This window comes from Arthrobacter sp. Cza30 (assembly GCF_059090765.1).
The window spans coordinates 453,978-569,320 of sequence record NZ_JBNHGA010000003.1 but is presented as its reverse complement, the minus strand read 5'-3'; the positions used below and the strand labels follow the sequence as shown (position 1 = coordinate 569,320).

General features: G+C 70.5%; 97 protein-coding genes, 3 tRNA genes and 1 pseudogene (2 of these 101 cut by a window edge). 64 read left to right on the top strand and 37 right to left on the bottom strand.

Annotation, left to right across the window (positions count from 1 at the left end; all coding sequences use genetic code 11):
* The 9 genes in view from AC5RVZ_RS12145 to AC5RVZ_RS12105 are tightly spaced (at most 32 nt apart) and all read left to right on the top strand, a layout consistent with a single transcriptional unit that may run on beyond the window.
* Positions 1-6,049, top strand: the 3' portion of a protein-coding gene (locus tag AC5RVZ_RS12145; protein WP_494066010.1) for an Ig-like domain-containing protein. 23 nt of this gene lie to the left of the window's left edge; 6,049 of the gene's 6,072 nt are visible here — the last part of the coding sequence; the start codon falls outside the window, past its left edge; the stop codon is at positions 6,047-6,049.
* 32 nt (positions 6,050-6,081) lie between these two features.
* Positions 6,082-7,053 (top strand): AAA family ATPase, encoded by a 972-nt coding sequence (locus AC5RVZ_RS12140; RefSeq protein WP_494066009.1) that lies wholly within the window; start codon positions 6,082-6,084, stop codon positions 7,051-7,053.
* Positions 7,053-8,300 (top strand): DUF58 domain-containing protein, encoded by a 1,248-nt coding sequence (locus AC5RVZ_RS12135; RefSeq protein ID WP_494066008.1) that lies wholly within the window; start codon positions 7,053-7,055, stop codon positions 8,298-8,300. The genes AC5RVZ_RS12140 and AC5RVZ_RS12135 overlap by 1 nt, the downstream gene beginning before the upstream one ends.
* Positions 8,297-10,810 (top strand): transglutaminase-like domain-containing protein, encoded by a 2,514-nt coding sequence (locus AC5RVZ_RS12130; RefSeq protein ID WP_494066007.1) that lies wholly within the window; start codon positions 8,297-8,299, stop codon positions 10,808-10,810. Before AC5RVZ_RS12135 ends, AC5RVZ_RS12130 begins: the two co-directional genes overlap by 4 nt.
* On the top strand, positions 10,807-12,459 hold the full coding sequence (locus tag AC5RVZ_RS12125; protein ID WP_494066006.1) for an RDD family protein: 1,653 nt from the start codon (positions 10,807-10,809) through the stop codon (positions 12,457-12,459). The genes AC5RVZ_RS12130 and AC5RVZ_RS12125 overlap by 4 nt, the downstream gene beginning before the upstream one ends.
* On the top strand, positions 12,459-13,295 hold the full coding sequence (locus tag AC5RVZ_RS12120; protein WP_494066005.1) for a PP2C family protein-serine/threonine phosphatase: 837 nt from the start codon (positions 12,459-12,461) through the stop codon (positions 13,293-13,295). Before AC5RVZ_RS12125 ends, AC5RVZ_RS12120 begins: the two co-directional genes overlap by 1 nt.
* Entirely contained in the window at positions 13,295-14,638 is a 1,344-nt protein-coding gene (locus AC5RVZ_RS12115) for an FHA domain-containing protein (RefSeq protein WP_494066004.1), read from the top strand. The genes AC5RVZ_RS12120 and AC5RVZ_RS12115 overlap by 1 nt, the downstream gene beginning before the upstream one ends.
* Positions 14,635-16,344, top strand: coding sequence for a serine/threonine-protein kinase (locus AC5RVZ_RS12110; protein WP_494066003.1), 1,710 nt, complete (start codon positions 14,635-14,637; stop codon positions 16,342-16,344). The genes AC5RVZ_RS12115 and AC5RVZ_RS12110 overlap by 4 nt, the downstream gene beginning before the upstream one ends.
* Complete coding sequence (locus AC5RVZ_RS12105; RefSeq protein WP_494066002.1) at positions 16,341-17,075, top strand: hypothetical protein; 735 nt, start codon at positions 16,341-16,343, stop codon at positions 17,073-17,075. Before AC5RVZ_RS12110 ends, AC5RVZ_RS12105 begins: the two co-directional genes overlap by 4 nt.
* Positions 17,076-17,087: 12 nt before the next feature.
* Here the strand turns inward: AC5RVZ_RS12105 and AC5RVZ_RS12100 are convergent, their stop codons facing one another.
* The 4 genes from AC5RVZ_RS12100 to AC5RVZ_RS12085 all read right to left on the bottom strand — a co-directional run bounded on the left by AC5RVZ_RS12100 (position 17,088) and on the right by AC5RVZ_RS12085 (position 21,482).
* Positions 17,088-17,558, bottom strand: a complete 471-nt coding sequence (locus AC5RVZ_RS12100; protein WP_494066278.1) for a recombinase family protein — start codon at positions 17,556-17,558, stop codon at positions 17,088-17,090.
* A 103-nt stretch (positions 17,559-17,661) separates the two neighbouring features.
* Positions 17,662-19,428, bottom strand: a complete 1,767-nt coding sequence (locus AC5RVZ_RS12095; RefSeq protein ID WP_494066001.1) for a cation:proton antiporter — start codon at positions 19,426-19,428, stop codon at positions 17,662-17,664.
* A 4-nt stretch (positions 19,429-19,432) separates the two neighbouring features.
* The gene (locus tag AC5RVZ_RS12090; protein ID WP_494066000.1) at positions 19,433-20,470 is read right to left on the bottom strand and encodes a malate dehydrogenase; all 1,038 of its coding nucleotides are present in this window, start codon (positions 20,468-20,470) and stop codon (positions 19,433-19,435) included.
* A gap of 130 nt (positions 20,471-20,600) precedes the next feature.
* Positions 20,601-21,482 (bottom strand): sigma-70 family RNA polymerase sigma factor, encoded by an 882-nt coding sequence (locus AC5RVZ_RS12085; RefSeq protein ID WP_494065999.1) that lies wholly within the window; start codon positions 21,480-21,482, stop codon positions 20,601-20,603.
* 77 nt (positions 21,483-21,559) lie between these two features.
* On the opposite strand from AC5RVZ_RS12085, the gene AC5RVZ_RS12080 reads away from it, so the two are divergent.
* From AC5RVZ_RS12080 to AC5RVZ_RS12065, 4 genes and pseudogenes are all read left to right on the top strand, one after another.
* Positions 21,560-22,339 (top strand): SDR family oxidoreductase, encoded by a 780-nt coding sequence (locus AC5RVZ_RS12080; protein WP_494065998.1) that lies wholly within the window; start codon positions 21,560-21,562, stop codon positions 22,337-22,339.
* 136 nt (positions 22,340-22,475) lie between these two features.
* Positions 22,476-23,345 carry a KPN_02809 family neutral zinc metallopeptidase gene (ypfJ, locus tag AC5RVZ_RS12075; protein ID WP_494065997.1) on the top strand — a complete coding sequence of 290 codons (870 nt, stop codon included), beginning with the start codon at positions 22,476-22,478 and terminating at the stop codon, positions 23,343-23,345.
* A pseudogene (pip, locus tag AC5RVZ_RS12070) lies at positions 23,309-24,313 on the top strand (prolyl aminopeptidase); the annotation flags it as partial. The gene ypfJ and the pseudogene pip, both read left to right, overlap by 37 nt.
* Before the next feature lie 363 nt (positions 24,314-24,676).
* Complete coding sequence (locus AC5RVZ_RS12065) at positions 24,677-26,224, top strand: DEAD/DEAH box helicase (RefSeq protein ID WP_494065996.1); 1,548 nt, start codon at positions 24,677-24,679, stop codon at positions 26,222-26,224.
* 143 nt (positions 26,225-26,367) lie between these two features.
* On the opposite strand, the gene AC5RVZ_RS12060 is transcribed toward AC5RVZ_RS12065, so the two are convergent.
* From AC5RVZ_RS12060 to AC5RVZ_RS12030, 7 genes are all read right to left on the bottom strand, one after another.
* On the bottom strand, positions 26,368-28,146 hold the full coding sequence (locus AC5RVZ_RS12060) for an aldehyde dehydrogenase family protein (protein ID WP_494065995.1): 1,779 nt from the start codon (positions 28,144-28,146) through the stop codon (positions 26,368-26,370).
* A gap of 27 nt (positions 28,147-28,173) precedes the next feature.
* Positions 28,174-28,368: a hypothetical protein gene (locus tag AC5RVZ_RS12055; protein WP_494065994.1), complete on the bottom strand. Its 195-nt coding sequence runs from the start codon at positions 28,366-28,368 to the stop codon at positions 28,174-28,176.
* 63 nt (positions 28,369-28,431) lie between these two features.
* On the bottom strand, positions 28,432-29,694 hold the full coding sequence (locus AC5RVZ_RS12050) for a kynureninase (protein WP_494065993.1): 1,263 nt from the start codon (positions 29,692-29,694) through the stop codon (positions 28,432-28,434).
* Positions 29,681-30,685, bottom strand: a complete 1,005-nt coding sequence (locus AC5RVZ_RS12045) for a hypothetical protein (protein ID WP_494065992.1) — start codon at positions 30,683-30,685, stop codon at positions 29,681-29,683. Before AC5RVZ_RS12045 ends, AC5RVZ_RS12050 begins: the two co-directional genes overlap by 14 nt.
* A complete protein-coding gene (kynA, locus tag AC5RVZ_RS12040; protein WP_494065991.1) occupies positions 30,685-31,533 on the bottom strand; it encodes a tryptophan 2,3-dioxygenase in 849 nt (282 codons plus the stop codon). Before kynA ends, AC5RVZ_RS12045 begins: the two co-directional genes overlap by 1 nt.
* Before the next feature lie 347 nt (positions 31,534-31,880).
* The gene (locus AC5RVZ_RS12035) at positions 31,881-32,138 is read right to left on the bottom strand and encodes a glutaredoxin domain-containing protein (RefSeq protein ID WP_494065990.1); all 258 of its coding nucleotides are present in this window, start codon (positions 32,136-32,138) and stop codon (positions 31,881-31,883) included.
* A 52-nt stretch (positions 32,139-32,190) separates the two neighbouring features.
* The gene (locus tag AC5RVZ_RS12030; protein WP_494065989.1) at positions 32,191-33,507 is read right to left on the bottom strand and encodes a UDP-glucose dehydrogenase family protein; all 1,317 of its coding nucleotides are present in this window, start codon (positions 33,505-33,507) and stop codon (positions 32,191-32,193) included.
* Between the two features lie 115 nt (positions 33,508-33,622).
* Between AC5RVZ_RS12030 and AC5RVZ_RS12025 the strand changes: the two genes are divergently transcribed.
* Both AC5RVZ_RS12025 and AC5RVZ_RS12020 read left to right on the top strand, forming a co-directional pair.
* Positions 33,623-34,807 carry a glycosyltransferase gene (locus tag AC5RVZ_RS12025; protein ID WP_494065988.1) on the top strand — a complete coding sequence of 395 codons (1,185 nt, stop codon included), beginning with the start codon at positions 33,623-33,625 and terminating at the stop codon, positions 34,805-34,807.
* Between the two features lie 150 nt (positions 34,808-34,957).
* Positions 34,958-35,572: an acyltransferase gene (locus AC5RVZ_RS12020; protein ID WP_494065987.1), complete on the top strand. Its 615-nt coding sequence runs from the start codon at positions 34,958-34,960 to the stop codon at positions 35,570-35,572.
* A 13-nt stretch (positions 35,573-35,585) separates the two neighbouring features.
* Here the strand turns inward: AC5RVZ_RS12020 and AC5RVZ_RS12015 are convergent, their stop codons facing one another.
* Positions 35,586-36,188, bottom strand: a complete 603-nt coding sequence (locus AC5RVZ_RS12015; RefSeq protein WP_494065986.1) for an acyltransferase — start codon at positions 36,186-36,188, stop codon at positions 35,586-35,588.
* A 68-nt stretch (positions 36,189-36,256) separates the two neighbouring features.
* Here AC5RVZ_RS12015 and lhgO point away from each other — a divergent pair, with 68 nt between their 5' ends.
* The 15 genes from lhgO (at position 36,257) to AC5RVZ_RS11940 (ending at position 57,696) form a co-directional block, all read left to right on the top strand.
* The gene (lhgO, locus tag AC5RVZ_RS12010) at positions 36,257-37,438 is read left to right on the top strand and encodes an L-2-hydroxyglutarate oxidase (RefSeq protein WP_494065985.1); all 1,182 of its coding nucleotides are present in this window, start codon (positions 36,257-36,259) and stop codon (positions 37,436-37,438) included.
* A gap of 202 nt (positions 37,439-37,640) precedes the next feature.
* Positions 37,641-43,379 (top strand): DUF4082 domain-containing protein, encoded by a 5,739-nt coding sequence (locus AC5RVZ_RS12005; RefSeq protein ID WP_494065984.1) that lies wholly within the window; start codon positions 37,641-37,643, stop codon positions 43,377-43,379.
* 87 nt (positions 43,380-43,466) lie between these two features.
* Complete coding sequence (locus AC5RVZ_RS12000) at positions 43,467-44,531, top strand: Gfo/Idh/MocA family protein (RefSeq protein ID WP_494065983.1); 1,065 nt, start codon at positions 43,467-43,469, stop codon at positions 44,529-44,531.
* A complete protein-coding gene (locus AC5RVZ_RS11995) occupies positions 44,528-45,523 on the top strand; it encodes an NAD-dependent epimerase/dehydratase family protein (RefSeq protein ID WP_494065982.1) in 996 nt (331 codons plus the stop codon). Before AC5RVZ_RS12000 ends, AC5RVZ_RS11995 begins: the two co-directional genes overlap by 4 nt.
* On the top strand, positions 45,520-46,665 hold the full coding sequence (locus tag AC5RVZ_RS11990) for a DegT/DnrJ/EryC1/StrS family aminotransferase (RefSeq protein WP_494065981.1): 1,146 nt from the start codon (positions 45,520-45,522) through the stop codon (positions 46,663-46,665). The genes AC5RVZ_RS11995 and AC5RVZ_RS11990 overlap by 4 nt, the downstream gene beginning before the upstream one ends.
* On the top strand, positions 46,662-47,285 hold the full coding sequence (locus tag AC5RVZ_RS11985) for a NeuD/PglB/VioB family sugar acetyltransferase (RefSeq protein WP_494065980.1): 624 nt from the start codon (positions 46,662-46,664) through the stop codon (positions 47,283-47,285). Before AC5RVZ_RS11990 ends, AC5RVZ_RS11985 begins: the two co-directional genes overlap by 4 nt.
* Positions 47,282-48,397, top strand: a complete 1,116-nt coding sequence (locus AC5RVZ_RS11980; RefSeq protein WP_494065979.1) for a DegT/DnrJ/EryC1/StrS family aminotransferase — start codon at positions 47,282-47,284, stop codon at positions 48,395-48,397. Before AC5RVZ_RS11985 ends, AC5RVZ_RS11980 begins: the two co-directional genes overlap by 4 nt.
* A gap of 1 nt (position 48,398) precedes the next feature.
* On the top strand, positions 48,399-49,445 hold the full coding sequence (locus AC5RVZ_RS11975; RefSeq protein ID WP_494065978.1) for a glycosyltransferase family 2 protein: 1,047 nt from the start codon (positions 48,399-48,401) through the stop codon (positions 49,443-49,445).
* 23 nt (positions 49,446-49,468) lie between these two features.
* Entirely contained in the window at positions 49,469-50,911 is a 1,443-nt protein-coding gene (locus tag AC5RVZ_RS11970) for an oligosaccharide flippase family protein (protein WP_494065977.1), read from the top strand.
* Positions 50,908-52,044, top strand: coding sequence for a glycosyltransferase family 2 protein (locus AC5RVZ_RS11965; RefSeq protein WP_494065976.1), 1,137 nt, complete (start codon positions 50,908-50,910; stop codon positions 52,042-52,044). Before AC5RVZ_RS11970 ends, AC5RVZ_RS11965 begins: the two co-directional genes overlap by 4 nt.
* On the top strand, positions 52,041-53,270 hold the full coding sequence (locus tag AC5RVZ_RS11960; RefSeq protein WP_494065975.1) for a rhamnosyltransferase WsaF family glycosyltransferase: 1,230 nt from the start codon (positions 52,041-52,043) through the stop codon (positions 53,268-53,270). The genes AC5RVZ_RS11965 and AC5RVZ_RS11960 overlap by 4 nt, the downstream gene beginning before the upstream one ends.
* Complete coding sequence (locus AC5RVZ_RS11955; RefSeq protein WP_494065974.1) at positions 53,267-54,610, top strand: glycosyltransferase family 4 protein; 1,344 nt, start codon at positions 53,267-53,269, stop codon at positions 54,608-54,610. The genes AC5RVZ_RS11960 and AC5RVZ_RS11955 overlap by 4 nt, the downstream gene beginning before the upstream one ends.
* Complete coding sequence (locus tag AC5RVZ_RS11950) at positions 54,607-56,169, top strand: acyl-CoA ligase (AMP-forming), exosortase A system-associated (RefSeq protein ID WP_494065973.1); 1,563 nt, start codon at positions 54,607-54,609, stop codon at positions 56,167-56,169. Before AC5RVZ_RS11955 ends, AC5RVZ_RS11950 begins: the two co-directional genes overlap by 4 nt.
* On the top strand, positions 56,166-57,389 hold the full coding sequence (locus tag AC5RVZ_RS11945; RefSeq protein ID WP_494065972.1) for a pyridoxal-dependent decarboxylase, exosortase A system-associated: 1,224 nt from the start codon (positions 56,166-56,168) through the stop codon (positions 57,387-57,389). The genes AC5RVZ_RS11950 and AC5RVZ_RS11945 overlap by 4 nt, the downstream gene beginning before the upstream one ends.
* Positions 57,390-57,441: 52 nt before the next feature.
* Positions 57,442-57,696, top strand: a complete 255-nt coding sequence (locus AC5RVZ_RS11940) for an acyl carrier protein (RefSeq protein ID WP_494065971.1) — start codon at positions 57,442-57,444, stop codon at positions 57,694-57,696.
* Between the two features lie 12 nt (positions 57,697-57,708).
* Here AC5RVZ_RS11940 and AC5RVZ_RS11935 read toward each other — a convergent pair whose 3' ends face one another.
* Both AC5RVZ_RS11935 and AC5RVZ_RS11930 read right to left on the bottom strand, forming a co-directional pair.
* Positions 57,709-58,275: an acyltransferase gene (locus AC5RVZ_RS11935; RefSeq protein ID WP_494065970.1), complete on the bottom strand. Its 567-nt coding sequence runs from the start codon at positions 58,273-58,275 to the stop codon at positions 57,709-57,711.
* A 42-nt stretch (positions 58,276-58,317) separates the two neighbouring features.
* Entirely contained in the window at positions 58,318-58,998 is a 681-nt protein-coding gene (locus tag AC5RVZ_RS11930; protein ID WP_494065969.1) for a YveK family protein, read from the bottom strand.
* Between the two features lie 131 nt (positions 58,999-59,129).
* Here AC5RVZ_RS11930 and AC5RVZ_RS11925 point away from each other — a divergent pair, with 131 nt between their 5' ends.
* Together AC5RVZ_RS11925 and AC5RVZ_RS11920 are read left to right on the top strand one after the other, a co-directional pair.
* Positions 59,130-59,927 (top strand): YveK family protein, encoded by a 798-nt coding sequence (locus AC5RVZ_RS11925; protein WP_494065968.1) that lies wholly within the window; start codon positions 59,130-59,132, stop codon positions 59,925-59,927.
* Entirely contained in the window at positions 59,924-61,255 is a 1,332-nt protein-coding gene (locus AC5RVZ_RS11920) for an O-antigen ligase family protein (RefSeq protein WP_494065967.1), read from the top strand. Before AC5RVZ_RS11925 ends, AC5RVZ_RS11920 begins: the two co-directional genes overlap by 4 nt.
* 3 nt (positions 61,256-61,258) lie before the next feature.
* Here AC5RVZ_RS11920 and AC5RVZ_RS11915 read toward each other — a convergent pair whose 3' ends face one another.
* From AC5RVZ_RS11915 to AC5RVZ_RS11905, 3 genes are all read right to left on the bottom strand, one after another.
* Complete coding sequence (locus AC5RVZ_RS11915) at positions 61,259-62,185, bottom strand: glycosyltransferase family 2 protein (RefSeq protein WP_494065966.1); 927 nt, start codon at positions 62,183-62,185, stop codon at positions 61,259-61,261.
* Complete coding sequence (locus tag AC5RVZ_RS11910; protein WP_494065965.1) at positions 62,182-63,039, bottom strand: glycosyltransferase family 2 protein; 858 nt, start codon at positions 63,037-63,039, stop codon at positions 62,182-62,184. Before AC5RVZ_RS11910 ends, AC5RVZ_RS11915 begins: the two co-directional genes overlap by 4 nt.
* A gap of 145 nt (positions 63,040-63,184) precedes the next feature.
* Positions 63,185-64,717, bottom strand: a complete 1,533-nt coding sequence (locus AC5RVZ_RS11905; RefSeq protein ID WP_494065964.1) for a DUF4082 domain-containing protein — start codon at positions 64,715-64,717, stop codon at positions 63,185-63,187.
* A 229-nt stretch (positions 64,718-64,946) separates the two neighbouring features.
* On the opposite strand from AC5RVZ_RS11905, the gene AC5RVZ_RS11900 reads away from it, so the two are divergent.
* Positions 64,947-65,363: a VanZ family protein gene (locus AC5RVZ_RS11900; RefSeq protein ID WP_494065963.1), complete on the top strand. Its 417-nt coding sequence runs from the start codon at positions 64,947-64,949 to the stop codon at positions 65,361-65,363.
* On the opposite strand, the gene AC5RVZ_RS11895 is transcribed toward AC5RVZ_RS11900, so the two are convergent.
* From AC5RVZ_RS11895 to AC5RVZ_RS11875, 5 genes are all read right to left on the bottom strand, one after another.
* Complete coding sequence (locus AC5RVZ_RS11895) at positions 65,353-66,369, bottom strand: TolB-like translocation protein (RefSeq protein ID WP_494065962.1); 1,017 nt, start codon at positions 66,367-66,369, stop codon at positions 65,353-65,355. The genes AC5RVZ_RS11900 and AC5RVZ_RS11895 overlap by 11 nt on opposite strands.
* The gene (locus tag AC5RVZ_RS11890) at positions 66,366-67,661 is read right to left on the bottom strand and encodes an MFS transporter (RefSeq protein ID WP_494065961.1); all 1,296 of its coding nucleotides are present in this window, start codon (positions 67,659-67,661) and stop codon (positions 66,366-66,368) included. Before AC5RVZ_RS11890 ends, AC5RVZ_RS11895 begins: the two co-directional genes overlap by 4 nt.
* Positions 67,662-67,669: 8 nt before the next feature.
* Positions 67,670-68,317 (bottom strand): hypothetical protein, encoded by a 648-nt coding sequence (locus tag AC5RVZ_RS11885; RefSeq protein WP_494065960.1) that lies wholly within the window; start codon positions 68,315-68,317, stop codon positions 67,670-67,672.
* 247 nt (positions 68,318-68,564) lie between these two features.
* Entirely contained in the window at positions 68,565-70,136 is a 1,572-nt protein-coding gene (locus AC5RVZ_RS11880) for a sugar transferase (protein ID WP_494065959.1), read from the bottom strand.
* 262 nt (positions 70,137-70,398) lie between these two features.
* Positions 70,399-71,514, bottom strand: a complete 1,116-nt coding sequence (locus AC5RVZ_RS11875; RefSeq protein ID WP_494065958.1) for a polysaccharide deacetylase family protein — start codon at positions 71,512-71,514, stop codon at positions 70,399-70,401.
* Between the two features lie 180 nt (positions 71,515-71,694).
* Here AC5RVZ_RS11875 and AC5RVZ_RS11870 point away from each other — a divergent pair, with 180 nt between their 5' ends.
* Entirely contained in the window at positions 71,695-72,057 is a 363-nt protein-coding gene (locus AC5RVZ_RS11870; RefSeq protein WP_494065957.1) for a hypothetical protein, read from the top strand.
* A gap of 10 nt (positions 72,058-72,067) precedes the next feature.
* Positions 72,068-72,628, top strand: coding sequence for a dihydrofolate reductase family protein (locus AC5RVZ_RS11865; RefSeq protein ID WP_494065956.1), 561 nt, complete (start codon positions 72,068-72,070; stop codon positions 72,626-72,628).
* A gap of 11 nt (positions 72,629-72,639) precedes the next feature.
* Here the strand turns inward: AC5RVZ_RS11865 and AC5RVZ_RS11860 are convergent, their stop codons facing one another.
* Together AC5RVZ_RS11860 and AC5RVZ_RS11855 are read right to left on the bottom strand one after the other, a co-directional pair.
* Positions 72,640-72,846, bottom strand: a complete 207-nt coding sequence (locus AC5RVZ_RS11860; RefSeq protein ID WP_494065955.1) for a hypothetical protein — start codon at positions 72,844-72,846, stop codon at positions 72,640-72,642.
* An 84-nt stretch (positions 72,847-72,930) separates the two neighbouring features.
* Complete coding sequence (locus AC5RVZ_RS11855; RefSeq protein ID WP_494065954.1) at positions 72,931-73,668, bottom strand: DeoR/GlpR family DNA-binding transcription regulator; 738 nt, start codon at positions 73,666-73,668, stop codon at positions 72,931-72,933.
* Positions 73,669-73,864: 196 nt separating this feature from the next.
* On the opposite strand from AC5RVZ_RS11855, the gene AC5RVZ_RS11850 reads away from it, so the two are divergent.
* From AC5RVZ_RS11850 to AC5RVZ_RS11800, 11 genes are all read left to right on the top strand, one after another.
* Complete coding sequence (locus tag AC5RVZ_RS11850; RefSeq protein ID WP_494065953.1) at positions 73,865-74,911, top strand: autoinducer 2 ABC transporter substrate-binding protein; 1,047 nt, start codon at positions 73,865-73,867, stop codon at positions 74,909-74,911.
* An 82-nt stretch (positions 74,912-74,993) separates the two neighbouring features.
* Entirely contained in the window at positions 74,994-76,490 is a 1,497-nt protein-coding gene (locus AC5RVZ_RS11845; RefSeq protein WP_494065952.1) for a sugar ABC transporter ATP-binding protein, read from the top strand.
* Complete coding sequence (locus AC5RVZ_RS11840; RefSeq protein WP_494065951.1) at positions 76,490-77,509, top strand: ABC transporter permease; 1,020 nt, start codon at positions 76,490-76,492, stop codon at positions 77,507-77,509. Before AC5RVZ_RS11845 ends, AC5RVZ_RS11840 begins: the two co-directional genes overlap by 1 nt.
* Entirely contained in the window at positions 77,506-78,618 is a 1,113-nt protein-coding gene (locus AC5RVZ_RS11835; protein WP_494065950.1) for an ABC transporter permease, read from the top strand. Before AC5RVZ_RS11840 ends, AC5RVZ_RS11835 begins: the two co-directional genes overlap by 4 nt.
* Positions 78,615-79,616, top strand: coding sequence for a dihydroxyacetone kinase subunit DhaK (locus tag AC5RVZ_RS11830; protein WP_494065949.1), 1,002 nt, complete (start codon positions 78,615-78,617; stop codon positions 79,614-79,616). The genes AC5RVZ_RS11835 and AC5RVZ_RS11830 overlap by 4 nt, the downstream gene beginning before the upstream one ends.
* A gap of 1 nt (position 79,617) precedes the next feature.
* The gene (locus AC5RVZ_RS11825) at positions 79,618-80,274 is read left to right on the top strand and encodes a dihydroxyacetone kinase subunit L (RefSeq protein ID WP_494065948.1); all 657 of its coding nucleotides are present in this window, start codon (positions 79,618-79,620) and stop codon (positions 80,272-80,274) included.
* Between the two features lie 14 nt (positions 80,275-80,288).
* Positions 80,289-81,095, top strand: coding sequence for a BtpA/SgcQ family protein (locus AC5RVZ_RS11820; protein ID WP_494065947.1), 807 nt, complete (start codon positions 80,289-80,291; stop codon positions 81,093-81,095).
* 8 nt (positions 81,096-81,103) lie between these two features.
* Positions 81,104-82,585 (top strand): FGGY-family carbohydrate kinase, encoded by a 1,482-nt coding sequence (locus AC5RVZ_RS11815; RefSeq protein WP_494065946.1) that lies wholly within the window; start codon positions 81,104-81,106, stop codon positions 82,583-82,585.
* Entirely contained in the window at positions 82,582-83,697 is a 1,116-nt protein-coding gene (locus tag AC5RVZ_RS11810; RefSeq protein ID WP_494065945.1) for an aminopeptidase, read from the top strand. The genes AC5RVZ_RS11815 and AC5RVZ_RS11810 overlap by 4 nt, the downstream gene beginning before the upstream one ends.
* Before the next feature lie 15 nt (positions 83,698-83,712).
* A complete protein-coding gene (locus AC5RVZ_RS11805; RefSeq protein WP_494065944.1) occupies positions 83,713-84,726 on the top strand; it encodes an alcohol dehydrogenase catalytic domain-containing protein in 1,014 nt (337 codons plus the stop codon).
* A 42-nt stretch (positions 84,727-84,768) separates the two neighbouring features.
* On the top strand, positions 84,769-85,455 hold the full coding sequence (locus AC5RVZ_RS11800) for a CPBP family intramembrane glutamic endopeptidase (protein ID WP_494065943.1): 687 nt from the start codon (positions 84,769-84,771) through the stop codon (positions 85,453-85,455).
* Here AC5RVZ_RS11800 and AC5RVZ_RS11795 read toward each other — a convergent pair.
* Positions 85,424-85,984 carry a CGNR zinc finger domain-containing protein gene (locus tag AC5RVZ_RS11795; RefSeq protein WP_494065942.1) on the bottom strand — a complete coding sequence of 187 codons (561 nt, stop codon included), beginning with the start codon at positions 85,982-85,984 and terminating at the stop codon, positions 85,424-85,426. The genes AC5RVZ_RS11800 and AC5RVZ_RS11795 overlap by 32 nt on opposite strands.
* A 29-nt stretch (positions 85,985-86,013) precedes the next feature.
* Here AC5RVZ_RS11795 and AC5RVZ_RS11790 point away from each other — a divergent pair, with 29 nt between their 5' ends.
* Entirely contained in the window at positions 86,014-86,220 is a 207-nt protein-coding gene (locus AC5RVZ_RS11790; protein ID WP_494065941.1) for a hypothetical protein, read from the top strand.
* A gap of 44 nt (positions 86,221-86,264) precedes the next feature.
* Here AC5RVZ_RS11790 and AC5RVZ_RS11785 read toward each other — a convergent pair whose 3' ends face one another.
* Positions 86,265-87,263 (bottom strand): cation diffusion facilitator family transporter, encoded by a 999-nt coding sequence (locus tag AC5RVZ_RS11785; RefSeq protein WP_494065940.1) that lies wholly within the window; start codon positions 87,261-87,263, stop codon positions 86,265-86,267.
* The gene (locus AC5RVZ_RS11780; protein ID WP_494065939.1) at positions 87,260-87,628 is read right to left on the bottom strand and encodes an ArsR/SmtB family transcription factor; all 369 of its coding nucleotides are present in this window, start codon (positions 87,626-87,628) and stop codon (positions 87,260-87,262) included. The genes AC5RVZ_RS11785 and AC5RVZ_RS11780 overlap by 4 nt, the downstream gene beginning before the upstream one ends.
* A 165-nt stretch (positions 87,629-87,793) precedes the next feature.
* Here AC5RVZ_RS11780 and AC5RVZ_RS11775 point away from each other — a divergent pair, with 165 nt between their 5' ends.
* The gene (locus tag AC5RVZ_RS11775) at positions 87,794-90,901 is read left to right on the top strand and encodes a DUF7507 domain-containing protein (protein ID WP_494065938.1); all 3,108 of its coding nucleotides are present in this window, start codon (positions 87,794-87,796) and stop codon (positions 90,899-90,901) included.
* 134 nt (positions 90,902-91,035) lie between these two features.
* Here AC5RVZ_RS11775 and AC5RVZ_RS11770 read toward each other — a convergent pair whose 3' ends face one another.
* The 9 genes from AC5RVZ_RS11770 to AC5RVZ_RS11730 all read right to left on the bottom strand — a co-directional run bounded on the left by AC5RVZ_RS11770 (position 91,036) and on the right by AC5RVZ_RS11730 (position 99,114).
* Positions 91,036-91,419 carry a hypothetical protein gene (locus tag AC5RVZ_RS11770; RefSeq protein WP_494065937.1) on the bottom strand — a complete coding sequence of 128 codons (384 nt, stop codon included), beginning with the start codon at positions 91,417-91,419 and terminating at the stop codon, positions 91,036-91,038.
* Positions 91,416-92,099 carry an ABC transporter ATP-binding protein gene (locus AC5RVZ_RS11765; RefSeq protein ID WP_494065936.1) on the bottom strand — a complete coding sequence of 228 codons (684 nt, stop codon included), beginning with the start codon at positions 92,097-92,099 and terminating at the stop codon, positions 91,416-91,418. The genes AC5RVZ_RS11770 and AC5RVZ_RS11765 overlap by 4 nt, the downstream gene beginning before the upstream one ends.
* A gap of 1 nt (position 92,100) precedes the next feature.
* On the bottom strand, positions 92,101-93,534 hold the full coding sequence (locus AC5RVZ_RS11760) for an ABC transporter permease (protein WP_494065935.1): 1,434 nt from the start codon (positions 93,532-93,534) through the stop codon (positions 92,101-92,103).
* A gap of 95 nt (positions 93,535-93,629) precedes the next feature.
* Positions 93,630-95,012 (bottom strand): HAMP domain-containing sensor histidine kinase, encoded by a 1,383-nt coding sequence (locus AC5RVZ_RS11755; RefSeq protein ID WP_494065934.1) that lies wholly within the window; start codon positions 95,010-95,012, stop codon positions 93,630-93,632.
* Positions 95,009-95,686 carry a response regulator transcription factor gene (locus tag AC5RVZ_RS11750; protein ID WP_494065933.1) on the bottom strand — a complete coding sequence of 226 codons (678 nt, stop codon included), beginning with the start codon at positions 95,684-95,686 and terminating at the stop codon, positions 95,009-95,011. The genes AC5RVZ_RS11755 and AC5RVZ_RS11750 overlap by 4 nt, the downstream gene beginning before the upstream one ends.
* 361 nt (positions 95,687-96,047) lie before the next feature.
* A complete protein-coding gene (locus AC5RVZ_RS11745) occupies positions 96,048-98,366 on the bottom strand; it encodes a hypothetical protein (RefSeq protein WP_494065932.1) in 2,319 nt (772 codons plus the stop codon).
* Positions 98,367-98,789: 423 nt separating this feature from the next.
* Positions 98,790-98,862 (bottom strand) — tRNA-Phe (locus AC5RVZ_RS11740).
* Between the two features lie 84 nt (positions 98,863-98,946).
* Positions 98,947-99,020: transfer RNA gene (locus tag AC5RVZ_RS11735), tRNA-Asp, on the bottom strand.
* 21 nt (positions 99,021-99,041) lie between these two features.
* Positions 99,042-99,114 (bottom strand) — tRNA-Glu (locus tag AC5RVZ_RS11730).
* Between the two features lie 215 nt (positions 99,115-99,329).
* Between AC5RVZ_RS11730 and AC5RVZ_RS11725 the strand changes: the two genes are divergently transcribed.
* The gene (locus tag AC5RVZ_RS11725; protein ID WP_494065931.1) at positions 99,330-100,724 is read left to right on the top strand and encodes a peptidoglycan DD-metalloendopeptidase family protein; all 1,395 of its coding nucleotides are present in this window, start codon (positions 99,330-99,332) and stop codon (positions 100,722-100,724) included.
* Between the two features lie 67 nt (positions 100,725-100,791).
* Here the strand turns inward: AC5RVZ_RS11725 and ppa are convergent, their stop codons facing one another.
* Complete coding sequence (gene ppa / locus AC5RVZ_RS11720; RefSeq protein WP_494065930.1) at positions 100,792-101,325, bottom strand: inorganic diphosphatase; 534 nt, start codon at positions 101,323-101,325, stop codon at positions 100,792-100,794.
* Positions 101,326-101,528: 203 nt separating this feature from the next.
* Here ppa and tilS point away from each other — a divergent pair, with 203 nt between their 5' ends.
* From tilS to lysS, 15 genes are all read left to right on the top strand, one after another.
* Positions 101,529-102,548 (top strand): tRNA lysidine(34) synthetase TilS, encoded by a 1,020-nt coding sequence (gene tilS / locus AC5RVZ_RS11715; protein ID WP_494065929.1) that lies wholly within the window; start codon positions 101,529-101,531, stop codon positions 102,546-102,548.
* Between the two features lie 105 nt (positions 102,549-102,653).
* Complete coding sequence (locus AC5RVZ_RS11710; protein WP_494065928.1) at positions 102,654-102,923, top strand: hypothetical protein; 270 nt, start codon at positions 102,654-102,656, stop codon at positions 102,921-102,923.
* A complete protein-coding gene (locus AC5RVZ_RS11705; RefSeq protein WP_494065927.1) occupies positions 102,920-104,818 on the top strand; it encodes an alpha/beta hydrolase in 1,899 nt (632 codons plus the stop codon). Before AC5RVZ_RS11710 ends, AC5RVZ_RS11705 begins: the two co-directional genes overlap by 4 nt.
* 12 nt (positions 104,819-104,830) lie before the next feature.
* Positions 104,831-105,337, top strand: coding sequence for a hypothetical protein (locus tag AC5RVZ_RS11700; RefSeq protein ID WP_494065926.1), 507 nt, complete (start codon positions 104,831-104,833; stop codon positions 105,335-105,337).
* 55 nt (positions 105,338-105,392) lie between these two features.
* Positions 105,393-105,944 carry a hypoxanthine phosphoribosyltransferase gene (gene hpt, locus AC5RVZ_RS11695; protein WP_494065925.1) on the top strand — a complete coding sequence of 184 codons (552 nt, stop codon included), beginning with the start codon at positions 105,393-105,395 and terminating at the stop codon, positions 105,942-105,944.
* Positions 105,945-106,098: 154 nt separating this feature from the next.
* Complete coding sequence (ftsH, locus tag AC5RVZ_RS11690; protein ID WP_494065924.1) at positions 106,099-108,105, top strand: ATP-dependent zinc metalloprotease FtsH; 2,007 nt, start codon at positions 106,099-106,101, stop codon at positions 108,103-108,105.
* 9 nt (positions 108,106-108,114) lie between these two features.
* Positions 108,115-108,711, top strand: a complete 597-nt coding sequence (gene folE, locus AC5RVZ_RS11685) for a GTP cyclohydrolase I (protein WP_494065923.1) — start codon at positions 108,115-108,117, stop codon at positions 108,709-108,711.
* Complete coding sequence (gene folP, locus AC5RVZ_RS11680; RefSeq protein WP_494065922.1) at positions 108,708-109,541, top strand: dihydropteroate synthase; 834 nt, start codon at positions 108,708-108,710, stop codon at positions 109,539-109,541. The genes folE and folP overlap by 4 nt, the downstream gene beginning before the upstream one ends.
* Positions 109,514-109,906: a dihydroneopterin aldolase gene (gene folB / locus AC5RVZ_RS11675; RefSeq protein WP_494065921.1), complete on the top strand. Its 393-nt coding sequence runs from the start codon at positions 109,514-109,516 to the stop codon at positions 109,904-109,906. The genes folP and folB overlap by 28 nt, the downstream gene beginning before the upstream one ends.
* Positions 109,903-110,457 carry a 2-amino-4-hydroxy-6-hydroxymethyldihydropteridine diphosphokinase gene (folK, locus tag AC5RVZ_RS11670; protein WP_494065920.1) on the top strand — a complete coding sequence of 185 codons (555 nt, stop codon included), beginning with the start codon at positions 109,903-109,905 and terminating at the stop codon, positions 110,455-110,457. The genes folB and folK overlap by 4 nt, the downstream gene beginning before the upstream one ends.
* A complete protein-coding gene (locus AC5RVZ_RS11665) occupies positions 110,454-110,921 on the top strand; it encodes a DUF3180 domain-containing protein (RefSeq protein WP_494065919.1) in 468 nt (155 codons plus the stop codon). Before folK ends, AC5RVZ_RS11665 begins: the two co-directional genes overlap by 4 nt.
* The gene (locus AC5RVZ_RS11660) at positions 110,893-111,516 is read left to right on the top strand and encodes a PH domain-containing protein (RefSeq protein ID WP_494065918.1); all 624 of its coding nucleotides are present in this window, start codon (positions 110,893-110,895) and stop codon (positions 111,514-111,516) included. Before AC5RVZ_RS11665 ends, AC5RVZ_RS11660 begins: the two co-directional genes overlap by 29 nt.
* Positions 111,513-113,258 (top strand): PH domain-containing protein, encoded by a 1,746-nt coding sequence (locus AC5RVZ_RS11655; RefSeq protein ID WP_494065917.1) that lies wholly within the window; start codon positions 111,513-111,515, stop codon positions 113,256-113,258. The genes AC5RVZ_RS11660 and AC5RVZ_RS11655 overlap by 4 nt, the downstream gene beginning before the upstream one ends.
* Complete coding sequence (locus tag AC5RVZ_RS11650; RefSeq protein ID WP_494065916.1) at positions 113,255-113,968, top strand: DUF2520 domain-containing protein; 714 nt, start codon at positions 113,255-113,257, stop codon at positions 113,966-113,968. The genes AC5RVZ_RS11655 and AC5RVZ_RS11650 overlap by 4 nt, the downstream gene beginning before the upstream one ends.
* Positions 113,969-114,059: 91 nt before the next feature.
* Positions 114,060-115,343, top strand: the 5' portion of a protein-coding gene (gene lysS / locus AC5RVZ_RS11645) for a lysine--tRNA ligase (protein WP_494065915.1). Its footprint extends 252 nt past the window's final position; 1,284 of the gene's 1,536 nt are visible here — the first part of the coding sequence; it begins with the start codon at positions 114,060-114,062; its stop codon lies off the right edge, out of view.

Here is a 115,343-nt window from a genome sequence, read left to right as displayed (position 1 = left end):
CGCGCGCCCGCGCACGCTCGCGTCCGCCGGCGCCGTCACGGCTGCGGCGGTGACCATCACGACCCTCGCCTTCGTCTACCAGGGCCTGCCCACCACCGAGGTCGACCTCCACGACGGCGGTGTGTGGGTCACCAAGAAGTCGAGCCTCCTCGTCGGCCACTTCAACCACGAGTCCAAAGTGCTCGACGGCGGCCTGCGCACCACGAGCGACGAGTACGACATCCTGCAGTCCGGTGACACCGTCCTCGTCGTGGATGACGCCGGGTCCAGCGTCACGGTCGTCGATCCCGCCATGGTGGCCCTCGGCGCGGCGGCCAATGTGCCGGGCGACGCCGACGTCGAGCTCGGGGGCTCCACCGTCGCGATCCTCGACCGCGCGTCCGGCGACCTCTGGGCGCTGCCGGCAGCCTCGGCGGGCGGCTTCCAGATCGAGGGCACCGAGCCGCTCGCCAACGTCGGCGAGGGAGCGGATGTCGCAGTCGGGGTCGACGGCGTCGTCCACGCCGTCTCGGCCGATGACCACGAGATCGTCACCATCCGGCTGAACCCCGACGGCAGCGCGCCGGAGCCGTCGCGGACGGCCCTTCCCGAACTGCCGGGGAACGCGGAACTGTCCATCACCGCCGTGGGCGAGCGTCCGGCGGTCCTCGACGCCTCCACCGGCACGCTGTACGTCGACGGTCGCACCGTGGTGATCGACGGCGCCCGCGAGGGCGTGCTGCAGACGGCGTCGGCGGCATCCGATGCGGTGACGGTGGCCACCAGCGCCGCGATCGTGCGGGTTCCGTTCGACGGGTCGGACCCGCGCACCGTCGAAGCGGGTCCCGCCGGCTCGCCCACCGCGCCGGTGTGGCTCGAGGGCTGCGCGTACGGCGCATGGAGCGGCTCGGCCCGGTTCGTCCGCGACTGCCCGGGTGAGAGCGACGACCTCATCACCGACATCGACGGCGTCGAGCCGACGTCCGTGCTGCGGTTCCGCGTCAACCGCGACGTGATCGTCCTCAACGACGTCGTCGGCGGCGCGACGTGGATGGCGACCGAGAGCCTGCAGCGCGTGGACAACTGGGAGGAGATCACCCCGCCCGAGGAGGAGAGCGAGGAGAGCGAGGAGACCACCGAGGAGACGGTGGAGACGACGCTCCCAGAGCGCTCCGACGTGAACACGCCGCCCGTCGCCACCGACGACGACCTCGGCGTCCGGCCCGGACGGACGACCCTGCTGCCCATCCTCGACAACGACAGCGATCCCGACGGCGACGTCCTCACCGCGCGCGTCCTGGACGGCGGACCCTCCATCGGCGATGTGCAGTCGATCGACAACGGCCGGGGCCTGCAGATCGCCGTTCCGGAGGATGCCTCGGGTGCGGCATCCTTCGCCTACGAGATCGACGACGGCCGTGGCGGAACCGACACGGCCATCGTGTCGCTCATGGTGCGCGGCTGGGACGTCAACGCCGCCCCCACGCAGAAGCGCGTGACCACCGTCACGGTCGAATCCGGCGGAACCGTCACGTACAACGTGCTGCCGGACTGGATCGACCCCGACGGCGACGACGTCTTCCTCAGCTCGGTCGTGCCCGCGGACGGCGACGAGGCCGACTTCACCTCCGACGGCCGCATCACCTACCGCGCCGTCGGCGGATCGCAGGGCCGCAAGGATGTCGAGATCACGGTCTCGGACGGATCAGACGTCACCGTCGGCACCGTGCGCTTCGACGTCCGCCCGGCGGGGTCCACCGTCCCCGTCACCAACGCCGACTACGTCGCCGTACGGGCCGGACAGACCGCGACGGTCTCGCCGCTCGCGAACGACACCAGCTCCGGCCGGGAGCCGCTGCGACTGACGCGCGTCGACCCGGTGAGCGGCGCCGAGATCGTTCCCGACTACGCCAACAAGACCTTCACCTTCACCTCTCCGACACCAGGCAGCTACTACGTGCAGTACCTCGTCGCCGCCGGCGCCAACGCGGTCCCTGGCCTGGTCCGGGTGGATGTGCTCGCCGAAGGGGAGACGAACATCCCGCCCGTCGCGGTGCGCGACGTCGCGCTGCTCCCCAGCGGCGGCGAGGTGCTCGTCAACGTCCTCGCCAACGACTCCGACCCCTCCGGCGGCATCCTCGTCGTGCAGTCGGTGACGGTCGAGCCCAACTCGGGCATCGCCGTCGCGGTGCTCAACCACGAGACGCTGCGCATCAGCGACCAGGCGGCGCTTGCGCAGCAGGTGCGCATCTCGTACCGCATCTCGAACGGGTCGCAGTCGGCCGAGGGCGACGTCATCGTCATCCCCATCCCCGCGCCGGCGCAGCTGCGCCCGCCGGTCGCGAACGACGACCAGGTGGTCGTGCGCGCGGGCGACGTCGTCAACATCCCGGTGCTCGACAACGACTACCACCCCAACAACGACACCATCCACGTCGCCCCCGATCTCGTGGCGCCGCTCCCTGAGCCCGAGAAGGGCGAGATCTTCGTCTCGCAGGACACCGTGCGCTTCCGCGCGTCGGACGAACCCGGGACGGTGTACGCCACGTACGAAGTGGTCGACAGCACGGGGCAGAAGGACGCCGGCTACATCACGATCCAGGTGCTGCCGGTCAACGAGGAGACCAATGCCGCTCCACGCCCCAGGGATCTGACCGCCCGCGTGCTCGGCGGCAGCCAGGTGCGCATCGCGGTGCCGCTGGACGGCATCGATGCCGACGGCGACTCCGTCACCCTCGTGGGCATCGCGTCCTCGCCCGACAAGGGGCGCATCGTCGAGACGGGCTCCGACTACCTCGTGTACGAGGCCTTCGATGACACGGCGGGCGTCGACGCGTTCACGTACCGCGTGCGCGACCGCCTCGGCGCCGAGGCGACCGCCGCGATCCGCGTCGGGATCGCACCGCCCGAGAGCGTCAACCAGGCGCCGTATGCGGTGAAGGATGCCGTCGTCATGCGCCCCGATCGCCGCGTCGCCGTGCCGGTGCTCGCCAACGACTCCGACCCCGACGGCGACGAGTACTGGGTGCTCAGCGACGGGCTGATCCTCCCCGACGTGCCCGGACTGTCGGCGAAGGTCGACGGCAACCGCGTGATCATCACGTCGCCGGGCGAGCCGATCGAGACCTCGCTGCAGTACACGATCCGCGACGCCCGCGGCGCGCAGGCGAAGGCCGTCGTGCAGATCACCGTCGCCGACGACGTGCCGCTGCAGCCGCCGATCGCACGGGACGACTACGTCAGGGCGCAGGACGTCGAGGAGAACACCGTCGACCTCGAGGTGCTCGCCAACGACGAGGACCCCGACGGCACGCTCGACGAGCTCGAGGTCACCGTGTCGGACTCGGGTGCGCGCGTGCTGGGCGACGGCAAGGTCCGGGTGACGCTGGGCGAGACGAACCAGCTGATCCGGTACACCATCACCGACCGTGACGGGAACCAGGCATCCGCCTTCATCCACGCGCCCGCCCTTTCGGCGCTGCCGCCCACGCTGACCACGACCGAGCCGATCGAGGTCGCCAGCGGCGAGACCGTCGAGCTGCCGCTCGAGGACCACGTGCGCGCCGCGGGCGGCGGGCGGGTCGTCATCACCGAGGCGGCGAAGGTGACCGCCGCGCACAACGACGGCTCGTCCCTCGTGAAGGACCAGGACACGCTCGTCTACACGTCGGCGGCGGGGTACTTCGGGCCGGACGCGATCACCTTCGAAGTGACCGACGGCACGGGACCCGACGACCCGGCCGGCCGGAAGGCGACGCTCACGCTGCAGATCACGGTGCTCCCGCCCGAGAACCAGCAGCCCTCGTTCGTCAACGGACAGGTCGATGTCGCGCCCGGCGAAGACCCCGTCAGCCTGGATCTGCGCGGGCTCACGACCGACCCCGACCCCGAGGACCTCGACCGGATCCGGTACGAGATCGTCGGTGGGGCCCCCAGCGGCATGTCGGCGTCGATCGACGATCAGGAGCTGCGCGTGAGCGCAGACGCGGGCACCCGCAAGGGCACCGCCGCGACGATCCGCCTGCGCATCACCGACGGCACCACGGAGCCGATCGAAGGTGCGGTGAACGTGCGGGTCACCGCGTCCACGCGCGAGCTGCCGACGGCGAACGACGACATCGTGCCCGAGGCCCACCAGGGCGACACCGTGTCGGTGCCGGTGCTCGCCAACGACGTCAACCCGTTCCCCGAAACCCCGCTGAAGATCACGACCGCCGTCGTCGAGACCGGCCAGGGCGACGTCGAGGTCGCCGGCGACGAGGTGCGGGTCACCCCGAACGAGCGCTTCTTCGGCACGATGGTGGTCCGCTACCGCGTACAGGATGCCACGGGAGATGTCGATCGCGAGGTCGAGGGGCGCATCCGGCTCACGGTCCAGGGCAAGCCTGATGCGCCCGGCACGCCGACCGTCTCGAGCGTGCAGGACCGCACGGTGGTGCTGTCGTGGACGCCGCCGGCGAACAACGGCGCCGAGATCGAGCGCTACATCGTGTCGTCGACCGCCGGCGACTACGAGAAGATCTGCGCGTCGACCACGTGCACGCTGGACGGTCTCACAAACAACGTCGAGTACAACTTCACGGTGGTCGCTGAGAACCGCGTCGGCCCGTCCGAGCCGTCGGCGCCGTCCGAGACGGCACGTCCCGACGCTCGCCCGGACACCCCGAACCCGCCGACGCTCGTCTTCGGCGACCGCAGTCTGCAGGTGTCGTGGGCGACGCCGTCGACCCCCGGCTCGCCCGTGGAGAAGTTCACGCTCGAGATCTCGCCCGCCCCGCCGTCGGGCGTCGCGCAGAAGACCGACGTCACCGGCAACTCGCTGGTGTGGGAGGGCCTGGAGAACGGCACGGCGTACCAGGTGCGCGTGCAGGCGCACAACCGCGCCCCCGAGCCCTCGAGCTGGAGCAGCTGGTCGGCGAGCGAGATCCCCGCGGCACCGCCGGCCGCTCCCGCCGCTCCGTCGGTGAACCGACTGGACCCGGTGGGCGACCAGGCGCAGATGGAAGTCGTGTGGGCGGCGCCGGCGAACAACGGCGATGCCATCGCGTCGTACGAGGTGCAGGTGCGCCAGGGCTCCGGGGTGGTCCGCACGATCACCGGCATCCCGGGCTCGCAGACGCGACAGGCTGTCACCGTGCCGACCTCGACGACGGACTACACGTTCAGCGTCCGCGCGCAGAACAAGGCGGGCTGGAGCGCGTGGGGCGCGGCCTCGTCGCCGCGCCGGGCCTTCGGTGCCCCGGGCCAGCCCACGAACGTGCGGGCGGACACGCCCGAGGGCAACAGCGCCATCGTCGTCTCGTATCAGCAGGCGGCCGGCAACGGCGCGAATGCCGGGGAGATCGGCTACGAGTACTCCCTGAACGGCGGGGGCTGGCAGGCGCTGCCGGGAGACCGCATCATCCGCAACCTGTCCAACGGTCAGACATACACGGTGCGACTGCGCGCGTACACCGCGATGGACGGCGTCCGTTACAACGGCGAGCCCTCGGCGCCGTCGAATCAGGCAATCCCGTACGGGCCGGTGCGCAACCCCGGCGCGGACGCGCAGCGCGAGGGTCAGAGCGTGCGCCTCAGCTGGAGCGCCCCGGCCGAGAACGGACGCCGGATCACGCAGATGCAGATCCGCGTCAACAACGGCGGGTGGGAGAACGTCGGACTGAACGGCTCGCGCCTCGTGGGCAACGGCTACGACCAGCGACACTCGATCGACGTTCGGGCGTATGACGCGGAGGGCCAGGTCTCGAACGTCGTCTCCGCCTCGGCGACCACGGAGCCGCGTCCGCAGCCGAGCGCGGTCGCGGGCAAGGGCCAACGCACCAACAGCAGCTCGTGCACGTCGGAGCACTGCCGCTTCGTGACCGTGACTGTGCACAACTTCCGGGCCGGCGACTATCGCGTGTCGTGCAACGCCACCGGACCGTGGGGCGGCACGCCGTTCGCCGGCGGTGGCACGTACCGCATCCCGGCCGACGGCACGGTAGAACTCGGCTGCTACTTCGGTGACCCGGGGCAGCAGGTCTGGGTGACCATCCACGGGTGGGGCGACTCTCAACGCACCACCTGGTAGCGCAACCCGATGAGCAACGAACAGGACGAAGCATGACCATGACCCCCGAGCAGGCAGCCTGGTTCCAGGGCACCTTCGCGCGCCTTGTCGACAACGTCGACCAGGCCCTCATGGGCAAGCGGGAGGTCGTCGGGCTCGTGCTGTCGGCGATGCTCGCCGAGGGTCACGTGCTGCTCGAGGATGCCCCGGGAACGGGAAAGACGAGCCTCGCGAAGGCGCTCGCCGCGACCGTGCAGGGCACGAGCAGCCGCATCCAATTCACGCCCGACCTGCTCCCCTCCGATGTGACCGGCGTCACGATCTATGACCAGGCCAACCACCGGTTCGAGTTCCATCGCGGTCCGGTGTTCGCCTCGATCGTGCTCGCCGACGAGATCAACCGCGCTTCGCCGAAGACGCAGTCGGCGCTGCTGGAGGTCATGGAGGAGTCCCGCGTGACCGTGGACGGCGTGACCCACGAGGTGGGTCGTCCGTTCCTCGTCATCGCGACGCAGAACCCGATCGAGCAGGCGGGCACCTACAAGCTGCCCGAGGCGCAGCTCGACCGGTTCCTCGTGAAGACCTCGATCGGGTACCCCGACCTCGCGGTGGCCGAGCGGATCCTCGCCGGCGCCGCCGATCGCAACCCGTCCGCTCACCTGCCGGCGATCATCACCACCGGCGCCGTCGCCGACATGGCCGACCTCGCCGCGACCGTGCACGTCGACCCCGCGGTCCTCCGTTACACCGCTCAGCTGGCCGAGGCGACCCGCGAAGACCCGGCGACCCGACTGGGCGTCTCGGTGCGTGGCTCGCTCGCCATGATCCGCCTCGCCAAGGTCTTCGCCGCTGCGCAGGGCCGGCACTTCGTGCTGCCCGACGACGTCAAGGCGCTCGCCGGGCCCGCCTGGACCCACCGTCTCGTGCTCGACCCGGAGGCGGAGTTCGCCGGCACCTCGGCCGAGACCGTCCTCGCCCGCGTGCTGGAGTCGGTCGCCGCGCCGCAGGCCAGGTCCGCCGCCTGATGGCAGCGAACGCACTCGGAACGACCCCCACCGCGGATGACCGCCGCGCGTGGCTCGGTGAGCTCGCGCTGAGCGGGCTGCGCCGGCTGCGCGTCGCGCTCACCGTGGTGCGCCCGGTCGCCTGGGTGCTGATCGTCGCGGCCGTCGCGCTCTGGATCTTCGGCAGCGCCCTGGGCTGGTGGGAGCTGACCGTCGCGGCGGTCGTCGTGACGACCGTGCTCGGTCTGTGCCTGCTCTTCCTCATCGGCCGCACCGCCTACGACGTGGCGCTCGATCTGAACCGCACGCGTGTCGTGGTCGGCGAGCGAGCGGTCGGGGCACTCACGCTCTCGAACACCGGCAACCGGGCGATCCTGCCTTCCCGGGTGGTGCTCCCTGTCGGATCCGGCCGCGGCGTCTTCGACATCCATCGCCTTCCTCCTGGCGAATCCGCCGAGGAGCTGTTCGCGATTCCGACCTCCCGCCGCGCCGTCATCAAGGTGGGCCCGGTCAGCGTCGTGCGCGGCGATCCCCTCGGACTGTTCGAGCGCGTCCACCGCCGGGATGAGCCGGTCGATCTGTTCGTGCACCCGCGCACCGTGCTGTTCGACGGGCAGTCCCTCGGCTTCCTGCGCGACCTCGAGGGGCTCCCGGCCACCGACCTCTCCCGCGACGACGTGTCGTTCCACGCGCTGCGGGAGTACCAGCCGGGCGACGACCTGCGCCACGTGCACTGGAAGTCGACCGCGCGCGCCGGCAACCTCATGGTCCGCCAGTACGAGGAGACCCGCCGTTCGCACTTCGTGATCGGCCTGTCCACGAGTCCGGCCGACTACCGCGACGACGACGAGTTCGAGCTGGCCATCTCGGCCGCCGGATCACTGGGCCTGCGGGCACTGCGGGACTCGCAGCGCGTCGAGGTGCGCGTGCAGGAGCGCACGCTGCCGGCGGGGACCGGCAAGCAGTTCCTCGACGCCCTGTCCGGGCTCAACCACTCCCGGCCGCGTGCGGGAAGGATCGTCGAACTCGCCGGTGCTGTGGCAGCGTCGATGCCGCTCGCGAGCGTCGTCGTGCTGCTGTGCGGCAGCCGCGTCGAGGCGAACGACCTGCGCACGGCGTGCAGCAGGCTGCCGTTCGGAGCGCGGACGCTCGTCGTCGTCGCCGACGGGGGCGCCGCACCGTCGTTGCGCCGGATCGGCGACGCCGACGTCGTCACGGTCGGCGCGCTGGACCAGCTCGCCGGCGCGCTGCGGAAGGTGCTGGCATGACCGCGCCCGCCCACACCTCCAGCGCCGCGAGCGGCGCACCCGCGCCCACCCGCCGCTCCCGCACGCGGGCCCGCAACAGCGCTCCGCACACACCGCCGCCCGCCGTGCCGCCCGCCGCGGCCGCCTCCACGTCGTTCTCTCTCCCGCTGCGCCGCTGGGTGCTCGACCTCGCTGCGGTCTCGCTGCTGCTGGCGATCCCGGTGGCCGGCTTCCAGCCCACTTTCGATGGGCCCAGCTACCTCCTCGCCGCCTTCGGCGGCCTGCTGCTGGGGGGCGCCCTGGCCGTGCTCGGCGCCTTCCTGCGGTGGGGCATCCTGCTCCTGTCGGCCGCCACGATCGCGACCTACCTGCTCTTCGGCGGAGTGCTCGCCCTGCCGCACACCACGGTCGCCGGGTTCATTCCGACCGTCGACACGCTGGGACTGCTGGCGGCGGGCACCGTCGAGGCCTGGAAGAAGCTGCTGACGACCGTGGCCCCGGTCGCACCCGGCGACGGGCACCTCATCGTGCCGTTCCTGCTCACACTCGTCGCGGCCGTGCTGACCACGTCGCTGGCCCTGCGGCTGCGGCACGCCGCCTGGGCGCTGCTGCCCGCGGCGGCGCTCCTGGCGATCGAGATCGCGCTGGGAACGTCGCAGCCGTTCGCCCCGGTGGTCCAGGGCGTCGCCTTCGGCGTGGTCGCGGTCCTCTGGCTGGCGGTCCGTCAGGCGTGGCTGCCGCAGGCTGCTGCCGTCTCCGTCGGCGAAGGCTCCGGATCGACCCGCTCCGCGGCGATCCGCCGGCTCCTCCTGGGCGGCGCGATCCTCGCGGTCGCCGCGATCGCGGGCATCGCCACGAGCGGTGCCGCGGCACCGAGCGGACCGCGCTACGTGCTGCGCGATGTCGTCATCCCGCCGTTCGACATCCGCGAGTTCCCCAGCCCGCTGCAGTCGTTCCGCGCGTACGTCCGCGACTACCCCGACGAGTCGCTCTTCACCGTCACGGGACTGCCCGAGGGCGCGCGCGTGCGCTTGGCGACGATGGATGCCTACAACGGCACCGTCTACAACGTCTCGGACGAGGGCGCCGGGTCCTCGAGCGCGTTCACGCCCATCCGCACCAACATGTCCACCGATGCCGAGGGCACGCCGGCGACGATGCACGTCGAGATCGGCGCCTTCGACGCGGTCTGGATGCCCGATGCCGGCGCGGTGCGCAGCGTCACGTTCGAAGGAGACCGTGCCGACGATCTGCGTCGCACCGCGCACTACAACGACGCCACGTACACCGGCGTCGTCACGGCGGGCCTGCGCGAAGGGGACGCGTACACGCTGCAGAGCGTGATCCCCGACGTGCCGAGCGACGAGTCGCTGGCCGACGTGCCGTTCGCGCCATTGGCGCTTCCGGATCAGGAAGGCGTGCCCGAGGACTTCGCCGACATCGCCGCCAAGGCGGTCGCCGAGGCGACGACCCCCATCGAGCAGGTGCGGGCGCTGGAGTCGATGCTGTCCGAGGGCGGGTTCTTCAGTCACGGCCTGGAAGGGCAGCCGCTCTCGCGCGCCGGACACGGCGCCGAGCGCATCTCCACGATGCTCGGCGCCGAGCAGATGGTGGGCGACGACGAGCAGTACGCCACCGCGATGGCGCTGCTCGCACGTGAGCTCGGCATCCCGGCGCGCGTCGTCATGGGCTTCTACCCCGACGAGGAGCAGGCCGATCAGCCGATGTTCACCGCGAACGGCGAGACCCTGCACGCGTGGGTCGAGGTCGCCTTCGACGGCGTCGGCTGGGTGCCCTTCGACCCCACGCCGCCCGAAGACCAGGTCCCGAGCGACCAGACGACGAAGCCCAAGGCCGACCCGAAGCCGCAGGTGCTGCAGCCGCCGCCCCCGCCGCAGGAGCCGGTCGACCTGCCGCCGACGACCACCGACGACCGCGGCTCCGACGACGACGAGGGCTTCGACGCCACCCTGCTGTGGACCATCGTCGCGATCGGCCTCGGCACTCTCGGCATCCTCTTCGTGCTGCTCGCCCCGTTCATCGTCATCGGCGCGCTGAAGGCGACGCGGCGCCGCAAGCGGAGAGAGGCCGAGCGCGCCACCGATCGCATCAGCGGCGGGTGGGACGAGCTGGTGGACCGCGCGTCCGACTACGGTGCGCCCGTGCGTCCCGGTGCGACGCGTCGCGAGGACGCCGGCATCCTCAGCGCGGCGTTCGCGGAGCCGAAGGTGACGACGCTCGCCTCACGCGCCGACCTCGAGGTGTTCGGGCCGTCCGAGCCCAGCCCGGACGACGTGGATGAGTTCTGGAAGCAGGTCGACGAGATCGTCGGCGGCATGGGTCGCGGGCGCTCCGTGTGGCGGCGCCTCCAGGCGCGGCTGAGCCTGCGCTCCCTCCTCGCCGGCACCCGCTTCGCCCTTCCGCCCCGCACCCTGCGCCCCCCGGCGCCCGAAGGCGCGCAGAAGCGCCGCCGCGGCGCGAGGAAGAGCCGACCCGACGGCTCCGCGTCCGAACCCCAGGAGACCGAATGACCGCATCCCCGCTTCCCGCCGTCTCGCCGGCCTCCCTCGGGCGCCGTGTCGGCGCCTACGTGATCGACACCGCCATCGCCACGGCGATCGCGCTGGTGCTCGTGGGCCTGTACGTCGCGGTGCTCTGGGGACGCGTCCTCGCGCGCGATTCCTCCGGCGTTCTCGTCTGGGCGATGCTGGGATGGCTGCTCGTCGCGCTCGGGATGCTGGGGTGGTGGCTGGCGTACTCGGCGATGCAGGGAGGCCGGGGTTCGATCGGCCAGCGCGCCCTCGGTCTGCGCCTGCAGGACGCCGACTCGGGAGAGCCCATCGGCTTCTGGCGTGCGGTGCTGCGCAACCTCGTCTTCAACCTGGCGGCCTCGGTCGTGGTCGGGTACTTCACACCGCTGTTCGACGCGAGCGTGAAGCGCCAGGGCTGGCACGACATGGCGGCGCGCACCGCCGTCGTCGATGTACGGGGAACGGATGCCACGCCCGCCCCCGCGGGATCGCCGCGAGGTGGCATGGCACCGGTCTACCCCGGCTGGCCGGCACCGGCGGCACCTGCTGGATACGGTCCCGCCGGCGCGCCCCCCGCGGCACCGCCGATGCACCCCTACGGCGCCGCGACGGCGCAGCGCGCCCCGATCCCTGCGCCGGCCTACGACGCTCCGGCACGCCCCTCGGCCTACGCCGCTCCCGCGCGCCCGGCCTACACGGCCGCGCCGGCGCCTGCGTACACGCCACCGCCCTCGGCTCCCGCTCACTTCGCGCCGCAGCCGACTCCGCCCGCTGCCGCACACCCCGTGCCGCACCCGGCTGACGCTCCTGCGGTCGCGCTCGCTTCTGCGCCGATCGCCGCTGCCACGCCGGCTGCGCCGTCCGCTCCCGCTCCTGAACCCGAGCTGCTCTCGGTGCCCGCGCCCGCGCCGGTTGCGCCGCCCGCGCCCGCTCGTGCCGCTGAGCCCTCGCTGGTCGGGGCGCCGGCGCCCGCGCCAGCTTCCGCCGTCCCCGCGTCGATCGCTTCTCGGCCTGCCGCGACGGGGACGCTGCCGTACCCGCCCGCGGATCTCACCGAGCCGCTCGAGGCCGCCGCGGCGCACCGGTCGGCGACAGCCCCGACCGCGCCCACCACGACCGTGACGGCGAACGACCAGCCGGCCGCGGCTCCCCAGGCGTCGGCGCCGACCGTCGCCATCCCCGTCGTGCCGGCGACCGCTCCTGTGGGCGCCGCGGCTCACGCGTCCGCGGGCATCCCGCTCTTCCCGGGCGCGGTGGCGACGCCGGTCGCCGTCGACGTCGACGACACCCGGGCAGCATCCGTCCCGTTCCCCGCGGAGCGGGCCGACCGCCCGCTCGCCGTGCTCACGTGGGACGACGGCACGCGCATGGCCGCGTACGGCCGCACGCTCTACGGGCGCAATCCCGCGGCCGAGCCCGGCGCCGCGGTGGTCGCGGTGCGCGACGAGACGCTCTCGCTGTCGAAGACGCACTTCGAGATCGGCGCGGACGACAACGGCCCCTGGGTGCGCGACCGGCACTCCACCAACGGCACGGTGCTCCTGCGCGACGGAGGGCGCTTCCCCCTCGTTCCGGGCCTTCCCACCACGGTGCGAGCGGGCGACCGCCTGGAGTTCGGCGACCGCAGCGCCACCCTGGGCGCCGTGTGATGCACGCGCCGATCATCGCGCGGTCCGGCGCGGCGACCGATCCGGGCCTGCGCCGCCGCATCAACGAAGACGCGTTCCTCGCCGAGGCGCCGCTGTACCTCGTGGCCGACGGCATGGGCGGGCATCACGCCGGCGAGATCGCGAGCGCGACGGTGATCGAGGAGTTCGCGGTGTTCGCGGGGCGTCCCAGCCTCACCATCGACGACGTCCACGCCGCGATCGCCCGCGCCCGCCGTCGCGTCGACGCGCTGTCGACGGGCGCCGGCGCGGGAGCGGGAACGACGCTCGCCGGCGTCGTGATCGCCGATGTCGACGGCGAGGGGTACTGGCTCGCGGTCAACCTCGGCGACTCGCGCACGTACCGCCTCAGCGAAGGACACTTCGAGCAGGTCAGCGTCGACCACTCCGTCGTGCAGGAGCTCGTCGACAGCGGCGAGCTCAGCCTCGACGCCGCCCACCGCGACACGCGACGCAACGTCATCACCCGGGCGATCGGCGCCGGCAGCGACGGCGAGCCCGATTACTGGCTCCTGCCCGCCGAGGAGGGCGATCGGGTGCTCGTGTGCTCCGACGGCCTGTCCAGCGAGCTGCGTCACGACGAGCTGCACGCGATCCTGGTCGGCGAGTCCGACCCTCAGGCTGCGGCCACCAGACTGGTGCACGAGGCGATGGTGCGAGGCGGACGCGATAACATCACGGCGCTGGTGATCGACGCCCTCGCGGTCCGCACGCGTGCCAACCGGTCCGGGGAGCGCGATACGGTACCAGCGGTCGCACCTGTCGACGAGGTCGACGGCGACACGCTGCCCCGCGCAGCCGCCGTAGGAGGAAAGTGATGCCGACGCTGTACTCGCCGGGAACGACGCCCGTCGTCGTGACGGCGCATGGCGTCGTGGTGCTCGAGCCGGGCACGTCGCCCGCTCTGGCATCCCGCATCCGTGACCTCGTCGCCGAAGGACGCGGGCTCGGCGGCGTCATCGAGGCGCTCACCGGCGCGTACGGTGCGTCCCTGACCGCGATCCCGGCCTTCGCCGTGGCGCTCGCCGAAGGCTCCGCGGTGCGCGTCGCCGTGCGCGGCGGCCACGCGCTCGCCGTCGAGGCACCACGCGCCGAGCGGATCTCGGGCGAGGGCGTCACCACATGGACCGAGCGCGTGATCGACGCCGTCACACGGGTCACCCTCACGGGGACGGATGGCGCGGCGACGGTGGAACCGGAGCTCCCGGTCGCCGACGGCGTCGTGCTCGCCGACCGCGTCGTGTGGGAGCCCGGCGCAGGTGCCGCCACGTCGGATGCCGCCGCCGATCCGGCATCGAGCCGACCCTCGGTGGCTGTGCCGTCTGCTTCCGCTGCGGCGTCGTCGCCCGCGACCGCGGAATCGGGCGGTGCTGCCGCCACCGCCGTGCCGGCGAACGCACCGAGCCCCGCGGCGGCCGCCGAAGAGGCATCCGTCGACGAGACGATCGCATCCTCTCGCCGATCGCGCCCGGCCCAGCCTGCGCCGGCCACGCCGGCGGCGCAGCCGACGCCGGCGGCGCCGCCGACGCCGGCCGGCGGACTCATCGACTCCTCCGCCGTGCTCAGCGTCGCCGGGGCCGACACGCTGCTTCCCGGCGACTCCACGTTCATCCCGCGCGCCGAGCAGCCGCCGGCGCCCGACACGCCCGTCGTCGATCCGCTCGGGGCCACGCTCGTGCGGTCCGGCACTCCGTCCGGCGCGGCGCCGGCGCACGGCGACCACGACGGTGAGACGGTGTCGCTGGCGGAGGCGCGGGCGATACGCACCGGAGATCCTCTGACCTCGTCCATGCCGCCGCTGGCACCGCCGCGTCCCCGTGCGCCCGGGCGCATCCGGGTCTCGACCGGCCAGGTGGTGGCACTGGACCGCACGGTCGTGATCGGCCGGCGGCCCCGGTCGACACGTGTCTCGGGGACGGACCTCCCGCACCTCATCGCCGTCGACAGCCCGCAGCAGGACATCTCGCGCAGCCACGTCGAGCTGCGCGTCGAGGGCGACAGCATCGTCGCGACCGACCTGCGGACGACCAACGGCACGACGCTGCGGCGAAGCGGTGCGGACCCCGTCCGGCTGCACCCCGGTGAGGGAACCGTCGTCGTGCCCGGCGACGTGCTGGACCTCGGCGACGGCATCACCGTCGCGATCGAGGAGCTGGTGTGAGCCGACGCGCGCCGATGACACCGCCCGATCTGCCGGGCTTCACGTATCTCGACCTGCTCGGCTCCGGCGGGTTCGCCGACGTCTACCTCTACGAGCAGCAGCTGCCCAAGCGCCGTGTGGCCGTGAAGGTGCTGCTCACCGACCGCATCTCGAGCGGATCCGTCGAGGAGTTCACCGCCGAGGCGAACGTCATGGCGATGCTGTCGACGCACCCGGCGATCGTCACCATCTATCAGGCGGGAGTCGCCCACGACGGGCGCCCGTACCTGGTGATGGAGTACTGCCCCAAGCCCAACCTGCAGGTGCGCTACCGGCGGGAGCCCTTCCCGGTGGCGGAGTCGCTGCGCGTCGGAGTGCAGGTCGCCGCCGCGGTCGAGACCGCGCACCGAGCCGGCGTGCTGCACCGCGACATCAAGCCGGCCAACATCCTCGTCACCGAGTACAACCGCCCGGCTCTCACCGACTTCGGCATCGCCTCCACCACGAGTGCCGCCGCCGAGTCTGCGGGCCTGTCGATCCCCTGGTCGCCGCCGGAGTCGTTCGCCGACGTGCCGCGCAGCGATCCGCGTTCGGACGTGTACGCCCTCGGCGCGACGGTGTACACCCTGCTCGCCGGGCGGTCGCCCTTCGAGCTGCCCGGCCAGCGCAACACCGCGGCCGAGCTGATCCAGCGGATCGAGACGATGCCGCTCCCGGCGCTCGGGCGAGCGGATGCGCCGCTGTCGCTGCAGCGAGTGCTCGAGCGCGCCATGGCCAAGGCCTCCGCCGACCGCTACGAGAGCGCCATCGGGTTCGCGCGCGCCCTGCAGAAGGTGCAGATCGAGCTGTCCCACGGGGTCACCGCCATCGACATCCTCGACGACCACGTGCCCGAGGACGTGGTGGAAGACGAGGACGACGGCCTCACGCGGGTGCGCGGGGTCGTCAGCATCGATCCCGAGACGAACCCGGCCGCCGGTCTCACGCGTCCGTCGGCCACCACCGCGCCCAGCACCGCCGCATTCGCACCCCGCTTCGAGAGCCAGGCGCCGGCCGAGACGGTGCTGCGCGCCCCGACGGCGTCGGCCACGGCACCCCTGGATGCCACCGTCCGGCGCGACACCGACGTGCCGGCCTACGACGAGACGGTGGTCCGATCCGGAGCGGCTTCGCCCGCGCCCGCCCCGAGCGCGGGCTATCCCACGCCGGCTCCCAGCCTGGCCGCGCCCGGCCCGGTGGGACCGCCGGTCACGGCTCCGGCCTTCGAGGCGCCGGCTTCCCCGCAACCCGCCGACGCGCCGGCCGCCCCCCGTCGCCGCGTCGGCCTGTGGGTGGGGATCGCGGCGACCATCGTCGTGCTCGCCGCCATCATCGTGGGGGTGTCGCTCCCCGGCATCCTGTCGGGAGAGCGCGACGAGGCATCCCCGTCGGACGGGCCGGTCGACCCGCAGGACCCGGTCTCGGCGGTCGTTCCGAAGCCGGAGGACCTCACGGGAGCCGTCGTGCCGGAAGGGGTCCGGTTCACGTGGACCAACCCGGAGCCGCTCGACGGAGACCACTACATCGTGGGCGCGGTCACCCGTCCCGACGAGGAGCCGCAGCTGACCTCGATCGAAGACACGCAGTACGTGCTGCCGCCCGATCCCTCGGGCACGACGTGCGTCGAGGTGACGCTCGTCCGCGGGAACGGCAGGCAGTCAGAGCCGGTGACGGGGTGCACACCATGACGATGCGCGCGACGGACGAGCTGACGGTGGAGTTCGCCGGGGAGCTGTTCCCGGTGGCGCCCACCGGCGTCTTCACGGTAGGCCGTGAGGGCGATCTCGCGATCGACGACAACCTCTTCCTGCACCGGAACTTCCTGACCATTCAGAACGTCGAGGGGCTCTGGCTGCTGTCGAACGTCGGCAGCCGGCTGAGCGCGACGGTCACGGACTCGGGTGGGCGCGTCCAGGCCTGGCTCGCTCCGGGCGCGCGGCTGCCGCTCGTCTTCGCGTCGACATCGGTGATCTTCAGCGCCGGACCGACCACCTACGAGCTCACCATCCACGCGTCCGAGCCGGCATTCCGCGAGACGCAGCGCGAGCCCGACGACGACGGCCTGAGCACGATCGGCGACGTGCCGCTCACGCACAGCCAGCGCGTGATGATCCTCGCGCTCGCCGAGCCCGTGCTGCGCCGCGAGGGCACGGGCATGAGCGAGCTGCCCACGTCCGCGCAGGCGGCCGAGCGGATCGGCTGGACGCTCACGCGCTTCAACCGCAAGCTCGACAACGTGTGCGACAAGCTCGACCGCATCGGCGTGCCGGGCCTGCGCGGCGGCGTCCGCTCCTACGCGACCAACCGCCGGGTGCGTCTGGTCGAGCACGCGATCGCCGCCCGCCTGGTCACGCGCGAAGACCTTCCCCTGCTCGACCAGGAGCTGCACTCGAACGGTTCCGGCTCGAACGAGGACTGACCCGCAGCGGCGTCAGCGGCCGGCGTCGTAGAGGTGACGGCCGCCGTGGCCGACGACCTTGATGATGACGCCGCGGCGGCGCAGCTCGGCCACCGTGCGGGTCTCCTCGTCGATGTCGCGACCGAGCGCATGCACGTTCGCCACGACGAGCACATCACCGCGGCGCAGCGTGCCGAACAGGCGCACCAGCCGCTCCTCCCACGACTCGAGCGTCTCGGGAGCCGGATGCCGGAAACCCTCGATCGGCACTCCGAAGCGCGTCAGCGCTGCCCGCTGCTCCACGACCGAGGGCATGTCGTCGCGGGCGATCACGAGCCCCACGAGACGAGACCCGGCCGGCCGCGCTCGCCACCAGTTGCGGTCGGCCTGCAGCTCGGTGAAGCACTTCGGGCAGTCGGCCGCGGCATGCGGCAGGTGAAGAGGGCTGGTGTCCGCCGCCGGCCCCGCCGGTTCCGACGTGCGCGAGATCGCGGCATCCGTCATCGCCGATCCGGCATCCTGCATGACGTCGCTCATGTGAGCCGCCCCTTCGCTGTCCTCGTGTCCCCTGTTCCTATTCTCTCCCGGCGAGGCGACACGCACAGCGTCAGTCGTCGTCGCGTATCCGCAGCTCGAGACTCAGCTGGTCGGCGTCCAGTTCCGCGAGGGCGTGGCGCAGCGCCGGCGTGCTGTATCCGCCGCCCGATGTCAGCTCGTTGAGCCGCGCCCGCATGGCCTCGATCATCGCCAGCCGCAGCTCCAGCACATCGCGGGCGAGCGACGTCGACTCATCGTCGGGCGGGTCGATCAGGCGCGAGCCCATCCGCTGCACGAGCTCCTCCGGGAACGCCGAGCCGTCGCGCCGCCGGATCGCGTCGCCCGAGAGAGCGGATGCCGCAGCCGCGCGCAGCTCGTCGTCCAGAGCCGACTGCTCGGCGCGGTCGAGGGCGTCGCTGTCGGCGGTCTCGATGCGCAGCATCCGCACCAGCCAGGGAAGCGTGAAGCCCTGCAGCATGAGGCTGCCGACGGCGACCGCGAAGGCGATGAAGACCAGCAGCGCGCGATCGTCCGTGGTCTCGTCCGACAGCGTCTGCGCGGCCGCGAGGGTGACGACGCCGCGCATGCCTGCCCACACGATGATCGCGCCGTGCTTCCATCCCAGCGGAGACGCCTGGTAGTAGTCGAGGTCCCCCAGGGCGCGCGCGACCCGTCCGCGCATCGCCGCGAGCCGGCGCTGCACGCGCGGGTCGTGCACCGAGGGCTCGGGCAGGCCCGGTCGGGAAGGGGAAGCGACGCGCCCGGCCGCGACATCGTCGATGCGCTCGCCGATCGCCTCGAGCCGGCGTCGGCGCCTGGAGCGGGCACGTCTGCTCTGGGCCCACACAAGCAGCGACACGTACGCGGCGCGGACGGCGATGATGATGGCGAGGGCGCCGAGGGCGATGCCCAGTCCCGTGCCCAGGCCGTTGTGCTCGGCGATGTTCCGCCGCACGATCTCGTCGAGCTCGAGACCCATGAGGAGGAACACGGCCCCTTCGAGGACGAGTTCCACCGTGCGCCAGTTGTGCTCGTCCGAGCGGCGCTGCTCCGGCGTGAACCATCGAGCGGACCCCTGACCTGTCACGATGCCGGCCACGACGGCGGCCACGAGCCCCGAGCCGCCCAGCTCCTCGGTGGGCAGGTACGCCACGAAAGGAACGACGAAGCCGACGGCGGTGTTGGCCGCCGAATGGCCGATGAGCGCGCGCAGCCGCAGGTTGAGGTATCCGACGATGCCGCCGACGGCGACCGCCACCAGCACTCCCCAGACGAAGGCGGGAACGAAACCCACGCCGATGTCGGTGTCGGCGTCGGCGCCGGTGCTCGCCACCGCGGCGGCGGCGACCATCGTCCGCAGCAGCACCAGCGCGGTGGCGTCGTTGAGGAGGCTTTCGCCTTCGAGCATGGTCACGACGCGTCGCGAGACGCCGAGCCGTTTGACGATCCCCGTGGCGACGGCATCCGTCGGGCTGAGGATCGCACCCAGCGCGACCGCGATGGCCGGATGGATGCCGGGGATCACGGCCATGAAGAACGCGCCGAGTGCGATCGAGCTGATGAGCACCAGCACGACCGCCAGCCCCGCGATGGGGCCGAAGTCGCGCCGGAACTCGATCGCCGGCAGCGCGACCGCCGCCGAGTACAGCAGCGGCGGCAGGACGCCGACGAGGATCCACTCCGGGTCGATCTCGGGGATCGACACGAACGGCAGGAGGCTGATCCCCGCTCCGATCAGGACGAGAACGAGGGGTCCCGCGATGCCGAGGCGCGGCGCGATCGCCGTCGCGAGGGAGATCACGATGATCGCGCCGATGGCGAGGATCAGCGCCTCCATGCGGTTACCGCACCACTCCCAGCTCGCGGACGGCGTCGCGCTCCGCGATGAGCTCGGCGACCGAGGCGTCCAGCCGCCGGCGCCCACGGTCGTCGAGCTCGAGACCCTCGACGACGCGGTAGCCCGTGCCGTCCGAGGTCACAGGGAACGAGCACACCAGCCCCTCCGGAACCCCGTACTCGCCGCGCGAGACGACCGCCGCCGAGGTCCACCCGTTCGGAGTGCCGTGGTGCTCGTCGCGCACGTGCTCGATCGCGGCGTTCGCCGCGGACGCGACCGACGACGACCCGCGCACCTGGATGATCTCCGCGCCGCGCTGAGCGACGCGGGGGATGAACACGTCGTCGAGCCATGCGATCGCCTGCTCGTGACCGCCGAGGCGGAGCGCGAGGGCCGCGAGCAGCGGCGTGCGCTCGCCCGGCGCGTCCGGACGCGTCAACGTCGCGTGCGTCACGTCGGGGAACTGCGTCGCGGAGTGGTTGCCCCAGATCGTCACGTCGGTGATCGACCCGGGACCGACCGCGAGCGCCTCTGCCAGCTGGCCGACCGCACGATTGTGGTCGAGCCGGGTGAGGGCGCTGAAGCGGTCGGCGGGCACGTCCGGAGCGGCGGATGCTGCGGCGATGAGCGCGTTCGTGTTCGCGGGGTTGCCCACCACGACGACGCGGACGTCCTCGGCCGCGGATGCCCCGATCGCCGCGCCCTGCGGGCCGAAGATGCCCGCGTTCGCCGCCAGCAGGTCGGCGCGTTCCATGCCCGGTCCGCGCGGTCTCGCGCCGACGAGCAGCGCGATGTCGCAGCCGTCGAACGCGACGCGGGGATCGTCGCTCAGCTCGACCGCGTCCAGCAGCGGGAAGGCGCAGTCCTGCAGTTCGAGCGCGGCTCCTTCGGCGGCGCGCATGCCCTGCGGGATCTCCAGCAGCCGGAGCCTCACCGGCCGGTCGGGGCCCAGCATGTCGCCCGCCGCGATGCGGAACAGCAGGGCGTAGCCGATCTGTCCGCCGGCTCCGGTGATCGTGACCGTCGTGGGTGCGGTGACCATGTGCCGAGCCTATTCCTGCGCGGCGCGCGGCGGTCGTCCCGTGGGTCGGGCTGTGCGGGAGGAGATCGCGCCGGCGGAGGCGACGCCGCTGACACGCGTCCGCCGGGTGCCATCCCCTCGTGCGCCGGTGTCAGCCCAGGTCGCCGGCGACGATCTCGTCGACCCGCAGGTCGGCGAGCCGCGCGGGGTCGGCCAGCACGTCGAGCGCGGTGATCCGCCCCTCCTCGAGCGTGAACGCCATGATCGAGACGACCCTGCCGTGGAGCACAGCCGCCACACCGGGGCGACCTCCGATGCGCACGGCGGTCGAGTGGGCGGCCAGCCGGGCCGACAGCACGGCCTGCTCGGCGATCGCCCGGGCGCCCTCGATGACCTGCGTGGAGGTGCCGAAGTCGGCACGCAGCACGGCGCCGTCGTCGAGAAGGCTCAGAAGTGCGCCGAAGTCCCCCTCGCGCGCGGCGCGCAGCCACGCGTCCACCACCTCTCGGGTGCGCGCCGGCGACGGCCGCTCAGGAGCGGATGCCCCGCGCACGCGTCGACGAGCTCGCGACGCCAGCTGCCGGGCGGCATCCGGCGTGCGCTCGAGGACGGTCGCGATCTCCTCGAACGGCCGCCCGAAGACGTCGTGCAGCACGAAAGCGAGGCGCTCGGCCGGGCTGAGGAGCTCCAGCACGACCAGCAGGGCCACGCTGATGTCGTCGTTGCGCGCGGCGGCGTCGGCCGGATCGGCGTCCACGGCGGCCGGCTCGTCGCGCCACGGCTGGACCTGCCACGAGTCCTCGCGCGTGCGGCGCGGCGCCTTCAGCATGTCCAGGCTCACGCGCGAGACGACGGTCGTCAGCCACGCGTCGAGGTTCTCGATGGGCTGCAGGTCGGTGCGCTCGAGCCGCAGCCAGGCCTCCTGCACCGCATCCTCGGCATCCGCGGCCGAGCCGAGCAGCCGGGTCGCGATGGCGGTGAGCCGTGGACGCTCGGTCTCGAAGCGCCTCGCGAGAATTCGTCGATCCGTCATGTCACATCTCCCCGTGCTCGGTCGTCGTGATGTCGACGAGGCAGCGTCCTCGGATGTGACATGAGAGGAAGACAACCATGACTGCACCGATTCTCGTAACCGGCGGCACCGGCAACATCGGTCGCCGTGTCGTCCCCCTGCTGCGCGCAGCGGGGCGTGACGTGCGAATCCTGACCCGGCACCCGCGGGCAGACATGCCCGGCATCCAGCACGTCGAAGGCGACACGGTCGCCGGTCGCGGGCTCACGGCGGCGCTCGACGGGGTGGAGGTGGTGCTCCACCTCGCCGGCGGCGCGAAGGGAGACGACATCGCCGCCGGCAATCTCGCGGCCGCGGCCCGGGCCGGCGGCATCCGTCACCTGCTGCTCATCTCGGTGATCGGCGCCGACCGGATGCCGATCGGCTACTTCCGTGCGAAGGCCGAGGCCGAGCGCGCGATCATGGAATCGGGCGTGCCGTGGACGGTGCTGCGCGCCGCGCAGCTGCACGACTTCGTGTTCCCGGTGGTGAAGGCCATGGCGGCGCTCCCGCTGACCCCGGCGCCCCGCGGTCTGCGCTTCGAGCCGGTGGACGGCGACGAGGTCGCCGCGCGGCTGGCGGAGTTGACCCTCGGGAGTCCGGCCGGGCGCGTCCGCGACCTCGCCGGGCCCGACGTGCTCGACATCCGCGACCTCGTCGCCGCGTTCAACGAGCCGCGGGGCCGGCGTCGCCGCACGATGCCGTTTCCCCTCACCGGCGCGGTGGGCCGCGCCTACGCCGCGGGTGACAACCTCGCCGGCGGGGACGCGCAGCGCGGCACGCGGGCCTGGGCCGAGTACCTGGCCGGTCGTGCGGCGGTCCCGGCCGCGGCGCGGTAGCCGGCGCACCGGTGCCCCGGCTGAACGCGACTGGTCCGCGTGCTGAACGCGAGCGGTCGGGGGATCGACGGGTCAGTGTCCGCTGGGATGCCTGTCGAAGCGGCAGGGCCGCGGCCGACCGGGGTACCGTGAGGCCATGACGTTCAATGAGAACGCCAACGTCGGGGGGAACCGCGCCCGACGTCGAGGAGCGGGAGCCGCGGTCGCCGGCGGCGGCATCGCCGGCATCGGCGCGATCGCGGTGCTGCTGTTCCAGCTGTTCACCGGCACCGACGTCTCGGGTCTCCTTCCCGGTGTGCCGCAGGGCGCCGCGGGCGGCGAGTCCGAGATCGAGCAGTGCGAGACCGGCGCTGACGCGAACGCCCGTGACGACTGCCGGCTCGCAGCGGGGAGCCTGGTGCTGGACGAGTACTGGTCGCAGCAGATCGAAGGATACCGTGCGCCCCAGCTGATCGTCGTCGACGGCCAGACCCCGTCCCAGTGCGGCACAGCCTCGAACCAGACGGGCCCGTTCTACTGCCCGCCCGAAGAGACGGTGTACGTCGACCCCACCTTCTTCGCGCTCATGCGGGAGCGCTTCGAGGCGACCGCCGGCGAACTCGCGCAGCTCTACGTCCTCGCCCACGAGTACGGGCATCACGTGCAGAACATCACCGGCATCATGCAGGAGCACCCCGACAACGGGACAGGCCCCGACAGCAACGGCGTGCGCACCGAGCTGCAGGCCGACTGCTTCGCCGGCGCGTGGGTCGGGGAGATGACCAAGCAGGTCGACGACAACGGCGTGCCGTACCTGGATGCGCCGACCCCCCAGCAGATCGCCGACGCGATCAACGCGGCTCAGACCGTCGGCGACGACCACATCCAGCGGGAGGCGGGCGGGTTCGTCAACCCCGAGACGTGGACGCACGGCTCGAGCGAGCAGCGTCAGCGGTGGTTCGAGACGGGATATCGCGACGGCCTGGGCGCATGCGACACCTTCGCCGTGGCCGGGGAGGACCTGTGAACGAGCGACTCGACGAAATCCTGTACCCGCCGATCGAGCCGTACGAGAGCGGCGAGCTGCTCGTCGGCGACGGCAACCGCGTGTACTGGGAGCAGAGCGGCAACCCCGACGGCAAGCCGGTCGTGTTCCTGCACGGCGGCCCCGGCGGCGGAACCGCGCCCTGGCACCGCCGGTTCTTCGACCCCGAGCGGTACCGCATCGTGCTGTTCGACCAGCGCGGATGCGGACGGTCCACGCCGCACGCCGGCGAGCCCGACGCCGACCTGCGCCACAACACCACGTGGCACCTGGTGGCCGACATGGAGCTGCTGCGCAAGAACCTCGGCATCCAGCGCTGGCAGGTCTTCGGCGGCTCCTGGGGAAGCGCGCTCGCCCTCGCCTACGCGCAGTCGCACCCGGAGGCGGTGTCCGAGCTCGTCCTGCGCGGCATCTTCACGCTGCGCCGCCACGAGCTCGAGTGGTTCTACGAAGGCGGGGCGTCGGCGATCCTTCCCGACGAGTGGGAGGACTTCATCGCCAACATCCCGGTGCTCGAGCGCTCGAGGATGATCGAGGCGTACCACCGCCGCCTGTGCGATCCCGACCCCGCCGTGCACGAGCCCGCCGCGATCGCGTGGTCGCGCTGGGAGGCGTCCGCGCTGACGCTCCTCCCCGACGACGACCTCGTCCGCGCCATGACCGAGCCGCGCGCCGCGGTGGCGTTCGCGCGCATCGAGAACCACTACTTCATGCACTGCGGATGGTTCGAGGAGGGCCAGCTCATCGCCGGCGTCGATGCGATCCGCGGCATCCCGGCGGTCATCGTGCAGGGCCGCTACGACGTCTGCACGCCCCCCATGACCGCGTGGGATCTTCACCGCGCGTGGCCGGAGGCGGAGCTCCACATGATCCCGGATGCCTCGCACGCGGCATCCGAGCCGGGCATCGCGGCCGCCCTCCGCGCCGCGACCGACCGCTTCGCGGCATCCGCGTCCGTGCCTGGCGCGGATGCCGCGGACCGACCCGCCGCACCGGATGCCGACGGCGCCTTCGGCCCGGACGGCGACCCCGACCCGGGCGGCGTCATCCCGATCGCTGCGGCGGACCCCGAGGGCGCCCTCGCCGCCGAGCCCGCGTAGCTCCCGCCGCCCCGATGAGGTGACGCCCGGCGGTGTGGAGGTTCGGACTGCTAGGGTGGAATCACTTGCAGCGCTCCGATGCGCTTCTCGCGTCGTAGAACGCTTCCCCCGCCGCCGCCTCGTGCGATGCCGGTGATGACTTTCGTACGGCGACCCGAGGGCGAGATCCGCCCCGGCCACCGACAGGGCACCGTCGTGCCCGGAGAATCCTCAATGACCGAAACCACCTTCGGCGCGCTCAGCGTGCCGCAGCCCCTCGTCGACGCGCTCGCCGCCGACGGCAAGACCACCGCGTTCCCGATCCAGGTCGACACGCTCCCCGACACCCTCGCAGGCCGCGACGTGCTGGGCCGCGGCAAGACCGGCTCGGGCAAGACGCTCGCGTTCTCGATCCCGATGGTCGCGCGCCTGGGCACCACGCTCGCCGGCGGCGCCCGGCGCAAGGGCCGCCCCGTCGGCCTCGTCCTCGCGCCGACCCGTGAGCTCGCCACCCAGATCGATGCGACGCTCGCGCCGCTCGCCAAGGCGTACGGCCTCACCACCACCACGATCTTCGGCGGCGTGAACCAGAACCGCCAGGTGCAGGCCCTCAACGCCGGCGTCGACATCGTCGTCGCCTGCCCCGGCCGCCTCGAAGACCTGATGAAGCAGGGATACATCCACCTCGATGCCGTCGAGATCACCGTCATCGACGAGGCCGACCACATGGCCGACCTCGGCTTCCTGCCGGGCGTCACGCGCATCCTCGCGGCGACCCCGGCCGACGGTCAGCGCCTGCTCTTCAGCGCGACCCTCGACAACGGGGTCGACAAGCTCGTCAAGCGCTTCCTGCAGAACGAGGTGCTGCACTCCGTCGACGAGGCCCACTCGCCTGTCGCCGCGATGACGCACCACATCTTCACGCTCGCCGACACCGACTCGAAGAAGGACGTCGTCCGGACGCTCGCCTCGGGCATGGGCCGCCGCATCCTCTTCATGCGCACCAAGCACCACGCCAAGAAGCTGGCCAAGCAGCTGACGAGCGAAGGCATCCCGGCGGTGGACCTCCACGGCAACCTGTCGCAGCCGCAGCGCGACCGCAACCTCGCCGCGTTCTCCTCCGGTGAGGCGAAGGTGCTCGTCGCCACCGATGTCGCGGCCCGCGGTGTGCACGTCGACGACGTCGAGCTCGTCATCCACGTCGACCCGCCGACCGAGCACAAGGCGTACCTGCACCGCTCCGGTCGCACCGCTCGCGCCGGTGCCGAGGGTGCCGTCGTCACGCTGGTTCTGCCCGGACAGGAGAAGGACGTCGCGCAGATGCTGCGCAAGGCCGCCATCTCGGCCGCGCCGATCGCGGTGACGGCGAAGTCCGAGGCCGTCGCCGACCTGGTCGGCGAGGTCGCACCGTACGTCAAGCCCGTGCCCGTGCAGAAGCCGGCGCAGGGCGGCGGCACGAGCCAGGGCGCGAACGCGCAGCGCAAGCGCGCCGCCCGCGGCGCGCAGGGTCGCCAGGGGGATGCCACGGCGCCGGCCCGCTCGCAGCAGCGCGGCGAAGCCCGCGCCCAGGGCACCGGCCGCGGACAGGGTGCCGGCGGTCGCGGCCGTGATGCGGCGGCGCACACGTCGCACCAGCGGCACGACCAGAGCGCCGGTCACACGCGCTCGGCGCAGCCGGCCGCGGGCAACCCCCGCACGCCCGGCCGTCGCGCCGGCACGAGCGGCACCGGCAAGCTGACGGTCGGCTCGGTCGTCCGCCCGAACCGTCGCGGGGGTCGCTGACCGGCATCCGCCCCTCGAGTCCGCCCGCCGGGAGGGGATCGCACCGCGGAGGTCACTCCGGCGGGGTGCGGTCCCTCCCGCGGTGCGGTCCCCTCTCGGAGCGTCGAACGACGCCGGGGCCCGAACCTCGCCGGCAGCCCGCCCTAGGCGCGGAACGCCTTCACCAGTGCGGGTGCGAACCGGGCGAGACTCCCGTCGATGCGCAGGCGCGTGAAGCCTTCGCTCACCGCGGCGCCGGTACGGGAGGTCACGAACCAGGGCGGCTTGGGGAGCACCGAGAAGGCGCGGCCGCGCGATGCCCGGAGGGCACGCAGGTCCAGTGAGCGGGGGAAGGGCCGGAACGGCCCGCGCGTGACCGACCGCTCGACGCGGTCCAGCAGCAGCGCGTTGTGGACCACGCCGATGCCGCTCTGCACATCGTCCGGCGTCGCCCCGGGAAACCCGCCCCAGGCGAGAGTCGGCGTGAGGAATCCGAATGCGGTCCACGAGTTGATCGAGAGCGTGCCGTAGCGCAGCCGCTCGATCGCCTGCTCGAAGCCGGCGCCGAGCGCCGCCTGCGTCACCGGGTCGACGAGAAGGTTGGCCCCGAGCGTGCCGGCGAGCTCCTGGTTCGCGTGATCGATTGCGCGGTCGAGGAACTCCTGACCCATCCCGGGAAGCGAGACCACCCCCAGCACCGGAGCGAAGTACTCCGTCAGCTGCAGCGCCTCGGCGTCGGCGGCATCCTTCACCTCGACGATCGCGCGGGTGCGGTCGGCGAACCACGACGCGTCGGGATAGCCGGATGCCGCGGCCTCGAGCTTCGCGGCACCCCCGGGGTACCAGACCGACCGGCGGGGAGCCGTCTCGTACGCGGCGCGGAGCTCTCGCAGGAACGCCTCCCGCTGCGGCCAGTCGGCGCTGACGATCACCACCTGCCCGGCGATGCAGTTGTGCCCGGAGTTGTAGAGGCGCATCGTGACGATGTGCTCGGCCTGGTATCTCAGATCGGCCGCGCTCCAGGCGCCGGGCACCACGATGATCGGGGAGACGCCCCCGAGCTCCGCCGTGATCGGCGTGGTCAGCAGCGGGCGGTTCTCGCGCTTGCGCCGGGCGGCGTCGGGACCGCTGCCCCACACGATCGCGTCGAACGTGGTCGCCGCTCCGGTGATGTGCACGTGCGTGATCCCGGGGTGCGTCGTGAGGTGGGCGCCGACCTCGCCGCCACCGCGGACGATGCGAAGGAACCCGGGCTCGATGAGCGGCGCGAACGCCCGCTCGAACACCGGCACGAGGTCGTCGTGGGTCGGGTTGACCTTGAGCAGTGCCACGCGATTGTGCGCCAGCAGCTCGTACAGCACGTCGAGCACCGGGATCGCCGTCACGTTGCCCGCGCCGAGCACCAGTCCGACGCCGCCCGGGCGCGTCGGGTCGAGCTGCCCGAGCCCCGCCGAACGGCGCAGCTCCTCCACGTCGGCGCCGGGCTCGAACCACACCTCGCCGGTGTAGCCCGAGAGGATCACCCGGTCGACCGGGCTCGTCGGGAACACGTGGGCGCGCACCCGGCCGCCGGGCGCGGCATGCGATCTCACGCGATCCAGGGGGCTGCGGCCCGCGGCGAGCGAGCGGAGCGTCGAGCGGTACGCATCCAGCGCGACGACGGCGGCGTACGGACCCGACAGCCATTCCTCGCCTCGAAGCGGATGCCCCGGCTCGAGGCCCTTCGAGCTCGCGGCCACGTCGGCCCACTCTCCCGCCGTCGCGGCCGTTGCGGCGCGGACACGGTCGAACAGCCGGGCGCGCTGGTCGAGGCTGAGGTGGCGCCACACCTCGGCACCGCGATGCAGGTCCGCGACCGCGGCGTCGAGCGATGCCACCAGAGCGTCCGGCAGTGCGGCATCCGACGCGCGGGCCGCGGCGGGGGTGTCGGCTGTTCTCGGCACGTGCTCTCCTTCGCGCGGGAGGCCAGTCTACGAACCCGCGCCCACGGCTCCTGCCTCGGCCGGCGCATCGACGGACTGCCTCGTCAGCACCAGCCCGGGCAGCGTCGCGAAGCCGCCGGTGCCGAGGGATCCGGTCCCGTAGCGGGCGATCGTGCCGCGACGCGGACGGACCCCGGGATCGGATGCCTCGGCGGCGCGAACATTCGGAGCCTCATCGCCCATCGCGCCAGTGTAGGGCTGGGGCGTTTCGTCTCGCCTCGCCCGCTCGACGACGGGCGCTTTCGCTCAGGACTCGGCGGCGACGGCGTCGCGCACGGCGGCGAGGCCGCGGAGGGTCTCGGCGAACGAGGTCGACAGGGGAGACAGGCCGATGCGGAGCCCGCCCGGGTCGCGGTAGTCGGGGATCACGTCCTGCTCCCACAGTCGTGCGGTCACCGCGCGCATGGCCGGATGCGAGAGCGTCACATGCCCACCGCGCAGCGCCGGGTCGCGCGGCGAGGCGACCGTCACGCCGAGCGGCGACAGCAGCTCGTCGGCGATGCGAACGGCGTACTCGGTCAGCGCGATCGACTTGTCGCGGATCGCGGCGATGCCGGCCTCCTCGATGAGGGCGAGGGTGTCCTGCATGGCCAGCATCCCGACGATGGGCGGCGTGCCCGAGAGGAACCGCCGCATGCCCTCGGCCGGGACGTACGACGGACCCATCGCGAAGACGTCCCCCGCTCCCATCCATCCCTGGATCGGCTGCGCGAGCGACGCCTGGTGGCGCGCCGCGACATACGCGAACGCCGGGGACCCCGGTCCGCCGTTGAGGTACTTGTACGTGCAGCCGACCGCCACGTCGATGTCCCACTCGTCGGCTTCGACCGGCACGGCGCCGGCGGAATGACACAGGTCCCACACGATGAGCGCACCGGCCTCGTGGGCGATGCCGGTGAGCGTCGCGGCATCCGCGAGGTATCCGGAGCGGTAGGCGACGTGGCTCAGCAGGACGACCGCCGTCGCCGGTCCCACCGCGGCGCGCAGTCGATCGGCTTCGACGCCCGACGTCACATCGACGTCGATCCAGCGCACCCGGCCACCGCGCTCGGCAGCGATCCCCTCGACGAGGTAGCGATCGGTGGGGAAGTTGTCGCGATCCACGACGATCTCGACGCGGGCCGGATCGGCGGCGCGCTGCGCATCGAACGCGGCACGCACCAGCTTGTACAGCAGCACCGTCGTCGAGTCGCCGATGACCGTCTGCCCCGCGGCCGCGCCGATGGCCGCCCGCCCGATCGCGTCGCCGATCTCGAACGGCAGCTGCATCCACGACTCGTCCCATCCGCGGATGAGGCGCCCACCCCACTCGTCGCGCACGAAGGCGGCGAGCCGGTCGACGGTCGTCCGCGGCGGCCGGCCCAGCGAGTTGCCGTCGAAGTACACCAGCGGCGACTCGGCGCCGACGAAGGCATCCCGGTAGGCGCGCAGCGGGTCCGCGGCGTCGAGAGCGGATGCCTCGGCCTCGAGCCGTGACATCGAGCCGGTCCGGTGGTCAAGCGAGGTCATGGATGAGCTCCTCGGTGGGGACGACGGTCGCGCCCGCAAGCCATGCCGGGATGTCGTCGAGCTGCGTGGGCGGCGGCCCGGGCACGAAGGTCGACACGCCTGCGGGCGACTCGGCCAGGGGCCAGGGATCGGCCATGGCGGCGATCAGAGCGGGGCCCCGGACGCCGGCGGCGTCGAGCGCGGCGACCTCGTGCGCGTTCACGCCGACCGGCTGGTCGCCGTTGCCGAGGTCGGTCCCGTACAGCACGCGGCCGCCGGCGGCGGCGAAGCCGGCCAGGTTCAGGCGCGCGTTCTCGGCGGCGACCGGATCGTCGCGGTGGATCGCGAGGGTCGAGATCCAGATCTGTCCGGCCGCCACGGCCCGCGCGGTGAACCGCCGCCCGACCAGCCCGGTGAACGGCGTGTGCGCGAGCACCCCGACGCCGGCATCGAGTGCGCGCTGCGGCATCCCGTCACCCTCGACATGTGCGACGACCGGCAGGCCGCGCTCGTTCGCGCCGGCGACGACGGCGGCGAGCGTGTCGGGGTCGAGCACGGGACCGGCGACGGCGTTGAGCGCGACCTTGACGACGGACGCCCCGAAAGACGCCTGCTCATCGACGGCGGTCGCCGCGCCCCCGGGGACGCCGGGATGCCGCGACGGATCGCTGACCTCCCGGGTGATGTCGGACGGCGCCCACGCTCGGCCGACCGGGTAGCCGCCGACCGCGGTGAGGAATGCGCCGGCGTATGCCACGCGCGGAATGCCCTTCGATCGCCGTGCGAGGGCGACCGGGTCGCCACCGAGGTCGAGGACCGCGGCGATGCCGCCGACGGGGAGGCGCAGGTCGTCGATGAGGTGCAGGTGCACGTGGTGATCGGTCAGCGGCGGCAGCGAGACACCCTGCTCATGCGTGAGAGCACGATGGCAGAGAGCGGCGTGCGGCCCGACGAGGGCGTGCAGCGCGCCGGCCACGTCCGTGACGGGCGCACCCGGTGTCTCATGCGGCATCAGAGCTCGGTCCTGACGGCGTACAGCTCGGGGAAGAACGTCAGCTCGAGGGCACGCTGGAGGAACGGCACCCCGCTGGAGCCGCCTGTGCCCGACTTCTGCCCGATGATGCGCTCGACGGTCTTCAGATGCCGGAACCGCCACAGCTGGAAGTTGTCCTCCAGGTCGACCAGCTCCTCGCACGTCTCGTACGCCGCCCAGTGCGTCTGCGGGTCGCGGTAGACGTCGACGAAGACGGGGACGAGCTCGGGCGTGAAGGTCCACGCCCGAGTGACGTCGCGCTCGAGCACCTCGACCGGGATCGGATAGCCGGAACGGGCCAGCAGCCGGAGGAACTCGTCGTAGAGACTGGGCTCCTCGAACGCCTCGCGGACGAGGTCGCTCGCGACAGGGTCGGACGCGAAGACCCGCAGCATGCCGGCGTTCTTGTTGCCCAGCCGGAACTCGACCGCCCGGTACTGGGCGGACTGGAAGCCGCTGGCGTGGCCGAGGACGCCGCGGAACTCGGCGTACTCGGCCGGGGTCAGCGTGGCGAGAACCGACCACTGCTCGGTCAGCGTCTTCTGGATGTGCTTGACCCGCGCGATGCACTTCAGCGCCGGCGCGAGCTGATCCTCGCGCAGCATGCGGCACGCCGCAGCCAGCTCGTGCAGCACGAGCTTCAGCCACAGCTCGGTGGTCTGGTGCTGCACGATGAACAGCAGCTCGTCGTGGTGCTCCGGGTCGCTGAGCGGATGCTGCGCCGAGAGCAGCGTGCCGAGCTCCAGGTAGCCGCCGTAGCTCATGCGGTCGGCGAAGTCCGTCACGACCGTGCCCTCGATGGCCCGGGTGTTGCGTTCGACGCTCACGGCCTCAGCCTATTTCGGCGGCGCCGTTTCGTCGCGGGGTGCGGCGTTCCGGTCGAGCCGTGTATGCCGCGCTCGTCCGGGCGCGAGACCTCACTGATGTCGTCGGACGGGCGTCTCCCACAGGGGGTGTGCTGTTTCGCAGGAGCGCTTCCGCGTGGTTCTCCTGCGCGAGCCGGCATCTCCTGTGGGGGATGCCGCGGCGCGAAGCGCTGCGCAGGAGATGTGCGCTGCCACAGGATCGTTCCCGCTCGGATCTCCTGCGCAAGGCGACATGTCCTGCTCGAGAGGCGGCGGATGACCGAGCCGAAGTCCTCGCCACTGATGGGGTGGGCGAAACTCCGAGCGGCTCAGAGCAGCGAGAGCTCGCGGAGCTTGGCCTCGACCTGCGCGTTCGAGGGCTCGACATGGTGCGATGAGTCCGGGTACACCACGACGGGGATGTTCGTGCGGCCGGAGATGTCGCGTGCGACATCCGCGGCGGCCGGGTCGGCGACGAGGTCCACATAGGTGTACGACACGCCCAGCTCGTCGAGCTGGCGCTTCGTGCGGACGCAGTCACGGCACCAGTCCGCGCCGAACATCGTGATGGTCGAGGAGGAAGTCATGCCTCCATCCTTCCCCAGGAATACGACTCCGGGCGCCGGATCGCGGCATCCCTCAGCGACGTCCCAGGCCGCGATACGTCCAGCCCGCCGCGCGCCAGCGCACCGGGTCGTAGCTGTTGCGCGCGTCCACGACGTTCGGCGTGGCGACGAGGGGCCGGACCGCCTCGGGGTCGAGATAGCGGTACTCGTCCCACTCCGTGACGAGCACCATGACGTCCGCGCCCGAGACGGTGTCCTCGAACGACTCGCGGTAGTCCAGCTGCGGATGCCGCGCGCGGGCGTTGTCGATGGCGGCGGGGTCGGTGACGCGCACGTCGGCGCCGAGGCCCTTCAGGCGCACCGCGACGTCGAGCGCGGGGGAGTCCCGCACGTCGTCGGAGTGCGGCTTGAAGGCCAGCCCGAGGACGGCGACCACCTTGTCGACCGGCTGACCGTCCAGCGCGTCGACGACGTGGTCGACGACCCGCTGGCGGCGGCGCAGGTTGATCGCGTCGACCTCCTTCAGGAACGCCACGGAATCCGCGCGGCCCAGCTCCTCGGCGCGCGCGGTGAAGGCGCGGATGTCCTTGGGGAGGCATCCGCCGCCGAAGCCGACGCCCGCGCCGAGGAATCGGCGGCCGATGCGGTCGTCGTGTCCGATGGCGTCGGCCAGCTGCACGACGTCGGCGCCGGTCACCTCGGCGATCTCGGCCATCGCGTTGATGAACGAGATCTTCGTCGCCAGGAACGCATTGGCGGCGACCTTGACCAGCTCGGCCGTGGCGAAGTCGGTGACGATGAGCGGCGTGTCCAGGGCGAGGACCGGCCCGTACGCCTCGCGCAGCAGGCCCTCGGCGACCGCGGCCTGCTCGGGCTCCGGCGGCAGGCCGAACACCAGCCGGTCCGGCGTGAGGGAGTCCTTGACGGCCCATCCTTCGCGGAGGAACTCGGGATTCCACGCGAGCACCGCGCCGGTCCCCGCGGCGGCCACGGTGTCCGCGAGCCGCGACGCCGTGCCGACGGGTACGGTCGACTTGCCGGCGATGACCTCGCCGGCTGAGGTGTGCGGCAGCAGGGCCGCGATCGCCGCGTCGACGAAGGTGAGGTCGGCCGCCGTGCCGCCGCGCGCCTGGGGGGTGCCCACGGCGAGGAAGTGGACGCAGCTGCCCGCGGCATCCGCCATCTCGGTGGAGAACCGCAGCCGGCCGCTCTCGACGTGCGTCGCGAGCAGCTCGGGAAGCCCGGGTTCGAAGAAGGGCGCCTCGCCGCGGGTCAGCGCCGCGATCTTGCTCTCGTCGACGTCGATCCCGACGACGTCATGGCCCAGCTCGGCCATCGCCGCGGCGTGCACGGCCCCCAGATAGCCGCACCCGATGACAGAGACCCGCATGCTTCTTCCCCTCGCTCGGTGTCCTCGTACATCATGGCGGTTCCCCCTGCGCGCGCAACGTCCCCGGCAGCGTGCGCGGCATCGGGTTCGCCCCACCCGAAGCGGGCGTGCGACGATGAATGTGCCGGCTCCCCGATGCCAGCGGAGGTCCCCCATCGAACTGTCGCTCATCGTACCGACATACAACGAGGCGCCCAACGTCGCGGAGCTCGTGCGCAGGATCGCGTCCGCGATCGACGGCATCGACGCCGAGATCGTGTTCGTCGACGACAGCACGGACGCGACGCCCGACGTGGTGCGCGAGGTGGCGGTGACCGCGGCGCTCCCCGTGCGGCTGATCCATCGCCCCCGCGCGACCGGCGGGCTCGGCGGCGCCGTCCTCGAGGGACTGGCGGCGGCGGAGGCCGACGTCTGCGTCGTGCTCGACGGCGACCTCCAGCATCCGCCGGAGAAGATCCCCGAGATGCTGCAGCGGCACGCGCGGGGCGACGTCGACCTCGTCATCGGGTCCCGCTATGCCGGCGGCGGCACCGCTCACGGGCTCGCCGACCGCACGCGCGTGATGGTGTCGAAGCTGTCGACGCTGGTGACCAAGGCGATGTTCCCGGTGCGGCTGCGCGAGGTCTCCGACCCGATGACCGGGTTCTTCCTCGTCGATCGCCGCGCCCTCGACCTGACGAGCATCACCCCGCGCGGCTTCAAGATCCTGCTCGAGCTGCTCGCGCGCAAGAGCCTGCGGGTCGCCGAGATCCCGTTCGACTTCGGCGACCGGCACGCCGGAGAGTCGAAGGCGTCGCTGCGCCAGGGTCTGCACTTCCTGATGCAGCTGGCGGCGCTGCGCTTCGGCAAGATGTCGCTGTTCGCGGTGGTGGGCGCGCTCGGCGCCGTGGTCAACGTCGCGATCGTGTGGGCCCTCACTGCGCTGGGCGTGGGTTACGTGATCGCCGCGATCATCGCCGCCGAGGTGACGATCGTCGGCAACTTCGTGCTGATCGAGCGCTTCGTGTTCAACGAGATGCGCGGGGCGGCTTCCCGCGGCTGGGTGCGGTTCGCCAAGTCCTTCACCTTCAACAACGTCGAGGCGCTCGTGCGCATCCCGGTGCTCGCGCTCATGGTGGAGAGCTGGCACATCTCCGCGGTCCTCGCCACCGCCATCACCCTCGCCGTGGCCTTCCTGGTGCGGTTCGTCTTCCACTCGCTCGTGGTCTACGCGCCGCGCAAGCCGGGTGTGCAGCCGAGCTCGGCCCGCCGCTTCGTCGACGAGCTGGACGCCCAGGCCACCGCCCCCGGCGAGCTGTAGCCGGGACCCGGCGCAGGCATCGGTCGATCGCGCCGAATCCGCCCTAGCCGGAGGGCGCTTCGCACGCTAGTGTGCACAGCAACGTCGCGGGCACCGCAGGGGTGCAAGGGTGCTCGCGCCGTCGACACACCGACCATTGGGGGATGGGCTGTGGGGCTGAACCGTCTGCTGTCGATCGATCGCGGCGCAACGCGAGCACTGCGCAACGCGGGCCTTCAAGGGGAGGTGCTGCGCGGCGCGCGCGTCCGGCTCAACGGCGATGTCGCCGGCGGCGGGCGGCTGGTGCTCGGCGCCGTGTGGGGCGACTCACGCGTGTACCTGCCGGGCGAGCTGACCGTCGCGAAGGGCGGGACGCTCACCGTCCGCGACACGTTCCACATCTTCACCGGCTGCCGCGTGATCGTCGATACGGATGCTCACCTGGAGATCGCGGGCGGATCGCAGAGCGGCATGAACATCGGCGCGCGCATCTCGTGCTTCTCGAACATCACCCTGGGCAAGAACGTCGCCATTGCCGACGATGTGATCATCCGCGACAGCGACAACCACCTCGTCAGAGGCGGCGCCGGCGTCGTGACGGCCCCGATCCACATCGGCGACAACGTGTGGATCGGCACGCGCGCCGTGATCCTCAAGGGCGTGACGATCGGCGACGGCGCCGTCGTAGCGGCGGGAGCCGTCGTGACCAAGGACGTGCCGCCGCGGTCGCTCGTGGCCGGCGTGCCGGCGTCGGTCCGGCGGAGCGATGTCAAGTGGGAGCCGTGATCGGACAGCCGGCTCACGCAGTACGGAGCGACAGCGCGTCGTCCGCCTCGATGTAGCGCTCACCGGTGTCGGGGCAGACCCAATCGCCGTCCTCGTCCTGTGTCAGGGGCTTGCCTGCCCGACCGACCCATCCGACGCGACGCGCCGGAACGCCGACGACGAGAGCGTGCGCCGGCACGTCCTTGGTCACCACGGCGCCAGCGGCGACCAGGGCCCATTCGCCGACCGTGACGGGGGCGATGCAGACGGCGCGCGCGCCGATCGACGCCCCGCGGCCGATCGTCACGCCGACCGCGTGCCAGTCGTCGGCGCTCTTGAGGCTGCCGTCCGGGTTCGCCGCCCGGGGGAACTCGTCGTTGGTCAGCACCGCCGCCGGGCCGATGAAGACGCCGTCGCCCAGCCGCGCCGGCTCGTAGACGAGGGCGTAGTTCTGGACCTTGCACGCGTCGCCGAGCACGACGTCCGGTCCGATGTAGGCGCCGCGCCCGATGTTGCAGTCGGCGCCGAGCTGCGCGCCCTCTCGAACCTGGGCCAGGTGCCAGACGCGCGTCCGCGGGCCGAGCTGAGCGGATTCGGCGACGTCGGCGCTGGGCTGGACGACGGGTGCGTCGGACATGGGGGCCTCCTCGAGGCGGATGGCGAACGGGATGACATCTCTATGATGAACGCGGGGAGGCGGGGAACGTGACTCGATACGGCGTCGTGGGGGCGGGCATCGTCGGACTCGCGATCGCGCGTGCGCTCGCAGTGCGCGGCGCGGACGTGGTGGTGTTCGACAAAGAGGATCGGGTCGCCGCGCATCAGACCGGGCACAACTCGGGTGTGGTGCACGCGGGCATCTACTACGCCCCCGGATCCCTGAAGGCCGAGCTGTGCGCGCGCGGCCGCGTCGCGATCCGGGACTTCTGCCTGGAGCGCGGACTGCCCTATCGCGAGCTGGGCAAACTCGTCGTGGCGGTCGACGAGACGGAGCTGCCGGCGCTCGCCGCTCTCGAGGAACGCGCGATCGCCAATGGCGTTCCGGGTCTCACGAGGGTCGACCGCTCCGGGATCCGCGACGTCGAGCCCGCCGCCGCCGGGGTGGCAGCCCTGCACTCGCCGCACACCGCCGTCGTCGACTACACCGCGATCGCGGAGGCGATGGCCGACGACGTCCGCAAGGCCGGAGGCGAGGTCCTTCTCGGGGCCGAGGTCACCGCCATCCGCATCGAGCCGGCCGGGGTCGTCACCGTATCGCCCGCCGCGACGCGCACCGTCGATCGCCTCATCGTGTGCGCGGGCCTGCAGTCCGATGCGGTGGCGGCGCTCGTCGGAGCCGATCCGTCACCGCGCATCCTGCCGTTCCGCGGCGAGTACTGGGAGCTCGATCCGGCGAGGGCCGACCTTGTGCGCGGAATGATCTACCCCGTGCCCGACCCGCGGTTCCCGTTCCTCGGCGTGCACTTCACCCGAGGGTTCGACGACCACGTCCATGTGGGGCCCAACGCGGTGCCGGCCCTCGCTCGAGAGGGGTATCGGTGGCGCGACGTGTCGGTACGCGACACGTGGGGTTCGCTCACCTGGCCGGGTGCGTGGCCGCTGGCACGCCAGCACTGGCGCATGGGGATCCACGAGACGTGGGGCTCGCTGTCGAAGTCGGCGTACTTCCGCCGCGCCCGCCGATTCGTCCCCGACCTGCAGCCTCGCGACCTCACGCGGAAGACGGCGGCCGGCGTACGGGCGCAGGCGTGGGCGCGGGACGGGTCGCTGCTGGACGACTTCGCGATCGACACCGTGGGCCCGGTGACGGTCCTGCGCAATGCGCCGTCGCCGGCGGCGACGTCGTCGATCGCGATCGCCGATCATCTGCTGGCGCGCGTCTCCTGAGTTCCCCGCGAAGGCGCGCATGCCGCCCTTGCGTAAACCTTGAGACTTCGCGGTTCCGCTCAGGCATCCTTCGTGGCTAGACTCATGCCCGGGGATCACTGCGCTCGCCGTCCTGGGGAAACTGGACGCGAACCGCAGCTCTGACCGTGAAGGGGTTCACGGTCGACGCGTGCCCGCTGCCTGAGCGGGGATTTGGGGAATCATGACGAACGTCATCTGGGGATCGGGCGCTCCCGCGCGCCGTCGTGCACGCTGGGTCGCCCTCGTCGCGGTCGCGACGCTCATCGTCACCGCCTTCATCGCCTTCCAGCCTCCCGCTCGCGCCGCCGCCGCGAGCCCGTGCGGCCCGGACATCAACGCGATCGTCTGCGAGAACCAGAAGCCGGGCACCTCGCCGGCGGAGTGGGACGTCGAGGGTGCCGGTGACCCCTCGATCCAGGGGTTCGCCACCGACATCTCGGTCAACGCCGGCCAGCGGATCGACTTCAAGATCGACACGGATGCCTCGAAGTACAGCATCCGCATCTATCGCACGGGCTGGTACCAGGGCCTGGGGGCGCGCTACATCACCACCGTTCAACCGTCGGTGACGCTCCCGCAGAACCAGCCGGAGTGCAAGGACGACGAGGTGACCGAGATCTACGACTGCGGCACGTGGGCGGTCTCGGCGTCGTGGAACGTCCCGGCGGATGCCGTCTCCGGCGTCTACGTCGCCCGGCTGATCCGCGAGGACACCGGCGGCGACAGCCACATCATCTTCATCGTCCGCAAGGACGGCAACACCTCCGACGTGCTGTTCCAGACGTCGGACCCGACGTGGCACGCCTACAACAAGTACGGCGGATCGAACTTCTACCAGGGGGCCGCCAACGGTCGCGCCTACAAGGTCAGCTACAACCGCCCTTTCGCCACCCGCGGGGGCGTCGAGGCGCGCGACTTCTACTTCAGCTCCGAGTACGCCACCGTCCGGTTCCTCGAGCGCAACGGCTATGACATGAGCTACATCGCCGGCGTCGACACCGACCGGCGCGGTCATGAGCTGCTGAACCATAAGGTGTTCCTGTCGGTCGGTCACGATGAGTACTGGTCCGGCGCGCAGCGCGCCAACATCGAGGCCGCCCGTGACGCCGGCGTGAACCTGCAGTTCCTGACCGGCAACGAGGGGTACTGGCGCACCCGGTACGAACCCTCCGTCGACGGCTCGAACACGGCCTACCGCACCCTCGTGTCCTACAAGGAAACGTGGGGCGACTGGTGGACGCGCGGCGGAGCCAAGATCGACACCACGAGCCCCGAGTGGACCGGAACGTGGCGCGATCCCCGCTTCGCCGGACCCGCGCAGGGTGGAACGCTGCCGGAGAACGCCCTGATGGGCACCATGTACATGGTCAACCACGTCGACCTTCCCGTGACCGTCTCGGCGGAGGAGGGGAAGTACCGATTGTGGCGTCACACCGGTCTCGGGGACGCGCCGTCGGGCACGACGACCAAGCTCGCCGCCCACACCGTCGGCTACGAGTCCAACGAGGTCGTCGACAACGGGTACACGCCCGGAGGCCTCATCCGCCTCTCCACCACCACGGGGCCGACGGCCGAGTACCTCGTCGACTACGGCAACACCGTGGTGCCGGGCAACACCCGGCATCACGTCACGCTCTACCGGGCGGCCAGCGGCGCCCTGGTGTTCTCGGCCGCCAGCGTGCAATGGGGCTGGGGCCTCGACGCGACGCACGACGGCAACGGCGCGCCCGCCGACCCGCGCATGCAGCAGGCTCAGGTGAATCTGCTCGCAGACATGGGCGCGCAGCCGGGGTCGCTCATGAGCGGACTCGTGGCAGCCACCAAGAGCACCGACTCGACGGCGCCGACGACGACGATCACGTCGCACCAGGCCGGCGCCACGATCGCGAACGGCGCCCGCGTCACGCTCGCCGGCACGGCCTCCGACGTGGGGGGACGTGTCGCGGGTGTCGAGGTGTCGACGGACAACGGCCGCACCTGGCGCCCGGCGACGGGCACGAACACCTGGACGTACTCGTATGTGCAGCAGGGAAGCGGCGCGACCTCCGTGCGCGTGCGCGCGATCGACGACAGCGCCAACACCGACCCGCAGGGCACCGTCCTGCCCGTGACCGTGACGGGTCCGTACTCGGCGTTCGGCGAGACCGTCCCCGCGATCGCCTCGGCGAACGACACCCAGGCGGTGGAGCTCGGTCTGCGGTTCACGCCGGAGTCCGACGGCTTCGTCGCGGGCGTGCGCTTCTACAAGGGCGCGGCGAACACCGGCACCCACACCGGCTCGCTGTGGGATGCGGCCGGCAATCGCCTCGCCACCGTGCAGTTCGGGAACGAGACCGCCCAGGGCTGGCAGACCGCGCAGTTCCTGCAGCCGGTCGAGGTCTTCGCCGGGCAGCAGTACACCGTGTCGTACACCGCGCCGAACGGCGGCTACGCGATCCAGACGCGCTACTGGCCGTATCAGGCGCGCTGGTCGTCGCCGGTGACGACGTCCTCCGAGGTCGGCGCGAAGGCGGCCGGCGTCTTCGGTGCTCCCGGCACGCGTCCCACCTCGACGTCGCAGGAGTCCAACTACTTCGTCGACGTGGTCTTCACCGGCTCCGACACGTCGCCTCTGCGGATCAGCGCCCGCTCTCCCGAGGCGGGAATGACGAGCGTCGGTCTGCAAGAGCCCGTCACCGCCACGTTCACGCGCGCCGCCGATCCCGCGAGCGTGTCGATCACGGTGACCGCCCAAGGCGGAGGAGCCGTGAACGGCGTCGTCTCGTACGATGCCGCGACGCGGACCGCCCGCTTCGCGCCGGCGACCGCCTATGCACCCAGCACGACCTACGACGTCGCCATTCAGGCGACCGACGCACAGGGCGTTGCGCTCGCGGCGGATTCCGGCTGGCGCTTCACGACCCAAGCGCAGGATCTGCCCGAGGGAACCTGCCCGTGCAGCCTGTTCAGCGAGTCACGGCGGCCCGCCATCGCATCGGATGCCGACACGTCTCGCGTGACGCTGGGCGTGGGCTTCACGTCGTCGCTCGAGGGATCGGTGACGGCCCTGAAGTTCTACAAGTCCGCGGCCAACAACGGACCGCACGTCGGCACGCTGTGGGACCCGACCGGACGCGAGGCGGCCACTGTCACCTTCCCCGCCGGGGCGACGTCGGGATGGCAGGTGGCGCAGCTGGACACCCCCGTGACGGTGAAGCCCGGTGAACGGTGGGTCGTCTCGTACGTCGCGCCCACGGGACGCTACTCGGTGACACCCGGCACGTTCTCGTCGACCTACACACGCGGGCCGCTCACGGTGGCCGCCGGCGGAGCCGTGTACACGTACGGCAGCGGCCAGCCCACGCAGTCGTCCACGACGGACTACGGCGTCGACCTGGTGTTCGAGACGGCTCCGGCAGCTCCCACCGTCGTCGAGCAGACGCCGAGCCCGGGTGCGACGGGAGTCGCCGCGACGGTGCGTCCGAAGGTGAGATTCAGCGCGCCGATCGCCGGCGACTTCACCGGTACGGTCACCGCCGACGGTGCCGCTGTCGCAGGGACGTGGAGCACCGGCGACGGCTCGACCTCGGCGACCTTCACGCCCACGGCGAACTTCCCCGCGGGTGCGCAGGTCGTGGTCCGGCTGACCGGCCTCAAGGGCGCCGACGGCGTTCCCGCCGCGGACGTCGAGTGGTCCTTCCGCATCGCGGGAGCCACGGAGCCGACGACGCTGTTCGGCAACGCCACGCCCGCCGCGACGGAACCCGGGTCCTGGTCCGTCGAACTCGGCATGGCCTTCCAGACATCCGTCCCGGGCGAAGTGACCGCCATCCGGTTCTACAAGGCGGTGGGCAACGGCGGGACGCACACGGGATCGCTGTGGGATGCCGCGGGCCGGCGGATCGCACAGGTCACCTTCGCGGGCGAGACCGCGAGCGGCTGGCAGCGTGCACCGCTGTCGTCCCCGGTCGACCTCGTGCCCGGCGAGGTGTACACGGTGTCGTACTACGCACCGCAGGGGAAGTACTCCTACACCTCGCGCGGGTTCGCGTCGCCGGTCACGAGCGGCCCTCTCACCGCCATTGCGCCCCAGAACGGCCGCTACGTCTACGGCACAGGCGGCGTCGCTCCGACCGAGGTGTGGAACTCGACGAACTACTTCGTCGATGTGGAGTTCCAGGCATCGGACGGCGGGAGTACGCCGGCTCTCGCCGTGGAGGCGACAGCACCGCAGCGGGATGCCACTGCCGTGCCCACCGACGCCACCGTCACCGCGACGGTCAACCGCGACCCCGCTCCGCAGCAGGTGACGCTCGCGCTCGCCGGTCCCTCGGGCGCCGTCGCAGGCAGCTCGGCGTACGACGCACAGGCCCGTCGAGTCAGCTTCGATCCCAACGCTTCCCTCGCAGCCGCCACGAGGTACACCGCGACGGTGCTCGTCGACGGCCTCGCCCTCGACAGCTGGTCGTTCACCACCGCCGAGCCGCCCGCGAGCAGCAACGTGCAGAACCTGTTCGGGACGTCGACACCGGCCGTGGCATCCGTCACGGATCGGGTCCCGGTGGAGCTGGGGACGGTGTTCCAGGTCAGCAAGACCGGCATGGTCACCGCGCTGCGCTTCTACAAGGGCCCCGGGAATGACGGTCCGCACCGGGGAACGCTGTGGGGCCCGGATGGCGCGCGCATGGCGGAGGTCCAGTTCGCGCCCACGTCGGGCACCGGGTGGCAGCGGGCTGCGCTGAGCCAGCGGGTCGAGGTGAAGCCCGGCCAGACGTACACCGTCTCGTACTTCTCGCCGGGCGGCGGCTACTCGTACACGAGAGGGTACTTCTCCACCGCGAAGGTGTCCGGCGACATCACCGGTCCGGCGGTGTCGAACGGCCGGTTCTTCTACGGGCCGAACGGGGGCCGGCCGGTCGACTCGTGGAACGCCTCGGCGTACTTCGTCGACGTCGAGATCGACTTCGGCACCGCTTCCTCCGCGACGGCGACGCCGACTCCGACGCCGACCGCGACGGCGACGCCGACTCCGACGCCGACCGCGACGGCGACGCCGACTCCGACGCCCACCGCGACGGCGACGCCCACGCCGACGCCGACTCCGACGCCCACCGCGACGGCGACGCCGACGCCGACGCCGACACCCACTCCGACGCCGACACCCACCGCGGCGCCGACGCCGACCCCGGTCGGTCTCAGCTCGGTCTCGCCGGCGCGCAACGCGGTCGACGTCGCCCCCACCACCACCGTCGCGGCCACCTTCGCCGAGGATCAGCCCGCGGCGGCGATCACCGTGGCCGGTCCGAGCGGGAGTGTGCCCGGCACGACCGAGTACGAGCCGACGACCAGAACCGTGACGTTCACGCCCACCGAGCCGCTGGCGTGGTCCGCGGAGTACCGGGTCACCGTCACCGTCCCGGACCGGGAGGTCACCGACGGCACGTGGTCGTTCACGACGGCGGCGGAACCTGCGACCCTCACCGCGGAGACGATCTTCGGCGACGCCGTTCCGCAGAACGCCGCGTGGAACGATCCGAACGGCGTGCAGGTGGCGACCCGCTTCTTCGTGGACGTGGCGGGGGAGGCCACCGGCGTGCGGTTCTACAAGGGCACCGCCAACACCGGCGAGCACACCGGCTACCTGTGGCGCGACGGCCAGAAACTCGCCGAGGTGTTGTTCCTCGGAGAGAACGCCGAGGGCTGGCAGACCGCGCGGTTCAACACTCCGGTGGCGCTGGAGCCGGGTGTGGAGTACCGCGTCGGGCTCTACAGCACCACCGGGCGCTATGCGGTCGACCTCGGCACGCTCGCGCAGGAGACGACCGTCGGGCACTTCAGGCTTCCGGCCAACGGCAGCGCCTTCACGTACTCGCGAGGCTTCCCCGACACCGTGGCGACGCACAACTACTGGGTGGACATCCTGTTCACGCCGCAGAACTGACCGTAACCCGCGCATAGCAGACGTACGCCCGCGTCAGTAGCATCACTGACGGCGGCCTCGATCTGGCGCTGATCGAATGAGGTAATCGTGACAGAGAGACTGAAGGTCGCCGTTGTGGGGGCCGGGTATTGGGGTCCCAACCTCGCACGCAACTTCCGTGCGAGCATGGACTGGGAGCTGGCCTACATCTGCGACCTCGATCTCGGGCGTGCGCAGCGGGTCGCCGACTCGGTCGGCGGTGTCACCATCACCGCCCGGCTCGACGACGTGCTGGCAGACCCCACCGTCGACGCCATCGCCATCGCGACGCCGGCACGCACGCACCATCCGATCGCCCTCGCCGCGCTCGACGCAGGCAAGCACGTGATCGTGGAGAAGCCGCTCGCCGACGACCGCGAGCGGGGCATCGAGATGGTCGATCGCGCGCGCCGGCGTGGTCTCGTGCTGATGACCGATCACACGTTCTGCTACACCCCGGCGGTGCTGAAGATCCGCGAGCTCATCGCGGAGGGCTTCCTCGGCGACGTCCTCTTCGTCGACAGCGTGCGGATCAACCTCGGCCTCATCCAGCCGGATGTCGACGTCTTCTGGGATCTCGCGCCGCACGACCTGTCGATCCTCGACTTCGTGCTGCCCGGCGGGCTCGATGTCGATTCGGTCGCCGCGCAAGGCGCCGACCCGCTCGGCACCGGCAAGTCGTGCATCGGCTACCTCACTCTCCCGCTCGCGAACGGTGGCATCGCCCACGTGCACGTCAACTGGCTCAGCCCCACGAAGATCCGTCAGATGGTGATCGGCGGCACCAAGCGCACGCTCGTGTGGGACGATCTGAACCCCCAGCAGCGCGTCAGCGTGTACGACCGGGGCGTCGACCTGGCCCTCCAGTCGAAGGAGACCGCCGACGCCCGGGCCGCGAACATCTCATACCGACTCGGCGACACGTGGGCGCCTGCGCTCCCCGAGAAGGAGGCGCTGGCGAACGTCGCGGCCGAGTTCGCGGCGGCGATCCGCGAGGGACGGCCGGCGCGCACGAGCGGCGAATCGGGACTGCGCGTGCTGTCGGTTCTCGAAGCCGCAGCAGCCAGCCAGGCTTCGCACGGCGCGCCCGCGCCGGTCGCGGTTGCTGACAGCAAGGAGGAAGTGGCGGCATGACGACCCTCGAAGGCACGGATGTGCTGGTGACCGGCGGCGCCGGCACGATCGGATCCACTCTCGTCGACCAGCTGCTCGAGGCCGGCGTGGCTCACGTGGACGTGCTCGACAACCTCGTCCGCGGACGCCGCGCGAACCTCGACGACGCTCTGGCGACGGGCCGAGTCGACCTGATCGACGGCGACATCCGCGACGCCGGACTCGTGAACGACCTCACCGCAGGCAAGGACGTCGTGTTCCATCAGGCGGCGATCCGCATCACCCAGTGCGCCGAGGAGCCGCGTCTGGCCCTCGAGGTGCTCGTGGACGGCACCTTCAACGTCGTCGAGTCGGCCGCCAGGCACCGCGTGAAGAAGCTCATCGCCGCCTCCAGCGCCTCCGTCTACGGCATGGCGGAGGAGTTCCCCACCACCGAGCGCCACCACCACGAGAACAACGACACCCTCTACGGGGCGGCGAAGACGTTCAACGAGGGCTTGATCCGCAGCTTCCGGGCGATGCAGGGCCTGGACTACGTGCTGCTGCGCTACTTCAACGTGTACGGGCCGCGCATGGACGTCCACGGTCTGTACACCGAGGTGCTGGTGCGCTGGATGGAGCGGATCGCCGACGGGCGCCCGCCGCTCATCTTCGGCGACGGCCGGCAGACCATGGACTTCGTCTGCGTTCCCGACATCGCCCGCGCCAATGTGCTGGCCGCGAAGAGCGACGTCGTCGAGGGCACGTACAACATCGCCAGCGGCACCGAGACGAGCCTGCTGGAGCTCGCCGAGGCGCTGCTGCGCGTCATGGGCTCGGACCTCGGTGTCGAGCACGGGCCCGAGCGGGCCGTGAACGGCGTCGTCCGGCGCCTCGCGGACACGACAGCCGCGCGGCGCGATCTGGGGTTCGAAGCGACCATCGGCCTGGAGGACGGACTGCGCCAGCTCGTCGAGTGGTGGCGGCCCCTCCGCGACGAGATCGCAGCAGGCCGCACGGTGGTCGCATCATGAGCGAGCGCATCAATGTCATGGTGCCCTGGCTCGGACAGGAGGAAGCCGATGCGGTCGCCGAGGCGATCGCGAGCGGCTGGGTCGCCCAAGGACCGCGAGTGGCCCGGTTCGAGCAGGAGTTCGCGGAGGCCATGCAGGCCCGGTACGCCGTCGCCACGAGCAGCTGCACGACGGCGCTGCACCTCGCGCTCATCGTTGCGGGAATCGGCCCCGGCGACGACGTCGTCGTGCCGTCGTTCTCGTTCATCGCGACGACCAATGCGGTCCGGTACGTCGGTGCGAACCCGATCTTCGCGGACGTGGACCCGGTCACCGGCAACGTGACCGGTCACACCATCGCCGACGCGCTCACCCCGCAGACCCGCGCGGTCATCGCCGTCGACCAGGGCGGGGTGCCGGTCGACATCGACGACATCCGCTCCTTCACCGACCAGCTGAACATCGTCGTGATCGAGGATGCCGCGTGCGGCGCCGGCTCGATGTACAAGGGCCGGCCCGTCGGGGCGGCGGCCGAGATCGCCGCCTGGTCGTTCCACCCGCGGAAACTCCTCACCACCGGCGAGGGCGGGATGATCACCACGTCGAATCCGGATTGGGCCGACCGCGCACGGCGCCTGCGTGAGCACGCGATGAGCGTGTCGGCGGCCGACCGGCACGCTTCGGTGCTGCCGCCGGCGGAGGAGTACACCGAGGTCGGGTTTAACTACCGCATGACGGACCTCCAGGCGGCGGTCGGTCTGGTGCAGCTGGGGCGCCTGCCCGAGATCGTGCAGCGCCGGCGCGCGATCGCCGCTCGGTATCAGGAGGCGATCGCCGACATCCCGGGCCTTCGAGCCGTCGTCGACCCCGAGTTCGGGGCCAGCAACTTCCAGTCCTTCTGGGTGGAGGTCGGCGAGGGGTACCCGACGGATCGGGACGGCCTTCTCATGGCGCTCGCGAACGCCGACATCTCGGCGCGACGGGGCATCATGGCAGCGCACCGGCAGCAGCCCTACCGGGACCTCACCCCCGAGAGCGGTCTGCCCGTGACGGAGCTGCTCAACGACCGCACGCTGATCCTGCCGGTCTTCCACTCGCTGAGCGAACAGGATCAGGATCGCGTGATCGCGGTGCTGCGCACTCCCGGGGGTGCGGTGGCGTGACCGGTGTACTGCTCGTGGGGGCGAGCGGGCTGGCCCGAGAGGTGATCGCAGCGGGAATGACCGGCATCGTCGGCGTCCTCGATGACGACACGACGCTGCACGGCACGGACGTGGCAGGCATCCCGGTGGTGGGCGCGACGAGCGACGCGGCCGCGCGATCGGAGCAGCTGCTGGTGTGCGTCGGACCGAGCGCGTCACGGCGTCGTGTCATCGAACGCCTGTCGCAGCTGGGCGTGGCCGAAGACCGATACGCGATCTTCGTCGCGCAGTCGGCGCGCGTGGGCTCGACCAGCACCGTCGGTGCGGGCAGCATCCTGCTCGACAGCGTCGTGGTGACCGCCGATGCGCGCCTCGGCCGGCATGTCGTCGTGATGCCGAACTCGACGATCACACACGACGACGTCCTCGAGGACGGAGCGACGCTCGCGGCCGGGGTCGCTCTCGGCGGCAGCGTGCTCGTCGGCGAAGCCGCATATATAGGAATGAACGCGTCGGTGCGCCAGGGGGTCTCGATCGGCGCACACGCTACGGTCGGGATGGGAGCGGTCGTGCTGCGCGATGTGCCGCCGCAGGAAACGTGGGCGGGCGTGCCGGCACGCCGATTGGGGGGAGTCGCGTGAGCGAGAAGGTGCCGTTTCTGGATCTGGCCGCACAGTCGGCGGAGATCATCGACGAGGTCCTGCCGGTGTGGCAGGAGCAGCTCGTCGGCGCAGGGTTCATCGGGGGCCCTGAGATCTCCGCTTTCGAGCGGGAGTTCGCCGAGTACATCGGCGTCGAGCACGTCGTCGGCGTCTCCAACGGGACCGACGCCCTCGAGCTCGCGTTCCGCGCGGTCGGCGTGGAAGCCGGTGACGAGGTCATCGTCCCGGCCAACACCTTCATCGCGACGGCGGAAGCGGTATCCCGCATCGGCGCTCGCCCCGTGTTCGTCGACGTCGACGAGGAGCATCTGCTCATCGATCCGGATGCCGTCGAGGCGGCGATCACCGATCGCACCCGGGTGATCGCACCGGTCCATCTCTTCGGCCAGACGGCGCCGGTCGACCGCCTGCTGCCGATCGCCCAGCGGCACGGGCTGACGGTCGTCGAGGACGCCGCGCAGTCGCAGGGGGCGTCGTCCTCGGTCGGGCGCGCCGGCGCGATGGGCCGGGTCGCCGCGACCAGCTTCTACCCGGGGAAGAACCTCGGCGCCGCCGGTGACGCGGGAGCCGTCATGACCGACGACGCCGACGTCGCGGCCTATGTGCGCAACGTGGCCGCGCACGGGAGCACCATCAAGTACGTCCACGACCGCATCGGGATGAACGCGAGACTGGACGCGGTGCAGGCGCCGGTGCTGCGGGCGAAGCTGCGTCGGCTGGAGCGGTGGAACGAGCTCCGCCGCGCGGCCGCCGCACGGTACGACGAGCTGCTGGCCGACATCGAGGGCGTCCGCCGGCCGAAGGCGCGGCCAGGCAACACGGACGTGTGGCACCTGTATGTCGTCCGTGTCCACGACCGGGCCCGGATCGCGGCGACTCTCGCGGAGCGGGGCATCGCCACGGCGATCCACTACCCGACCCCCGTGCACCTGACGCAGGCCTACGCGGGCTTGGGCCTGCGCGCCGGCGCGTTCCCGGTGGCGGAGAAGGCGGCCGAGCAGATCCTGTCGCTGCCGATGTTCCCCCACCTGACAGCCGACCAGCAGCAGCGCGTGGCCGACGCGCTCGCCGTGGCGATCCGGGAGGCGTGACATGCAGGTCCAGCGTCCCGTCGCTCCGAAGCGGCGACCCCTCGTCTCGGTGGTGATCCCGCACTACAACTACGGGCAGTACCTGCCGACCTCGGTCGGGTCGGTCCTGTCGCAGCCCGGCGTCGACCTCGAGGTCATCATCGTCGACGACACCTCCTCGGACGGCAGTCTCCAGGTGGCGCGCCGCATCGCCGCGAGCGACGATCGCATCACCCTCGTCGAGCACGAGCAGAACATGCGTCATATCCGCACGTACAACGACGGGCTGTCGCGCGCCACCGGGGACTACGTGGTGCTCCTCTCAGCCGACGACGCACTGAGCCCGCGCTCGCTGCTCCGATCGGTCGCTCTGATGGAGGCGAACCCTGATGTGGGGCTGACGTACGGCCGCGTGGCATGGTTCGACGGCGACCTGCCGGAGTTCCCACCCGTGCGCTCCTGGTGGCAGGTGTGGAGCGGACGGGAGTGGATCGGCCGCCTCGCGCGGCGGGGCCGCAACGCGATCGCCAATCCCGAGGTGGTCATGCGCCGATCCGTCTACGACGACATCGGAGGCTACGACCCCGACTTCCCGCACGCGGCCGACATGTTCATGTGGCTGGAAGCGGCAGCGCGCTCGGACATCGGCTTCGTCGGGGGGCCGCACCAGGCCTTCTACCGCAACCACGGGGCCAACATGCATTCGACCGACTTCGGCGGGGTCCTCGACGACATGACGCAGGTCCGCGACGTCTACCGCAGGTTCTTCGCCGGCTCCGGTGCCGCGCTGGCCGGCGCAGCGCGGCTGCAGCGCATCGCAGACGACGCGGTGGCGCGCGAGGCGCTCCTGCGCGGTGCGCTGCTCGCCGCGGAGGGCGCGCCGCCCGAGACGCTGGCGGCCTTCCGGTCGTTCGCAGCCGAGACCTCGCCGCGCGCCCCCCGCACCCCCACGCATGCGTGGTCCGGGTGGGCGGGGTCCGGCCGGGACTCCCGCACGCGCATGGTGCGCGCCGTCGAAGATGTCCGCTGGCGCCTGCGGTGGCGTCGTACGAGCTACTTCGGCATGTGATGCGCACGCAGAATCCGACATCCATGACAGACCAGGACGGCGCAGATTCCCTGAAGGGAAGGGCGGTTCGCGGGGCGGCCTGGAGCAGCCTGAGCACGATCGTGCTGCGCCTGGGCGGCCTCGTCGTCGGCATCGTGCTCGCCCGCCTGCTCACCCCGGAGCAGTTCGGCATCTTCGCCGTGGCGCTCACGGTGCAGGGCATCCTCATGACGGTCGCCGATCTGGGACTTTCCGCCGACCTGATCCGCTCCGACGACCCGCGACGGATCGCTCCGACGGTCGCCTGTCTGGGACTGGTCAGCGGCGCGTTCCTCACCGTCGTGACCATGCTCTCCAGCTCGCTGCTCGCCGAGCTGCTGGGCAGCGCCGAGGCCGGGCCCGCGATCGCGGTGCTCGCGCTGACGCTGCTGCTGGCGGGCGGATCCGTCGTGCCTTTCGCGATGCTCGTACGCCAGTTCCGCCAGCGCGACCTCTTCCTGGTCGGCGTGGCCGACTTCGTGGTCTCGACCACCGTGACGCTGACCCTGGTCTTCCTGGGGTTCGGCGTCATGGGGCTCGCGATCGGTCGCGTCGCGGCGCAGGTGGCGTCATCGACGCTCCAGTTCGTGCTGGCGCGTGAGATCCCCCGCTACCGCGTCGACCGTTCGGTCGTACGTCCGGTGCTCGCCTTCGGTCTGCCCATCGCCGCGGCGAACCTCCTGTCATGGGCGCTGCTGAACGTCGACAACATCGTCCTGGCGCGGATCGCCGGTGCGGCGGCTCTCGGCTACTACGTGCTCGCCTTCAACATCTCCAGCTGGCCGATGAGCGCGCTGTCGCAGGTGGTGCGATCCATCGCGCTTCCGTACTTCTCGCGAGCGCGCGACGATTCCCGGGCGCTCGTGGTCGTCTCTTCGATCGCGTGGGCGGTGGCGCTTCCCGCGGGGCTGGTGCTGGCCGTGCTGAGCGGGCCGATCATCGAGGTCGTCTACGGCGCCAGGTGGCTGCCGGCTGCGCCGGTGCTCGCGGCGCTCGGCCTCTACGGGAGCCTGCGGGTGGTGTTCGACCTCTTCGGCGGGTACCTGTACGCCCGCGGCCAGTCGCGACCGGTCCTGTGGATCCAGATCGCCTGGCTGGTCGTCCTCGTCGGCGCGATGATCCCCGCCACCGCATATCTCGGCATCGTCGGGGCCGGGTGGGTGCATGTCGTGGTCGCCGCGGCGGTCATCCTGCCGCTCTACCTGGCGGTGCTGCGCCGGAGTGAGCTGAACCTCGGCGGGCTCTTCGCCGCCTGCACCGTGCCGACCGTCGGCGCCGTGCTCGCGGCCGGGGCAGCGGTGGTCGTGCAGGTGTTCGTGGACGACGCGCTCCCGGCGCTGCTGCTCGGGGGTGTGGCATCCGTGGGGGTGTACCTGCTCGTCGGCGGCCGCTGGCTGCTCGCGCGTGTGCGCGGCGTGCGACGAGCGGGGAAGGAGGATGCCGCATGACCGGCGTCCACGCGCGACGGCGCACGCTCCCAACTCGGCGGGTCGCTGCCGTACCCGGCCGCACCCGCGCGACCGTCTCGGTGGTGGTCCCCTGCTACAACTACGCGGAATACCTGCCTGCCGCCGTGGACAGCGCCCTCAGCCAGGACGGCGTGGATGTCGCCGTCATCGTGGTGGACGACGCCTCGACCGATGACAGCGCTCGTGTCGCGCGAGCGCTCGCCGAGCGCGACGGTCGCGTCACCGTGCTCGAGAACGAGACGAACCGGGGGCCGGTGGTCACCTTCAACCGCGGACTGGCCATGGCCGAGGGGGAGTACCTCGTGCGACTGGACGCGGACGACCTGCTCACGCCGGGATCTCTCGCCCGTGCCGTCGCCGTCCTGCAGGCGCTGCCGGAGGTGGGGCTCGTCTACGGTCATCCCCTGCACTTCTCCGGACAACGGCTGCCGGACGCGCGCTCCGAGGTCACCGGCTGGTACGTCTGGCAGGGACGTGACTGGGTGCGCGCCTCGTGCTCGATCGGCGCGAACTTCCTCACCTCTCCTGAGGCGGTCATGCGACGCGCGGTCGTGGACCGCGTCGGCGGTCAGCGCGACCTCGCCCACACGCACGACATGGAGATGTGGCTGCGGATCGCGTGCCACGCGGACGTCGCATACATCCGGGGCGCCGACCAGGCATGGCACCGTGAGCACGCGCGGAGCCTGTCGACGGCCGCGCAGGACCCCCTCGTCATCCTGCACGAGGTCAGGGGCGCCTTCGACGCCTTGTTCGAGGACGACGGGCACGTCGAGGGGGCGGCGGAGCTGCGTGCGGTGGCGCGGCGAGCGCTCGCCGAGGAGGCGCTGGATCAGGTGCAGCGCGCCCTCGACCGCGGAACGGTGACGCCGCACGATCAGGCGCTGCGGAACTTCGCAGCCGAGTGCGATCCCACCGTGCGCATGCGCGCGCGGTGGCGCCGCCAGGGACGAGCGATCGAGCGCCTGGGACGTGCGCGCGCTCTCACTCGGGCGAGGGGCGTCCTCGGTCGGGCGCGGCGACGGCTCGGAATGGCGATGCTCCGCGGACGGTGGCACAGGACCGGGGTCTACGTGGCCCTCGCGACGGCACCTCGAGGAGGTTCACGATGAGCGGCGGCACGGCGGGACGACGCGTGGCGGCGGCGCTCTCGACGGTGCGGCGTGCCCGTGCTGTCGGCATCCGGGGACTGATGCAGCGGGTCGCGCGCCGCGCCTACGAGAGCACCGGCGCCGCGAGCCTGCGGTTCAACCTCGCCCTCGACGATGTGCTCGCCGACGTGCCGTCGAGCCTTGCCATGCCGACCGCGCACGTGCCACGGGATCGCCCCATGGTCGTCGGGTGGGTGATCACTCCGCCGGCCCCCGGCTCGGGGGGACACACGACGATCTTCCGGATGGTGGAGGCGCTCGAGAAGAAGTCGCATCGCGTGGTGCTGTTCGTCTACGACCGCCACGGCCTCGACGTCGATCGCCTCACCGAGCGGATCCGCACCCACTGGCCCCGCGTGCGCGCCGAGGTCAGGGACGCGCGCCGTGGCATCGCCGACGTGGACATCGCCGTGGCCACCGCGTGGGAGACGGCGCACGTGCTCGTCCGGTACGGCCGGGCGCCGATGCGGCGGGCCTACTTCATCCAGGACTACGAGCCCTACTTCTACGGTCACGGCGCCCAGTACGAGTTCGCGGCGATGACCTACCGGCTGCCGCTGCGGCGCATCGCCCTCGGAGAGATGCTCGGCGAGATGATCCGCGAAGAGACGGGGAGCGCCTCGGATGTGATCCCCTTCGGCTGCGACTCGTCGGCGTACCACCCGCCGGCCAGCCCGCACCGGCGGCGGGGCATCGTGTTCTACTCCCGTCCCGCCGACCAGCGACGGGGCTACGAGCTCGCGTGCGTCGCGCTGCGGGCGTTCCACCGGAAGCACCCCGACCAGGAGATCCACGTCTACGGCGAGAAGCCCAGCGGGCTGGACGTGCCGGTGACCTTCCACGGATGGCTCCCGGCCGCCGCCTTGAACGACCTGTACGGACGCACGGTGGCGGGACTGGCGATGTCGTTCACGAACATCACCCTGGTCGCCGAGGAGATGCTCGCCGCGGGGAACATCCCCGTGGTCAACGACATGCCCCTCGCGCACACGGTGCTCACAAGCCCGGAGGTCCGCTGGGCCGAGCCCACCGGGGAAGCGCTCGCGCAGGCCCTCAGCGAGGCCGTGAGCGCCCCCGACATCGAAGCCCGCGCGCGCCGAGCGGCAGCATCCGTGTCGGAGCGCTCATGGGAACCCACCTACGACGCGCTGATCGCAACGATCGAGGAAGAGGTCTACGGAGCATGACCAAGCGCAACGCGAACGACGCGCCGCCGCACATCCTGATCATCGTCCAGAACCTCCCCGTGCCGCTGGACCGGCGCGTGTGGCTGGAATGTCAGGCGCTCATCGCGCGCGGCTACCGCGTCAGCGTGATCTGTCCCAAGGGCCCGGGCGACCCGGCGCGGCAGCACATCGACGGCGTCGACATCTACAAGTACAAGCCGGCCCCCGAGGCGGAGGGCCTGCTCGGCTTCGCGTGGGAGTTCGCGTACAGCTGGGTGCGCACCGCATGGCTCACGCTCGCGGCGCGACGGCGCGGCCGGTTCGACGTCATCCAGGCGTGCAACCCGCCCGACACGTACTGGCTGCTGGCGCTGCTGTGGCGGCCGTTCGGGGTGCGGTTCGTCTTCGACCACCACGACCTCAACCCCGAGCTGTTCATCTCGCGCTTCGGTCAGCCGACCGGCTTGCTGAAGAAGCTCGAGTACTGGGGTCTGCGGTGGCTGGAACGCCGCACGTTCCGCGCCGCCGACCGGGTCATCTCGACGAACGAGTCCTACAAGGCCGTCGCCGTGCGCCGCGGCGATCGGCGGCCGGGTCACGTCACCGTCGTGCGCAGCGGTCCCGACACGCAGCAGATGCGCCCGATCTATCCTGCGCACCCGCACGCCGAGGGGGTCGTGAATCTCGCCTACCTCGGCATCATGGGTCCGCAGGACGGCGTCGACCAGGTGCTGCTGGTGATGGACGAGCTCGTGCACAAGCGCGGGCGCACCGATGTCACCGCGACGCTCCTCGGCTTCGGCGACTGCCTCGAGGACCTCAAAGCCCAGTCGACGCGTCTGGGACTCGACGACCGCGTGACCTTCACGGGGCGCGTCGACCGGGTCGCGATCGCCGAGCACCTGAGCGCCGCCGACATCGGACTGAGCCCCGACCTGAAGACGCCGCTCAATGACCTGTCGACGATGAACAAGACGATGGAGTACATGTCGTACGGGCTCCCCGCCGTCTCGTTCGACCTCGTCGAGACGCGCGTTTCGGGTGAGGATTGCGTCGTGTACGTGCCCTCCGGCGACATCGCGGCGTTCGCCGACGCCGTCGAGGCGCTCGCCGACGACCCGGAGCGGCGCGTCGCGCTGGGCGCGAAGGCCCGCAGGCGCGTGTCCGAGGTGCTCGACTGGCGCCCTCAGGCCGAGGCCTACGTGCGCGTCTTCGACGAGCTGACCGGGTTCGCGCAGCCGGGTCCCGCCGTGCCGTCCGCCGACGGCACGGCCGTCGCGGACGCCCAGGGCCGTCGCTACGTGCCCCTCGACGACACCGCGGAGTTCGAGCGCTACCTGCGGGAGAGGAGGGCGCTGTGATCCGCACGAACGTCCACGACCTGCTGGCGCAGCAGGCAGCCGCGCGACCGGATGCCTCCGCCCTGACCTACCGGGACGCCACCGTCACGTACGCCGACGTCTGGCGCTGCGCGCGCGCGGCCGCCGCGCAGCTGCGCGACCTCGGAGTGCAGCGCGGCGACCGGGTGGCGATCTACCTCGAGAAGCGTCTGGAGACCGTCGCGGCGATCTTCGCCGCCTCCGCCGCCGGCGCCGTCTTCGTGCCGATCAACCACGTGCTCAAGCCCCTGCAGGTGGGTCACATCCTCGCCGATTCCGCAGCGAGCGTGCTCGTCACGTCGGCCGACCGTCTCGGGCAGCTGGCGGCCGCCCTCGCCGGTTCGCAGGTCGCCCACGTCATCGTCGTCGGCGACGCCGTGCCGGAGGCATCCGGCGATCATGGTGTGCACGGCTGGAACGACGGACACGCCGCCGACGGCGACCCCGGGCCGTCCGCGGTGATCGACGTCGACCCGGCCGCGATCCTGTACACCTCGGGAAGCACCGGCAAGCCCAAGGGTGTCGTGCTCAGCCACCGCAACCTCATCGTCGGCGCCGAGAGCGTGAGCACGTACCTCGGCAACACCGCCGACGACGTCATCCTGAGCGTGCTGCCGCTGAGCTTCGACGCCGGCCTCAGCCAGGTGACCACCGCGTTCGCGGTCGGCGCCCACTGCGTGCTCATGAACTACCTCCTCCCGCGCGACGTGCCGAAGCTCGCCGCGGCCCACGGCGTCACGGGCATCACGGCGGTGCCGCCGCTGTGGCTCCAGCTCGCCGACGTCGACTGGCCGACCGACGCCGCGCGACGGATCCGCTACTGGGCGAACACCGGCGGACGGATGCCGCGAGCGACCCTCGACCGGCTGCGGGGCATCTTCACCGAGGCCTCGCCCTTCCTGATGTACGGCCTCACCGAGGCGTTCAGATCGACGTACCTGGATCCCTCGCAGGTCGACATCCGACCCGGATCGATAGGCAAGGCGATCCCGAACGCCGAGATCCTCGTCCTCCGTCCCGATGGCACGCCGTGCGACCCGGGAGAGCCGGGCGAGCTCGTCCATCGCGGCGCCCTCGTGGCGCTGGGGTACTGGAACGACCCGGAGCGCACCGCGCAGCGCTTCCGGCCGGTCCACCATCCCGGGCAGGAATGGCGTGCACCCGAACTCGCCGTGTGGTCCGGCGACACCGTGGTGGCCGACGAGGAGGGCTTCCTCTCCTTCGTCGGTCGCGCCGACGACATGATCAAGACGTCGGGGTACCGCGTCAGCCCGACAGAGGTCGAGGAGGCCGCCTACAGCAGCGGGCTCGTGCGCGATGTCGTCGCAGTCGGGGTCGACGATCCCGCGCTCGGCCAGCGCATCGTCCTGGTCGTGACGCCCGCGGACGGGCAGCTCACCGAGGCGTCGCTCGTCGCGGCGCTGCGGCCGCTGCTGCCTGCGTACATGATCCCCTCCCGCGTGGTGATCCGCGACGACCTGCCGCGCTCGCCGAACGGGAAGTTCGACCGTCCTCTCATCAGATCGGAGGTGTCGGCATGACGCCGCACGAGCACGCCGAGCCGTTCGGAGTCGTCGACGGAGAGCTGCGGGTGGGCGGGATGCCGCTCAGCCGTCTCGCCGCCCGTGTCGGGTCGACGCCGTTCTTCGCCTACGACCGCGGTCTGCTCGACGAGCGCGTCGCGACGCTGCGTGCTGCGCTGCCGGAGCGACTGCAGCTGAGCTTCGCGATGAAGGCCAACCCGATGCCGGCGGTCGTGCACCACCTGGCGAGCCGGGTGGACCGCATCGACGTCGCGTCGGCGGGGGAGATGCAGCACGCCCTCGATGCCGGCATCCGTCCCGAACGCGTCAGCTTCGCCGGCCCTGGCAAGACCGTGGCGGAGGTGCGCCAGGCCGTGGCGGCCGGCATCATCGTCGAGATCGAGTCCGCCACCGAGCTGCGGCGGGCCATCGCCGCGGGCGAGGAGCTGGGCATCCGTCCGACGGTGGCCATCCGGGTGAATCCCGACTTCGCCGTCAAGGGATCCGGGATGCGGATGGGCGGGGGCGCCCAGCAGTTCGGCGTCGACTCCGAGCAGGTCCCGGCGCTGCTGAGCGAATTCGCCGGGGCGGTGGACGTGCTGGGGTTCCACGTGTTCGCCGGGTCCCAGAACCTCAACGCCGAGATCATCGCCGAGGCGCAGCGCAAGACCGTCGATCTGGTGACGGTCCTCGCGGAGCATCTGCCCACGCCGATGCGGTACCTCAATCTCGGCGGCGGCTTCGGCATCCCGTACACCGAGAAGGACCGGCCGCTGGACCTCGGCGCGGTCGCGGCCAACCTCCGGGAGCTCGTGGACGGTCCCATCGCCGAGCGCTTCCCCGAGGCCGATCCGGTCGTGGAGCTCGGCCGGTACATCGTCGGCGAGAGCGGCGTGTACGTCACGCGGGTCGTCGACCGCAAGGTCTCGCGCGGCAAGACGTTCCTCGTGGTCGACGGCGGCATGCACCATCAGCTGGCGGCATCCGGCAACTTCGGCCAGGCCATCCGCCGCAACTACCCGCTCGTCGTGGGCAACCGCATCGAGACCGCCGCAGACGAGGCGGTCACGGTGGTCGGATGCCTCTGCACGCCGCTGGACCTGCTCGGCGACGACGTGCGGCTGCCTGACGCGCGGATCGACGACCTCATCGTCATCTTCCAGGCCGGCGCGTACGGTCTGACCGCCAGCCCGACCGCGTTCCTCGGGCACCCGGCACCCGCCGAGGTGCTCGTATGATGTACCGATTCCGCAGGCCCGCAGCCTGCCCTACCCGAACGAGGAGCCCACGATGACCGCCACGCTCGACGCCGTCCGCGCCGTGCTGATCGACGCTCTCGAGCTGCAGCAGTCGCCCGAAGACCTGCAGCCCGACACCGCCCTGTTCGGCTCGCTTCCCGAGCTGGACTCCTTCGGCGTCGTGACACTCGTCGGTGCGCTCGAGGACCGCTTCGACATCACCATCGACGACGACGAGTTCGGCGCCGAGCTGTTCGAGACCGTCGGGACGCTGACCTCCTTCGTGGACCAGAAGCTCGCGGCCTGATCGCGACCCCGGTCAGGACGACGCGTCGGCGCCTGTGAGCTCCGGCTCCTCGGCGTCGAGGCGACGGACGACGCGGGCGGGATTGCCCATGACCACCGTGTCGGGGGCGACGTCCTTCATCACCACGGAGCCCGCGCCGACCACGGCGCCGCGGCCGATCGTGACGCCCGGCAGCACGATCGAGTTCGCACCGACCCACGCGCCCCGGCCGATGCGCACCGGCTCGCGGGTGAGCGTGCCGGCGCGCTTATCGGGTCCGCCGAGATCGTGCGACCCGGTGACGACGAGCACGTTCATCCCGATCGATGCGCCGTCCTCGACGACGACGGGTGCCGACCCGTCGAGGAAGACGCCGCGGTTGATCGAGCAGTTGCGGCCGATGACGATCCGCCTGCTGCCGATGAAGCCGCGGGCATCGATGATCGAGCGGCGGACACGGATGCCCGAAAGACGCAGCAGCACCCACCGCAGGTGATCGGGCACGACCCCGGAGGCGATGATCCCGTTCACCCAGAGGTTGAACAGATGGCGCTGCAGCAGCGACCCCAGTCTGCGAACGATCCGCTGTGCTTCCCCCACGCCGCTAGCATAGGGGCGCCCGCGCGCGTCGCGCACCGCCCGTCACCGCTGCGGTGCAGCGCCCGCCGGCGAGTCGTGGCGCCGAGCCGACCGGTTCTGCCCGCTCACCTCGAGTACGACCACGGCGGCCACGGTGAGGAAGCCGCCGATCGCCAGGGTCATCCCGATCGCCCGCACACGGCTTCCCCGGACCTCTTCGACGACGGGGGACTCCGGAGACATGCGGGCGGTGATGTAGTCCTCGGCGGGGACGTTCTGCTCTTGCTGGAGCGACTGCAGCTCGCGCTGGAGCGCGTCGGCGGCAGAGGAGATCCGCTCCTGCACCTGCGACGGCGAATCGCCGATCGCATCGATGAGCACGATCTGGTTCTCGAAGCTCGAGACCCACTGCGTCCCGGTGTCCAGAAGTCCGATCCAGGTCGTCTCGCCGACGTCGGCGGCGCCCACCAGGTTGGCGACGGGGCTGCCGTACTTGAGCTCTTCGCGGGCGCCCTCGACGCGCTTGACGACGGCGCCCGCCGTCACGATCAGAGCCTCCGTCTGGGTGACGAGCTCGTTCGGATAGCGTGCGCTGGGCGGGGCGAGGAACACCATCTCGGTGCGGGCATGGAACACCGGCTCCGCGCGGGTGCCCAGGACGGCTGCGCCCAGGGTCAGCGCCACCCCGAGCAGGACGATCGGCCAGCGCCGCAGGAGCAGCTGCACGAGCTGAGCGAGCGTCATCTGTTTCCCACCGACTTCCAGGCGCTTTGCGATACGGTATGACCGCCAGGTGAAGACTAGTCGCGTCAACTGCAAGAACGCCGCGCGATCGGGTCGTTCTCCGATGGCCGATTCGACAGGGGGGAGTCGACGTGGGGCTGCGTGAGGTTCTGGGGGCCTTGGGTCGCCGGTGGTACATCCTGTTCATCGGACTCGCGCTGACAGCGGGAGGCGCGTGGTACGTGCCACAGGTGAGTCCCCCGGACTACACCGCGCGAGGACTGGTGCTGCTGCTCCCGCCGAACAGCGGGGATCCGGCGGCCCAGTTCAACCCCTTCCTGGAGCTGGGTGGACTCGATCTCACCTCCCGCGTCCTCGTGGCGACGTATTCCAGCACCTCCTTCAAGGAGGAGATCGAGGATCTCTCGCCCACCGCGGAGGTGGAGGTCGGCATCGACGAGTCCACGCGCGGCGGAGTCGTCTCCATCACCGCGATCGACGTCAGCAACCGGAAGGCGCTGGACGCGCTGGACTACGTCGTGGCGTCCGTCCCCGAGCGGATGGCGGCGCTGCAGACAGAGGTCGGTGTCGCCGAGACAGCCGCCGTACGCACGATGACGCTGGCTGTCGACAGCGAAGCAGAAGCCGACTACCAGACGCTCATCCGGCTCCTTGTGATCGTGATCGGCGGCGGCATCGCCCTGACCGCACTCTTCGCGCTCGTGCTGGACGCGCTGCTGGTCCGTCGCTCTCGTCGAGGGGTGGACAGATCGGAGCGACGAGGCGGTGACGGAGATTCCGAGCCCGATGAAGAGCTGCTCGACGTGCCGTCGGCATCCGAGCAGCGCCCCGTGGGAGCCAGGAAGTCGTCGCTCGTCGGCAGTTCGCAGCCGGCCATCGCGCGCCGCGCGGTCCCCGGGGCGCTTCCGGCACAAGACCGCGTGGTATGAGCCAGACGGCATTCCAGGGTGCCGCCGTCACGCGCGACGGCCCACAGCCGCGTGAGCGGTCCTTCGACGTCGTCTCGTGGCTGACCCTCTACCTGGTCGCCCTGCTCGCCATTCCGTCGCGCCTCGTCGTCGGACCGCTCGGCAGCGCGGGTGCGCCGTCGATGCTCATCGGCCTGGTGAGTCTGGCGATCTGGGTGACGTTCCTCATCGTCCGCCGCCGCTCGGCCGTCTCGCTCTTCTTCCATCCGATGCGCTGGGCGCTGTGCGCGCTCATCCTCGTCAGCGGGATCTCGTACGCCCTGGCGATGTCGCGACCCATCAACAGCGACGAGGTGAGCCCGGCCGACGTGGCGATGCTCGCGCTGCTGTCGTGGGCCGGCACGTTCCTGCTCGCCTCTGATGGAATCCCCACGCGCGCACGCGCCGAGGAGCTACTGTGGCGCATCGTGCTCGCGGGTGGCCTGCTGGCCGTCCTGGGCCTGGCCCAGTTCGTCGCCGAGGTGCCCTTCACCGATCGCATCGCGATCCCGGGTCTGACCGAGGCCGCCAGCTCCGACCTGTTCGTCCGCAACGGTCTGGTCCGCCCGAACGGCACGGCGACGCACCCCATCGAGTACGGCGCGATCCTCGCGATGATCCTGCCGCTCGCGCTGTATGTCGCGATGCGGCACAGCAGCCGGCTCTGGGTGCGCTGGCTGCCGGTGTCGGCCATCGTCGTGGTCATTGGCATCTCGGGGTCGCGTTCGGCCTACCTGTGCGCCCTCGCGGGCGTGCTGGTCAGCTTCTTCGCGTGGACGCCCGTCCTGCGCCGCTGGCTGCTGGGGTTGGGACTGGCCGGACTCGTCGTCGTCGCGCTCGTGTATCCGAGACTCATGCGCGTCGTCGTGGAGCTGTTCGACAACCCCGAGGACGACCCGAGCATCACATCGCGGACCGACAGCTTCGAGCTCGCCTGGGCGTTCCTGGCCGACCACCCCTGGTTCGGGCGAGGATTCGGCACGTTTCTTCCGAAGTACCGGATCTTCGACAACCAGTACCTGGTGCAGCTGGTCAGCGTCGGAGTCATCGGCACGCTTGCGCTCGTGGCGATCGCCGTCGTCGCGATCACCGAGATGCGTCGGTTCTCCCGGCGCGCCGGCGGTGCGGCGGTGATCCCGACGCGCGAACTGGCAGCGGCGCTGTCCGGAGGTGTGATCGCGGGCTTCGTCAGCATGCTCTTCTTCGACGCGTTCGCGTTCCCGATGACGATGGGCACGCTGTTCCTGATACTCGGGCTCATCGGCGCGCTCGCGCGGCAGGACCGCGAGGCCGACGTGCTCTGGCGCTGACGGCTAGAGTCGGACGCCTTCGAGCCATTCGGGGCCGCGGGCCTGTCGCCACCGAGCCGGGCGGAGCAGGTCCCGAAGCGCTGCGCGACTGGTCGCCTTGCCGAGCACGGCCCGACTGGCCTCGCGCACGATGAGCGCCGACAGGAAGAGCAAGGACGACACCGGACCGTGGCGACGCGCGTAGAGGCGGGCCTTGTTCGAAACCAGCAGCGACCACAGCCGCGGTGACACGGCCGACTCGCCCTTCAGATGCTGGGCGACGGCGGACGGCACGTACAGCACGGTGAAGCCGTGTTCGCGCACGCGCAGGTCGTACTCCGTCTCCTCCGAGTACAGGAAGTACGACTCGTCCCACGGGCCGCACACCGTCCAGCACTCGGCGCTGATGAGCTGGGTCGACCCCTCCGCCCAGTCGGTGACGCGTGGTGACTCGTACAGCTCGGGGTCGGCGACGATCTCCCCCAGCGACCCGAGCGTGCCGGCACGCTCGGCACCGATGAGAGCGTCGGCCCAGACGGAGGCGAGACTCGGCTCCCGTCGCATCGACCACACGAGCTGCCCGTCGGCGCCGATCAGGCGAGGCACGGCGATTCCGACACCGCCCCCGAGGGCTCCGGCGAGGGTGGCCAGGCAGCCCGGCTGCAGCCGCACGTCGGCGTTCAGGATCAGGTAGGCGTCCTGGTCTCCGGCGGCGCGGACGGCCGCGTTCAAGCCGCCGGCGTAGCCCAGGTTGGCGCCGGTCTCCACGACGACGGCATCCGGGGCGCACCGCGCGATCTCGGCGACCGTCCCGTCCGATGAGGCGTTGTCGGCGAACACCAGGGTCCAGTCGGTGCCGTCCGCGCCCGCTGGGATGGAGGCGACGAGGTCTTCGATCAGGGCGGCGCTGTTGAAGGTGACGACACAGATGGCGACTCTGGGGCGGTTCACGATGCTCCTGGTCCTTCGTCAGTTCGGGCGGCGACGGCCCGGGTGCTGTCGTCCTTGCCCCAGCCGCCCCCCTCGCGCGCGGCGCGCCGCGCCTGGACCGCGGCGAGCACGGTGAGCGCGAGATAGGGAACCGCAGCGGCGACGAGGTGCGGATGCGCGGCCACGACGTCGCGAAGCCATGCCCAGCGGTCGCTGGTGCGCACCTGGCCGCCCAGCGCCGCGCGCATCTCGGCGTTGCCCCGGCGCACGCGCACGAGGCGTCGCAGCAGCGCGCGGGTGGTGTAGGGGGCCTCGACCACGATCTCGACATCGTCGGCCACGGCCCGCTCCGCATCGGTGAACAGGGAGTCGAGGAAGAGGTCGTCGGCGATCATGCTCGGGAACTCGTCGAACCGCCCCCGCCCCGCCTCCGACAGCGCGATCATGCCGCGCCCGAACAGGCCCTTCCGGAAAACCGGCAGACGCTCGTTGATCGCGAAATACGCCCGCACCATCAGCGGCCGCCCCGCGAGGGCGATCCGCCGTCGGGGAACCGCGGCGAGGATGCCGGGGGACTGCAGTTCGCGCAGCAGGGACGCCAGTCCATGCGGCGGAACGACGATGTCGGCATCCAGATAGATCCGCGGCATCGACCGGGCGACCGCGTCGGCGGCGTTCAGCGCGCCGGCCTTCCCCGGTTCGGGCCGGTCGAGGACGGTGACGCCAGCTCGTTCCGCCCGCTCGACGGTGCGATCGTCGCAGCCGTTGGCCGAGACGATGATCTCGGCCGGGACGTCCGTCTGCGCTTGAAGGGCGTCCAGGCACGCGCCGATGACGGCTTCTTCGTTGTGGGCGGCGATCACGACGCTCACCATTCGCAGTTCCCCTCCCCGGCGTGCTGCGTCACGCACCGAGAAGCAGGCTATCGTCCGCGGGGGTTCTTCGCGAAGCGCATCTGCCCGCATACGGGAAGTGGCCCGTCCGGAGATTCCGGACGGGCCACTTCCACATTCGCGAGACTCAGCCTCGCTCGGTGTTGCAGGCCTGCGCACGCACGGTGGTCGGCTGACCAGCGCTGTCGAGGCGGACGATGTCGGCGCTCCACGCCGACAGGGCCGAGCAGCGCACCTCCATCGGGCCGTAGCCCCACTTGTTCTCGACGATCTTGAGGTTCTTGACGCTTCCCGCCATGCCGAGGCGGAAGGGGAAGCCGCCGCCGCTGACGAGCAGACCGTCGATGTCGACCGAGGTGTTGCCCTGACCGCTGGGGTAGAAGAACGGCGCGGTGCCGTAGCAGCCCTCCTCCTGGAAGACGATGCTCGTGTTGCGAACGGTCACCGAGTTGCCGTCGTATCCCTGCACGCCGTCGCCGTGCCAGTCGTTGCACACGTCGGGCGAGACGATGCGGACGAAGGAGTCGATGGCCGTGACCGGGCCGCAGCCATTGCTCTTGCCGCCGACACGGAGTCCCTCGGGTGCGCCGTCGATGAACACGTTGTCCACGGTGTAGCCGCCGGGGGCGATCACGGGCGCATCGCTCGAGTTCGTCGCGCCGCTGCGCGTGAAGCTGGAGTCCGCGACGGTGAGTCCGTTGAAGCAGGAGCCGCTGGAGTAGTTGGTCACGTTGGCGTTGATGCCCTGGATGCGACGAAGCGTCACGTTCGGGGCGGTCACCAGGATGGTGCCGTTGGTGATCTTCAGATCCTCCACGACGGCGCCGGGCGTGCTGACGCGGTAGGTGCCGGTCACCTCGCGTGCCGGCGTCCAGCCGGCCGGGAGGCCCGTGTTGGAGGCGGTCGGGAAACCGCTCTTCTCACCGTTGTCAGGCGCCGGTGCGGGCGTCGTCGGCGCAGGCGCCGACGGGGCCGGCGCGGGGGCAGACGGAGCCGGTGCGGGCGCGGACGGAGCCGGCGCGGGCGCGGACGGAGCCGGCGCGGGCGCGGACGGAGCCGGCGCGGGCGCCGACGGGGTCGGGTTGGTGGCCCCGGAGGTGGTGGACGGGGCGTACACGACGTCGACCAGGTAGTTCGAGCCCTGGTACGTGCTCGTCGGCACCTTCGAGGTCGTGCCGTAGCGGTAGACGCCGGCACCCGCCTTCAGGGTGAACCCGTTCTGCGTGCGAGGGGACGTCAGGTCCTTCTCGATGACGGGGTACTGGCCCTTGGGCGCGTTGTAGGAGGCGACGTACGTCGACCCGGCGCGAAGGGCGACGGGCTTGGTGAGGGGGATGGTGCGCCAGCCGGCCGTCTGCGTCGACGCGAAGGAGACCTGCGCGAGGACCTTCCCATCGGACGACCACAGTGTGGCCTTGTTGACGCCCTGCGCCCGCGGACCCTGGTAGTACTGGATGCCCGTCACGGAGCCCGACTTGTCGGGGCTGAAACGGATGCCGAGCTCGACCGCGTTGCGGTCGCTGTCGGCCGCAGTACGGGGCTGCAGGTTGTCGGCGAAGATGCCGATGGACGAGGACGAGGAGGCGGGGGCGGCGATGGCTGGGCCCACGGCCAGCCCCGTCATGGCGAGGGCGGCGGCGATGCCCGCGGCTACCCCCATGCGGAGTTTGGTGTTGCGCCGACGGCGACGGAGGTCAGAACGAGATGCGTAATCAGTCATAGAGGATTCAGTCGAGGAACATTCGGGCAACTAGGAGTATTGCGTAGACCCCTCGACCGTCCCGCGAGATTATAAAAGCCTCACGGATCGTTCGCCGGTTGGACATTCGGCGGCTTCTGTGGCTCAGGGCCGACGAGTGGCGGGGGAACGGATGTCGCAAAAGCCGACGATGACACGGTATTGGATGGCCGCCGGATCGGCCATCTACCTCGTGATCGCCGGGCTCGTGCTCACCCTGCCGGTCTCGTACCGAGACGTGGTCGCAGCGATCGGCGGTTGGCTCCGCTCGAATCTGGGAATCAGCTGGTTCGGGACGGGGTGGATCGAGTTCGGTGCGAACATTCTCATCTTCCTGCCCCTCGGACTGCTCCTGACGCTCCTCGTGGGCCACCACTGGTGGGGGGTGCTGCTGGCGCTGGGTGTCTCCGCTCTGGCCGAGCTGGCGCAGCTCGTCATCCCCTCGCGCCAGCCCAGCCTGCGCGACATCATCGCCAACGTCCTGGGCGCCGGGATCGGCGCGGCGATCGCCTGGCTGATCATGCGCCGAAGCGCGACCGCGCAACGGAGGCCTGCCGTCAGCCGGTGACCACGGCGGGCGACCACGCGTGCTCGATCAGCACCTCGGGCTCGCCCGAGCCGTCCGACGCCAGCGACCACACGTCGGTGTCGCCCGCGGCGTCGGCTCGGGGCATTCCGTACAGGACGGTCGCGTCGTCGAGCCAGGCGATCTGGTCGTCGACGCTGCGGGTCTCGGGCAGCAGCGTCACTGCGCCCGTCGTGAGATCCATGATCGCCGGCGTCCAGTGCACGGTGGGGCCACCGCCGCCGGTCACCTTCTTGAAGGCGATCCTGGTTCCGTCCGGAGACAGGGAGGGACATTCGACGTCCTCGGCGATCGCCGTCAGGGTGCGCGCCGCGATGTCGCCCTGCACGAGGTAGGTTCGACCGGCGGTCGTGAGCCCCGCGGTGGCGTAGAAGGTGTTCTCGTCGGCGAAGGTGACGCCCCAGAAGTTGCGATCCACGGGCGCGCTCGGTGCGCCGTCGAGGATGAAGGTCCAGTGCTCGAGGTTGCCGAAGTCCTCCCCGTCGGTCCCGCGGATGACTGTCTCGGTGGAGAAGCCGATGGTGGCGTAGGAGTGTCCGGTGACGAACGCCGTCGTGGCGATCCGGGTGCCGTCCGGAGAGATCCGGGTCCGGCTCGGGATGCCGGGAAGCGGCCATTCCTGCACCGCCGTCCCATCGGCGAAGAAGGTGGCGCTGTAGCGGGGGACGATCCCTCGCTCCGTCTGCAGACAGACCAGCTCGTCCTCGGTGGCGTCCAGGCGGTCGCAGACCTGCGGCGCGACCTCGCGGGCGCCTGAGGGGTCCTCGAGCAGCACACTCGCGACGTGGCCGTAGCCCTCGCCGGACGCGGTGTTGCGGAACACGATCCGGTCGCCGCCCCAGTCGGTGGGCGCGGACGTCTCGACGGCGCTGGGCGCGTTCTGCCGGCTCTGGTACTGCTGCCAGCCGAGGAGCCCGACGATGGCCGCGCCGCCGAGCGCGACGAGCGAGATGAGGCCGACGAGCAGCCATTTCGCGCGGTCGCTCATGCGTCTGCGCGCTCCGCGACGGCTCCGCGCTGGGCGAGGAAGGGACGGAGGAGCACCGCCACCAGCGGGATCGCGATGAGCAGCACGCCCGCGACGGCCAGCACCGACGTCTCGCGCCCGAACGCGAACCACAGGAAGCCGAAGGCGACGGCGGAGACGAACCGTGCGACCGCCACGACCGTCTGGGCGGCACCGATGCCGGTCGCGTGCGTCTCGGGCGTGGTCAGCTGAGCCACGAGCGCCGAGAGCACGCCGTCGGTGGCCGCGTAGAACGCGCCCAGGAAGACCAGGCACAGCACGGTGGCCGCGATGTCGGCGATCGGGAGGGCGGCCACGACGTACGCGGCGAGCAGCCCGGCGTGGCCCCACACGAAGACCCGGGCCCGCCCGACCCGGTCCGCCAGCCGCCCGAGCGGGATCGCGAGTGCCAGGAACGCGATGTTCGTCCCGACGTAGAGCAGCGGGAACCACTGCGCGGCGAAGTCGCTGCGTGCCTGCAGAACGAGGTAGATGAACCCGTCGCCGATGGTGAGGAGCCCGAGGATGCCGGCCGCCGCCAGCACACGGCGCATCGGACCCTTCGTGACGACGTTCCAATCGAAACGGCGTCGTGGCGTGGCATCCGGGTCGGCGTCACGCCGGCGACTGCGCACGTTGGGAACGACCACCGCGAGGATGGCAACCCCGATCACGGCGAACGACAGCGACACCGCGAACACCGTCTGATAGCCGTCCGGGATCACCAGGAGGATGAGGAAGGCCAGCAGCGGACCCACCGCCGCGCCGATGTTGTCGAGGGTGCGGTGCACGCCGAACGACATGCCGAGGCTGTCGCGGTCGGACGCCGCCGTGATGAGCGCGTCGCGGGGCGCGGTGCGGATGCCTTTGCCGATGCGATCGGCGGTGATGACGGCCATGATCGCGGCGAAACCGGTCGCGAAGAGCAGGCCCACGCGCGCGACCGCCGCCACGGCGTAGCCGACGAAGGCGACCCACTTCGGCTGATCGATCCGGTCGGAGGTGTACCCGGCGGCGATGCGCACGACCGCGCTGACCCCCTGATAGATGCCGTCCAGGAAGCCGAAGGCGATCGTCGACAGGCCGAGCACCCCTGTGATGTACAGCGGCAGGATCGCCGAGACCGACTCGGAGGAGATGTCCGTCAGCATCGAGACGATGCCGAGCGTCACCACGGTGGACGACACCGTCCGCACCCCGCGGCGGCGGGGCGCGGCGGGTTCCTGCTGTGCGTCGGTCTCGGGGCCCGGCTTGTGCGAGAAGGAGATGTACACGTCGGTCCTCAGCTTGTCCGGAACACGCCGTGGATCATGTACACCGTCCCTGTTCCCGAGGCGGGTGTGAACGCCAGCGACAGCGACTCGAACGTGCTCGCGTAGGCCAGGGCGCCGTCGGCCCCGCCGGGCTGAGGGAGCAGGCCCAGCGACGCCCATAGCTCGGCGTAGTGGCGGCTCACCTCTTCTCGCGTCGCGTCCGTCCGGGCGATGAGCGACACCTGCATGCGGTCGCCCTCGGTGGAGATGGAGCTTTCCACGACGTCCGAACCGGCGGCGGGCCCCATGACGTCGACCGGATACCCGTCGACAAGCTGCCCCTGGTCGGACGCCGAGTCCGGCAGCGGCGGCGTCACCAGAGGGGTCGAGGGCTCCAGCGGCGGGATCCGGTCGGACACGCCGCCACCCTCGGGCGGCAGCACTTCGCTGCCGGTCGTGGGCGTCGCCTCCGGGACGGGCCCCGGAGTCGCCGCGGACGTCGCGCTCGGCGTCGCCGTCGGTGACGTGGTCTCACGCGCGGGCGCCGTGAACAGCCATACGGCGATGCCGACGCCGATCAGCGCCACCACACCCACCGCGGCGAGCACTCCCCACATGCCGGGGCTCAGCGCACCACGAGCCCTCGGCGTCCCCGGCGCTTCCTTCTGCTCGCTCATGCGCTCGGCGCACCCGTCGTTCTCACGCGAACCCCCCAGTTCAACTGCCATAACGTTAGCGCGCCGACCCCGCCGGGTCGGGCGTCGAAAAAGGGATCCGCGGCCATGGGCCCTCTCGGGGGGAACGAGGGACGACACCGCCGTGCCTGGAACGCCGGGTAAGCGTCCGGCAGCGCCACGGCCGCGGATCCGGTCTACATCAGCGGCTGGTGACGTCGGCACCCGCTGAGCGCACGATGGGCGGCCATCAGTAGGCCCCGGAAGGCGCGACCATGACCTTCGCGGTCCGCCACATGATCATCAGGTCGCTCATCACGGACCAGTTCTCGACGTAGCGCAGATCCAGGCGCACGCTCTCCTCCCAGGAGAGGTCGCTGCGCCCGCTGACCTGCCAGAGCCCCGTGATCCCCGGCTTGATGAACAGACGCCGGTACACCTTGCCGTCGTACTCGCGGACCTCTCTGGGCAGCGGCGGACGCGGTCCGACGACGCTCATGTCGCCGCGCAGCACGTTCCAGAACTGCGGCAGCTCGTCGATCGAGTACTTGCGCAGAACCGCGCCCACACGAGTGACCCGCGGGTCGCGCTTCATCTTGAACAGCACGCCGTTGCCCTCATTGAGCGCCTCGAGCTTCGCCAGCTGCTGTTCGGCATCCGTACGCATCGTCCGGAACTTCAGGATGCTGAACTCCTGTCCGTCGCGTCCGATCCGGGTCTGGCGGAAGAACACGGGACCACGGTCGTCGAGCCAGATCAGCAGGGCGATGAAGGGCAGCACGATCGCGATCGGGAGGAGGGCGAGCCCTGCCACCGCGATGTCGACAGCGCGCTTGAGCGCGTGGCGCCCGCCTTCGAAGTCCGGGATCTTCACCTGGATCAGCGGCAGACCGTCGACCGGCTGCAGGGAGATCCGCGGACCGGCCACATCGGCCACGCGACTCGAGAGGACGAGCTCGGCCGCCGTGCCCTCGAGATCCCAGCTGAGGCGCTTGATGAAGTCCGGGTCGTCGTCGGGACGGTTCGCCACGATGATGCTGTCGGCGCCCAGCACACGGGCGTGGCGCGCGACGTCGTCCATGGCCCCCACGACCACGTACGACCGGCCGTTCACCACGACGTCGTCGCGGCGATCGTCCGACGGCGCCGTGCCGACGATCGTGTACCCGAGCGCGCCGCCCTCGTGCAGGGTGCGGAGCACATACTCGATGTCGTCGCGGGTGCCCGTGACGATCGCGCGCTTGGAGTAGTGGCCGTAGCGGCGCTGCTGGAGCAGCCACTTGCGCCAGCTCCAGCGGCTCACCAGCAGCGCGAGGGTTCCGGCCGGCAGCGCGAGCAGGAGCTCGAACCGCAACTGCTGGGACTGCACCACGAGGAACGCGATCGCGAGCACGCCGAAGGCGTACCCCGACGCGTGTGCCACGCGCTTGTACTCCGTCGCACCCGACCCCATGATGTCGGCGGAGCGGGTGTGGCCGAGCCACAGCATCCCGAGCCAGGTCAGCACGGTGGCGGTCGCGACCAGCCACGCGGCGACGGCGTTCGTGCCGGCGGCGGCGATGGTGGCCGCCGTGGTCGCCCCGACAGCGGCGAGCACGACGAGCGTGTCGGTCACCCGCAGACGGTTGGCGTAGCGGCGCTCCCACAGGCGGCGGCGCTCGAGCGCAGGCTCCACGCGCGGCACAAGCGAGAGCGGCGGCTTCGTCGCGAGTTCGTCGACGCGTACTTCGCCGGCGCGAAGCCGCGGCGGAACGAGCGGTGCGACATCGACAGGCGCGTCGAATCCGACGAGAGCGTCCGCCCTCACATCGATGGCGCTCATCGCTCACCGCCTTGACGGCGCGCGTGATCGCGCAGGGCATCCCCAAATGCCATTGTCATTCCCCAGTGACATGTGGACAGCGCCGCAGAGCGGTGCTCTCCATCCCCAGTTGCGCTTACGACGGATCCCCATCCGTCTCAGGACTGCATCCCACTGCAGCCCCTGGCGCGTCAGTCACTCTACAGGGACGGGGGTGGGAGAGGAAGACGCAACGCTCTTGTTTTGCTGAGGTTCCGCTTGCGCCGCAGAAGAGACGTCCGGGTCAGCCGATCAGCCCGACGAGCGCGTCGAGTCCCATGCCGTAGTTGATGCGCACGGTCGGAAGCGCCAGCTTGTCCGTGCCGATCGTGACGTACCCGGGCTCGATGGTGCGTGCCATCTCCCAGCCCGCCTGCCGCAGGGCCTCCTTGGCGGTGTCGTTGTGATGGCCGAAGGGGTAGGCCATGACCTCCTTGACCCCCAGCACCGCCGCGGATGCCTCCATGTCGGCGACGATCTCGGGCACCGACCAGTTGACGATGCGGCCGTCGCCGTTGGCGCCGGCCTGATGCATGTCGTGCGTGTGCGACCGGCGCAGCACATACGGGGATGGCGCAGGGTCCTGCCGATAGGCGGTGATCATGAACGAGGTCGCCAGCACCTTGTACTTGTCCACGACGGGCACCGCGAGGTCGAACCATGTCTGGTCGGCGTCGTCGTCGGTGACGATCACCGAACGGTTCGGAAGGAACAGGCGCCCGTCGATGAAGGCGGACAGCTCGTCCCACGTGGGCAGGTAGAAGCCCGTCGATGCGATGTGGTTCATGTGCGCATCGAAGTCGCCGATGTACGCGTAGTTGCCACGGAGCCACCCGCTCTCGCCGTCCGGGTTCGCCGTGAACTGGTGGTACATGAGGATCGGGATGCGCGCATCCTCGGCCGCGTTCTGCTCCGGGGTCATCCAGGCGCCGTGCAGGGTGATGCGCCGATCCGTGCACGCGACGACCTCGGACCCGTTGACCCGGCCGGGCACGGCGAAGGCGGCGGCATCCTCGGGGGTGGCGTACCAGCCGGCGAAGACTAGACCGTCGCGGGACGGGATCGGCAGCCCCGTGTACAGCGCTCCCTGGGTCTGGAGCATCGGCGCGTCGGCGACGCCGTCGCCGGCGAACGACACGGCGCAGGCGGCAGGGTCGTCCGTCTGCGCCAGAAGCTCCTCCTCCGCCGTCATCGGCGTCGGGCTGGGCGTGGACGTGGGCGTCCGGTCAGGCGCCGTTCCTGCGGTCGGCGCCGGAGGCGCGGCATCCCGCTGGACAAGCGCGAACGCGGTGATCGTGCCCGCCACCGCGACGAGGGTGCCGAGGGCGATCGCCGCGGCGACGGCCCTCCTTCGGCGCACCCGCCGAGACGGGCGTCGCGGTCGGGATCCTGCGGTTCCTGCAGCGCTCATTCGCGTCCCCACGTCGGGACCGCCGCACCCCGGCGCGGCGGTTCTCGAGCGCACGATAGCGGGATGCCGCGTCACGCCCGCCGCAGGCGCGCCGGACGCGTCGGGACCGCGCTGCTAGGCTCGCCTGCCATGCTGCCCGCCGATTGGATCGAGCACCGCCGTGGAGACCGCGAGGTGCTCGGCTGGATCGTGCCCGATGGCGACGGCTTCCGCGTGCGCGATCTGCTCGGACGGGAGCGCACCGTCGAGCCGGTCACGTGGCTGGAGGCCGAGGACCTGCTGGACGAGCTCGGGATCGGCTACCTCGCCGACCGCTGGCTGCTGCGGGGGCCGGACGGCTCGGCGAGGCGGGTCCGCATCGCAGAGGCCGGTCCGCGAGGGGTCACCGTCGTCGCGGACGAATACGGCGCGGCATCCGCGGTCGGCGCGAACCCGGAGCGGTTCCACCTGCCGTTCCCCGTCTCCGACGACCTGGAGCCGGCTGCGGAGTAGGGTGCCGTGCGTGGGCTCCCTCATCTACTTAAACATGGCGTCCCTCGACGGATACATCGCCGGTCCCGACGGACGGTGGGACTGGGCGTTCCCGGATGCGGAGGTCCATTCGTTCGTCAACGATCTCACGGCGCCGGCGCGGACCCACCTGTACGGCCGCAAGGTCTACGAGGTGATGACCGTGTGGGAGGACCTCGCCCTCGATGATCTCCCGCCGGCCGAAAGGGAGTTCGCGCTCATGTGGCGCGAGATCGACAAGATCGTCTACTCGCGCACGCTCACGTCGGTCACGACGGCGCGCACCGACCTACGCGCTGAGTTCGACGCGGACGAGGTCCGCCGCATGAAGGCGGCATCGGACGCGCCCCTCGCGATCGGCGGCGGCACGCTCGCCTCCGTCGCGGCTCGCGCAGGAGTGCTCGACGAGGTCCACACCGTGATCGCGCCCGTCGTCGTGGGCGGCGGCACGCGTTTCCTCGAGGACGGCCTGCGGCTGGACCTGGACCTCTTCGCGCAACGGCGCTTCAGCAACGGGCTCGTCTACCTCGGCTATCGCGTACGAAGCGCCTGACGCTCCGTACGTCAGGGATGCGTCTGCGCCGGCCGGTTGGTCGGGCCGTTCTCCATGCTCTCCGAGATCTGCTCGGGAGACTCCTCGCTCGCGGCCTGATCGAAGTCCTGGGACGCGGCGGCGTCCTCCTTGACCTCGTCGGACACGACGTCCGTGGGGGGTGCATCATCTGCGCGCGCGTCGTCGGCGTGGCGCGAGTGCGGGGTCGGGTCGCTCATGGGAACTCCTTTCGACTGCCGCCACTCTTCCTTGCGGCAGCAGGCGGCGTCACGGGGTTGACACGCGTGCGACGGAGGGTGCTGTCACACGGCCGCGCGGATGAGCGGAACCGGGAAAGCGGAGGCGCGGATCGGGTCCAGTCGCGAGTCGGTGATCCCTGCCGTGAACGGATCGAGATCGAACACCTTGAAGAGCGCGTCACGCCCGAACTTCGAGCTGTCCGCGACGAAGAACGCCTCGCTCGCGATGGAGAGCATGGTGCGCTTGAGCTCGATCTCGTAGCTGGAGGTGCTGTAGAGGCCGTCGTCCATGACGGTGTCGCAGCCGAGGATCGCGACGTTGACCCGCAGATTCTGCAGCTGCTGCACCGAGGTCGGTCCCCACATCGACACGTCATTCGGCAGGAGCTCGCCGCCGATGAACACCAGGCTGGCACTCTGCCGCTCGGCGATCTCCATGCCGATCTGGAGATCGTTCGTCACGACGGTGATGCGCGAGCTCGCCAGGTGACGAGCCACCTCGAGTGTCGTCGTCCCGCTGTCCAGGAGCACGGTCTGCCCGTCCAGGATGCGGTCCGCCATCGCCTTGCCGATCGCGATCTTCTCGCGACGATGCAGCGTCTCCTTCAGATCGAACGGAGCGTCGGTCTGTCGTACGGGCAGCGCACCGCCGTGCGTGCGCTGCACGAGATCGCGCGACTCGAGTCGCTCCAGATCGCGGCGGATCGTCGAGGGCGTCACATTGAAGGCGTCGGCGAGACTGGTCACGGACTGGAAGCCCCGTTCGACCAGGATCTCCACGATCTGCGCCTGTCGAGACATGGGGGAAGCGCTCCTCTCGGCGGAGTGATTCGAACGACTATATCGCGCGGAATGCGCGATATCACGCACAAAGATGCGCGGGCGGCGCAGATTCTGCGCGAAACCGATTGACGCGCGGTGCGATCCTGAGTACCGTCGTGCGTCAGATCGTCGCATTCACGCACAGCTGCAGCGACCGGATCACAAAGGAGTGAGTATGAAGCGCAAGAGTCCTGCTATCGCCCTGCTCGCAGGAGCGACCTTGTTCGCTCTCGCGGGATGTGGCACGACTGCCGGTGGCGGCGCCACGGATGGCGGCGGCGGCGGAGGCGGCGGTGAGGCCTCGGCCGAAGGCGCCTATGTCACGGTCGTCAAGGCGACCGGCATCGGATGGTTCGACCGCATGGAGGTCGGCGTCGACGAGTGGGCGCAGGAGACCGGACTGGACGCCCGTCAGGAGGGTCCCGCACAGGCCACGAACGAGGGCCAGGTCGACATCATCCAGAACCTGATCGCGCAGGACCCCGTCGCGATCACGGTCGTCCCGAACGACGTGGCCGGGCTCGCCACCGTCCTCGGGGAGGCGCGAGACAAGGGCATCATCGTCGTGTCGCACGAGGCGGCGGGAATCGAGAACGTCGACATCGACATCGAGGCGTTCGAGAACAAGGCGTATGGGGCCCAGATCATGGACAATCTGGCCGAGTGCATGGGCGAAGAGGGCGGCTACGTCCAGTTCGTCGGCCGTCTCACCAACGGCTCGCACAGCGAGTGGGTCGAGGGTGCGCTGACGAACCAGGAGGAGAACTTCTCGGGTATGACGCGTCTGGAAGACCCCATCGAGTCCGAGGAGGACGAGGAGGTCGCCTACAACAAGGCCAAGGAGCTGCTGGCGAAGTACCCCGACATCAAGGGCTTCCAGGGCTCCGCGGGAACGGACGTCGTCGGGATCGCACGTGCGGTCGAAGAAGCGGGCAAGAACGACAGCGTGTGCGTGATGGGCACCTCGATCCCGTCCGTCGCCGGCAGCTACCTCGAGTCGGGCGCCATCGACAAGATCTTCTTCTGGGACCCGGCTCTGGCGGGCAAGGCGCAGCTGGCGATCGCTCAGATCCTCGCTGACGGCGGCACGATCGAGGAGGGCACCGACCTCGGAATCCCCGGGTACGAGTCGCTGGTGAAGCTCGAGGGCTACGACAACGTGTTCGCGGGCGAAGCCGGAGTCGTCGTCGACGCTTCCAACGTCGCCGAGTACGACTTCTGATCACTCGAACAGCTCGTCGACCGCGCGGGAGGGCACCGGCACCGGTGCGCTCCCGCGCGGCGACCCGAAGGAGCTCGCACTCATGAGTCCCGCACAGACGGTCCTCGAGGTGCGCGACATCGTCAAGACGTACGGCGGTGTGCGCGCGCTCGGCGGCGTTTCGCTGGTGCTTCGATCCGGTGAGGTGCACTGCCTCGCCGGCGAGAACGGCAGCGGCAAGTCCACGCTCATCAAGATCATCAGCGGTGTCGAGCGTCCCGACTCCGGCGTCATGATCGTCGACGGCGAGACGCTGACCCACACCACCCCCACCGATGCCATCCGCGCCGGCATCCAGGTGATCTACCAGGACTTCTCGCTCTTCCCGAACCTCACCGCCGCCGAGAACATCGCGATGCTGAGTGAACTGGCAAGCCGCCGGCGCCTGTCCTCGCGTCGTCGGATCCGAGAAGCGGCGGAGCGCATCGTCGGCGAGCTCGGGCTCCACATCGACCTCGACGCCGATGTGGAGCACCTCTCGGTGGCCGACCGGCAGCTCATCGCCATCTGCCGCGCGCTCGTGGGTGATGCGCGCGTGCTCATCATGGACGAGCCCACCACGGCGCTGACCCACTCCGAGGTCGAGCGGCTGTTCGCGATCGTGCGACGGCTGCAGACCCGCGGTGTCGCCATCGTCTTCGTAAGCCACAAGCTCGACGAGGTGCTGCGGATCTCGCAGCAGGTCACGGTGGTGCGCAACGGCGAAGTGGTGGAGTCGGGGCCGGCGTCGCAGTACACCGGCCGTTCCATCGCGCGGGCGATGACGGGCCGGGATGTCGGCGACGAGCGCCTCGTCGACGAGGTGCCGGCCGGACGCCCGCCGCTCATGGTCGTGGAGGGACTCGGCCGCAAGGGCGCCTTCGAGGACGTGGACTTCACGCTGCGGTCAGGAGAGATCCTCGGGATCACCGGGCTCCTCGGGTCGGGACGCAGTGAGATCGCCGAGGCCATCTTCGGAGTGGCCCCTGCCGACACCGGCACCGTGACGATCGAGGGCCGTACGCGCACCATCCGCTCCATCAAGGATGCGGTGCGGGCAGGCATCGGGTACGTCCCCGAGGATCGGCTGACCCAGGGGCTGTTCCTCGAGAAGTCGATCGCCGACAACATGGTCGCAGCGTCCATCGACTCGTACCGCAACAAGGCGCTGCTGCTGGACGGCAGGCGCGTGGGCGAGTCCATGGCGGATCTGTTCCAGAGGCTGCGGATCAAGGCGCCGAACGTGTCAGCGCCGGTGCGCAGCCTGTCGGGCGGAAACGCGCAGCGCGTCGTCATCGCCAAGTGGCTGGACCGCAAGCCCTCCGTGCTCATGCTCAACGGCCCCACCGTCGGCGTCGACATCGGATCCAAGGAGGAGATCTTCGCGATCCTGCGCGAGCAGGCCGCGCGGGGGATGGGGATCATCGTGATCTCGGATGACATCCCCGAGCTGGTGTCGAGCTGCCACCGCGTGCTGATCGTGCGCGCGGGACGCATCGTCGCCGAGCTGGCCGGGGATGAGATCGACGTCGACGGCATTCAGGAGAGGATGACCGCCTGATGGATGCGCTTCGCCGCCTGCGCGGCTCGAACAACGAGGGCGTGCTCGCCGCCGTCATCATCGTCGTGATCATCGCGATGTCCCTTGCCAGCCCCGCCTTCTTCACCCCGGGCACGTTCTTCGGCCTGGTGCGCAGCTCGCTGGTCCCGCTGGTCTTCGCTCTGGGCGTGCTCCTGGTGATGGTGTCAGGCGGCATCGATGTGTCGTTCCCCGCCATCGCCATCTTCGCCGCGTACACGACGGTGCAGTGGGTGGGGCAGGCCGGCTTCGATCCGACGCTCGTCGGCGTGTTCGCCGTCGCCGTCCTCATCGGAGCGCTGTGGGGCCTGCTGAACGGCGTCGTCATCGCCCGGTTCCGCCTGCCCACGCTGATCGTCACCCTCGGCACGCAGGGGATCATCAAAGGCATCCTTCTGACCTACATCGGCTCGGCGTACATCTCCGCCAGCAGGCTGCCGCCCAGCGTGACCGAGGCCGGCGGCGCCCACCTCGTGGACATCCCCGGCGCCGGCTACCTGCACGGGATGCTGCTGCCGGTCGTCGTGGTGGTGGTCGTGGTGTGGTGGATGCTGAAGTACACCACGTTCGGGCGGAGCATCTTCGCGATCGGCGGCGACATCGAAGCCGCACGCCGGGTGGGGATCAAGGTGGTCCGAACCCAGGTGCTGCTCTACGTGCTGGTGGGTGCGCTGGCCGCGTTCGGGGGCGTCATCTACGTCATCCTCGGTCGCAACGCCAACCCGCAGGCGCTCGTCGGCACCGAGCTGGACATCATCGCCGCCGTCGTCCTCGGCGGAGCGTCGATCTTCGGCGGACGCGGATCCGTGCTGGGCACGGTGCTCGGCGTCGTCCTCGTGCAGCTCATCAACAACAACCTGGTGCTGATCGGCGTGCCGAGCACGTGGCAGCGTGCCGCCGTCGGCGCGCTGCTGCTCATCGGCGTCAGCATCCAGGCGATCGCCGCGATGCGCGCACGCCGAACGCCGGTCCTGCTCGAGGAGGAGGTGAGCCGCGCATGAGCGACCTCGGGCCCAACGGCTTGCGCACGACCAACCGCCGCATCGACACCGCGTTCGGCGGCGTCATCTCACGGATCCACGTGCAGCGCGGAGCCGGCCGCATGGTGGTGCTCCTGCTCGCGACGTTCCTGCTCTTCGCCGCGCTGAATCCGCGGGTCTTCCTCAATCCGATCAATCTCCAGAACATCGGCGTCGGCGCTCCCGAGATCGGGCTCATCTCGCTGGCCATGATGATCGCGATGCTGACCGGCGGCATCGATCTGTCGGTCGTCGCGATCGCCAACGTGTCCGCCATCACCGTGTCCTCGCTCTACACGGCGGTGTCGACCGCGTCCGGTGAGCAGACGGCCGAGGCCATGTCGGGGCTCATCATCCTCGCGGGCCTGGGCATGGGTGCACTGCTGGGCGCGGTGAACGGCGTGCTGGTCAGCGTGGTCGGGATCACCCCCATTCTCACGACCCTCGGCACGATGCAGCTGTTCAACGGCCTCGCGCTGGTGTGGACGGGCGGCGTGACGATCTCGGGAGCGCCCTCGGCGCTCACCGCCATCGGCCGCAGCACGGTGATCGGGGTGCCGATCCTGTTCCTGATCCTGATCGTCGCGGCGATCGTCCTCGCGGTGGTCATCGACCGGACGCCGATCGGGCGCAAGATCCAGCTCCAGGGCGCCAATCCGGTCGCGGCGAGGTACTCGGGGATCAGCAGCCGCTCGACGCTCATGCTGACCTACGTCGTCAGCGGTCTGCTCGGCGCGCTCGCGGGTCTGATCTTCCTGGCACGCAACCCGTCCGCCAGCGCCGACTACGGCTCGAGCTACATCCTGCTGGCGATCGTGATCGCCGTGCTGGGCGGGACCAACCCGAACGGCGGGTTCGCCACCGTGCTCGGCGTGCTCCTGGCCACGCTGACCCTGCAGGTGGTCTCGAGCGGATTCACCGCTCTGAGGCTCTCCGCCTACGAGTACGCGATCGCGCAGGGTGTCCTGCTGATCGCCGTCATGGTGCTCGACCAGATCAGCTTCCGACGACGACGGCGCGCGTCGGCAGCTCCAGCATCCAGCGAGACAGTCGCCATCGCCACCCAGCGCGGCGGAAAGGACAGCAAGTGAAGAAGATCATCAACGAGCCCGAGGCGTTCGTCGACGAGTTCGTCGAAGGCATCCTGCTCGCCCACCCCGACCTGGTGAAGACGCCCGGGGACGATGTTCGCGTGCTGGTGCGTGCGGATGCGCCGCAGGCGGGGAAGGTGGGCATCGTCACCGGCGGAGGGTCGGGACACCTGCCGCTGTTCAAGGGCTATGTCGGCAAGGGGCTGTGCTCGGGCGTGGCCATCGGAAACGTCTTCAGCTCGCCGAGCTCCGAGCAGATCTACGAAGCCACCAAAGCCGTCGACGGCGGGGCCGGCGTGCTGTACCTGTACGGCAACTACGGCGGAGACGTCTTCAACTTCGACCTCGCCGTCGACCTGGCGGAGCTCGACGACATCCCCACCCGCACGGTGCTCGGCCGCGATGACGTCGCCAGCCAGCCGAAGGAGCGCAAGCAGGATCGTCGCGGTGTCGCCGGCATCCTGTTCGCGTACAAGGCCGCGGGTGCCGCCGCCGAGCGGGGCGACTCGTTGGAGGAGGTCGCCGCCATCGCCGAGGACGTCGTGGAGCACACCGCGACGATGGGTATCGGGCTGGCGCCGACCATCCTTCCCACCACCGGGAAGCCGAGCTTCGAGCTCCCCGACGGCGAGATGGAGATCGGGATCGGCATCCACGGCGAGCCGGGTACCCGTCGCGGCCCGCTCGAGACGGCCGACGAGATCGCGGAGCACATCGTCCAGGCGCTCGTCGACGACCTCGGGCTCGGCGCCGGCGCGCGTGTCGCCGTCCTCGTCAACGGGTTGGGGGCGACGCCTCTGGAAGAGCTGTACGTGCTGTACCGCAAGACGCATCAGGTGCTGACCGGCTTGGGGATCGAGATCGCCAAGAACTACGTCGGCGAGTACGCGACCAGTCTCGAGATGGCGGGCGCCTCGATCTCGCTGCTCGAGCTGAATGACGAACGGCTCGCTCTGCTGAACGCACCGGCGAAGTCGCCCTTCTTCGAGGAGAACTGACATGTTGGCCATCGACCTCAACGAGCGCATCCGCCGGAGCCTGACGATCCTGACCGATTCGGCCGAAGAGCTGCGGGAGCTCGACCAGCAGCTCGGCGACGGTGACCTCGGGATCACCATCTCCGCAGGTTCGCGGGCAGTGGTGGCCGCTCTCGAGCAGCTCCCCGAGGACGCGACGCCCGCCGAGATCGCCCGGGCGACGGCGAAGGCCTTCGCGAACGCCAATCCGTCGACGATGGCCGCCCTCGTGGCGGGGGCGCTCCTGGCCGGGTCTCGGGTGTGGGCCGACAAGACCGAGATCGCCATCCCGGACGCGCAGGGTTTCGCCGCCGCGGCCGCCGCCAGCATCGCCCAGCGCGGCAAGACGCAGCTCGGCGACAAGACGATCTACGACGGCCTGGCCGCCGTCGCGGACGCCCTCGTCGACCAGACCGACGCTGCGGCAGCCGTCGACGCCGCCGTCGCCGCCGCGGATGAAGCCGTCAAGCGCACCACCAACCTGCAGTCACGGCGCGGCCGCGCCTCCTGGCTCCAGGAGCGGAGCATCGGGATCGCCGACCCCGGCGCCACCGCCCTGCTGCGCTTCGTCGAGGCCTGGCGCACGGCGCAGCACGCGGATCGCCCCGCATCCTCCTCATCCATCACCAGCAACTCCTAAGGCGGTACCCCTCCGTGACTACCTGGCTCGACGACGTCTTCCCCGTGACCAAGCCCGTGATCGGGATGTGCCACCTGCCAGCGCTTCCCGGCGACCCCGCGTACGACCGGAGCGGCGGCATGGACGCCATCATCGCCCACGCGCGGCACGAGATCACTGCGCTCCAGGAGGGCGGCGTCGACGGCATCCTGATCTCCAACGAGTTCAGCCTGCCCTACCTGACCGAGACGGAGCCCATCACCGCCATCAGCATGGCGCGCGTGATCGGTGAGATCCGCGACGAACTGGCTGTGCCGTTCGGCGTGAACGTGCTCTGGGATGCCGTCCGCTCCATCGATCTCGCGGTAGCGACCGGCGCCGCCTTCGTCCGGGAGATCTTCACCGGCGTGTACGCCAGCGACTTCGGGCTCTGGAACACCAACGTGGGCAAGACCGCCCGGCACCGCCAGGCGGTCTCGGCCGGGGATGTGCGGCTGCTGTTCAACATCGTCCCCGAGGCCGCTGCCTACGTCGCCGAGCGCGACCTCGCGCAGCTGACGCGGTCGACCGTGTTCAACTGCGTCCCGGACGGTCTCTGCGTATCGGGTCTGACAGCGGGCGCGCCCACCGACACCTCGACGCTCAAGGTCGTCAAGGAGCACGCCGGCGACACTCCCGTCTTCGTCAACACCGGTGTCCGGCCGGACACGATCGCCGAGAGCATGAGGTTCGCGGACGCCGGCATCGTCGGCACCTTCTTCAAGAAGGACGGCAAGTTCGAGAACGATGTGGACGTGGCACGGGTGAAGGACCTGATGAGCGTCGCCCGGAGCGTTCGCTGACGATGTTCGTGGGGATCGACGTCGGCACGTTCGAGAGCAAGGGCGTGCTGGTCGACAGCGACGGAGCGGTGATCGCCGAAGCGCGCCGCCGTCACGACATCTCCACTCCTGCGCCGGGGCAGGTCGAGCAGGATCCCGAATCGGTGTGGTGGGCCGATGTCGTGGGGATCGCCCGCGAGCTCACGGCGCACCCTGCCGCGCGGGACATCGCCGGGGTGGGGCTGAGCGCGATCGGCCCGTGCGTCGTCGCGACCGACGCCGAGCTGCGCCCGCTGCGGCCGGCGATCCTGTACGGGGTCGACACCCGGGCCACCACGCAGATCGAGCAGATCAACCGCCGTCTGGGCGCGGCCGAGGTGCTCCGGCGTTCGGGGAACACGCTGACGAGTCAGTCGGCGGGACCCAAGATCGCCTGGCTGAGAGACGAGGAGCCCGAAGCGTGGCGTTCGGCGGCATGGTTCATGACCAGCCAGTCATGGCTCGTGGCGAAGCTGACCGGCGAAGTGACGATCGACCATGCGACGGCGGGCTACTTCCATCCCCTCTACGACCTCACGCGGGGTGAGTGGGACGCCAGCGGGTGCGAGGACTTCATCGACGTCGAACGCCTGCCGCGTCTCGGGTGGAGCACCGACATCGCCGGCACCGTCACGGAGGGGGCCGCTGAGCTCACCGGCATCCCCGCGGGCACGCCCGTCATCATCGGCACGACCGATTCTCCTGCCGAGGCTGTCGGCTCAGGCGTGGTGGGCGAGGGCGAGCTCATGGCGATGTACGGCTCGAGCGGCTACTTCATCCGCGTCGGTGATCACCTGCGCACGGATGCGCACCTGTGGTCTGCGCCCTTCGTCTTCGAAGACAGCTACGTCCTCGCCTCCGGCACATCCACGGCCGGCACCGCCACCCGTTGGATCGCGAACCTGCTCGGCATCACCGCCCCTCACGACGAGCAGACGTTCTCGCAGCTTCTGGAGCTGGCTGCACAGTCGGAGCCGGGTGCCCGAGGCCTGCTCGCCCTGCCGCACCTGGCAGGTGAGCGCACGCCGTTCCAGGACCCCCTCAGCCGCGGGGTGCTGATCGGCATGGGACTCGAGCACACCAGGGCCGATGTCGCCCGAGCCGTCCTGGAGGGTGTGGGGCATTCCATCGCCGCCGCCATCCTGGCCTTCCGCTCGGCCGGGGCGCCGATCGAGCGGGTCAGGGCGATCGGGGGAGCGACCAGGAACCGCTTCATCATCGAGACCGTCTCGACGGTGACGGGTCTCACCCAAGAGGTCGCCGACTCGCCCGGTGCCGCATACGGCGACGCCTTCCTGGTCGCCGTCGCCACCGGGGCGGTCGAGGATCGCGAGGACGTGCGGGAGTGGGTGCGCGTTCGCGAGACCGTGGTGCCGGATGCCGCCGGTCGCTCGCTGCTGGCCGCCGACCATGACGACTACCTCGCGCTGTACCGTGCGGTCGCCCCCCTTCAACATGGACGTGCGCGATGACGCGGGAGCTCATCCGATGGGGTCGCATCGCGACCCTCGTCGCCGACGGCGTCAATGTGAAGCGCGGCGACAAGGTCTCTGTCTTCGTCACCGACAGCTCAGCGATGGACGCGGTCGCCGGATTCGTGGACGAGTGCTGGCGGCGAGGCGCGGTGCCCCAGGTCCTCGCGACCGACGAGCGATTCGACGAGAGCGCCTTGCGATGGGCCGATCCCTCGCTGCTGGAGGCTCCGCCGCCCCTCGAGGTCGCCGCGATGGAGTGGTCCGACGTGCACGTGTCGTTCCGGGCCATGACCTCCCCGCTCGTGGATGCCTCGCCGGCGAGGATCGCAGCGCTGCGTCACGGCCGCGGGATCGTCTCGACTCTGCGGTGGCAGGGCACGCGCTGGGCGCTGGTGCGTGTGCCGACCCCGACATGGGCGCGGGCCACCGGCGGCGACTTCGACGCGCTGCTGACCGAGTGGGCCGCTTCGTTCGACGCCGACTGGCTCGAGGCCGGCGAGCGGATGGGGGCGCTGTGCGACTTGCTGGCGCCTGCGCGCACGGTGGTCATCGAGGACGACTGGGGGCGTCTCGAGCTGCCCGTCGGCGGGCGCCGCTGGGTGGCATTCTCGGGTGAGGCGAACTGGCCGGACGGCGAGATCGCGACCGCTCCGGTCGAGGACGCCGTGAGCGGCGTCATCCGATTCCCCGGTGCGTTCTACTTCGCCGGGGTGCGCGTGCGTGACCTCGAGCTGACCTTCCAGGACGGCGTGGTCGTGCGCGAGACGGCGGCCGAAGGGCTTGACTTCGTGCGCGAGCTGCTCGACGCCGACGCCGGCTCGCGACGAGTCGGCGAGCTCGGGATCGGTACGAACGCCGCGCTGCGAACGGCGACGGGTGACCTGCTGATCGACGAGAAGATCCTCGGCACCGTCCACATCGCTCTCGGCCGGGCGTATCCGCAGTGCGGCGGCGTGAACGAGTCGGCACTGCACTGGGACATCGTCAAGGACCTGCGAGCCGGCGCCGGCGCCGGGTCCCTGTCCGTCGACGACCGTTGGCTCATCCGTGACGGTGTCGTGCAGCAGCCGCTGCTCGACGCCGCCGTCGCTCGCCGCATCGCCGGCTGAAAGAAAGGCACCCTCATGTACGCGAACGAACTCGACGCGCCTGCACCTCTGGCGCAGCATCCCCTGGCCTGGCGGGAGACGGCGACCCCGGAGCCCGGTCCCGGTCAGCTCCTGATCGAGGTGGCGGCGTGCGGCGTATGCCGCTCGAACCTCCATCTGATCGAGGGGGACTGGGTCGACGGCGGGGTGCCTGCCATCAGCCCCATCGTGCCGGGCCACGAGGTCACGGGCCGCGTCGTCGCCGTGGGGCAGGACGCTGAGGGCTTCGCCGTGGGCGACGCCGTCGGGGTCCAGCCGCTGTGGTGGACCTGCGAGCAGTGCGAGTTCTGCCTGAGCGGACGCGAGCAGCTGTGTCACCAGCGGCTGATCACCGGCGAGCATGTCAACGGCGGCTTCGGTGAGTTCATGCTGTCGAACGCGGCCCACACCTACCGGGTCCCCGAGAACCTCGACCTCGTGGAGGCGGCACCCTTGTTCTGTCCCGGCATCACCGGGTACGGCGCCGTGAAGAAGCTCGACATCGGGCCAGGGCAGCGCGTGGGCGTCTTCGGACTCGGCGGGGTCGGGCATCTCGCTCTGCAATTCGCCGTGCTCACCGGAGCGGAGGTGGTGGCCGTCGCCCGCAGTGCGGAGCACCGCGCCGTGGCGCTCGAGCTGGGAGCGCACGAGGCGGTGGACGCGTCGGCTCCGGACGCCGGCGACCTGATCGAGGACTCGCTGGACGCGGCGCTGACCTTCGCTCCCTCGGACGTCGTGACGGCGCTGGCACTCCGGTCCCTGAAGTGGGGCGGCACGCTTGTCACCGGCGTCCCGCTGTCCCTGGAGGGTTTCCCCTTCAACAAGGAGCAGATCATCCGCGCTTCGATCCTCGGGTCGCGACGGGACATGAACGAGGTGCTCCGCCTCGCCTCCGAGGGCAGAGTCCGCACGGTGGTCGACCGGTTCCCGATGCCGCGCGCGGACGAGGCGCTGGAACTCCTCGCGCAGGGGCGACTGCGGTCACGCGCGGTGCTGGAGAATCGCGGCTGAGTCGTTCACCCGCTGTTTCCGCGGCCCGGTATTTTCGAGCGGATGCCGCTCGACACGTCTGATCTCGTCCGTCCGGCCCAGCAGCGCTCCACGGCAGCCTTCGTCGTGCTCTCGCCGCTGGCGATCATCCTGCTGGGCCATCTGACGGCCCGGATCGCGGCCGCCGTGCACCCGCCGTCGGCGTGGGTCGCCGTGGCGGTGGTCTACTGGGCTGCGATGGGCGCCGTGGTGCTCCTGGCTACGACGCGAGACCAGCGGCGCCTGTGGTGGGCGCCGTCGCGACTGCGGTGGTGGATCATCCCGTCGGCGCTGGCGCTCGGGGCCATCCCGGTCGCCGGCATCCTGCTGCTCAATCTGGACGTCGTCGCCAGCCACGGCGTCCTCATCGCGCCGTGGCTGCTGTTCGCGCTGGTCAACCCGGTGATGGAGGAGGCGTACTGGCGGGGCGCTCTCGCCGACGCGACTGCGCCGTGGCCGGTCTGGAGTGCGGGCCTGTATTCGACAGCGCTCTTCGTCGCGAGCCATCCGCTGATGTGGGGCGTCTTCTCGGAGGGGAACCGCTCGCCCATGCTCTACGCGTCGCTGACCTTGATGGGCCTTGCCTGGTTCGCCATGCGTCGCGTGTCGGGGAGTCTCCGGTGGCCGATCATCTCCCACGCGCTGGTGGACATCGGCAACCTGTCGGTCTTCGTGTTCGTCAACGCGTACGTGCCGCCCGCGCCGCACTGACCTTGCCGGCGCGGTGACGCCGGACGCCGGAGCGGTTGGCGCATCGGACCGAGCAGTACCGCTGCCGGCCGTTGCGGGTGACATCGACGACCACGTTCCGGCACTCGTCGCCTGCATCGAGACCGGCCGCGCACCGGCTGAGCCGGTGCATGCCCCGCGTCGTCAGGTGCAGCGCCGTCCCGACGCTGATCACGGCCGCGAGCACGTGCGACAGCGTCGCATTCTCGTCGCGGTAGTGCAGGTGCCATCCTTCCCCGTCGTGATCGGTCATCCGCGGGTACGCCGCCACGGCCGCCATGTGAGCGTTCAGCAGCTGCGCGCGAGCCCCCGGGTCGGACGCGTCGACGACCGTGAGCCATTCGTCGATGACCCTCCGCGTGCGTGCGTGGTCGTCGGCCGACTCGAGGAACGTCATGGTCATGCCGTATTCGCGTGTGCGCGCCACGATGCCGGCGCGGTCGTCGGGCCAGTCGTTGGCCAGGGATGCCGCCAGCAGCACCGCATACTCGCCGTAAGGGTTGAGATGCACAAGGCCATTACATCAGGGTGAGGCATGTGATGCGACCGTCCACCTCGAATCAGCAGAGCAGCGTCCCGCCCGCCGTCTCCCATGAGCACGCCTGGGCCACGCGGTCGGCACATCGCACGTCGGCGGGCGAGGTCGTCTACGTGCGGTGCGTCGAGTGCGGCGCTCACCGCGTCGACCTCCGCGTGCAGCCGTCCCTGCCGCCGACGGCCGTCAGCACGGCGGTCGGCGGGAAGTGACCGAGCGTCCGGCGGCGAGGCTCGCCGAGCGCCCCGATATCCGGTCAGCCCTCCCGGGAGGCGGAGCCGCGGATACTGACGAGGAAACCGTCCACATTCGGCAGATGAGCGCGAACGCTGCGCTCGATACGGTCGGCCACCTCGTCGGGCGCGGTCGTCGTCACGATCGCGTCGCCTTCGAGGCGATGACCGACCCAGCGCAGCCGCACCCGGTCGACGCTCGTGACGCCCTCGACGCGGGCGATCGCGTGTTCGGCGCGGTCGACGAGTTCCGGCTCGACGCCGTCGAGCAGTCTCGCACCGACGCTGCGGATGGTGCCGATCAGCAGCACGAAGATAGCGGCGGAAATCACCAGACCGACGATGGGATCCGCCAGCGGGAAGCCGGCGAGGACGCCGATCCCGCCGACCACGACGGCCAACGACGTGAAGCCGTCGGTGCGCGCATGCACCCCGTCGGCCACCAGCGCTGCGGAGCCGATCCGCTGCCCGACGCGGATGCGGTAGATCGCGACCGCTTCGTTGCCCAGGAAGCCGATGACGCCAGCGACGATCACCCAGCCGATGTGCTGCAGCGGCTGCGGATTCACGATGCGGTCGATCGACTGCCACGCCGCGACCACCGCCGACAGGGCCACCACGAACACGATGAACAGGCCGGCCAGGTCCTCCGCGCGACCGAACCCGTACGTGTACCGCCGGGTCGCGGCGCGCCGGCCCAGCGCGAACGCGATCCACAGCGGAACCGCCGTCAAGGCGTCCGAGAAGTTGTGGACCGTGTCGGCGAGCAGGGCGACCGAGCCGCTGAACGCCACGACCGCCGCCTGCAGCACGGTTGTGACGAGCAGGATCACCAGGCTCATCTTCAGCGCCCGAATGCCGGCGCCATGAGCCTCCATCGCGTCGTCGATCGCGTCCGCCGCATCGTGCGAATGCGGTACGAACAGGTCGAGCACGAAGCCCTTCAAGCCCTTCGGATGCCGGTGCCGGTGCCCGTGTCCGTGGTCGTGGCGGTGATGCGCAGGCGAATGTCCGCCGGTCATTCCGAGAGCGCCCGATCGATGTGATGGTGACGGGGCACGCCACCGAGGGAGTGCTCGGCCTGGAAGATCGCGTCGGCGACCAGGCGCGACGCGTGCTCGTTCTCCAAGCGGTAGAAGACCCGCTGCCCCTCCTGCCGTGTCGCGACGATGCGTGCCAGACGCAGTTTCGCGAGGTGCTGCGACACGGCAGCCGGAGACTTGTCCACGATGTCGGCGAGGTGGTTCACCGAAAGCTCACCGGCACCCTGGAGCGCCATCACGATCCGGATGCGGGTCGCGTCCGCGAGCATGGAGAAGACCTCCACCGCGAGCTCGACGTAAGAGCTGTCCGGTGAATAGTCGCACATCCGCGTATCTGCGCTCATACGCAGATGCTACGCGTTCGACGCGTGCACGTTCCATCCCCGCGATTCGTGCTGGCGAAGTCGAGCAACGTTCGGTTTTATGGGGAGTGCACCGTTCTCAGCAGAACATCCAGATCGCCCAGAGCAGCACCGCAGGGGGAATACGTGAGATCGCCTCGTGAAGGAATGACAGGACTGCGCCCGACCAGGAGACGAGGCGCCTGGCGCGAGGAACGGTTCTCGCGCCGCGCGCGCGTGATGGCCGGAATCGGTGCCCTCGCGCTCGCGACTTCGGTGATCGCCAATGTGGCTGTGTCGGCACAGCCCGCGCACGCCGCACCCGGGGACCCGTTCGATCCGGCGGACCCCTACGTCTTCATCGCGCAGAACGTGCCCACGGGCCTCTTCCGAGCACAGACCGACGGATCAGGGGCGATCTCGTTCTCGCCTGAAGGGCCGACGGCTGACCTTCAGTACAACGCCATCGGCTACAACCCAGCCGACAACTACATCTACGGCATTTCCCACACCGCCAACGCCTCGATCCCGGCCGCCTCGCTCATCCGCATCGGACAGGGCGGCGTGGTGACACGCGTCGGATCCGCCACCTACTTCGGGTCGCACATCGGCACGTTCGGACCCTCGGACGGCTACTTCTATACGAACGGGCCTGCCTCTTCGAGCCTGCAGGTGATCGACGTCGCGACGGGCGCAGTGGTGCGGAACACTCCACTGACAGGTGGTGCGCTCGCCGGCGCGGACTTCGCCTACGCCAGCGGCTACCTCTGGACGATGGGCGGCGGTTTCATCAGCCGCACCGATCCCGCCACCGGCGCCACGGCGCGATGGGCGATTCCGTTCGCCACCGACCCTGCGGACGCGGCGGGCGCGGGATGGACTTTCGGGAACGGCAACCTCGGCTTCTCCTACAACGGATCGGGGACCGTCTATCAGATCGCCGTGGCGAATGCCGGAAGCCCCACTCCGACGTTCACTCTGGTCGGCAGCACCGCCGGCCCGGCAAGCACCAACAACGACGGCGCCAGCTCGCTCGGCCTGCCCACGGACCTGGACATCGTGAAGACAGGACCGCAGGCCGTCGTCCCCGGCAGCACGGTGACCTACACGCTGACGATCACCAACAACGGTGGCGGGAATTCGAGCGGCTTCGTCGTGGACGACATCGTCCCCGCACCCCTGACGAACGTCGTCACCACCGATGACGGCTGCTCCGTGACCGGCAACGCCGTCCGGTGCGTCGGCGGCCGCTTGTTGGCCGGGAGCTCGGTGAGCTACACCATCACGGCGTCGGTTCCTGCGGGCCTGGACGCGGCCGTCGAGAACACGGCGACGGTGACGTCCAACGAGGAGGACCCCACGCCGGGGAACAACACCTCCACGAGCACGAGCCTCCCCGCCGGCCTGACGATCGTGAAGAACGCCGGTGACCCGACGGACATCAACGGCAACGGCATCACCGACGCAGGCGACACGATCCAGTACACCTTCGACGTGACCAACATCGGCGCCGTCACGGTCACGGGCATCACCGTCAACGACCCGCTCGTGGGCACGGTGACCTGTCCGCAGGACTCGCTCGCTCCCGGCGCCGACCAGCTGTGCGCCGCCGACGACGTCTACACGATCACGCCCGACGACGTCGCGAGTGGTTCCGTCGAGAACTCGGCCACCGTCACCGGTACGACGCCGGACGGCGAGGAGTTCGAATCGACGCCGTCGACTACCTCGACACCGACGACGGCGCCGGCCCCGGGCATCACGGTGGTCAAGTCCGCTGACCTGCAGGACGCGACCTACGAGCCGGGCCAGGAGGTGACCTACAACTTCGTCGTCACCAACACGGGCAATGTTCCGCTGACCGGTGTCACGGTGAACGAAGGCGCGTTCTCGGGCACCGGTGACCTGTCCGCCATCGACTGCCCGGCGAGCACACTGGCCGTCGGCGATCAGCTGATCTGCCAGGCCACGTACACGCTGACGGCGGCGGATGTCGACGCCGGCGAGGTCACCAACTCGGCGACGGCCACCGGTACTCCCGTGGGTGGGACGGCCATCACCTCTGCGCCCTCCGAGGTGACGGTGCCGACGCCGGCCGCTCCGGGGATCTCGGTCGTCAAGACCGCAGCGCCCGGCACGGTCACCACGGCGGGGCAGACCGTGACGTACTCGTTCCTGGTCACCAACACCGGCAACGTGACCCTGACCGATGTCGCGGTGGAGGAGGTGGAATTCACGGGAGCGGGCGAACTGTCCGCAATCGAGTGCGCCACGACGACGCTGTACGCGGGACAGGTCGAGGTCTGTGAGGCCACGTACACGGTGACGCAGGCAGACGTGGATGCCGGCACGCTGACGAACACGGCGACGGCCGGAGGTACGCCTCCCGGAGACCTCGACCCGATCACGTCGGAGCCGTCGAGCGCCACAGTCCAGATCACGCAGTCGCCGGCCCTGTCGGTCCACAAGACGGCGGACGTCGAGGCGGCCGAGGTCGGGCAGTCCGTCACCTACTCGTTCCTCGTGACGAACACCGGCAACGTGACGATCACGGATGTGGCCGTCAACGACACCGACTTCTCGGGAACGGGGGAGCTTTCGGCGATCGCGTGCCCGGCCGACATCGCCCTCGCGCCCGGAGATGACGTCACGTGCACCGCCACCTACACCGTGACGCAGGCCGACATCGACTCCGGCGAGCTGACGAACACGGCCACCGTGACCGGCACGCCTCCCGCGGGCGACCCGGTCACCTCCGTGCCGTCCACCGCGACGATCACCACTGACCCGCTGCCGTCGCTGACCGTCACCAAGACGGCGGACGTCGATGAGATCACCGCGGCTGGACAGGTTGTGACCTACTCGTTCCAGGTGCGCAATACCGGCAACGTCACGGTCACCGATCCGACGGTTCACGAGGGCGAGTTCTCCGGTCGAGGCGAGCTGTCGGCGGTCACCTGCCCCGACGGTGCATCCGTGCTCGACCCGGGCGAGTCTGTGACCTGCACGGCCACCTATACGGTGGTCGCCGCGGACCTCGCGTCCGGTCGCCTCAGCAACACGGCGACGGTGAGCGGTCTGCTGCCCGGTGGCGGCTCGGTGACCTCCGACCCGTCGACGGCTACGGTCACGGTGAGCGCGCCGCGGCCGGCAGGACTTCCTGCCACCGGTGGCGAGGTCGCCGGTTCGCTGGTCGGCGCCGGAATCCTGCTGCTGGTGCTCGGCGGCGGCATCCTGACGGCGCTGCGCCTCCGACACCGCCGTGGACAGGCATAGTCGCGGAACTCACACCCTCCGGTGGGGTCGGCTCCTGAGGGGCCGGCCCCACCGGCGGTTCAGGGCGGGACATCCGAGAAGTTTCCGGACGGAGGCGAAGCGCCCGCGATGTGGAAGCTGCCCAGTCGGAGCCGCTAACGACCGGTGCCGTCGCCCTCCATGCCTGCGAGCAGTTCGTCGAGTTCGTCCTCCTCGGGCGCCGCCGAAGCCGGCGCTCCGACGCGCCGCACCTGCGCCACTGCCTCCGCGGAGGGGCGGCTTCGCCACACCAGCCAACCCAGCGCGAAGAGAACGACGGCGAGGATCGCGTACTGCCCGCTGCTGGACATCGCGAAGCTCGCGACGTCGTACTCGCCCCCGGGAAGCGCGAGCTGTCCTGCAGCGACGGCCTCTTGAACGGCCTGCTGGACGTTCGCGAAGCTCCACACCGCGTACCCTGCGACGAGCGTCGCGAGCGCGGCGAGCATCGCCGCGCCGACCGTCGCACCGGCTCTAGCCGACAACATCCCGATGCTCACGTCCGGGCTCCCGACGTCCGGATGGACCCGAGTCGGCCGTTCTGCATGCCGAGCACCTCGTCCGCGATCGCTGTCACCCGACGAGAGTGGGTCACGATCACAACGCATCGGTTCTCCTCGTGCGCCAGACCGGTGAGGATGCCGAGGATGTCGTCCTCGGTCTCCCCATCGAGATTGCCGGTCGGCTCGTCCGCGATGATGATCGACGGGTCATGCGCGAGCGCACGGGCGATCCCGACCCGCTGCTGTTCACCTCCGGACAGTTTGAGAACCGTCCGATCCGCCGTCTCGCGGTCGATGCCCACCCGTGCGAGGAGTTCGTAGGCGTGGTCGCGCTTGCCTTTGACCCTGCTGCCCGAGATATGCATGCTGAGCACGATGTTCTGTACTGCCGTGGCATTGGTGATCAGGTTGTACGCCTGGAAGATCACACCGATGCCCCGCGCGCGATACGCATCTCGGTCGATGCTCTTGAGATCTTCCCCCTCGAACAGCACGCGGCCGCTTCTGCTGACGTCGAGGCCGGCGACCAGCGAAAGCAGAGTCGACTTGCCCGAACCGGACTTCCCGACGATGGTGTAGACCTTCCCGCGATGAAAGCGCGCCGTCACATCACGGAGGACGTCCCGCGCCGCGCCGTCGTAGCGGTAGGTGACGCGTTCGAGTGCCAGTGCAGTCATGTCAGTTCCTCTCCTGCAGGATCTTGATGGGCTCGTACTTGGTGATGCGGCTCAGCGCGATCAGCCCGGCGAGCGTCGCCAGAATCAGCGCGAGCCCCGAGATCTGTGCGACGGTGAGCGGCGTGAGAGCAACGCTCAGCTCGGTCAACGGGTCCGCGTCGACCGTCGTTCGCGCTCCGGGAAAGAGACCCGGCGGCGAACCGGCCTGGTTCTCGGCCTGGGCGCTCTCCGCCGCCGCGATCTGACCGGCCAGAAGCGCATCGGTCACAGGCTGGGCCACGACGACCCCGGTGAGCATGCCGGTGGCGGTGGAGAGGACGGTGACGGCGAGAATCTCGAACCACAGGCCTAGGCCGACCCGGGTCTTCTTCATGCCCATGGCGCGCAGAACGCCGATCTCGTACTTGCGCTCGCGTATCGCGATCGAGCTCAGGAGGGCGATGATCACCCCTCCGAAGGACAGGACCACGATCATGAATGTCGCCGAGATCGTCTGCAGATTCTCTACGGGACCGACGATCCTGTCGTACGTGGCCGAATCAGTGGTGACGTCGAAGACCTCGGGAAGTCCTTTCGAGCGGACCTCCTCGGTGAACGCTTCGAGCATGTCCGGCTCTCGCAGGAAGAATGTCGCCTCGATGCGCATGCCCATCAGCCCACTGACGTAGTTCTGCAGGACGGTCTCGTAGGTCGTGAGCACCTCATTGCGACGATTCGTGAAAGCGTTCTGCTGCGGGGACGAGCCGTATTCCTCCGTCAGATCGTCGTACGTCCCGACCACCGTCAACTCGTATGAGATCGATTCGACCGCGGCCGTCTCGAGGTTGTTGAGTTCGCCTGAAGCGGTGAGGGTGTCACCGACCTCGAGGCCGTTGAGGTCGGCGAGCTCGGCGCTGACCAGCACCTCTCCCAGCTCGTCGGGAAACTCGCCCGTCGCGATCGCTCGCGTGCCGTCCTCGAACTCGTCGAACTCGCCGCCCTGCAGGGACTCCATGTACGCCATGTGCTCTGACTCGGGTATTCCGGCTCCCCCACCCCCGGCGATCATCATCCCGGTTCCACCCCCGAGATCGGCGTCGACCGCGGTGATTCCGTCGAGCACGATGCCGGTGCTGGCTGTGTACTCGGCGTCGGCGAGGTACTCCGACTCCCCGTACGCGAGGTACTGATCCGCATCGATCGTCGGCATGGTCATCCGCACCATGCCGTCGGTGCTTTCGGCCATCGCCTCCTCGCGGACCTTTTCCATATTGGGCTGGAACCGCACTTCGGAGCTGAATCGCTCCTTGTAGTCCGCGATGATCGCGGACGAGGTGGCGCTGATCATCAGAGCGATCACGCTCGCCGCGATCACGACCAGCATGATCGCGGCGAGCAGCGCGTTGCGCCCCTTGTGTCGCCACACGTTCCACAGCGCGTTGTGCAGGATGTACATCCGGTCGCCCTCCCTCGTCTCAGTGCACGGGTGTCGTGACGAGGCAACGGTAGGAAGCGAGGATGAAGCCGATGTGAGACGGGGATAAGAGAGTCTTAGCCGCCCGCCGGTATTTCGAGAGAGAACTGCGCGCCCCCACCTGGGCGGCGCTCCACGGTGGCCACCCCACCGTGGAGCTCGGCCGCCTGCGCCACAATGGCGAGCCCGAGACCCGAGCCCATCCGGTGGCGTGCGGCGGCGCCTCGGAAGAAGCGCTCGAAGACGCGCGGCAGCTCGTCCGGCTCCAGTCCGTGACCTCGATCGCGCACGCGGATGCGCACGCCGGCCTGCGTGCGACGGATGTCGACGTGAACCTCGGCGCCGGCGGGGCTCGCTTGGATGGCGTTCCGCGTGAGGTTGGCGATCGCTCTCTCGAGCGTTCCCGGTCGTACTGTCGCTCGGACCGGGTCACCGCTGATGCGGACCTTCACCGAAGGGTTGATACGGCGAGTGCGTTCGACGGCGCGTTCGACGAGGGGCAGCAGCTCGGCGTCGGTGACGGCCTCCGGCTCCGTCGTGCCGCGGGCGAGGTCGACGAGTTCGGCCACGAGATCGCCGAGGCCCGACACCTGGGCGTCGAGATCGCGGAGGACCTGTCGACGCTCCGACCGGGGGAACGGCGGAGCGTCGTGATCCTCCGATCGGGCGAGCAGGCCGAGATCGTTCCGGAGCACGGCCAGCGGCGTCCGCAGCTCGTGGCTGGCGTTCTCGACGAGGGTGCGCTGTTCCTGTCTGGCGTGTTCGAGTGCGGCGAGCATCTCATTGACCGAATGCGCCAGCCGACCGATCTCATCGCGTCGTCCGGGCGGAATCCGGATCCGCTGGCCCAGGTCTTTGGTCTGACTCACCGCTTCCGTGGCCGCCACCAGTCGACCTACCGGGCGCAGCGCGGACCGCGAGATGAGCCATCCCAGCACGGCGGCGAGCGCGACGCCCACGGCGGCGGCGGTGCCGAGTGACCACGTGACGCGAGCCAGCGTGGCATCGATCGTCTCGAGCGGTTGGAACAGCTGCATGATGGATCCGTCCGGCATTCCGGCTGAAAGCAGCCGGTAGGGCTCATCGGCGAGCGTCACGGTGCTCAGCAGATGCTCCCCGGGTTCCGGTTCCGGGGGATCCCACGAAGCGTCATCCAGGGCCCCCGTCAGCTCATCGACGGCGACCTGGCGCGTGACGTTCCCGTCCGGTCCGATGAGCCGCAGCCCGATGAGGTCGTCCTGCACCAGCCGGACGAAGCGCCGCTCGAGGTCGCCCTGTTCGGGCAGGGCGGCGGTGAGCCCCACGATTCGGTCGGCGTTGGTCGCCCGGCCCAGCAGCCGCTCATCGATCTCGTCGAGCATCGCCGCGCGGATCAGCGACCAAGCGATGATCGCGGCGGCCACGATCGTGAGCGCGACCGCGCCCGAAGTCAGAACGATGAGACGAGTGCGCAGGCTCATCGCGGCACGCGAAGCACATAGCCCACTCCGCGGACGGTGTGGATGAGCCGGGGCCGGCCGCGCGTCTCGAGCTTGCGTCGCAGATAGCCGACATACACCTCGACGGAGTTCGACGTCGGATCCAGATGCCCGCCCCACACCAGGTCGTAGAGCTGCGACCGCGACAGCACATGACCGCTGTGCCGCATGAACATCTCCAGCAGGCCGAACTCGGTGCGCGTGAGCGACAGGGGCTCGCCGTCGAGGGTGGCTTCCCACGTCGCGGTGTCCAGACGCAGCGGCCCCGCCTTCAGATCGCGACTGCCGTGCGCGTCGACGTTACGGCGACGCAGAGCGCGAAGACGCGCGAGGAGCTCGTCGTACGCGAAGGGCTTGACCAGGTAGTCGTCGGCGCCCGCATCCAGACCCGACACGCGATCCCTCACGGCGTCGCGCGCCGTCAGCATGAGCACAGGCGTCCGGTCGCCGGCCGACCTCATCCGTCGGCAGACCGCGACCCCGTCCAGTCGCGGCATGGTGACATCCAGGACCACGATGTCGGGCGGACGCGCAGTCAGCATGGACAGGGCCTCCTCGCCGTCCGCGGCGGTCTCGACGTCGTAACCCTCGAAGCGGAGCGAACGCGTGACCGACCGCAGGAACGCCGCCTCATCGTCGGCAACCAGGATGCGCACGCCGCGATCATCGACCGCGTGGTTATGAGACGGATAAGAACGAGCCATGCGCGCCGTGAAGGTGCATGGGCCAGCCGGGTATGCCGATCTCGGCGGAGCTGGTGACCACACTGCGGGACAACCGCCGGACCGCCGAGGTGACTCTAGTCAGGCTGGGGGCTCGGCTCGCGCCAGCGACGGCCGGCCGGCGGTGGCGACGATGGGCAAGGTCGACCTCGCTCATCGGACAGCCCCGGGGCTGGCTGAGTTTGCGCGGCTTACCCTGGAGCACGCGCTGGTGCCGGAGGCAATCGCCCACCGGAGTGAGCCCATCAGTGCTGAGGGTTGCGTTTCAACGACTCCGCTATCCCAATGGGGAATGTCAGCGCTTCCGAACAGCCCGCCAGAGCGCGTCCCGCTCAGCGAGGCTGATCTGGCCCGCTTCCACGAGTCGATCAAGCCACGGGTTGACCGTGCCCGCCCATGACGCATCCCCTCGGCGAGCGGTGGGGAAGAGATCCTGAAGCGTGCACCCTGTCACCAGGAACCGATTGCGCACGGAGGTCGTTTCGCCGAAGAGGGTCACGAACTCGCGCGTGTCAGGCTCGGGGCACGGCGTGGCCTCAGGAGTGAACTGCGCGAGATTGGTGTAGTTCGTGAATCCCTCAGGCCGCGTGGTCGTCCAGAAAGTCTCATCCGGCGACAATTCGAGCCGATGAGTTCGACCGTCCACGACGACGCGCGACGTGAAGCTGAGCGGGTCGATCGCGACGATGGACTCGCCGGCGCTGGCATAGAGGTAGCCGTTCCTGTGAAACCAGAGCTCTCCGCCGCCGAACGCCGTCGCGCGCGGGACGCCCAGGTCGAGCGTTCTCTCCACCGCAAACGTGTCAATGTCAACCTCGAAGAGCGTGCTGTCGGCGAGGCCGAACAGGCGCCCGTTGTGCACCGCCAGGGCGTTGATACTGTCGGCGCCCGGCACGGGGATCGCGGACCGCAACACCGTCTTGGTGTCGTCGTTCCACTCAACCAGCGACGCATCGTCGGCGGCCGGCTCGGTACCGGTCCCGCCCGCATTCGAAGAGCCCGCGAAGACTCGCTCGTCAGCGAAGGCGAGTGACGCAACCGTGTGATCGGGGATGACGTTCCGATAGACGTCGACTTTTCCCGTTGCCGGATCGAGGACCGCGATGGAGCCGCCATGAAGCCCGTAGTCGGGGTTCGTTCCAAACCAGATCCGCCCGGAATGCTCCTTGGCCTCGACGGGTCGGATCTGACTGTGCTCCCCCTTCAGTTCCGTGTGGGTGACGGGATCCGCGCCGGCTTCAGAGACGCTCAGCAACGCACCGTTCGGATAAGTTCCCGCGTGAACGGTCCCGTCCACCAGGGTCCAGTCCTCGACCTGACCCAGGCGGGCCACAGCGGTCGCCGTCCCGGCCGCCACGTCCCACCGGCTGGTGTTGCCGTTGAGGAAGGCGTTCACGAGGACTTGGGATCCGTCCTGCGTGGGGAGGATGTGCTGCAACGGAGAGGGTGCTGGATCGATGGCGAACTGCAGTCGTCCCCACTGTCCGCTGTCGATGTCGAGTCGGAAGCCCCCGCCCGAGTAGTTTCCGGCGAGCGCGTACAGGACGTCGTGACCGTTCTCGATGGTCCAGCCGTAGCCGATCAGGGCTCCGCGGACCGTGGAGTTAGCGCCAGTGCGCGCGACGGTGTCGGACGCCGTGTCGTAACGGACTACTTCCACGCTGTTCTTGCCGCTCACGACCTGTGTGCTGCTGAAGTACACTCCACCCTGCTTGGCTTCGGAGACGCCTCGAGCCGAGAGCGGGTACGCGGTGTGGGCGATGCCGGCGGACACGTCCGTGAACGCGATCTCCTCACGAGTTTGCGCGTTCACGACACGGAAGTAGCCGCCCCAGTTCACGAACACCCGGCCGTCCGCGTAGTCCAGATCCGAAACCGATGTCACCGGTTTCGGAGCATCCGCAAGTTCGATCTCGACGAGCTCCTTGTTCGTCAGATCGAGCCGATACAGATGAGCGGCAGGCTGAGTTCCGATCCACAGCGCGTGGTGATCCGAGTCGTACACGACGCGGGAGTACTGCACCCGCTCATCGGGGATGCGTACTCCGAGGTCGGTGAAGCCCACACCGTCGCGGTACGACCAGACGGTCGCCTCGGGGTACGAGCCACCGTAAACCGTCCCGTCTGGCGCGACCGAAAGTCCGTAGAGATACGTTGCGCCGCCAGGAGCGCGGCCGAGGTCGGCCATCTCGCCGGAGACCGGATCCCAACGAAACAGGCGGCCTTCGTAGAAGGTCGCAATGTACGCGCGACCGTCCGGCCCAACCGTCACCATGGGCGCGCCGGATGCGCCGGGCATCGTATGGCGACCGAGCGACGTATTCGGACCGTTTCCGACGGTCGACATGTTGAGTTGGGCGTTTTCGCCCATCGGAGCGGCGTATGCGGCGAAGCGACCATCCGGCAAGTGCCCGAAGTCTCCCTCCACCACCGTGAGAGAACTGATGGGGGACCCGAGGTCGACGAATTCTCCCGCCGGAGGCGGAGGCGAAGGCAGATAGTCGAGCGACGGATCTTTCTCGCTCGCCGCTGCCTGGGCGGGTGGCAGGAGGCCGATCAACAGTGCGATGGAGGAGAGGCCGACGATAGCGGGGCGGGCGAAGCGGATGAACAAGTCGGCTCCTTCAGATGGCAGGGGCCTCATTATCACCGCTCGTTGTGCATATTCCGCAAGGGGTTCGAGGGTTTCGACCGCAACCTACCGGAGGGATCTGAACAAATCGCTCAGAAAATTGACACTTCGCTGTGTTAATCGCGCTCCCGGGCGGCGCTCGGCGTAGCCCGCGTCCGAGCGCATGGGAGCCGGCAAGCGAGGCATCCGTCCCCGGCCTCGCGAACCGGGACATGCGTGGAGCGCGGTCCTGCTTCACCCGCTCGGATCGTTGACCAGGCGGCCCAAAGTACAGTGTGGAACTGCTCTTTCGAGTGAGGCGAATCGAGTTCATCAGTCCGCATAGCCGACTGCCGCGATATCGCAGCAGTCGTCCTGCGGAAAAAACGAAACCCCCGCGATGTAGAAGCTACGCGGGGGTTTCAGTGGCTCCGACCGGCATCGATCCGGTGACCTTTCGATTTTCAGTCGAACGCTCTACCAACTGAGCTACAGAGCCGCGCGGCATCCGTATCGATTGCTCGACGCGATGTCACGTCCTAGACGAAAGGCCCTCTTCGAGAAAAGGGCCCGTCGCTCGGAGCGACCCTGACGGGACTTGAACCCGCGACCTCCGCCGTGACAGGGCGGCACGCTAACCAACTGCGCTACAGGGCCATGCTTATTGAATTGTGGGCGTGACCCCAACGGGATTCGAACCCGTGCTACCGCCGTGAAAGGGCGGCGTCCTAGGCCGCTAAACGATGGGGCCGGGTGAACCCGGGGGCTCACTCACCGAGGGTCAAGCATACGCAATCACTCGGCGAATTGCGAATCGAGCGCGTGGCGCGCTTGTGCCGGTCCATCCCCGGCGCGACACTGGCGGGAAGCCGCGCCTGGAGCTGAGCAGCGGTGCGTCGAAAAACCGGTTGCGCCTGTGACTGATGTTGCTAGTGTGAACGGGTTGGCGTAAAGACGGGAGGACCGGTGAACGCCGAGAACGCCCTCGACGAGTGCGGCTGCGCGCCGTCCGCACGCGAGCGAAGCATCCTGTGGCCGACGATGAGCCGGCGTAGCGCCCTCGGTGTCGGAGTCATCGGACTCGCCGCCCTCAGCGCGCTCGGCGGCCCGCTTGTGGCTCCCGCGTTCGCTGCCAACTATCCGTCCTGGCCCGACGTCGAGCGCGCGAAGGCCAACGAGGCGGCCAAGGCCGCCGAGATCGCCAGGATCCAGGGACTGATCGCCGGCCTCGAAGCCGACGTCGCGGCGAAGAATCAGGCCGCGCAGCAGGCATCCGACGAGTTCTACGTCGCCCAGCAGGAGTACTTCGACGCCGCTCTGCGCGCCGACCAGCTGCAGGAGGAGGCCGACAAGCAGGCCGCCGCGGCGCTGGAAGCGGCGAACAAGGCCGGACGCGTCGCGGCGCAGCTGTACCGCAACGGCGGTGACGACACCTCGCTCGAACTCTTCTTCGCCGGGTCGGCGGCCAGCGCCGACGACCTGCTCGCGCGCCTGGGCACCATGGACAAGCTCGTCCAGCGCAACCAGGCCGTGTACGCGCAGGCCGTGACCGCACGCGACACGGCCAAGAGCCTCAGCGACCAGGCGGAGGTGCAGCGCGCCGAGCGCGACCGCCTGCAGAAGATCGCCGAAGACAAGATGGTCGCCGCGCAGCAGGCCGCGGACGCCGCGCAGGCGGCGCTCGAGGAGCAGAACGCCCACAAGATCACGCTGGACGCGCAGCTCGCCGCTCTGCAGGACACGACGGCGAAGACGGTCGCAGCGTACCAGGAGGGTGAGCGCATCCGCCGCGAGGAGGAGCGCCGCCGCCGCGAGGAGGAGGAGCGTCGACGCCGCGAAGAGGCTGAGCGCATCGCCCGCGAGCAGGCTGCCAACGCCGGAAACGGCGGCGGTGGCGGCGGCGGTGGCGGCGGCGGTGGCGGCGGTGGCGGCGGTGTCGTCGGCTCCGGCTGGGCGCGCCCGTCGTCGGGATGGCGCAGCTCCGGGTACGGGCCCCGCTCGCAGGTCTGCTCGAACGGACGCTGCTCCAGCAGCTACCACTACGGCGTCGATCTCGCCGCCGGCTGCAGCGCGGGCATCTACGCGGCATCCGCCGGTCGCGTCGTCTACGCCGGATACAACGGCGGCTACGGCAACTACATCAAGATCGACCACGGCGGCGGCATCGGCACCGGCTACGCGCACATCCGCCCCGGCGGGATCTTCGTCGGCTACGGCCAGTGGGTTCAAGCGGGCCAGCTCATCGGGAGCGAGGGGAACACCGGCAACTCGTACGGATGCCACCTGCACTTCGAGGTCTATGTCAACGGCGGCACGACGAACCCTGCCCCCTTCATGGCCGACCGCGGCGTCTGGCTCTAGGGACAGCCCCGCTTGAAACGACGAAGAGCGGATGCCTCGAGGCATCCGCTCTTCGTCGTTCCAGCGATCAGAGCGAGTTCGGCGCGACGCCCTCACCCTGGGTCTTGGTCTGGCCCTCGTGCTCGGCGAAGCGCGCGAACGCCTCGTCCACGAGACGCTCGGCCTCAGCGGCGCTGGCCCACTCGTCGACCTTGACCCACTTTCCGGGCTCGAGGTCCTTGTAGTGCTCGAAGAAATGCGCGATCTCCTTCTGGGTGTACTCCGGGATGTCTGCGACGTCCTGGATGTGCGTCCAGCGCGGGTCCTTCGCGAGCACCGCGACGACCTTGTCGTCGCCGCCGGCCTCGTCGCTCATCTTCAGCACGCCGACCGGCCGCACCTTCGCGAGGATGCCGGGCGCGAGGTCGTGGTCGAGGAGCACCAGCACGTCGAGCGGGTCGCCGTCCTCGCCGAGGGTGTTCTCGAAGAAGCCGTAGTTGGTGGGGTAGCCCATCGGCGTGTACAGGATGCGGTCGAGGAACACGCGGCCGGTGCCGTGGTCGACCTCGTACTTGATCTTGCTATTGCGCGGGATCTCGATGACGGCGTCGTACGCGCCCATATGGTGCTCCTTCGGAAGACGGTGGGATGCCGCGACCAGCCTAGTCGCCGCGCCACAGCGGGCGTCTGCGCGGCGCCACCGCGCATAACTCAGGCAGACACGGCCTTCGTCGACCGAGAAGGACCCGGTGGACGCGTTCTGCCTGAATTGTGCGCACGCGGGCCGCGCCTCGCACGCGGGCCGCGCCTCGGCCGCCGCGCGCCATGGGCGACCGCTACCGTGGAGCGGTGAAGGAGCGCCGACCCGGACTTGATCCCGCCGTCGCCGAGGTGCGGCTCGCGGTACGGGGCATGCTCGACGGGCTGCCCGACGCCGCGACGGTGATCGTGGCGCTGTCGGGCGGCGCCGACTCCCTGGCCCTCGCCGCCGCGGTGGCGTTCGAGGCGCCCAAGCGGGGCATCCGCGCCCTGTCGGTGACCGTCGATCACGGATTGCAGCCCGGATCGGGCGATGTCGCTGCCGGGGCCGCCGCCGCCGCGACCGCACTGGGGCTCGACGCGCGGGTCGTCCGCGTCGACGTCGGGACGGACGGCGGGCCTGAGGCCGCCGCTCGTGACGCACGGTACGCCGCGCTCCGGGACGCCGCCCGGGAAGCGGGCGCCGCGGCGATCCTCACCGCGCACACCCTCGACGATCAGGCCGAGACCGTGCTGCTCGGTCTGGCGCGAGGCGCCGGTGCCGCAAGCCTGCAAGGGATGGCGGAGAGCGCCGAGCTCGAGGGCCTGCGCCTCCTGCGACCCCTCCTGTCCGTGCGGCGGAGCACGACGCGCGCGGCCTGCGAGGCGCAGAGCCTGCAGCCATGGGACGACCCGCACAACGTCGACACCCGCTTCGCGCGCGTGCGCGTGCGCGAGCGGGTGCTGCCGGTGCTCGAGGCCGAGCTCGGCCCCGGCATCGCCGAGGCGCTCGCCCGCACCGCCGCGCAGCTGCGCGAAGACGCCGAGGCGTTCGACGAGATGATCGACGAGACGATCGAGGACATCGTCGAGCACGCCGAGGCCGGGATCTCCATCTCCGTCGCCGCGCTCGCCGCCAATCCCGCAGCGTTGCGGCACCGCATCATCCGGCACGTGGTGGCGAGCGAGTTCCACGAGAGCCTCACGCGCACCCAGACGCTGGAGGTCGCCCGGCTGGTGACGGACTGGTCGGGGCAGGGCCCGATCGACCTGCCCGGATGCCGCGCCCGCCGGGTGGGCGGCCGCATCGAGATCGCGGCGCGCTGACCCGCCGCGCGGTGCCTTCGCCCCGACGCCGGCGACGTCGACCGCCGACATGGGGAAATGTCCCCTCCTGCCGCATCGGCGGGTCTCGCTAGGGTGAGGCCAGACATGAGCGACATCGAGTTCGACGATTCCGATTTCACCGCGGCGGTCTCGCACCTGCGGCAGGCTGGTGACGCCGCGGTCGAGTCGTTCTGCCCGGCCTTCGGCGTGCTGGGCTCCTCCGTCGTCGAATCGGCGCTGAACCGGGTCGACGGTGTGGTCAAGAGCGCCATGACCGCCCTTGCCGGCGTGGGCGACGAGCTGGCCACCGACACCGCGACGGTGCACTCCGAGCTGCGCCGCACCGACGCGCAGCTGGCCGGAGCGCCGCAATGAGCCTGCCGGGTCTCGCCGCCGACCCGGGCGAGGGCAGCGTCGAAGGCATCCGGAGCATCGCCGGCCTCTTCCGTGCCCGCGCGACCGCCGAACGCGACCGCGGCGCGGATACGCGTTCGGCGCTGACGGCGCTGTCGCCTGTCGTGGCGGTGAGCGTCGATGCGCTGCGTCCGCGCATGACCGTGCTCGCCGACCGCTTCGCCGCGGTGGCGGATGCCGCAGACGCGGCGGCCGGAATCCTCGACGAGTACGCCACCGCAGTCGCCGACATCCGAGCACGCGCGGCGAGCGCGCTCGCGACCGCACAGGCGGACTTCGACATGATCGGCACCCGGCGGGAGGCGGCACTCAATGCGGCATCCGAGTTCGTCGTGGGGTGGGCGCTGGACTGGGACGACGTGCTGCCCTCGTGGATGTACCTCGACGACAGCAGCCACTTGACCCGGTGGCAGGCCGCCATCGACGACTACCGCGACTCGCGTGCCCGCTACAACGCGCTGCGCGACGAGAGGGAGCGGCTGGACCGTGACACGGCCGATCGCCTCGCCGGCATCCCGCTCGTCGCGACGATCACCCACGACGGCATCGTGAGCGCCGCCGGGGTCACCGCGGCCACGGCGCTGTGGGCGGAAGACACCGACGAGGTCACCGCGGACCAGATCGCCGCGCTCGGCGACCCCGTCCTCATCCGGCAGGTGTGGGACAGCCTCGACCGGTCGCAGCGCGACGCACTCATCGAGTCCTCGCCCATGACAATCGGCAACCTCGATGGCATCCCGATCGCGGACCGCGTGACGGCGAACCGCATCAACATCCGCCGCGAGATCGCCGCGCGCCGAGCTGAGATCGAGCGGCTCGAGCAGCTCCGCGACGACGCCGTGGACGCGGCCTACTACGGCGACGACGGCGTCGAGGCCGAATACGACGAACTGATCGCCGAGCAGCAGCGCCTCATCGACTACTACGACGGACTGTTGACGCAGGAGGTCCGCTGGACCGACCAGTCCGGCGCCTCTCGCACCGACTCGGGCGCACGCGTGGTCGTCTTCGACCCCTCGCGGCAGGCCATCGCCACGTATCACGGCCCGATCGACCCCGACACCGGCGACATCCCATCGTGGGTGCGATCGGTGGCCATCTCGGTGCCGGGTACGGGATCGAACATGACCGACTTCGGCGACAGCCGCGCGGCCGACCTCTACCAGGCGGCAGGCCCCGACACGGCGGTGTTCCAGTGGGCAGGCGGGGTGTTCCCGCAGAGCATCCCGGAGGCCATGAACGCGTCGTACTCGCACGACCTGGCCCCGCGGCTGCGCGACTTCGCCGCGGGCATCGCGATCCCGACGAGTGCTTCGCTCACCGTGCTGGGTCACAGCTATGGCGGGGCGACCGTGGGGCTCGCCGAGCAGGCGGGGCTCCGGGCCGACCGGGTGCTGTACGTCGCGGCGGCCGGCATGGGCGACGGCGTTTCGGGCCTGGACGACTTCCCGCACACCTCGAACGTGCCGCATTACGCGATGATGAGTCGGAACGACCTCGTGGTCGGACTGATCCAGGGCAGGGAGGGCGATGTGCACGCGCTGCACGGACAGTCGACCCTCACCGCCGACGGCGTCACGCGTCTCGAGACGGGAATGATCGACGGCGCGGACCTGGACAGCACCGACATCGAGGACTACAACGTGCCCGGCAACGGCTTGCCGTCTGCCGTCGACAGCCACAGCTCGCTCTACACCCCCGGCTCGACGTCGTTCAACAACATGGTCGCCGTCATCACGGGAGGAAGCGCTGAGGTGTACGCCGAGAACGAGACCCTCATCGTCGGAGACCAGGTCATCACGATCGACGGCATCGACCGCGACGACTACGAGCCGACTTACACGGAGGTGAACTGACGGATGCGTCGCATGCTGGTCGCCGCGTTCGCCGTCGTTCTCGCCGTCGCCCTGGGAGGATGCACCATGCAGCCCGCTAGCCGCCTCGACGAGTACCACGCCGAGACCGACCGGATCATGGCGGACGTCATGGCGCTGGTCCCCGCCGACCTCATCTCCGACGTCGGCTTCTCGGAGTCCGAGCCCCGCTTCGGACCGACCGAGTCGACCGCCTCGCCGTCGGACGCCGCGTGGTGGCAGGCGTTGGAGAGCCTGAACCTGGTCGACCAGCCGGATGCCTCGGCGAACGCCGCTGCCGCCGTCTCGGAGGCGCTCGTGGCCGACGGATGGCAGCAGTCCCGCGTGCGCGAGACGCAGGGTGGCGTGCGCATCGCCGACGGCTACCGCACCGAGATGGGCGATGGCGAGTGGTACATCGAGCTGACTTGGGTCAAGACGCAGCCGGAGCGTGCGGAGGTGCTGGAGATCCTCGTGGTCAGCCCGATGACCGTGCGCGGCGACAGCACCGCCTCCAGCTGACCGCCGGCGCGGACGGATTCCAGCGACCCTTCGGCCGCCACGTAGACTCTGACCCATGCGCGCAGCCGACGTTCAGAGCGACATCACCGACGTCCTCGTCACCGAGGAGCAGATCCGGGCCCGGCTCGAGGAAGTGGCCGCTCAGGTCGACGCCGACTACGCCGGCAAGGACCTGCTGCTGGTCGGCGTGCTCAAGGGCGCGGTCATGGTGATGGCCGACTTCTCCCGCGCGCTCAAGGCGGTGGCGCCGATGGACTGGATGGCGGTGTCCTCGTACGGCGCGGGAACCAAGTCCAGCGGTGTCGTCCAGATCCGCAAGGACCTCGACACCGACATCATGGGCAAGCACGTGCTGATCGTCGAGGACATCATCGACTCCGGACTGACGCTGAGCTGGCTGCTGGAGAACTTCGCCGCCCGCGGCGCGGCATCCGTCGAGGTGTTCGCGCTGCTGCGTAAGCCGGAGGCGGCGAAGGTGGAAGTGCGCTGCAAGTACGTCGGCTTCGACATCCCGACGGAGTTCGTCGTCGGGTACGGGCTGGACTACGCCGAGCGCTACCGCAACCTCCGCGACGTCGCCGTCCTCGCGCCGCACGTCTACTCCTGATCCCGCGGACGGGAGTGCGCCGTCGGAATACGCCGTCGGCGAATGCACAGAGCCCTCATAGGCGGCCCGCGATACCCTGAATCCACCCGTCGGCGGTCGTGATCCGGTTCGCCTGACGGCTCTCGACGAAAGGGATCGGGCTCGCGCCCGGGTCATGGACTTCAAGAAGATCACCCGCAACCCGCTGTTCTATGTGCTGCTGATCGGGGTCTTCCTCATCGTGGGGTTCTCGCTCATCTCGAGCCTGAACGGCGCCAAGCAGATCTCCACGCAGGAGGGCCTCGAGCTGCTGGGCGGTGACACCGTCACCGAGGTCGTCAACACCGACGGGGACCAGCGCGTGGACATGACGCTGTCCAAGGCGTACGAGGGCGCCACGGACGTGCAGTTCTACTACGTGACCGCGCGCGCCGACGAGGTCGTCGAGGCGATCAACGCCGCAGACCCCAAGGACGGATTCAACGACGCCGTTCCGCGCGCCACCTGGTTCGACGGGTTCATCTCCCTCCTGCTGCCGATCCTGCTGCTGGGCCTGCTGTTCTGGTTCCTGCTCTCCAGCGCCCAGGGCGGGGGCAGCAAGGTCATGCAGTTCGGCAAGTCCCGCGCGAAGCTCGTCACCAAGGAGATGCCGCAGGTGACGTTCCAGGATGTCGCCGGCGCCGACGAGGCCATCGAAGAGCTCGAGGAGATCAAGGACTTCCTGAAGGACCCCTCGAAGTTCCAGGCGGTCGGCGCCCGCATCCCCAAGGGCGTGCTCCTGTACGGCCCTCCCGGCACCGGGAAGACGCTGCTCGCGCGCGCCGTCGCCGGCGAGGCGGGCGTGCCGTTCTACTCGATCTCCGGCTCGGACTTCGTGGAGATGTTCGTCGGCGTCGGCGCCAGCCGCGTGCGCGACCTCTTCAACCAGGCCAAGGAGAACGCGCCCGCGATCATCTTCATCGACGAGATCGACGCCGTCGGACGCCACCGCGGCGCGGGCCTGGGCGGCGGGCACGACGAGCGCGAGCAGACGCTGAACCAGATGCTCGTCGAGATGGACGGCTTCGACCCCAAGGCCAACGTCATCGTCATCGCCGCGACCAACCGCCCCGACATCCTCGACCCGGCGCTGCTGCGACCCGGCCGCTTCGACCGGCAGATCGGCGTGGACGCGCCCGACCTCAAGGGCCGCCAGAAGATCCTCGAGGTCCACGGTCGGGGCAAGCCCCTCGCGGACGGCGTCGACCTCGAGGTGGTCGCACGCAAGACGCCCGGCTTCACCGGCGCGGACCTCGCGAACGTCCTCAACGAGGCGGCTCTGCTCACCGCGCGCAGCAACGCGCAGCTCATCGACAACCGCGCTCTCGACGAGGCGATCGACCGCGTGATCGCCGGCCCGCAGCGGCGCACGCGCGTGATGAAGGATCGCGAGAAGCTCATCACGGCCTACCACGAGGGCGGCCACGCCCTGGCGGCGGCGGCGATGAACCACACCGACCCGGTGACCAAGGTGACGATCCTCCCGCGCGGCAAGGCGCTGGGCTACACCATGGTGCTGCCGCTGGACGACAAGTACTCCGTCACCCGCAACGAGCTGCAGGACCAGCTGACCTACGCCATGGGCGGCCGCGTCGCCGAGGAGATCGTGTTCCACGACCCGACCACGGGAGCCTCGAACGACATCGAGAAGGCCACGAGCATCGCGCGCAAGATGGTCACCGAGTACGGCATGACGACCGAAGTGGGGCCGGTCAAGCTCGGTCAGAGCTCCGGTGAGGTCTTCATGGGCCGCGACATGGGGCACGGACGCGACTTCAGCGAGCGGATCGCCGAGCGTGTGGACACCCAGGTGCGCGCCCTGATCGAGCAGGCGCACAACGAGGCCTACCAGGTGCTCAACGACAACCGCGAGATCCTGGACAGGCTGGCGCTGGCGCTGCTGGAGAAGGAGACGCTGGACCACCTCGAGCTGGCCGAGATCTTCAAGGACATCAAGAAGCTCCCGCCTCGGCCGCAGTGGCTCTCGAGCGAGCAGCGCCCCGTGTCCACGCTGCCCCCGATCCCCGTGCCGGTCCGCCGCGACGAAGCGGGTCTGGCCGCGAGCGTCGAGGCCGAGCAGCCCGCCGCCGAGAAGGCACCCAAGCGGCGCCCCACCGGGCAGGCGCGTCCCGCGACGGCGTAGGCTCCGCCCGTGGCCGTCGATCGTGAACGCGTCGCGGCGCTCGTCCGCGAGCTGCTCGAGGCGATCGGGGAGGACCCCGAGCGTCCCGGGCTGCGGCTGACCCCGACGCGGGTCGCGGACGCGTATGCCGAGTTCTTCGCCGGCGTGGGCGAGGATGCCGCCGCACCGCTGGCCCACACGATCTCGGTCACGCGCGGCCCCGCACCCGACACGCTCCCGTCGGGGGCGGTCATGCTGCGCGACATCCGCTTCCGGTCCGTGTGCGAGCACCACCTGCTGCCGTTCCGCGGGCGGGCGCACATCGCATACCTGCCGGGTGAGCAGGTGGTCGGGCTCGGCGCGCTGCCCAAGGTCGTCGAGATCCTGTCGTCGAGGCCGCAGGTGCAGGAGCGCCTGGGGGAGCAGATCGCCGACGCGATCGCGGCATCCCTCGACGCCCGCGGGGTGCTGGTGGTCCTGGATGCCACGCACGAGTGCGTCACGATGCGAGGAGGCCGGCAGTCCGACTCCTCGACCGTCACGATCGCGGCGCGCGGGGAACTGGCGGAGCCGGCCGCCCGCGCCGAGCTGATCGCCCTGCTGTCGCACCCCGGGAGCACCGGATGACACGGATCATGGGCATCGTGAACGTCACCCCCGATTCGTTCAGCGACGGCGGACGTTACGCCGATGCCGACGCCGCGATCGCACACGGTCTGCGGCTGCGCGACCAGGGCGCCGACATGATCGACGTCGGCGGCGAGTCCACCCGGCCCGGTGCGGACCGCGTCGACGCGCGTGTCGAGCAGGAGCGGGTGCTCCCCGTGGTGAGTGCGCTCGCCCAGGCGGGGGCTGTCGTGAGCATCGACACGATGAACGCCACCACGGCCGTCGCGGCTGTCGCGGCAGGCGCACGGATCGTGAACGACGTGTCCGGCGGGCTCTCCGACGCCGACATGTTCGACGCCGTGGCCGGAACGGATGCCGACCTCGCGATCGGCCACTGGCGCGGTCACTCCGCCGACATGTACGCACAGGCCGAGTACGGCGACGTGGTCGCCGAGGTGGTCGGCGAGCTCGTGGCGCGGATGGAGGCGGCTGCGGCGGCGGGCATCGCGCCGTCGCGGGTGATCCTCGACCCCGGCATCGGCTTCGGCAAGAGAGGCACGCAGAACTGGGCCACCCTCCGGGGACTGCCGAGACTGGCGGGAGTCGGCCCCCGCGTGCTCGTGGGCACCAGCCGCAAGCGGTTCCTCGCCGAGGCGCTGGCCGACGACCCGTCCACGGTCGACGAGCACCGGCGTGATCTGGCCACGGCCGTGACGAGCGTGCTGGCCGCGCAGGCCGGGGTCTGGGCGGTGCGCGTGCACGATGTCGCCGCCACGCGAGATGCTCTCGTGGTGGCGCGAAGCTGGGAGGGAGACGACCGATGGACTTCGCCGACGAGATCGTCCTGACCGGCGTCCGCGCGTTCGGGCGGCACGGCGTCTACGAGCACGAGCGACGGGAAGGGCAGGAGTTCGTGGTCGACGTGTCGCTCTACCTGAGCACCGCGCGCGCGGCCGCGTCGGACGACGTCGCTCAAACCGTCCACTACGGCGAGGTCGCCGAGCGCGTCGTCGAGATCGTCGGCGGCGAGCCGCTCAACCTCATCGAGACGCTCGCGAGCCGGATCGCCGACGACCTGCTGGCGCGCGACCCCGTGCGGATGGTCGCCGTCACGGTGCACAAGCCGCACGCGCCGATCATGGTCCCCTTCGGCGACGTCGCGGTGACGATCCGTCGCGCGCGGCGTGACGAGCGTGACAGGACGGTGTCATGAGCCGCCGCCTCGCCCAGGGCATCCAGTCGGACGCCCCGCGCCCGTCGCACCCGACGGTGGATGCGGTCGTCGCCCTCGGCGCGAACATCGGCGATCGCGCCGAGACCATGGAAGCCGCGGTCCGTGCACTGGCGCGACTGCCGCTGGTGGACCGCGTGCGCGTCTCCGACCCCGTCGAGACCGTCGCGCTCACGCCGGAAGGCCCCGACCCCTCGGCGCCGCCCTATCTGAACGCCGTCGCCCTCGTGACCACGCGCCTCGCGCCCACCGTGCTGCTGGGCTACCTGCACGCGATCGAGCGGCAGCAGGGCCGCGTCCGGCGTGTGATCCGGTCGGCCCACGACCCGGGCTGGGAGGACCGCACGCTCGATCTGGACCTGATCGCGTACGGCGACCTGCGCAGCGACAGTGCCGAGCTCCTCCTGCCGCATCCGCGCGCGGCTGAGCGCGAGTTCGTCCTGGAACCGTGGCTGTCCCTCGACCCGGATGCCACCCTGCCCGGCGTCGGACGCGTCGACGCGGTGCTCGAGCGGCTGCGAGGAGAGCGATGAGGCGCACCGGGGCGGGGGCCCTGCTTCTGGCAACCATGCTCGGTGTCGCGGCCGGGTTCCTGGTGAACCAGGTGCTCACCTCGAGCGGCCGCCCCACGTTCGCACCCGCAGTGACGCTGCCCATCCTGCTCGTTCTGCTCGGCGCGGTCGTCGTGGTGCTCGCTGTGCCGATCCGGCGGGCGACCCGCGGCACGGGCAACGCGGTCGTCAACCCGTTCCGGGCTGTGCGCATCGCGATGCTGGCGAAGGCGTCGAGCATCGTCGGGGCGGTGATCGGCGGCATGGGCGTCGGCCTCCTCGTCTTCGTGACCACGCGGCCGGTCGTGCCCTCGCTAGGCTCGTTGGCGACGGTCATCGCGACGGCCGTGTGCGGCGCCATCCTGGTCGCCGCGGGACTGGTCGCGGAGCACCTGTGCACGATCCGGAAGGACGACGATGACGAACAGCCCGGAGGCGACGCCTGAGGGGACGGCGGCGACCGCGACCCCCGGTCCGCTGACGCCCGTCGCCTCGGACTCCGCCCCCGCCGCACTGCGGGACGGCGCGACCTACCCGCACCTGGCGGAGCCGCGGTCGGAGAACCGGCTCGTCCTCACCGGCGGCGTCTGGCACCAGATCTCGCCGAAGTACGTGCGGGTGCAGCTGATCTCCAACGGATCCTTCCTGCTGCTGGTCGCGGTCGCGACGATCGTGCTGACGGTGGTCATGCACCAGTGGTGGGCGCTCATCCCGGGCGGCGCGATGACGGTGATCCTCGCGTGGACGCTCGCCATCCTTCCGCGTCAGGCGCGCTCGATCGGCTACCAGCTGCGCGAGGACGACCTCGTGTTCCGCCGCGGCATCCTGTGGCAGCGGTTCGTCGCGGTTCCGTACGGGCGCATGCAGCTGGTCGACATCACGCACGGACCCCTCGACCGCGGGTTCGGCATCGCGCAGCTGAAGTTCGTGACCGCCGCCGCGGCGACAGGCGTCACCATTCCCGGCCTCGAGCAGTCCACGGCCGAGACGCTCCGTGACCACCTCGTCGCTGTGGCCGAGAGCCGGCGCACAGGGCTATGACCTCGTTCGAGGGCACCACCGCTCCACCGCAGGAGCTCGTGCGCTCGCCGCTCAGCGACGGCGAGTGGCACCGGCTGCACCCGCTCACGCCGCTGCTGCGCGGCGGGCTCGTGCTCATCGTCGTGATCGGCATCGTCATCACAAACCTGCGCGACAGGCTGCTGTTCGTCTTCCTGCCCTGGCTCTCGCCCGACATCCGGGACGAGGTGGGCCAGTGGGAGGGCTCGGGCGGCGATCCGATCGACTTCATCGTCGCCAACAACCTGTACGTCGTCGCGGCGCTGGTGGTCCTGGTGGTGCTGATCGTCCTCGTGGCGATCTTCTACCTCTCGTGGCGGTTCCACACGTTCCGGATCACGGGCGACGACGTCGAGGTGCGCAGCGGCATCCTGTTCCGCACCCAGCGCCGGGCGCCGCTGGACCGCGTGCAGGGCGTGAACCTCACCCGACCGATGATCGCTCGGCTGCTGGGCATGGCCAAGCTCGAGGTGGTGGGCGCGGGCACCGATGCCAACGTCAAGCTCGAGTACCTGTCCACGGCCAACGCCGAGGCGGTGCGCGCTGACATCCTGCGGCTGGCCTCGGGGCGGCGACTGGCGGATGCCGCGGCGCGTGGCGAGACGCCCCGTGCGGGCGGTCGCGTGGCAGCGCTCGGACAGACCGTGGGACGCGGGCTCACCGGGATCATCGAAGGCGACGAAGCGCCCGTGCCCGCGCCGGAGTCCGTGGTGCACATCCCGCTGGGGCGGCTCGTGGCATCCCACATCGTCAGCATGTCGACGCTGGCGCTGCTGGCAGCCATCGTCGTGGTGATCGTCGGCGTGGCCCAGGGTGCCGTCTGGATGCTCTTCGCCCTCGTTCCGGCGCTGCTCGGTTTCGGTGCGTACTGGGTGCGCTCCATCGTTCGATCGCTGCGCTACTCGATCGCGCCGACACCGGATGGCGTCCGGATCACCTTCGGCCTGCTCACCACCGTCACCGAGATCGTTCCTCCGGGGCGCGTCCATGCGGTCGAGGTGACCCAGCCGATCCTCTGGCGCCCGGCGGGCTGGTGGATGGTGCGCATCAACCGTCTCACCGGCCGCAGCATGTCCGACACGGCGACCGACCAGTTCACGACCGTGCTGCCGGTCGGCACGGCAGCCGATGTCGAGCGGGTGCTGCGCCTGCTGCAGCCCTCCGTGCCGGACGCGGAGTGGGCCCTCATCGTGCGCGAAGGAATGTCGGGTCCGAGCGAAGAGGACTCGTTCACCAACACGCCGCGGCGCGCGTGGTGGATCCGGCCGCTGTCGTGGAAGCGCAACGGATTCCGTCTCACCGACGATCTGCTGCTGCTGCGCCGAGGCTTGGTCTGGCGCAAGCTCGCGCTCCTGCCGCTCGCCCGCCTGCAGAGCTTCGGCGTGTACCAGGGACCGCTCGATCGCCTTTCCAAGGTGGCGAATGCTCGTGCGCACGTCGTGACCGGACCGGTCTATCCCTACCTCGCGGCCATCGACCGCGACCGCGCGCTGCGCTTGTTCGACGACGTCGCGCGCGGCTCGGTCCGCGCAGCGCTCGACGACCGCTCGCACCGCTGGGCGGAAGACGCGGACGATGAAGCCGGCGCCGACCTCCCCTCCACCCCAGTGGGCGGACCCGACGGCCACGGCGTCAGTGAGCGCGTCCTCGGCGCCGGCGACCAGGCCGGCGCGTCCTCGGCGGACGAGTCCGCGACGGCTGCGACCGAAGATCCGCGACGGTGACACGCGAGGGGCGCCTGGGTATCGGCATCATCGGGGCGGGCCGCGTGGGCCCGGTGGTCGGTGCCGCCCTCGCGGGCGCCGGTCACGCGCTCGTCGGCATCACGGCCGGATCCGATCCCGAACGCGTCGAGGCGATCCTCCCGGGCGTGCCCACGCTCGACGCGACCGAGGTGGTTCGTCGAAGCGAGCTCGTCATCATCGCCGTGCCGGGCGCCCAGCTCGAAGGGCTCGTCAGCGGTCTCGCCGAGGTCGGCGCGTGGCAGCCGGGTCAGCTCGTGCTGCACACCGATCCGTCCTACGGCACCGGCGTCCTCGCTCCCGCCATGGCCCGGGGAGCGATCCCGCTGGCGATCCACCCGGCGATCGCCTTCACGGGCACGTCGATGGACCTGCGTGCACTGAGCAGCTCGTACGCCGCCGTGACGGCACCCGGCCCGGTGCTGCCGATCGCGCAGGCGCTCGCCGTGGAGCTGGGCTGCGAACCGGTCGTCGTCGACGAGGCGGCCCGCCCGGCGTATGCCGAGGCGATCGCCACCGCGCGGGAGTTCTCGCGCTCCATCGTCCAGCAGGCGACCGGTCTGCTCGCTCAGGCCGGCGTGCCGCATCCGGGTGCGTATCTGTCGTCCCTCGTCCACACCACGGTCGATCACGCGCTGACGGAGGCGGGCTCCGGGCCCGGCCCCGACCCGACGGCGACCCTGCCGGAGTGACCTGCGGCGTGCCGGGGCGCCGCGGCGGTCCAGCCGGCGCGGAGGAGCCCCTCGGTACACTGGACAGTCTGCTTTCCGAGGAGCCCGCCCCATGACCGACACCAACGCGCACACCGGCGCGCCCGCCGAGCCGACCGAGCCGACCGAGGAAGAGGTCTTCGAGCAGAAGGCGGTGCGGCTGGCCAAGCGCGAGCGGCTGATCGCGGAGCGGGCGGACGCCTCGGGCGGCGCCTACCCGGTGAGCGTCCCGATCACCGACACGATCCCCGGCCTGCGCTCGCGGTTCGGGGACCTCGAAGCCGGCGCCGAGACCGGTGTCACCGCGGCCGTCGCCGGCCGCATCGTCTTCAGCCGCAACACCGGCAAGCTGTGCTTCGCGACGCTGCAGGCCGGCGACGGCAGCCGGATCCAGGCGATGGTGTCGCTGGCGGTCGTCGGCGAGGAGTCGCTGCAGGCGTGGAAGGAGCTCGTCGACCTCGGCGATCACGTCTTCGTGTCGGGCGAGGTCGTCTCGAGCCGTCGCGGCGAGCTGTCCATCATGGTCGCCCAGTGGCGCATCGCCTCCAAGGCGATCCTCCCGCTGCCGAACATGTACTCCGAGCTGAGCGAGGAGAGCCGGGTCCGCAGTCGCTTCCTCGACCTCATCGTGCGTGACCGTGCCCGCCAGACCGTTCTCACCCGGGCCGCGGTGAACGCCAGCCTGCGCCAGACATTCGCGGCGCACGGCTTCGTCGAGGTCGAGACCCCGATGCTGCAGGTGCAGCACGGCGGCGCATCCGCGCGCCCCTTCATCACCCATTCGAACGCCTTCGACACCGACCTCTACCTGCGCATCGCTCCGGAGCTCTTCCTCAAGCGTGCCGTCGTCGGGGGCATCGACCGGGTCTTCGAGATCAACCGCAACTTCCGCAACGAGGGCGCCGACTCCACGCACAGCCCCGAGTTCGCGATGCTCGAGGCCTACCAGGCGTACAGCGACTACAACGGCATCGCCGACCTCACGCAGGAGCTGATCCAGAACGCCGCCATCGCCGTCGCGGGCTCGACCACGGTGACGTGGGCGGACGGCACGGAGTACGACCTGGGCGGGGAGTGGGACCGGATCTCGATGTACGAGTCGCTGTCCGAGGCATGCGGCCGCACCATCACGTCGGAGACGCCGCTGGAGGAGCTGCGGGCGCTGGCCGCGGCGGAGGGTGTGGAAGAGCCGCCGCACGTCATCCACGGCAAGCTCGTCGAGGAGCTGTGGGAGCACTTCGTGAAGTCGAAGCTCACGCGGCCCACGTTCGTCATGGACTTCCCCGTCGACACCAGCCCGCTGGTGCGCGAGCACCGCTCGATCGCCGGGGTCGTGGAGAAGTGGGACCTGTACGTC

What these genes read in the sequence shown, in the direction of transcription:
- AC5RVZ_RS12025 (WP_494065988.1), top strand. Translation starts at nt 33,623, where the DNA reads ATGAATGTGCCGGCTCCCCGATGCCAGCGGAGGTCCCCCATCGAACTG.
- AC5RVZ_RS12085 (WP_494065999.1), bottom strand. Translation starts at nt 21,482, where the DNA reads ATGACGGATCGACGAATTCTCGCGAGGCGCTTCGAGACCGAGCGTCCA.
- AC5RVZ_RS12095 (WP_494066001.1), bottom strand. Translation starts at nt 19,428, where the DNA reads ATGGAGGCGCTGATCCTCGCCATCGGCGCGATCATCGTGATCTCCCTC.
- AC5RVZ_RS11760 (WP_494065935.1), bottom strand. Translation starts at nt 93,534, where the DNA reads ATGTACATCCTGCACAACGCGCTGTGGAACGTGTGGCGACACAAGGGG.
- AC5RVZ_RS11905 (WP_494065964.1), bottom strand. Translation starts at nt 64,717, where the DNA reads ATGGGGGTAGCCGCGGGCATCGCCGCCGCCCTCGCCATGACGGGGCTG.
- AC5RVZ_RS11960 (WP_494065975.1), top strand. Translation starts at nt 52,041, where the DNA reads ATGAGCGGCGGCACGGCGGGACGACGCGTGGCGGCGGCGCTCTCGACG.
- AC5RVZ_RS12125 (WP_494066006.1), top strand. Translation starts at nt 10,807, where the DNA reads ATGACCGCATCCCCGCTTCCCGCCGTCTCGCCGGCCTCCCTCGGGCGC.
- AC5RVZ_RS11810 (WP_494065945.1), top strand. Translation starts at nt 82,582, where the DNA reads ATGACGCGGGAGCTCATCCGATGGGGTCGCATCGCGACCCTCGTCGCC.
- AC5RVZ_RS11805 (WP_494065944.1), top strand. Translation starts at nt 83,713, where the DNA reads ATGTACGCGAACGAACTCGACGCGCCTGCACCTCTGGCGCAGCATCCC.
- AC5RVZ_RS11665 (WP_494065919.1), top strand. Translation starts at nt 110,454, where the DNA reads ATGAGGCGCACCGGGGCGGGGGCCCTGCTTCTGGCAACCATGCTCGGT.
- AC5RVZ_RS11940 (WP_494065971.1), top strand. Translation starts at nt 57,442, where the DNA reads ATGACCGCCACGCTCGACGCCGTCCGCGCCGTGCTGATCGACGCTCTC.
- AC5RVZ_RS12055 (WP_494065994.1), bottom strand. Translation starts at nt 28,368, where the DNA reads ATGGGCGATGAGGCTCCGAATGTTCGCGCCGCCGAGGCATCCGATCCC.
- AC5RVZ_RS11965 (WP_494065976.1), top strand. Translation starts at nt 50,908, where the DNA reads ATGACCGGCGTCCACGCGCGACGGCGCACGCTCCCAACTCGGCGGGTC.
- folP (WP_494065922.1), top strand. Translation starts at nt 108,708, where the DNA reads ATGACACGGATCATGGGCATCGTGAACGTCACCCCCGATTCGTTCAGC.
- AC5RVZ_RS11655 (WP_494065917.1), top strand. Translation starts at nt 111,513, where the DNA reads ATGACCTCGTTCGAGGGCACCACCGCTCCACCGCAGGAGCTCGTGCGC.
- AC5RVZ_RS12050 (WP_494065993.1), bottom strand. Translation starts at nt 29,694, where the DNA reads ATGACCTCGCTTGACCACCGGACCGGCTCGATGTCACGGCTCGAGGCC.
- AC5RVZ_RS12065 (WP_494065996.1), top strand. Translation starts at nt 24,677, where the DNA reads ATGACCGAAACCACCTTCGGCGCGCTCAGCGTGCCGCAGCCCCTCGTC.
- AC5RVZ_RS11825 (WP_494065948.1), top strand. Translation starts at nt 79,618, where the DNA reads ATGTTGGCCATCGACCTCAACGAGCGCATCCGCCGGAGCCTGACGATC.
- AC5RVZ_RS11895 (WP_494065962.1), bottom strand. Translation starts at nt 66,369, where the DNA reads ATGAGCGACCGCGCGAAATGGCTGCTCGTCGGCCTCATCTCGCTCGTC.
- AC5RVZ_RS11840 (WP_494065951.1), top strand. Translation starts at nt 76,490, where the DNA reads ATGGATGCGCTTCGCCGCCTGCGCGGCTCGAACAACGAGGGCGTGCTC.
- AC5RVZ_RS11970 (WP_494065977.1), top strand. Translation starts at nt 49,469, where the DNA reads ATGACAGACCAGGACGGCGCAGATTCCCTGAAGGGAAGGGCGGTTCGC.
- AC5RVZ_RS11955 (WP_494065974.1), top strand. Translation starts at nt 53,267, where the DNA reads ATGACCAAGCGCAACGCGAACGACGCGCCGCCGCACATCCTGATCATC.
- AC5RVZ_RS11700 (WP_494065926.1), top strand. Translation starts at nt 104,831, where the DNA reads ATGCTGGTCGCCGCGTTCGCCGTCGTTCTCGCCGTCGCCCTGGGAGGA.
- AC5RVZ_RS11780 (WP_494065939.1), bottom strand. Translation starts at nt 87,628, where the DNA reads ATGAGCGCAGATACGCGGATGTGCGACTATTCACCGGACAGCTCTTAC.
- AC5RVZ_RS11785 (WP_494065940.1), bottom strand. Translation starts at nt 87,263, where the DNA reads ATGACCGGCGGACATTCGCCTGCGCATCACCGCCACGACCACGGACAC.
- ypfJ (WP_494065997.1), top strand. Translation starts at nt 22,476, where the DNA reads ATGACGTTCAATGAGAACGCCAACGTCGGGGGGAACCGCGCCCGACGT.
- AC5RVZ_RS11945 (WP_494065972.1), top strand. Translation starts at nt 56,166, where the DNA reads ATGACGCCGCACGAGCACGCCGAGCCGTTCGGAGTCGTCGACGGAGAG.
- AC5RVZ_RS11855 (WP_494065954.1), bottom strand. Translation starts at nt 73,668, where the DNA reads ATGTCTCGACAGGCGCAGATCGTGGAGATCCTGGTCGAACGGGGCTTC.
- AC5RVZ_RS11775 (WP_494065938.1), top strand. Translation starts at nt 87,794, where the DNA reads ATGACAGGACTGCGCCCGACCAGGAGACGAGGCGCCTGGCGCGAGGAA.
- AC5RVZ_RS11755 (WP_494065934.1), bottom strand. Translation starts at nt 95,012, where the DNA reads ATGAGCCTGCGCACTCGTCTCATCGTTCTGACTTCGGGCGCGGTCGCG.
- AC5RVZ_RS11710 (WP_494065928.1), top strand. Translation starts at nt 102,654, where the DNA reads ATGAGCGACATCGAGTTCGACGATTCCGATTTCACCGCGGCGGTCTCG.
- ftsH (WP_494065924.1), top strand. Translation starts at nt 106,099, where the DNA reads ATGGACTTCAAGAAGATCACCCGCAACCCGCTGTTCTATGTGCTGCTG.
- tilS (WP_494065929.1), top strand. Translation starts at nt 101,529, where the DNA reads ATGGGCGACCGCTACCGTGGAGCGGTGAAGGAGCGCCGACCCGGACTT.
- AC5RVZ_RS11990 (WP_494065981.1), top strand. Translation starts at nt 45,520, where the DNA reads ATGAGCGAGCGCATCAATGTCATGGTGCCCTGGCTCGGACAGGAGGAA.
- AC5RVZ_RS11885 (WP_494065960.1), bottom strand. Translation starts at nt 68,317, where the DNA reads ATGAGCGAGCAGAAGGAAGCGCCGGGGACGCCGAGGGCTCGTGGTGCG.
- AC5RVZ_RS11705 (WP_494065927.1), top strand. Translation starts at nt 102,920, where the DNA reads ATGAGCCTGCCGGGTCTCGCCGCCGACCCGGGCGAGGGCAGCGTCGAA.
- AC5RVZ_RS11910 (WP_494065965.1), bottom strand. Translation starts at nt 63,039, where the DNA reads ATGGTGAGCGTCGTGATCGCCGCCCACAACGAAGAAGCCGTCATCGGC.
- AC5RVZ_RS12120 (WP_494066005.1), top strand. Translation starts at nt 12,459, where the DNA reads ATGCACGCGCCGATCATCGCGCGGTCCGGCGCGGCGACCGATCCGGGC.
- AC5RVZ_RS12100 (WP_494066278.1), bottom strand. Translation starts at nt 17,558, where the DNA reads ATGACGGATGCCGCGATCTCGCGCACGTCGGAACCGGCGGGGCCGGCG.
- AC5RVZ_RS11900 (WP_494065963.1), top strand. Translation starts at nt 64,947, where the DNA reads ATGACACGGTATTGGATGGCCGCCGGATCGGCCATCTACCTCGTGATC.
- AC5RVZ_RS12140 (WP_494066009.1), top strand. Translation starts at nt 6,082, where the DNA reads ATGACCATGACCCCCGAGCAGGCAGCCTGGTTCCAGGGCACCTTCGCG.
- AC5RVZ_RS11860 (WP_494065955.1), bottom strand. Translation starts at nt 72,846, where the DNA reads ATGAGCGACCCGACCCCGCACTCGCGCCACGCCGACGACGCGCGCGCA.
- AC5RVZ_RS12080 (WP_494065998.1), top strand. Translation starts at nt 21,560, where the DNA reads ATGACTGCACCGATTCTCGTAACCGGCGGCACCGGCAACATCGGTCGC.
- AC5RVZ_RS11800 (WP_494065943.1), top strand. Translation starts at nt 84,769, where the DNA reads ATGCCGCTCGACACGTCTGATCTCGTCCGTCCGGCCCAGCAGCGCTCC.
- AC5RVZ_RS12105 (WP_494066002.1), top strand. Translation starts at nt 16,341, where the DNA reads ATGACGATGCGCGCGACGGACGAGCTGACGGTGGAGTTCGCCGGGGAG.
- AC5RVZ_RS11845 (WP_494065952.1), top strand. Translation starts at nt 74,994, where the DNA reads ATGAGTCCCGCACAGACGGTCCTCGAGGTGCGCGACATCGTCAAGACG.
- AC5RVZ_RS12015 (WP_494065986.1), bottom strand. Translation starts at nt 36,188, where the DNA reads ATGTCCGACGCACCCGTCGTCCAGCCCAGCGCCGACGTCGCCGAATCC.
- AC5RVZ_RS11660 (WP_494065918.1), top strand. Translation starts at nt 110,893, where the DNA reads ATGACGAACAGCCCGGAGGCGACGCCTGAGGGGACGGCGGCGACCGCG.
- AC5RVZ_RS11995 (WP_494065982.1), top strand. Translation starts at nt 44,528, where the DNA reads ATGACGACCCTCGAAGGCACGGATGTGCTGGTGACCGGCGGCGCCGGC.
- AC5RVZ_RS11790 (WP_494065941.1), top strand. Translation starts at nt 86,014, where the DNA reads ATGCGACCGTCCACCTCGAATCAGCAGAGCAGCGTCCCGCCCGCCGTC.
- folK (WP_494065920.1), top strand. Translation starts at nt 109,903, where the DNA reads ATGAGCCGCCGCCTCGCCCAGGGCATCCAGTCGGACGCCCCGCGCCCG.
- AC5RVZ_RS11880 (WP_494065959.1), bottom strand. Translation starts at nt 70,136, where the DNA reads ATGAGCGCCATCGATGTGAGGGCGGACGCTCTCGTCGGATTCGACGCG.
- AC5RVZ_RS12115 (WP_494066004.1), top strand. Translation starts at nt 13,295, where the DNA reads ATGCCGACGCTGTACTCGCCGGGAACGACGCCCGTCGTCGTGACGGCG.
- AC5RVZ_RS12090 (WP_494066000.1), bottom strand. Translation starts at nt 20,470, where the DNA reads ATGGTCACCGCACCCACGACGGTCACGATCACCGGAGCCGGCGGACAG.
- AC5RVZ_RS11870 (WP_494065957.1), top strand. Translation starts at nt 71,695, where the DNA reads ATGCTGCCCGCCGATTGGATCGAGCACCGCCGTGGAGACCGCGAGGTG.
- AC5RVZ_RS11835 (WP_494065950.1), top strand. Translation starts at nt 77,506, where the DNA reads ATGAGCGACCTCGGGCCCAACGGCTTGCGCACGACCAACCGCCGCATC.
- AC5RVZ_RS11850 (WP_494065953.1), top strand. Translation starts at nt 73,865, where the DNA reads ATGAAGCGCAAGAGTCCTGCTATCGCCCTGCTCGCAGGAGCGACCTTG.
- AC5RVZ_RS11930 (WP_494065969.1), bottom strand. Translation starts at nt 58,998, where the DNA reads ATGACGCTCGCTCAGCTCGTGCAGCTGCTCCTGCGGCGCTGGCCGATC.
- AC5RVZ_RS12045 (WP_494065992.1), bottom strand. Translation starts at nt 30,685, where the DNA reads ATGCCGCATGAGACACCGGGTGCGCCCGTCACGGACGTGGCCGGCGCG.
- hpt (WP_494065925.1), top strand. Translation starts at nt 105,393, where the DNA reads ATGCGCGCAGCCGACGTTCAGAGCGACATCACCGACGTCCTCGTCACC.
- AC5RVZ_RS11920 (WP_494065967.1), top strand. Translation starts at nt 59,924, where the DNA reads ATGAGCCAGACGGCATTCCAGGGTGCCGCCGTCACGCGCGACGGCCCA.
- ppa (WP_494065930.1), bottom strand. Translation starts at nt 101,325, where the DNA reads ATGGGCGCGTACGACGCCGTCATCGAGATCCCGCGCAATAGCAAGATC.
- AC5RVZ_RS11765 (WP_494065936.1), bottom strand. Translation starts at nt 92,099, where the DNA reads ATGACTGCACTGGCACTCGAACGCGTCACCTACCGCTACGACGGCGCG.
- AC5RVZ_RS12005 (WP_494065984.1), top strand. Translation starts at nt 37,641, where the DNA reads ATGACGAACGTCATCTGGGGATCGGGCGCTCCCGCGCGCCGTCGTGCA.
- AC5RVZ_RS12130 (WP_494066007.1), top strand. Translation starts at nt 8,297, where the DNA reads ATGACCGCGCCCGCCCACACCTCCAGCGCCGCGAGCGGCGCACCCGCG.
- AC5RVZ_RS12030 (WP_494065989.1), bottom strand. Translation starts at nt 33,507, where the DNA reads ATGCGGGTCTCTGTCATCGGGTGCGGCTATCTGGGGGCCGTGCACGCC.
- AC5RVZ_RS12035 (WP_494065990.1), bottom strand. Translation starts at nt 32,138, where the DNA reads ATGACTTCCTCCTCGACCATCACGATGTTCGGCGCGGACTGGTGCCGT.
- AC5RVZ_RS12135 (WP_494066008.1), top strand. Translation starts at nt 7,053, where the DNA reads ATGGCAGCGAACGCACTCGGAACGACCCCCACCGCGGATGACCGCCGC.
- AC5RVZ_RS11975 (WP_494065978.1), top strand. Translation starts at nt 48,399, where the DNA reads ATGCAGGTCCAGCGTCCCGTCGCTCCGAAGCGGCGACCCCTCGTCTCG.
- folB (WP_494065921.1), top strand. Translation starts at nt 109,514, where the DNA reads ATGGACTTCGCCGACGAGATCGTCCTGACCGGCGTCCGCGCGTTCGGG.